Below are 115,343 nucleotides of genomic sequence, written 5' to 3' on the forward strand. Positions count from 1 at the left end.
CCAACATTACAATCCACACAATCAAATTTTCCAAATGCCAGGTTATGGCAATCCATTACAGCATTATCAATAATAACTCCGTCTCCTGCCAAATAAGAAGCGATTTCATCCGCAGTATAGCCTGTGGAAGAAGTTATCTGGCTGAATAAATTTGTTGCCGGTATTGAGACCACCAACAAAAGAACCAATATGTGTTGATTTAATGGACGAAAACTAACCTGCATTTCGATTGTGTTGATCGGTAACAGGGCTAAACAAGGGTATAAATTTACAATAACTTTACGCAGACTTCCAAAAAATAACCTTTACTCATGCAATATTTTATCCACCGTACAATTATCCTTTTTAGTATAGTAGCTACATTTGCTTCCTGTTCAACAACAAATAATGTTATGAAAAAAGTGATATATACACCAAATGCTCCGGCACCGATCGGTCCCTATTCACAAGCTATTGAAGCCAATGGATTTGTTTATGTTTCGGGTCAAATTGCAATAGATCCAGCAACGAATGAACTTTATACCGGGTCGGATATAAAGGTGGAAACCACACAGGTGATGGAAAATTTAAAAGCCATAATTACAGCTGCGGATTGTTCGATGAAAGATGTGGTTAAATGCACCATTTTTTTGAGAGATATGGCGGATTTTGCGGAGGTAAATTCTGTGTACGCAGAATATTTTCCAGAATATGCTCCGGCAAGAGAAACGGTGGCGGTGGTGGGATTGCCGAAGAATGCGAGGGTAGAGATTAGTGCGGTGGTAGGGAGGTGAGGAGTGGGCAGTAGGCAGTTTGTAACATTGGTGATTATTGCTTCGAATTGAAAATCTGATTTTAATTCCAACGAAATTGAAAGCTCCCCTATGGGCTTGGGGGCCTGTGGGCAGTGGCAGTGGGCAGTGGCGGTGGGCAGTTTGTAAGATTGGGAGATTATCCTTCGTAGTGAACCTTTTCTAAATATCCAATAATAATCAAAAAATAAAAAATGATAATCGGATAGACAACCCGGGAGATTATCCTTCGAATCAAATTTTTAAAAGTAATATCGAATAAAGAACAAGGAATAAAGAACATTAAACGGATCGATAACCTGGGAGATTATCCTTCGTAGTGAAACAGGATTAATATCCAATAATAATCAAAAAATAAAAAATGATAATCGGATAGATAGCCCGGAAGATTATCCTTCGAATCAAATTTTTAAAAGTAATATCGAATAAAGAACAAGGAATAAAGAACATTAAGCGGATCGATAGCCCGGAAGATTATCCTTCGTAGTGAAACAGGATTAATATCCAATAATAATCAAAAAATAAAAAATGATTATCGGATAGATAGCCCGGAAGATTATCCTTCGAATCAAATTTTTAAAAGTAATATCGAATAAAGAACAAAGAATGAAGAACATTAAACGGATCGACAACCCGGGAGATTGTTCTTTGTCGTGAACGTTCAATGAAAACGAAAACTTACTCCCCTATGGGGTAGGGGGCCCAAACGATTTAAATATCCAATAATAATCAAAAAATAAAAAATATTAATCGGATCGATAGCCCGGAAGATTATCCTTCGAATCAAACTTTGAAAAATAATATTGAATAAAGAACAAGGAATAAAGAACATTAAACAAATCGACAACCCCGGGAGATTGTTCTTTGTCGTGAACGTTCAATGAAAACGAAAACTTACTCCCCTATGGGGTAGGGGGCCCAAACGATTTAAATATCCAATAATAATCAAAAAATAAAAAATATTAATCGGATCGATAGCCCGGAAGATTATCCTTCGAATCAAACTTTGAAAAATAATATTGAATAAAGAACAAGGAATAAAGAACATTAAACAAATCGACAACCCTGGGAGATTGTTCTTTGTCGTGAACGTTCAATGAAAACGAAAACTTACTCCCCTATGGGGTAGGGGGCCCAAACGATTTAAATATCCAATAATAATCAAAAAATAAAAAATGATAATTGGATCGATAGCCCGGGAAATTATCCTTCGAATCAAACTTTGAAAAATAATATTGAATAAAGAACATGGAATAAAGAACATTAAACAAATCGACAACCCGGGAGATTGTTCTTTGCCGTAAACGTTCAATGTAAACGAAAACTTACTCCCCTATGGGGTAGGGGGCCCAAACGATTTAAATATCCAATAATAATCAAAAAATAAAAAATAATAATCGGATAGACAACCCGGAAGATTATCCTTCGAATCAAACTTTCAAAAGTAATATCGAATAAAGAACATGGAATAAAGAACATTAAACGGATCGATAGCCCGGGAGATTATCCTTCGTAGTGAAACAGGATTAATATCCAATAATAATCAAAAAATAAAAAATGATTATCGGATAGATAGCCCGGAAGATTATCCTTCGAATCAAATTTTTAAAAGTAATATCGAATAAAGAACAAAGAATGAAGAACATTAAACAAATCGACAACCCGGGAGATTGTTCTTTGCCGTAAACGTTTAATGTAAACGAAAACTTACTCCCCTATGGGGTAGGGGGCCCAAACGATTTAAATATCCAATAATAATCAAAAAATAAAAAATGATAATCGGATAGATAGCCCGGGAAATTATCCTTCGAATCAAACTTTGAAAAATAATATTGAATAAAGAACAAAGAATAAAGAACATTAAACGGATCGACAACCCGGGAGATTGTTCTTTGTCGTGAACGTTCAATGAAAACGAAAACTTACTCCCCTATGGGGTAGGGGGCCCAAACGATTTAAATATCCAATAATAATCAAAAAATAAAAAATATTAATCGGATCGATAGCCCGGAAGATTATCCTTCGAATCAAACTTTGAAAAATAATATTGAATAAAGAACAAGGAATAAAGAACATTAAACAGATCGACAACCCGGGAGATTTTCCTCCGTAGTAAACCTGATAAATATCCAATAACAATCAAAAAATAATAATCGGGTCGGCAAACCAGGAGATGATACTCCGAATTACTCTTGACTATTGACTCCTGACTATTGCCTCCTGGCTCCTGACAATTACTTCCAAAAAAAAATGCCGGCAAATACCGGCATTCATGAAACTATATAATCATAACAGTTATTTTGCAGCTTTTGCCATTTCCTGACAATGTTCTGCGTGAGTTAGGTGTTCGCGTAATTTTGGTAAGGTATTGCTTGCTAAAGATTTAACCTCGGCATTTTCACAATCATCCACTGCTTTTTCAAAACTATCAATGGCATCTTTATGATACTTAACCATTACGTCAGAATATTCTTTATCAAAGTCAGCACCTTCTTTTTTGGAAAGATTTTCGTACTTTCTTTGTGCTTCGTTTTCAGCATAAGTTGGAATGGAAATACCTAATTTAGTAGCCAATGCAATTACTTCAGCATGAAGTTTTTTATGGTCGTCAATAAACATGGTAGCCATGTCTTTTGTTTCCTGCATAGTTGCAGAACTTGCAGCGAGCTCAGATAGGTAAATGCCATCGAGATTCGTTTCAGCCGCAGCTCTTAAAAAGTCTGCATCCGGTCCTTTATCATCTCGTTTTTCTTCAGTGGTTAAACCATCGTCATTCATGTCGGCAGTTTTTGAATTGTTACAAGAAATTATTACAAGAGCAAACACAGGTAACGTAAGGATTAAATTTTTCAATTTCATAACAGTAGTTTTTGTTTTTTTTAAATAATTTATAAATAGGATGATGGTATTATTTTTTTGTATTCATCAATTTGTAAAACAGAATCCTTATCCTTTTCATTTTCCAAACAGTCTTGAAAATCGGCATAGGAATACCAAATTTCCCTGTTATAAAAAGAGAGGAAGTGATGAGTTTCTGTGTTATAAAAAGCAAATGCTCTTTTATCTTCCATTAACTTATCAGATAAATCAATAAATTTTATCATCCTGAACAGTTTTGATTTCAGCTATTGCATTTATTATTCCAACTCATGGAAATGCCCTTAAATCACCAATAACATAGAAAACAGCTTGTTTTGGAGGATAATCCAATCCACAACTGTAGAAATAAATACACGAACAGAGATTATAATTAATAATAATGAAGCTTATCAAAGCGTACTTTTATTGTATATAACATTCGGGTTATCCGATAAGCTATAAATGATCAAAATCAAATTTATACTACCCGGTTAAAATTTTTGGATAAACCCAAGGCTGACAGCAGTATTATTATTTTCTAACGGAACACTATATAGATTCCAGCTAGAAAGGTTTTCCGCTTTATTTTTATTGTCAATTAAATTCCAGGCACCTAACATCATTGTTGCAGTTCCTAGCCCGATATTTACCATGGAAAGTGCCTTTTGACTTTCATTAGTAGACCCGATGCCAAAGTCCTGGGGAAGCATTAAAGTGCCAAAGGCTACCTGACAAGTACCCGAAATAAGACCAATAACCGGAACAATTTTGTTATCAGAGCCCATTCCAATTTGCATCGCATTTATCGCACTTAGTGTAATATTTACACCACTGAATATTGAAGATGATATCCCGTATTCTGGGGATATATAGTTGGAGCTATAATAATATATCGGATTACCATAGGTAGGCTGAATGGTTGCACATTCTTCTTTAGTAAGTCCGCTTTGGGCAATCCAGTTGTCGACAATTTCATCTTGCATTGTCAACAGTTCATTGTATTTGAATTTTTCATTTATTTGTTCGGCGACATCTCTTCCTGCAGTTTGTTCTATTAAATATCCTACGGCACAAATGGTTCCGTCCTTATCAATAAAACAAGGTTTGCGTTGATCTGCATAGTCATAATTTTTGGGGAAAATCCCTTTGGTCCAGTAATCATGAAGAAGATCCAAAAGCATTGTTCTGTTTTCCTGTTGTTCGGGAGAAAGATGAGAGACATCTTTATTACGCAGAAGTTCTTCCGCATAAGCGAGATGTGTAACTATACGAAGCTGATTGTCCGTTGTTTCATCAGGCGCATATCCAAATTTGGAGATAAAACTTTCGTCTCCAATAATAGGATTAACGGTTTGTGGATTGCTGAATTGTGTGTGGTTGAAACTCAAAAGTACGACTGTGATCAGCAGAAGAAAAACAGGAGCAATATATTTCATAAGATATAATTTAAAATGTATTAAAATGAATATAGACCCAAACTATAATTTTATTATTTTAAAATAAAACGTCAATTCATGCACATGAAATCTATGGAATGAAACGAGCCTTCAGTAATAACGATGTATAAATATACAAAATTATTTAGATTTGAATTTCTTCCCATTAATGATTGCCAACCTGTGAGGACGGTCACCAAAATGATTCCTCAAATAAAAATGCATCAATTAGTGAGATCTGACACGTAGAATTTTATAAAGACCTAAACAGCTTTCGTACGAAATAATATATATTTCAGGTTCACCATTTTTATCAATATCAAATTCAAACAGTTGAATATTTTTAAGACCATTGATATTCAATTGTTTACTTTTATATTCAATATTAACGGGATTATTTCCCGTGTCGTCGCACTGGAGTTCCTGACGGCTTACAGTTATTAAAAAGTTGGATATAGAAATTTTTTCATCTCTTATAAAATATCTTACATCCTCTTCATTTTTTTCATTTAGGTATACTTCCCGGTTTGCTCCAAAGTAGGAAACTGCGATCTCATTATTACTATCATAATCCATGCAACTGGAACAGTGATAAATCCCTTCAGAGGATACAATAAATATTTGATCTTCAAAGTGGATAACAAGGGAGCTGTCATCCAGTACAATATTTGCTCCACTTAAGAAGTTTGGCTCTCTATCATTCTTTCCATAATTCGAATAAAGTTCCTCAAGAATTAAAGTGTTTCCTTTCTTAAAATTAATTTGATCAAGTATTTTGGGAGCAACAAATTGCCGCTTTGATTGTTTCATACTATCGGGATAAAACACCTTCGATCGTATCATTTTGCCATTTTGGTAAATAATATTATTTTCCAATCTTCCAGTACTATCGTAAGTGCTATAATTACCGGTATTTTTATTGCCGATAGATCGAATTATTTTATTCTGATGAAAATATATCTCGTCCCCAAATAATGTGTCATTTTGATAAAAGCCTTCATACTTCAGATTGCCATTATTATAAAATTCTAAAAATAATCCGTGTTTCAATCCATTATTATAAAAACCTTGCGATTTCAATACATTTTTTTCATAATAATCGAATTTGATACCATGGTATTTACCATTCTTATAAAATTGTTCACTGTTTACAAATTCATCCGGACTATAACATCCTAAAAAACCATCCAATGTATCATTTTTATAGGTCCGGATAAAATTAACCGTACCATTTTTATTGTAGGAAAAAAACGATCCCTGTTTTAATCCACTTTGGTCAACATAACCCTTTGTAATAGAATCCGGTTTTATGGAGTAAACAGGAAATTTATCGGTATTTCCATATTGTCCATACGAAAATGACAACTCAAACAGTATCAATAAAAAAAATAATATTTTCATCTGTTAGTTATAGCGTTTCGAAAATGAGTTTGTAAATAAACCATACTTTTTCGAATAGTGTATAATATCTTCCCTTATTACCCTATATTTTTAGGTTACACTTTTCAGCCTTCACTCGCTTTATTAATATCAACTTCATTGTTCTGAATTTTCTTTCTCCCCGAATAATTCAAAACATAGATCCCCAACAAAATAAACAACATCCCGATCAAGTGATGGAAAAATAATTTCTCCCCATCTAAAAATCCTATTATGATAGCGACAACGGGAATAAGGTAGGTAACGAGTGATCCAAAAATAGCGTCTGTGCGTTGCACTAATGCATAATATCCAATAGATGCGATCACGGTTCCGAAAAAGGAGAGTGCGAGAATGCTGGATAAACTGATACGGAAAAATTCATCATCGGCGTGCGACATAAAACCGGTGCTGAATAAATAAATAATTGCAGGAATTCCAATAAATGAAAATCCTACTGCACCCAAAACCAATGGATGTGCAGTTTGCAAATAACGTTTTACCAGATTGGCACTTGTTGCATAACTTATGGTTGCAGCAAATATGGGTAAAGCGTATAATAAGTTACTTTGTCCGCTTGCAGAATGATCAAATACAACTAAAACAACAGCACCTACCAATGCTATAATTAAACCCAATAATTTATTTTTTTCGAATCTCATTCCGAAAAGCAAAACGCCAAGCACGAAAGTAAATACAGGTGTCAAAGAATTTAATACACCGGTAATTCCACTTTCAATATGTGTTTGTGAAAATGTAAAACAAAAGGCAGGTAGTCCGCTTCCGAAAAATCCTACCATACAATAATATTTTATTTCACTTCTTTTTATTTTTTTGTAGTGGATAAAAATAAAAGGCAGTGTTGCGATAAAGGAAAAAGAAATACGAATTGCTGCGACCTGATCCCAGGAAAATGTTTTAAGCCCATACTTCATAAATATGAAAGAAAATCCCCAGATCATGCTGAGAACGATGAGGAGGAGCCAGTTTTTGGAGGAATATTTTTGCATGGGCGATTTCGTTCGATGAGTAATGAGTTATGAGTAATGAGTTTATCACTGCTCGCATCATACTTTTATTTCTTCATGTTACATTTTACTTTCCTGTACGACTAAAAATTTCCATCCAACGATTAACCCACTCATTACTCATTACTCATAACTCATTTAGTGAATGGTGAGTAGTGAGTGGTGAGCTTACTCCTTCACACATCAAACATTGTTTTCTAATTTTTACATTTTACTTTCCTGAATGAGTTATGAGTAATGAGTGATGAGTTTAGCCCTGCTCGCATCATACTCTTATTTCTAATTGTTACATTTTACTTTACTGAAGGACTGAAATTATCAATCCAACGATGATCCCACTCATTACTCATTACTTATCGAATGAGTAATGAGTTATGAGTAATGAGTTTAGCCGTACTCGCATCATATTCTTATTTCTTCATGTGACATTCTACTTTCCTGAAGGAATAAAATTATCAATCCATAGAATAACCCCCTTCAAAGCCCTTACATCACCTTCCTTCCTTTTTTATTCCTTAGAACCTTCCCCTTCTCCCTTCGAATCTTCTCCCTTCGAATCTTCATTACCCATTAAGTTCTTTCCAAATAACATCCTTCAACTTATCCAAATTCTTTCCTGTGTGGGAGGAAATAAATATCGGTTCGAGTTTTTTGGGTAATTCTTTTTTTAGCATTTTTTCTAACTCGGCATCAATTAGGTCGCATTTTGTAATGGCGAGAATTATTTTTTTCGACAATAATTCTTTGTTGTATTTTTTTAATTCGCTGAGCAGAATTTTATAGGTTGTTTTAATATCCTTATCCTCACAACTAATGAGAAAAAGTAAAGCTGAATTTCTTTCAATATGTTTTAAAAATCGAATTCCCAAACCTTTTCCTTCACTTGCACCTTCAATTATTCCCGGAATATCGGCCATAATAAAAGATTTATGATCGCGATAGGAAACGATACCTAAATTCGGCACCAGGGTGGTGAATGCATAATCGGCAATTTCGGGTTTTGCAGCGGATAAAACAGATAAGAGAGTAGATTTTCCGGCATTTGGAAAACCCACCAAGCCAACATCTGCCAATACTTTTAATTCAAGAATTTTCCATGATTCGATTCCTGGCTCACCAGGTTGGGCATATCTGGGTGTTTGTTTTGTGGGGGATTTAAAATTATTGTTTCCCAAACCACCTCTTCCTCCGGGTATCCAAACGATTTCCTGTCCATCATCCACAATTTCAGCTTCAATGGCACCGGTTTCAAAATCTTTGGCGACGGTTCCGAGAGGCACTTCAAGAATAATATCTTCACCCTCCTTACCTGTGCGCAATTGCCCTACTCCGTAATCTCCGGCCTTTGCAATGATGTGTTTGCGGTATTTTAAATGTAAAAGGGTCCATAACTGAGCATTTCCCTTTAATATAATATGACCTCCCCTTCCTCCATCACCACCATCAGGTCCACCATTCATGGTGTTTTTATCCCGGTGAAAGTGCACAGATCCCGCACCACCATTGCCACTTTTGCAATGAATTTTTACGTAGTCAACAAAATTTTGTTTTTCCATTTTTGAGCAGGTTTCCCTGCTGTTTCCCTCTTATTTAGCTATCTGAATGTTTTGATGCCACGGTATTTACTGCGGCTTTCAAAGCGTTAAAAATTGTATCAATGCTACCGACTCCTTCAATCTCCATTAAAAGATCCTGATCTTTATAATATTCCGCTACGGGTTCAGTTTTGAGACGATATTCCTGAACGCGCTTGCGAATGGTATCCACGTCCATATCATCAGTTCTACCGCTTGTAAGCCCTCTGTTTAGAATGCGTTGAGTAAGTTCTTCCTCCTCCACAACCAGACTTAAAACACAGCTTACACTGGTTCCTTTGTCGAGTAACATGTTGTCCAACGCTACTGCCTGGGCTTTAGTTCTTGGAAAACCATCGAAAATAATTCCTTGTTTTTGTTTGCTTTTTGCCTCTTCCACAGCTCCTCCCAACATACCTATCACCACTCCATCCGGAACCAGTTTGCCCTCATCCATGAACTTTTTTGCCTCCATTCCCAGGGTTGTACCTTCGCGGATCTGATTGCGAAGCAGGTCGCCTGTGGAGATATGCAATAAGTTAAAATGTTCCTTTAACTTCTCTGCCTGAGTGCCTTTGCCACTACCCGGAGGGCCGAATAATATTATGTTTGTCATCGATCTGCTGATTATAAAAAATGCAAAGATAACAGGCTTACGCGGATTTGCCTTGATCCCGACCACTCAATTATACGTATATACACACTGAACCTTTATCAGGATTAATTCCTTTATATTATTAAACTTACCTTTGGCATATGACTTTACTGGAAAAGATTATGGAAACATTGCTGAAAAATAAACAATATCTCGCCTCCAAGTACGGAGTAAGCAGTATTGGTTTATTTGGTGAATCGGTAACCGAAGAATTCCATTCAGGCAGTGAAATTGATATCATAGTAGATTTCAAAAAACCAATCGGTCTCGAAATTGTAGATCTCGGCGACGAACTCGAAAAACTCCTAGGCCACAAAGTCGACCTCGTTTCTAAAAGTGGTTTGGAAAAAGATTATTACAAAGTTTTTCGAAAAGAGATATTGTATGTTGGAAAGTAGGGAAAGAATGAAGGAATGAAAAGAGGGAACTCTGATGACGCGGATTGGGCGGATTTAAAAAGATTTATTAATTTGGTAGTCTGGTAATTTGGTAATTGATCGACGCCCGGGTGTTCAATTCTTAATTTGGTAAACGTGTAATTTGATCTTTAATCGGAGCCGGCTGTTCAATTTGCTAATTGGCTAATCATTTTCAGATGTTCATATTGTCATAAAATATTTTGGTCGTCTGTTATTTCCGGCTGTTCCATTCTCAATTCTCAATTCTCAATTCTCAATTATTTCCGGCTGTTCCATTTTCAATTCTCAATTTTCAATTCTCAATTTTTCCTGGCTGTTCCATTTGCTAATTTGTGCCCATGCGAAGCAGGCACAGCTAATTTGCTAATTATTAATGAATGTTCGTGTTATCATAGATTAACTTGGTCGCCTGGTAATTTGATGTATAATCTAGGCCGGCTGTTCATCGGTACATTGGTACATCTTTTTTCATTGGTACATTATCATAATCCGATCATCATTCTTCTCCGCATTCCCTCTCCCATCTTCATTGCTCGTGCTAAAAACAATACTTCCATCAGGTGCAAGAATAATATTTCTTAAACGGCCATAAATTTGTGGGAATAATTGTTTTTCATCTTTATTAATTGGAGAAGTTATAGTTTGATTTTTATTTATATCAAATTGAACCAATCTTTCTCCTTTTAAGCAGGCAAAAATTATACTGCCAATTTCTTTGTTCTGTTCATTAAAATCATCCACATAAATAATTCCGCCGGGAGCCCAGGTATCTTCACCGCTGTGTGCAAAGGGGAGAATTGTTCCAGTTGCTATATCATCTCCTATCACTTTTGGCCAACCGTAATTATTTCCTTTAACAATTACATTTACTTCATCGTGACAACACCAGCCGTTTAATTCACCGCTTGGTCCGTGTTCGGTTGCAAACATGGTTCCATCGGATGTCCAGCATAAACCCTGCACATTGCGATGACCATAACTCCAGATATAATTTTTAAACGGATTATCGGCAGGAATATTTCCATCTCTATCCATTCGCAGAATTTTACCTGCATTACTTGTAAGATCCTGTGCTGAATTCGGATCTCGTGCATCACCCGTTCCAACATATAAAAATCCATCGGGACCAAAACGCAATATTCCACCGTCGTGAAAAAACTTTTTGGGAATAGAATCTAACAATATTTTATTTTCTGTTAATATTTCATTTTCAAATATTAAACGCACTATTCGGTTTCCTGATACCATGGTTTCATAAATAAAAATATAATGATTTTTTTCAAAATCGGGATCCACGGCCAAACCCAATAAACCGCCTTCTGCTTTTGCACTGATATCGCGGGTTAACAACAATTTAACTTCCTTTGTTTTAAGATCCGCTACCGAAATACGGCCCGGACGTTCGTTAAAGATCAACCTGCCGTCGGGCAAAAAGTCCATTCCCCATGGAACCTCCAGATCTTGCGCTACAACTTCCGGTTGTTTAGGCAAGGTAATCTTTTGCGCATTAGGATTAGGTTTATTTTGCGAACTGCAATTAAACAGCAGTGTTACAGAGATACAAAGCAGGTAAATAGTTAAATTTTTCATCATCATCCGAATTAAATATAGTAAACAGTTTGTTAAATTACATATATTTTATAACTTTATATAATAATTATGAAATTATTTAACATCATATTAGGATCAGCTCTGGTATTTTTTGTCGTAATGTTTCTGCGTTGCGAAAAAGTTACAGAAATTACTGAACTTTCGAAAAATACTGAAAGTTTACAAATTGTATTCTACAACGATTCCATTCCAAACAAAATAGTGGAGATCACCGATAAAAATGAAATAAAAAAATTCGGAAAATTTATTACGGTTAAAGACACCCCATTATATAAATGCAATTACGACGGCCAGATCATTTTTATTTTAAGTGACGATGTTACCACCGGCGATAAAAATACCATCACCATGGAATTTAATCTTCAACCCGATTGCACGCATGTAGCTTATATGTATGCGGAAGGATTGCGGACGAAAGAGTTGAGTGCGGAGGGGGTGGAGTATTTGAGGAAGGTGAGGGGTGAGTAGTGAGTGGTGAGGATGCTTCGAGTTGGGCTTTAAATCGCGATGCACCAAATGAGAAATGAGAAATGAGTAATGAGTAATGAGTTTGATCACAGATAGCCGATTAGTTTAATTTTCTGATTGAAACTTTTGAGAACGGGTTTTTAAACCAATGAATCACGCAGGACGCTTGCTCTGGAGAATAATTTATAATTAATTTATGAGAAAATATTATTTGTTCATAATTATTTTGTGTACATTTTTAAACGGAATGGCAAATTCCAATAAAATAGTAAAAAATGACACTTTAAATTTTGCAGCTAATGTAGATTCGATCGCATTTTATTTAACACTTTCGCCAGAGCGAACCTTAGAAATTAATGTTAAAAATAACTCAAAGGATGTTTTACTAATTGATACGGTTCATTTTTCGATAGGAGTAAGAAAAATTGGAGACTCCATAGTTTCATATTATGCTGACAATAACCCAGTATTAATAAATGCGCATATAGATTTAAATCTCATTTTACTAAAAAGTGGAGATTCCTTGAACTTTTCCTTAAAAATGATGAATGTTAGCAATATGGTAAATTCAAAAAATATCGACTTTACCTTATTTTATATTAGAGAACAGGCTTATAAATTTACTCAAAATAAATATCCTATTATTTTTAAGGTAAGTCCAAATAATGTTAATTATAATCATTTTATCGAATTACATAATTATTGAATGTAAGTAATGCTTAAACTTTTGACCTGATATAAAGTATTCCGATTTTCATTATCAATTTACGACGGGCAAGTGAATTATGAGTAGATTCTCGATAGCCGAATTTGACTTCACATAACTAATGACTCGAGACAATGAGTGAGTGGTGAGTATGGAGTAGTCAGAATGCTCCTAGTTAGCCCATGATTTTTCTCCTGACTAATGACTATTGACTCCTGACTAGTGACAAATTAAAAGTACGCTCTAACTGTACTTGTTTCACGCCCTCACCTTCCAAATCCCATCCAAATTCCTCCCCTTTTCTTCATAATCCAAACCATATCCAACCACAAATACATCGGGAATTTCAAAACCGATGAGGTCGGCTTTAATTAAGTTTGGGCGCAGGATATTTTTTTGTAGTAGAGTGATGGTGGTTACGGAAGCGGGTTCTAATTTTTCTATTTCCTGGTGGAGATGAAAGATGGTTTTTCCGGTATCGATAATATCTTCAACAAAAATGATATGCCTGTTTTTAACATTGTGGTTAATTCCATTAAAGGTTTGAATTTCGCCTGATATAGTACCGGTATAGGATTTTATTCGGGTAAAAATTGTTTCGCAGTTGCCATTAAATATGCGGATAAGATCTGCGGCAAAAATAAAGGCGCCGTTTAAAACTATAATAAAAATTGGATCCTTTTCGGCAAAGTTATTATTGAGCTCTTTACCTAATTGTATTATTCGTTCCTGTATTTTTTCAGAAGAAATGTATGGCTCAAATTGAAGGTCATGTATTTGCAAATTATTTATTATTTATATCCAACGATCAATTTTTGTCCTATGCTGATGGTATTATCTTTTAAACCATTCCATTCCTGAATTTGTGTTACTGTTACTCCATATATTTTTGACAGTCCGTAAAGCGTCTCTTTAGCAGCCACAGTATGAGTTATAGCCACTTTAAGATCATTTACAGAAGGTGTATATAGTTCTTCTTTTTTAATTACTTGTTCGCCCTGTGCTCCGGGTGGAGTATTATTTATTTCTGGTGCAACTATCTCCTCATCAAGATCCATAAACCCATCATTATTTTCATCTACATGCTCCTTTTCAATCGGTACTTTCTCCTTACTCCTCTCTTCTTTTTTCTCCTCGTCCTCCGAAGCTTTAGCTGAGGAGGGCTTCTCCTCTCTCCTCTCTCCTTTCTCCTTTTTTAATTTAACATCATCCTTCCTTTTATCTCTTAAATTAATTTGTTCGCCCACTGCAGGTTCTTCGCCGCTTTGCATTTTATTGTATTTATACAATTGTTCCATACGCACTCCCTCATCTCTGGAAATGGTCCACATGGTTTCACCTTCTTTTACAGTGTGAAATTTGGTATCTCCTTTTTTGCGTTTGGGTTGAAGGTAAAATTTGGTTCCTGGTGTTAACGTTCCACCATTTTCAATATCATTATAATCTTTTAATAAGGATAATTTTTTATGGTGTTTTTCCGCTAGTTTCTCCGGCGAATCTCCGGCTTGAATGGTAACGGTGGGAATGCGATTGAAATAAAAAACATCTTCATTATATCCACCCCAGGTAAAATTCTTCTCTTTTTTTGTTTCTGTATTTTTTACAACAGGATCTTCCTTTTCTTTTACTTCTTTTTCCTCTGTTTTTTTGTTGTGTTTTTTTGCTTCCGCCAACGACATTTTATCTAATGCATGCAGATCATATTCTTCAATCAGATTTATTAAAAGATCGGCATACTTCGGATTTGTTGCATAACCTGCAGCTTTTAATCCCTTTGCCCATCCTTTATAATCATCGGCATCCAATTCAAATAATTCGGCATATCGTGTTTTGGAAGATAAAAACTCAGAATGGTCGCGGTAAGAATCTTCCACATGATCGTATTTTCTGAAACATTCATCCTTTGCATCGTCATCGTAATAAACTTTCTCCCCTTTCCAATCGGTATGGCATTTTATTCCGAAATGGTTATTAGATTTTTTCGCGAGTTCGCTTTGTCCGGCGCCGCTTTCGAGAATTCCCTGCGCCATTGTGATGCTTGCAGGAATTTTATATTCCACCATTTCTGCAACAGCAATGGCCTTGTATTGGTCGATATAATCCAATACCGCCTGACTGGGTTGCCCTGCAGAAAGTGTTATGTAAGTAAGCAGGATAAAAAATGTTGTGCAGACCTTTTTCATACCGTATTTTGAATTGCGGATTATCACAATCAAAATTACCCCTCTAAACGGTTGAGGCTCAACTAATATTATCCGCAATAATATGTTATTTATCCAATTTTTCGGGCAATACTGATGCCATCACGGATAGAAATGATCACATTTTCCACTCTTGGATCCTGCTGAATTTTTTTATTGTAGGAATCAATAGCCAGAGTATCCTTGTCCATATTTTGGGCTATTATCTTTCCACTCCACAAAACATTATCTGCCAAGATCCAACCACCCGGGCGTACTTTTTCAATTACCAGATCAAAATAATTGGCGTAATTATTTTTATCCGCATCTATAAATACCAAGTCGAATTGTTGTGTTAAAGTCGGAATTATTTGTATTGCATTTCCCGTTAAAACTTCTATTTTATCCTCCAATTTTTCCAGGGCGATATATTTTTTAACCATTGGTGTGAGTTCCTCATTGATGTCAAGGGTGATCAGTTTTCCGGCAGATTTTAATCCTTTGGCAAGACATATTGCGCTGTAACCGGTATACGTACCGATCTCCAATATATATTCCGGGTTTATCATCCTCGAAATAAATTCCAGGAATTTCCCCTGCACTTGTCCACTCAACATCTGTGGCATCATAACCTTTACAAATGTTTCTCTATTGAGATCAGCTAAATTTTTTGTTTCAGTCGACGAATGCTCCGTTATGTATTTCTCAATTTCTGCAGGTACGATATTTTCCATTTTATTGTTTTTACATTTTTATTACAAGAATCACAAAATTGTAAAATATTTTTACATAAATTAGCGGTTATGCGGATTTACCTATTGCGAATTTTAACATTTTTATTGATCATATTTGTATTTACCATCCAAATAAATGCGCAGTATAACTTATCTGTTGTTTCAGAAATAGAATATCCTGCAGGTTATGAAATGAGTGGATGCTGGGGATACACCGATGATATAGGTAATGAATATGCCATCATCGGCACCTCAATGGGAACTTCCATTGTAGATATTACTACCCCGGAAACCCCTGAAGAATTATTTTTTATTCCGGGCGTAGAAAGTATTTGGCGTGAAGCAAAAGTGTGGAATCACCACGCATATATATCCACTGAGGGAGCTGACGAAGGAATGTTGATCATCGATCTGAATGATCTGCCACTTTCCATTGATACTTTTTATTTTAAGGGTGACGATACGCATCCATTTTCAACGGCTCATACACTTTTTATTGATGAAAACGGATATTGTTATTTATTTGGATTTGGAACAGCAGGTGGTTATGGAGGTGCTTATATTGTCGACTTGAATCCCGACCCAAAAAATCCGGTATATGTGGGTGCATATACCGAGTCCTATATTCACGATGGATATGTGCGCAACGATACTTTATGGGCAGCAGAAATATATGATGGGAGGTTCGAAGTACTTGACGTTAGTGATAAAACATATATTTATTTGTTAGGTACACAAAATACCGGCGCCTCCGCTACACATAATTGTTGGTTAAGTGATGATGGAAAATATTTATTTACAACAGATGAGATCACTTATGGTTTTATAGAAAGTTATAGTGTGGAAGACGTAACTGATATTGTAAAATTAGATGGAATTAAACATGGCGATCCCGATTCTACCGTTGCCCATAATGTTTATTATTTAAATGGATATCTGGTAACTGCACACTATACCGAAGGAGTAACAATTCACGATGCACATAAACCCGATAATTTAATTGAGGTTGCACATTACGATACCAGCCCATTTGGTCCAAACTCAGGTTATGGTGGTGTTTGGGGAGTTTATCCTTATTTTGAATCAGGAAATATTGTCGCAACCGATCGTATCGGAACTACTTTTATTTTACAACCCAATTATGAACGTGCGTGTTATTTGGAAGGAACGATAACTAATGAGATAACAGGATCAAATATTTACGATGCAACCGTAAATATTATCGCAACTTCAGCCTTTGATAATACAAATGTTTCAGGAAGATATAAAACCGGATATTACGCCAGTGGCATTTATGATATTGAAATCAGTCACCCGGATTGTGATACTAAAATAATTAATTCCATTGAATTAATTCAGGGCGTAACAACTGAATTAAATGAAACTTTGGAATGTGGAAATATCGCTGTTCCCGAAATATTTAAGAATATTGACCTGAATATTTTTTATTCGGCAGAAAATAAAAATATCACGATAAAATATAATTTATATAATGCCGGATCTGCAGAAGTTCTATTAATAAATGCCTCTGGGCAAATTATTAATTCGTTTGCAATTAATGGGTCTGGAGTACAATCCATAAATGGAAATTCCCTTGCACCGGGATGTTATATTCTGCGATTTAATAATGACTCTTTTTCGCAAAACAAAAAAATAATGGTTTATTGATATGCAGTTTTGAGGTATCTGCATATTTTTCATTTCCTTTGTGTTGATATGCGCTTTCCGCTTTTTATTTTTGTTTTGTGCCTGCCATTGTTTGGCAAAGGGCAAATATTGCCGGCCTATGGCGATAGCAGGACAGCAACTACCGGCTGGCAATTTCTAAAAATAGGCCCGGATGCACGTTCTGCGGGACTTAGTGAAAGTTTTATCACCATTGTTGATGATGTTTCTGCGCTTTATTGGAATCCTGCAGGCATAACGAGGCTGGATTCCAACAAACTGCATTTTGCCATTGCCTACACTGATTACGCTGCAAATACAAGTATGAATTTTGGCGGAATAACCTATAGGTTGGGAGATAATACCCTGATTGGAGTCAGTCTTCAATATTTTGATGCGGGTGAGATGGATGTTACCACCGAATTTTTACCCTTTGGCAACGGACAAACTTTTCGAGCTACAGATATTGGAATTGGAATTAGTCTGGCGAGGGAACTTACCGACCAATTCAGTTTCGGAATTACCACAAAATATATTCGCGAAGACCTTGCATCGGTTCATAATCAAAACCTTGTATTTGATTTTGGATTTCAGTATGATGTTGGAATTGCCAACACCCGTTTTGCCGTTGCAATTTCTAATTTCGGATTTAATTCAGAACCAGGCGGTGAAATTCCTGTATTAAATTTAAATGATTCCATCACTGCCGATGCATTTACTGAAATTTCTGTCCCAACTGTTTTTAGATTGGGATTTGCATGGGATGCCATAAAAAATGAAAACCATTTACTTACAACAGCCTTGCAATTAAATCATCCGACCGATAATAATGAAACCTATAGTTTGGGATTAGAATATAGCTGGAAACAATTATTATATGCGCGAAGTGGTTATACTTTTGCTCTTGATGATGCTGCTTATCCAGCCTTTGGGTTTGGTATTTATCTGAAAAGAAGATACGGAACAATTAATTTTGATTACGGTTTTAATTATTTAAATAATTTGGGGATGATAAATAAGATCGGCATTGCATATACTTTACCAAACGGAACAAAAAATAAAGTTTCAGATACACATTAAATGAAAAAAAATATTTTAATATTTATCATTTTATTTTCTTCTGTTTTGTCAGGCAGTTGCGATTTTTTATTTGGCAACCGCGAGGATATTGTTACTGATGAAATTTTTGAAGAAGGTGCAATAGATCCTGACCTAGTGCAAGATGAAGTTGGTTATGTTCCGATATTGCCCTATTGGAATGATTTTAATAACCCAACGGATATTTATTGCGGATATGATGAAATGATCTATGTGATAGATGATAACGGATTAAATATTTTAGATCAAACCGGAACCATTTATCTTACCTATTTTATTCCAGGTGCTACGGACGTTACGCAAGACAGAAGATTACACACCTATGTAGCCGGAAGAGTAGAAATTGATGTAGACAATGATGGTATTTTAGAAGATCTTCCTGCAGTTTATCATCTTATAGGAACTGCATCAGGCAATATTCAGGTAATAGACACACTCATCCATCCCTTTTGTGATGAAAGCAGAAATATCACCGCGTTTCGTGGAGAGGCTGATGAAGAAGTTGAATTTACAGGCTTGGCAACAATAGCTGATAATACTTTATATGTAACCCGAAAAGGTCCTCAAAACGATCTTTCCGGAATTGCCCGTCCTGATAATACTGTTTTGTTTTTTAATGAAAACGGAGAAAATATTGGTTATGCTAATGGATTATCTCCTACAACCGGAAATTTAAGATCTGCCTGGGATATCAGCGCAATTTCCACTTTCGCAGCACCCCCACAAAGTTTATCCGGAATTTCTAATTCACCGGAATTTATGGTAACTCTAAGCAACGAAAATGCTCCATATAAATGTCTTTGGATAACACAAACTTCCGATCCGGAATCCGGAATTTCTTATGGAGAAAATGCATTATTAACTGTATTTGATTTTACAAAAGCAGATAGATTTTTATATCAACCCGATAGATTTATCGATCCGACAGATATTTATATTGCTGCGGATTTTACAGGATATATTTTTGTTGTGGATGCAGGAACAGATTCTTTGTATCAATTTACGCGTAAGGGATATGAAGGTGTAAATCCTCCCGCAAGTTCCACTTCTACAAAACAAATAATAACTTCATTCGGTGGAATTGGCGACGGACCCTTTAATTTTATCGATCCTTCGGGAGTTGCTTATTTAAGAGAAACCGTTTACGTAGTGGATAAAGGGAATAACAGGGTGTGCCGTTATAAGTTGAGCACTGATCTGGAATAATTTTAATTAATTTTCCAAAGTAAAATAATTATTTTGAAATCCTTCATTGTATAATTTCTAATTAAATATCGTTACATTTTTTTTGAAGGCTATGGCATAAAAAATGAATTTGCCTTTGCAGTATTTCACGCAAATTGTATATTTGTTATCAATTCTCCCAATGATCTATTTAGGATGAAAAAATATTCTCTACTTTTTGGTTTTAGTTTATTTATTCTTATAAATAATCTTGCTGCCCAGGTCGCCGGAGATCTTGATACAACTTTTGATTTTGACGGCACTTTAATATTTAACTTCACTGAGGGAGGTAATGGTGCCAGTTCAATGGTTTTACAGCCCGATGGAAAAATTGTTATTGGTGGAGGTGCTATCACAGATGTTTTTACTGATTTTGCCCTGCTGCGGTTTAATATGAATGGATCATTGGATACTACATTTGGTGATATGGGAATTATGGTAACTTCCATAGGGCCATTTAACGATTTCTGCCATAGTCTTGCCCTTCAGGAGGATGGGAAAATTGTTGCTATTGGCCATACTTATCTCAATAGTATCGGTTCAGAAACCATTTGCGCCCTCGCCAGATATCTTCCGGACGGCAGCCCGGATCCGGATTTTGGTGACGATGGTATTATAACAACAGATATTGGCCCTAATGAGCAATTATTACATTCCGCGGCAATTCAAGCGGATGGAAAAATTGTTGCAGCCGGTTATTCAGGCGATATGGGAAATCATGCTTTTGCTGTTTTGCGTTATTTGGAAAATGGTGAATTAGATAATGATTTTAATGATGATGGAATACTGACCTTTGGTTTAGGAGCAGGAACTGCATCTGCAAATGCTATTGTAATTCAACCAGAAAATACGATATTGGTTGGCGGTTTTGCCCATAATGGGACTGATGATGATTTTGTTCTTTTCAGATTAGATACGGCAGGCATTTTTGATATGGATTTTGGCATAGACGGTGTTGTTGTTTCCGATTTTTTTGAGAAATGGAATAGAATTAATGCTATCGCTATTCAACCGGATGGGAAAATAGTAGCTGCGGGATATTCGGGTGAATTTCCTGAATATGATTTTGCAGTTGCCAGATATTATACTGATGGAACAATTGATAGTAGTTTTAATTTCACCGGATTAAGATTGACAGATCTTGGTTCAGGAAACGATATTGCTGAATCTGTGATAATTCAACCCGATGGAAAAATTGTAGCTGCCGGTTCCTTTTTAACAGCTAGTTATCAATATGCATTAATAAGATATACTTCCGACGGACTTTTAGATAATTCATTTAACGATGATGGAATAGTTACAACCAATATCCCTGGTGTTACCAGTGAGCAACTTAATATAGCTGCCTGGCAACCGGATGGCAAAATTATTTGTGCCGGTGGCGGCATGTCCGGTGGAGAGGGATATTTTACCATGGCAAGATATATTGGCAGACTGCAGGAATCCTGCGATTCCATTGATGTTCAACCAATGGATATTGACACAATTGCCGATAGCGATGTTTTCTTTTTTATCGGAGGAGCAGCCGATACTGCCGAATATCAATGGCAAACAAATCTTGGATTAGGATGGACAGATCTTTTTGATGCCGGTCAATATATGGGGGTAAATGATGATACACTTTATGTAATTAATATTAATGAATTAAATAACAATCAATTATTCAGATGTTTAATAAATAATTTAGATTGTAAAGACACATCAGAACATGCAATTTTAACAGTAAATGATCAGATGGGAATTGGAAATATTATTTCAGGTGTAAATTTTATACTATATCCAAATCCTATTACAGAAAACGCCCAACTGGATTACACCTTACTTGAGGAAGAAACTCTTTCCATTTATTTATATAATCGTACCGGAAAATTAATAACTTCATTAATAGAAAATAAAATTTATCAAGCCGGGTCATACAAACAAAAAATAATTATACCTTCCTTTCTGTCAAGTGGCAATTATGATATTTTAATTATTACGAAAAATGACAGGTTACTTATTCCAATCTATTATCAGCACCAATAACAGTTGATTTTTATACGTGGTAACGTAGCCGCTCACTAACTCAAATATTCATTTCACTCAACCCCACATACCCTTTACTCATTGATTGTATGTATTTTTGTTATTATGCGCAAGTTCGTGCAAAATATGAGTGAACAGATCAATGCCCTATTGGTAGATGATGAGCTACCTGCCTGTGAAACATTAAGCTGGCTTTTACAGGAATATTGTCCGGAAGTTCTTGTTACAGGAATGGTACATTCCGCTCAAAGTGCACGCAGTTTTTTAACGCAGTATAAAATAGATGTCATATTTCTGGATATTTCCATGCCGGGTGAAAATGGGTTTGACCTTTTATCTTCCCTACCTATAAATAAATATCAGGTGGTTTTTGTAACAGCCCATAATGATCATGCAGTAAAAGCGTTTCGGGAAGCCGCTGTTGATTATTTATTAAAACCCGTGGATGTAGCAGAATTAAAACAGGCGGTTTCAAAAGTTATGGAGCGACAATCTGTGCAGAATTCAGCTAATCAAACTTATGAAAGGTCGATACAGGAAATATTAAATAAATTCAGTGCTCCAACCAAATTGAATCGTATAGCCATTCCGCATTCTGAAGGAATACATTTTATTCAGGCCAAGGATATTGTTTACATGGAAGCGGATAGTAATTATACCATATTTCATCTGTTGAATGGAGGTAAAATTGTGGCTTCTAAAACCATGTCGGAATTTGAAGCACAGCTCCCTGAAGGATTTTTCCGAATTCATAAATCGTTCCACATCAATTTGAGTCACGTGGTAGAATATATAAAAAAGGATGGCAATAGTGTAATCATGAACGATGGGGTATTATTGCCGGTTTCAAGAAGAAAAATCCAGGAATTAATGCAAGCTTTGCTTATACAATGATATGGCTAAACGATTAATAATTGTTTTTCTTATTTTTTATTCCATCCAGAGTTTTGCTCAAAATTTTTACAGTAAACAGTTCAACTACCTAAATGGACTTCCCACAATGCGCATTTACAATTTATTTTGTGCAGATGATGGTTTTATTTGGATAGGAAGCGAGATAGGGTTGATACGATATGATGGAGTATCTTTCGAGGTATTTAGCACTGAGGATGGCCTTCCGGATACAGAAGTTACACATGTATTTGGTGATAAAGAAAATCGAATATGGGGAATAACATTTAATGGAAAGATCTTTTATTTAAAGGATCACAAAGTGTTTAATGAAAACAATGATCATCTTTTAAACGAATTAAATAATAAATATACATTAGCGAATTATTTGCTTACCGTATCTTCCGAATTGTACCTTTATTCCCCATTCGATCTAGTAAAAATCGACCATGATAAAATAATACCCATACCTTATCAATATGAAGGCGAATGTAATATATCATCCAGATTATATGAAATTGACAATAAGATATATTTTTCTATTCTTTGTGGAAAAGAACGAAAAAGTTTTAACATTGAAAATGATGTTGCAAAGCTCAATGTTGACGACATACCATTTCCTTTTCCATATTCCGTTTCAAATTCCAACGAACATTCTTATTACATAACTAACAAAGGATTAGTTTCAAATAAACTTGGCACCCTTTTTATTCCTGAAAAGTTTAATCCGCTTTTAAGCGAAATAACAAATTTATATGTAGACACGAAAAACGACCTTTGGTATTTCGACCTCAATAAAGGAATACAATATTTTCATAATGGCATGATAACTACTCTGCTTCCCGACTATAAAGTAAATAGTATTGCTCAGGATTTTGAAGGGAACTACTGGATTTCAACTATTTCGAATGGGTTATTTGTATTTTATTCCGATTTTTTTAATAAGCAAGAGATCTTATCAAATGAAGAAGCTAAATTATTGCCGATCAATAGTGTATACATTGATGGTGAGGACAATATCTGGGCGGGAAATTCTTTTGCTAATATATCAGTTATAAAGGGAACAAATATCATTCAAAATTTTGATCTTGTTGAATTAAATAAGTATGCGAGGATTATAGATTTTGATGTTGCAGGGAATTCTTTAATAATAGCTTCTGATGAGGGGCTTTTTGATATTAAAAGAAATGAAATAAATAAACCACCGGTAAGAGTTGGGGGAAGAACTGTTAAATCGTTGTCAGTGCTCAATGAAAATGAATTTGCCGCCGCTTATTCTTATGGAGTTTCTGTTTTCACCCGCAAAAACAATATTTGGCTGGAAAAACAAATTTTTACCAAACGATCATTTAGTGTCCAATATAACAAAGATGCTTTATGGTTCTCTTCAGAAAGTGGAATTATTAATTATAAAGACACATTAAGAAATATTAGTATTCCTGAACTGAAAGATAAACGTATACTTGACCTGGCTTTTTTTGAAAAAAGTGATCTAATACTTATTTCCACTGATGGATACGGCATTTACGCAATTGACGATACTGATTATTCCCTGAAATGGCATGCGGAATCAAAAAATGGCTTAACAACAAATCTAACCCGCCAAATGCAACTGGTTGGAGATACTCTATGGGTGAATTCTCCTGCAGGATTAAACAGATTAAAAATCTGGAGAAACGGATTTCAAAAATTAATACCACTTACTACATCAAATGGATTGCCATCTGATGATGTCAGAGATTTTCATATTAAAAATAATACCCTCGCCATTGCTGGGGATTTTGGTGTATTAAAATGGAATAATTTTATTCAGCAGATTAATTTAGCTGCACCTAAGTTTCATATAACAAATATAATTTCAGATAAAGGGGAATATAATTATGGTGAAAAAATTATTTCCGAATATAAGAAGGGATTTATAAAAATACATTATTCGGCCATTCAATATGCGTCAACCATTCCACTTATAGAATATTCTATTGACAATGGGAACTGGCAAACAGCAGCGGTATCGGTTTTAGAGTTGAGTGGCTTGAGTCCTGGCGCACACCAATTGCAATTCCGTTTATTACAAAACAATTCGCTTCATATTAATAACAACTCCATTAACATTTTTATTGAAGCTCCCTTTTATGCACAAAAATGGTTTGTTCCTGTTTTCATTGTATTTATTGCAATTTTAATTTCTTCCGTTATTATATATCGGATTAACAAAACAAAACAAAAGGCTGTAGTGCAATTAAAATTAAGCGAAGATCTGGCATTTGCAGAACAACAAGCTCTACAATCGATGATGAACCCTCATTTCATTTTTAATGCAGTAAATTCTGTTCAACAATACATTATTCGAAACGATAAAAAAGAGGCGAACAAATATCTCACTCAATTTGCAAGACTCATCAGACTAAACCTGGAAACATCAAAAAATAAGTATATAACATTGGAAGAAGAAATTGAACGATTATCTCTTTATCTCCAGTTTGAAAAGGTGCGTTTTGGCGACAAATTAGAATATTCTATCACTGTAACACCGGAATTAGAGGCTGATAAAATATATATTCCATCCATGATCATTCAGCCATTTGTTGAAAATGCAATATGGCACGGACTCATTCCTAAACCTGAAAACGGACATGTAAATATCAATATTGAAAAACAGGATTCGAATTTAATTATCAAAGTGGTAGATAATGGTGTTGGATATAACAATGGAGAGCAGGAGAAAACCGATTCCATTAAAACAAGTATGGGTACCGAAATAACCAAAAGAAGACTCGAATTACTCGAAAAACAAACGGGCAAGGCTCATTTTTTCATAACAGAGGCTACTGATCCTTATAATGAAAGTGACAAAGGTGTTACCATTGTTATTACAATTCCACTTCACAGTTCTCCAATACAATAGAACAAATTCAAGATTTAATTACTTCCCAATTTTTACCACTTAAACACACATTTCTACCTTTCAATCAATACAAAGGGCTTTTCACACATTTGCAATAAATTCCTTCCCCTAAGTTTTCATATTTGTATCATCTAAATCCAAACTCTATGTTTACTTTACCCCAATTATCAAAGCACCTACTGTTTAGTGCAATTTTATCCATCCTTTGTTTGACCTCATTTGCCCAAATTAGCGGCGATTCTACCGTTTGTTTAGGCACCTCGTCCACTTATACAACAAATCTTACCGGGACTATAACTTGGACAATTGCACCAACAGGGCCAACGCTTAACGCTGTCGGCAATGCAGTTACTATTACTTGGACAGTAGCAGGAACCTATACCCTGACTGCGAATAACGGAACTGGCTCAGAAACATTTATTATAAATGCGTATACAATACCTGAACCTGATATTCAATACACTTTAAACCCTTGCTCCATTAGTGATGGAGCAGGAGGGATTCCAGGTGGCGATATGGTTTGCGATACTTTTTGTGTTGATGAGATCGTGAATTATTTTGTAACAAACACTCCCGGTAGTACCTACATCTGGTCAATATTCGGAGGAACAATAATAAGCGGCCAGGGAACAAATTCGGTAATGGTGCAATGGAACACCGCCGGAGGAACCGGTTTAGGTGAATGCGGGTCCTTATGCCTAGAAGAAACAAATGCTGCCGGATGCAGTAGTAAAATAACTTGTGTGCATGGTATTGCAGCATATCCAAACGGCACTGTTGCAATTGGTTCAACATCAACAATTGTTGCAGGTGTAATAAATGCATGTTTGAATGAAGTTATCACATTTATCAATAATTCAACGGGACCATTTACTTCCTATACATGGGATTTTGGAGATGGTAATTTCACAACAACTCTTGGAGCTACTAATGTAACAAACAGTTATTCCTTACCAGGAACTTATACTGTTATTTTAACTGCAAGTACCGATTGTTGCAGTAACAGCGATACAATTACCGTAGTTGTTGGTGAGCTTCCCGGACCAGATATTTTTTGTATCACTCCGGTATGTTCCAATGAACCCGAAGTGCAATATTGCACAAGTGTAACAGGTTGTACTTATACATGGGTAGTTACCGGTGGAACAATAATTTCCGGCCTGGGAACATCATGTATAACTGTTGATTGGGGCCCTGGTCCGGTTGGAACTATTTCATTGACCGTATCAGGTTGTTCTCCTGCAGTTTGTGCATCAACAACAACAGTTTCAGTACCAATCATGCCTAATGGCAACTTTAATATTTTAGGTCCATTAGTAGTTTGTGTTGGCGCAACAGAAACTTATAATGCACCTTATGTTCCAGGATCACAATACACTTGGACATTAATTGATCCTTCAGCAGTTACAACAATATTACCATATAATACTCCTCCATATATTCAATCAGTTACTTTTAGTATGCCTGGAAATTATACACTTATTTGTAATATGGTGAATGATATTTTAGATTGCGAAGGTGCTGATACCATTATAATAAAAGTACGACCAAACTTCAGCATATTTGGACCAACAAGTGTTTGTGTTAATAATCCGCCAACATTTTTTTCGTCTGCTAATAATTGCAATTGGACAACTACCTCACCGGGCAATTCGCCGCAAACAGGAACCTCAGCAGCTTTTGTATTTAATACAGTTGGAACATTTACTGTAACTGCAAATGCAATTCCCGCTGCTTCTGTTTGTAACAATCCACAGATAATTACAATAGTTGTAAAACCAAATCCAGTTACTCCAATAATTACCGGACCAACAATAGTTTGTCCTCAGGGAACTTATTCCTATTCCACTTCCGGTTATTCACCCGGCGTATCTTATAGTTGGAGTTTTATTGATGTTGCATTTAATGTAGCATCAGGAAATACAAATCCATTCAATTTAACATTACCTACAGGATTTACAAGTGGAACATTAACATTAACTGTAACAGAAAATGGATGTTCAGCAACAACCGTAATTAATTTAAATGCACCGGCAACTCCTGCTCCTGTATTTACGGGAAATCAAACAGTTTGTCCCGATCAAAATGAAATATATACTGCAATTTTAAGTTATCCCGGTTTATCAAATGTAGTATGGACAATTACTCCTCCAAGCGCAGGAACAATATTGAGCGGACAAGGAACTGCAACTCCCACAATTAAATGGCATTCTGTAATTCCGAATGCTTTACAAAATGTTCTGCTTACAGTTACAGAAACAACATGCCTAACATTAACGGGTTCATATTCTTTACCAATAACAATTTATCCGCTTCCGGTAATTAATGCGAGTGCAGCACCATTTTGTCCAGGATCAAATACTATTCTCACTGCAACAGGTGGAACAGGATATTCATGGTTTGATGCTTCTAATAATCCTTTGGGTGGACCAACAGCAACTGTTTTTCTACCGGGAAATTATTATGTAGTTGGAACAGATGCAAATGGTTGCACAGCAAAAGACTATATTAATGTAATAGCATTTTCACAGCCATACACAATTATTTCTCAATCAAATATTGGAATGTGCGATACTAATGGAGTATTACAAAATATTGTAAATTTAGTAGCATTAAATGGTCCGGGAGGATATAGTTTTTTATGGTCGCCGGGAGGTGCTACCACAAGTTCAATAGCTGAAGATTCAGTTGGAACATATTCGGTAACAGTTACTGATAATAATGGTTGTCAAAACACAGTTTACTACAATATAGGATGCCCACCTCCACCTGATACCTGTGAGCTTCCAACAAATTGCCTTTGTGTAAATAATACACCAAGTGCCGTGCAGGGAAATCCAAATTGTAATGTATATAATTTTACGGCAAATTCTACTTGCACCGGCACACCATTTTGGAATTTTGGAGATACAAATCTCGGCTCCGGCAATACTATTTCAAATACTTATGCAATTGCAAGTTATTACACAGTTTGTTATTCAAATTCAGATCCCGGATGTTGTCCACCGGCCCCAGCATGTACAACTATTGTTGTTCCGGTTGCTGCGGATTTTGATGTAAATATTATTTGTAATACTGTTACAGTTTCCGATTATTCAACATTTTTACCAGGGTATGCAATTACGGGACATTTCTGGGATTTTGGTGATGGATTTACCACTACTTCTGCAACTCCGGGACCACATACTTATGCATTGCCCGGCCTATACACAATTACACTAAATGTATTTACTGCAGCCGGATGTCAGGCAATTGCAACAAATAATATTGTTGTGAACGGCCCTTCAATTTCTGCTACAATAGTTCCTACAGGTTGTAATGGTCCTGTTAATTTTAGTGCAATTACATTAGGTGGACCGATAGTAGATTGGAGTTGGGATTTTGGTGATACTTATGGTTCCAATGTTCAAAATCCTCAACACATTTTTAATGCCGCAGGACCTTACATTGTTTCTGTTACAGGAACAGATGCAAATGGATGTACAGTTACTGTTTTTGATACCATTAATATAGTTGCGCCTCCGGGTCCATTTAATTTAATTTATGCCACACCTTCCTGCGGACCAACTTTAATTACAATTCCTGGAGCAGGTTCTTATACTTTATTTCAATGGTATAATAACGGAACATTAATTCCCGGTGCAACTTCTAATTCCTATCTTGCAACTCAGTCAGGAAATTATACTGTTGAGGTAACTGATATAAATGGATGTGTAATTACAAGCAATATTGCACCCATAATAATTAATCCAACACCAATAATTGCATTAACAGCTTCACCTAATCCACTTTGCAGCAACGATCCTGTTACAATTAATTCTAATCTCACTGGATTTTATACATTAAGTTGGGTGGTTGATGGAACTCCTACCTTTGGAGGAAATAGTATTATACTTAATTTTTTATCTCCGGGTATACATATTATAAGTTTAAGCGCAATTGATCTTGCAACAGGTTGCAGCGATTCTGCAGCAATATCAATTCTTGTAAATCCTTCACCAACAGTATTTATTACAAATAGTGACCCAAGTGGAGTTTGTTCCGGCGATTCCATTCAACTTACGGCAAATTCGCCAACTGCAATTAGTTATTTATGGAGCAATGGCGATACATTTAATCCTGTTTATATTAATTCAAGCGGAACGTATAGTGTAACTGTTACCGATGCACTCGGTTGTACTGCCTCTGCTGCTTCCTTGGTAACAATTCATCCATTACCTGACCTTAGTATGTTGCCAATTGGTTGTGATTCTGCATGTATTAATCCTGTGCCGAATATTATTAATGGACCACCAAACATGCTTTCTTATAATTGGCAAATAAATAATGTTACAGTTGCAACAACACAAAATTTAACTTTAAGTCCGTTAAATATGCCGATATATGGAATTCCATATACGGTATCATTAACTGCAACTACAATTAATGGTTGTGTTGATTCGACTCAGTTTGAATACACTCCTCTTGATTGCGATTCAACCGATTGTTTCGATCTGGAAGATACTATTTATTGTAATGAAGACGGTACATTTACCATCGAACTTTTAGTTACAAATAACAATACCGCAACATCAACATATTTATGGCTACACGATATTAATTCGCCATTTAGTTTGTCGCCAACTTATATTGTGCCTTTAACTTTATTACAAGGACAAACATCAGCACCTATATTTATAACAGTTAATTATCCTCCGGGACCACTTCCATCGGAAATTTGTTTCCAGGCATCATTATACAATACAGATTCTTGTTGTCATGATACGTCGTTTTATTGTATTCCTGTTCCTGTTTGCGATCCATGTGAATTTATAAGTGTGCATACAGATTCTACGGATGAATGTTGTAAAACAATTTCCATCACCAATAATTATTCATCTACATATTTTTCAGGAATACAAATAGTTCCTGTAACACCTGGTGCTACTATCGGTTCTGCACAACTCGGATTTACTTATTTAGGAACCTGGTCAGGATCAGGAAATGCATCACAAATGACGTTTACTCCGAATTCCGGATTTATTCCAACCGGAACAATAACATCTCTTGTTGAACTTTGTTTAAATCTCGCACCGGGCACACCTAGTCCGCAAATTGTGGTAATTAATTGGTTGGTGCCAGGAGCAATGGAAGGTGATAGTATTGTTTGTGTTGATACTTTAATATTTTATTGTAATGCTCCTACGGAAAATCCTTGCGGGGAAATTGTAGGAAATATAATTTGTAATGAGGATGGTACATATTCTTATAATTATACATTTACAAATAATAGTCCGCAAACAGTTAGCATGATAGTATTTACAAGCGTAAGTCCATTTGTAAATATTATTCCAAATCCGATATTACCTGCATCACCTGTATTACCTGATAGTTCTTATTCAGGAACCGTAATTATTGATCCAGGAATATATCCACCTGGAACTACCATTTGTTTTGATCTTACTTTAGCTGATTCAACGGGATGGTGTTGTCATACAATGGATAGTATTTGTATAACATTACCGGAATGCGATACATGTGCATGCGGTGAATGGACCACATTTAGTTTCGATTCATTTGATGCAATAAATGGTGACGTGAATTGCGGAGATACAATTGATTTTGAGGTGGGTAACACCATTGTATTTTATGCGGGGGGATATACTTGTATCGGAGATTCTTTATGCACAAGTGTAATTAGTTGGACAATGAATGGACCGGTAACCGGATCGGGAACAGGTTATCCAACATTTAATTTCTCCGTGGCAGGTTCTTATACATTAACACTATATGGTTCATGTAATGGCAACATGTGTGATTCATGTGTAATTTATTTTGAAATTGCAGATGAGGCTTGTGATTGTGGAACCTGGATTCCATTTAATTTAACCGATGAATCAGGTGGTGGAATTGATACTTATGATGTGGAATGTGGTGGAACATATTCCGGAATTGAACCATTCGGATTTATTTCATTTAATACCGGTGGAATTAATTGTATAGGCGATCCTGCAACTTGTGGCGGATCACTTACTTGGAATGTTACTGGTCCGATAACTGCTTCAGGAACCGGATTACCATCCTTTGCAACTACAACTGCAGGAACATATGTATTAACTATTTATGGATATTGCGGAGGTAATTTATGCGATAGTTGTATCATTACTTTTGTGGTGGAAGAAACATGTGAATGTGGAACATTTATTCCATTTAATTTAACCGATGAATCAGGTGGTGGAATTGATACTTATGATGTGGAATGTGGTGGAACATATTCCGGAATTGAACCATTCGGATTTATTTCATTTAATACCGGTGGAATTAATTGTATAGGCGATCCTGCAATTTGCGGCAGTTCTCTTACATGGAATGTAACAGGTCCGATTAGTGCTTCAGGAACCGGATTACCATCCTTTGCAACTACAACTGCTGGAACTTATGTGTTAACCATTTATGGATATTGCGGAGGTAATTTATGTGATAGTTGTATAATTACTTTTGTAGTGGAAGAAACATGTGAATGTGGATCATGGGATTCATTCGGAGCTACTGTTGATGTGCCGGGCGCATTTGATTATTCCATACTTGCAGATTGTGGAGACAGTTTCAACAGCATACCTGTAGGTACGAATATTAATTTTGTTGCAGGTGGATATTTATGTATTGGTGATGCGACAATTTGTGATTCAGAAATTGAATGGAATTTAGCGGGTCCTGTTACAATGTCAGGAACAGGTTTACCAACCTTTACTTTTACAACTCCTGGTGTATATTTCTTAACATTTACAGGTTCTTGTAATGGTACTGAATGCGGAACATGTACAATTAGATTCAGAGTTGTTGAAGCGCCGATCTGTGATTGCGGAACTTGGGAATCTTTCAGTGCAATAGTTGACGTGCCGGGTGTTGCTGATTATTCTATAATTGCAGATTGTGGCAGTATATTTAATGATGTTCCGGTAGGTTCAAATATAAATTTTGTTGGAGGAGGGTATTTATGTATCGGTGATGCAGCAGTTTGTGGTTCAGAAATTGAATGGACTTTATCAGGTCCTGTTACAATGTCAGGAACAGGTTTACCAACCTTTACTTTAACAACTCCGGGTGTTTACTTCTTAACATTTACAGGATCTTGTAATGGTACCGAATGCGGCACATGCACAATTAGATTTGTTGTAGTAGATGCGCCAATTTGTGATTGTGGATCATGGGGATTATTTGATGTGAGCAATGCAACCAAAACAATGCATAATCAGCCATGCGGAACCCAGTATAATTGGAAAATAAATGTTCCAATTACATTAAACGGTGCTTACAGTTGTTTCGGAGAATGTGCTGCAACATATACATGGATAATTAAGAGAAATGGCACTACAATTTTAACCGGAACCGGTCTCCCTGTAACATATACTCCAACTTTAAATGGAAATTATGATGTAATTATTTATCCGGTGTGTGGAGGCGTGGAATGCACACCTTGTACTTTCCGCTTTAAAGTAAAAACAGTGGCTGCACCAAAACTTCATGATAATTCAAATGCTAAACTGTCGATGTTGCTTGCACCTAATCCGGCAAATAATTATGTGCAGGTTGGAATTGAATCTATTTACAGTGAAGGTGGAACGCTTATCATTACAAATGAATTGGGAGTAATTGTAAAATCGGAATTCGTTGAATTATCAGAAGGAACAAATACCTTTGAAATTCAAATTCAAACACTTCCTTCCGGAATATATTTTGTTAAATATTCGGGAAATAGTGAAATTACTGTTGAACGGTTGATCATATCAAGGTAATTAGATGATTTAAAAAGAGGCTATCTCAAAAGGATAGCCTCTTTTTTATTGTACACTACACAAAGAACAGATTTTTCGAAACATTATAAAACTGACCTTATATCATGGGCAGAAAATTTAATTGTTGAATTTCTTCCACAATTACAAAATAAATAAAGACAAAAAAACCAGACCTCCAAACTTTACGTATATAGCCCCAAATGACTGTTATGCAAGGTAAAATCTTAAAATGGGGGTTGATTGGATTATCCGTTTTCGTGATACTTTTCCTTTCCTTAGGAATTCATCTGTATTATGTAACAGACAATTTTTACCAAAATGAGCTATCAAAACCCCAAATACAATTAAGTCGCATTGATTTTAAAGAAGATATTGATTCCACAGAAGCGAAACAAATACAAACATTTGTAAATGGAATAGAAGGAATACAAAAAAGTTATTTCAATATAAAAGATGATATACTTGTTTATTCCTATTATGCAGGAAAACAAAATTCGGAAACAGTATTTAAATTATTAACTCAGGCAACACACGTAATTGGAGAAACTTTTTATGTAAGTGCTGATAAGGTTAACAGTGGTTGTCCCGCGATGCAAAAAAACGGCGAAACAAGCGGATTATTAAATGTTTATAAAGTCATGTTTTCCATATTTTAATAAATACATTATTTCAATTATAAAAAATAAATATTATGTCGACAAAAAACCTACTATTAATACTATCCTTTGGGGCGATAGTAACCTTTTCTTCTTCTTGTAAAGAGGATGAACAACCGGATCCCACTCCTGCAGATCCAACCCTTTATCAAAGAGTTGGAGGAACAACTATGGTTGACGATCCTGCTAATCCAGGAACACAAATTGAACAGGGTAGATTAACACTTCGTTCTGTAGTTGACAGTTCTATTTTTGTTATTGCAGCTGATCCATCCATGGCAGCTTTTTTTCCGGTATTACTTGGAGAAGTTGGCACAGGTGATCTGTCCGGTTTCACTGCATTGAGTGATAATTTTACTGATTTTCTGTGTTCTGCAACAGGTTCCACAAATCCTGATTATGCATATATAGGTTTAAGTATGGAAGATGCCCATGCACCTGCAGTAAATTCGAGGATGGGAATGGCTGCTACGGATGCTGATTTTGATGCATTTATTGGAGATATTGCTGTAGGTTTATCACAAAACGGAGTTACTGATACTGATCTGATAAATGATCTTGTTGAATTATTAGAAACAACCAGGGCAGATATAGTTCAACTATAATGCAAAAATTAATTATATAAATGTGAAATTAAAAGAGCCGCTATTTTAGCGGCTTTTTAATTTCCTGGATCTTGTAATATTATCATTCCAATTAATCCGATCGCTATGGAGTTGCTATCATGAAATCGAGAATTGTTTAAAATGTAAGTACATTATTATAGTTTTGTACAAATTTGTATGATGAATAAAATTATTGTTCTCGGTGCAGGAATGGTTGGAAGAGCTATGGCGATTGATCTGAGCAAAGATCTGGAAGTATATTCAGCGGATATCAGCGAAGAAAATCTTTCCAAATTATCTCCGCACAATATTAAAACTATCAAGGCCGATCTTTCCAATAAAGAAACCATTAAAGAATTAATTGCAGATAAAGATCTTGTGATAGGAGCTGTTCCAGGATTTATGGGATTTGAAACCTTTAAAACCGTAATTGAATCCGGAAAAAATACCAGCGATATTTCTTTTTTTGATGAGGATCCATTTATATTAAATGATGTTGCCTTAAAAAATAATGTTACCGCTGTAATGGATATTGGTGTTGCCCCCGGCATGGATAATATTATTCTGGGATACCACAATAAAAGAATGCAGGTAAGCGATTTTATTTGTTTGGTTGGAGGATTACCCGCTGCCCGCATTTGGCCTTACGAATATAAAGCACCCTTTTCTCCTGCGGATGTACTGGAAGAATATACACGACCGGCGCGTTTCGTTGTTGATGGTAAAATAATTACAAAACCCGCACTTAGCGAACCCGAGTTGATGCAATTTGAAGATATCGGAACATTGGAAGCATTTAATTCGGATGGCTTACGATCCTTAATTAAAACAATGCCCAATATTCCGAATATGATTGAACGCACTTTGCGTTATCCCGGCCATATTGAATTAATGCGCGTATTCCGCGAATCGGGTTTTTTCAGCAAAGAGGAAATTGATATTAAAGGAAAAAAAATACGTCCGCTTGATCTTACGAGTAAATTATTATTCCCGCAATGGAAATTAGGTGATGAGGAAAAAGAATTTACAGTAATGCGCGTTATAGTTTCAGGTTTAGAAAATAATAAACAGGTAACTTATACATACGATCTGCTCGACAGATATGATGCCGCTACCAAAACATCATCCATGGCCCGCACAACAGGATATACCTGCACCGGAGCAGCTCGTTTAATTTTGGAAAATAAATTTACACGTAAGGGTGTTTCTACTCCTGAATTTGTTGGGGAGGATGAAAATTGTTTTAATACTATGATTAATTATTTGAAGGAAAGAAATATTAATTATAGAATGCAAAAAACGGTGCATTAATGTTACATTCACCTATCCAAAGCGTTCGTTGCGTGTAACATCGTGGGGCCAAGACCACCCGTGGCTATTAAAAATTAATCTTCTTTTTCCGCTTCGTCAACTTCCTCTTGAAATTCCTTAAATTCTTCTGTTGTAATTTCCTTATGTTTTTTAGGGAAATTAAATAACCAGCTCGTTAATACCGGAACAATAAAAATTGCAACCGTTATTAATGAAAAATACAAATCGGTGCGTTCACTTTCCAAAAAATGGCATAAAGGAGTATCTCTCCCAAATTCATGACATAAAAAAGATAATACCAGTTTTAAACCGAGCAAGGCAATAATAAAAAATGCAGAGGCATTTAAAAACGTAAATCTTTCCAATAATTTGATTACACCTTGTGCAACAAATCTAATAGCGAGAATTCCAATAAATACCCCCAGGCAAATAAGCCAAATATTATCCGTATAAGCAACTGCCGCAAAAACATTATCAATGGAAAAAGCAAGGTCCATTATATTAACTAAAATCACAGTGCTCCAGAAATTCCCTATTCTTCCAACTGTATTTTTATAAAACCAATTGTTTTGTTTATTGAGTGTATCATCTCCGGTTTGCGGGGTTGATTTTGTTCGGAAAAAATCTACAGATAAATATAAAAGGTACAATCCGCCAACAGCTTTTAACCACACCACTTGTATAAGCCACGAAGCAAGAAGTAAGGCAAGTCCTCTAAAAAAATATGCACCGAAAATTCCATAACGAAGAGCTCTTCCCCTTTCCTTTTTCGGAAGATCCATAACCATTGTACCCATTACCAATGCATTGTCGACACTTAACATTGTTTCGATCAATATCAAATTAAAAACAATAATACCTGCTTGTGTAGGCGTATGACCGAAAAATTCAACAAAATCAAATAATAATATCCCTGCTTCCATAATTTTTCTTTTTAACTGATTTGTTCTTTTTGCATTTCCATTTCCCAATTCCAGGCTGAACGCATCATCTCTTCAATATCTCTTTTGCATTGCCAGTTCAAAATTTCTTTGGCTTTATTGTTATTCGCATAAATAGAAACAACATCTCCCTCCCTTGGTTCCCCGATAGAATAATTAAGTTTTGTGCCGCTCACTTTTTCAAATGCATGTATCAATTCAAGTACAGAAATTCCCACACCACTGCCAAGATTAAAAACTTCATAATTGGTTGCATTTTTATTATCAATAAGATATTGCAAAGCTAAAGTATGAGCTTCCGCAATATCCATAACATGCACATAATCCCTGATACAACTTCCATCACGGGTATCATATGTATCTCCAAACACTGTGAAACTTTCCTTTTTGCCAATAGCTGTCTGTGTAATATTCGGCACTAGATTTTCAGGTTCTGAAAAAGGTATTTCTCCTATCAATCCACTTTGATGTGCACCCACCGGATTAAAATAGCGCAAAGAAATAAAATTGGAAGAAATGGTTTTTGCATGCGCTGAAATCATTTGTTCCGCCAACAATTTTGTCCATCCATAAGGTGACTCCGGAGCGGAAACCGGAGTTAACTCATTTACGGGCAATTCAGTAGTATTTCCATATACACTGCAAGAAGAAGAAAATACAAAATTCGGAATATTGTATTCCTCTGCAATACGCAGAATATTGATGGTAGAATTTAAATTATTATCAAAATAGATCAATGGCTTTTGCACCGATTCACTAACGGATTTAAAGGCTGCAAAATGAATTATTCCAACAATATCAGAATGTCCTGAAACAATATTTCTCAATTTAGGAAGATCACGACAATCCACGCGATAATTGGTAAATCCTTTTTGTGTTATCGTTTTTATTCTTTCCGCAATTATCTGTTTCGAGCGGGAAAGATTATCAATGGAAATTACTTCAAATCCTTTTTCTAAAAGATCGATAATGGTATGAGAGCCGATGAATCCGGTTCCGCCGGTGATGAGTATTTTTTTTGTAGACAAAGTTAAAATATTGTTCTTTGGTTAAAAATATTTTGATGTGATGAAAATGTTATGGGGAGGAGATCCGATTTATGTTCTTTATTCCTTGTTCTTTATTCATTATTAGGCTTACGGAGAATTATCTCCCGGGTTGTCTATCCGATTGGTGTTCGATATTCCTTGTTCTTTATTCGATATTAATATAATTCTCCTACGAAGGAATATCTCCCGGGTTGTCTTTCCGATTGATGTTCTTTATTCCTTGTTCTTTATTCGATATTAATATAATTCTCCTACGAAGGAATATCTACCGGGTTGTCTTTCCGATTGATGTTCTTTATTCCTTGTTCTTTATTCTTTATTAATTATTCATTTCCTCTTTTTCCATATTTTTTTTCGCCGTCTTCACACTTGCCATAAAAATAGAAATAAGTTGATTGGTTTCTGATAATCCATTTTCTACCATTTCCAAACTATTTGTTAAAGGCGTTTTGTAAATAAGCTTTAGTGCAGCTCTTGATTCCCTAAGTTCCTTTAACAAGATTTTAATCTTATGTATAAAATCCTTTCTTGACTCTGCACTCTGAGCTTCGCCATAATGTAATGCCGGATTAGACCCAGATCTAACCAGTTGACCAGCTATATGATTTCCTGCTCTTGTATTAAACAAGGAATCAACTATTTTAAAAATAAGAACGCTGAATTCTATAAGTCGATCTTCCAAATCGTACTTAACGTCTTTTTTGGGATTATTCATTTATTTGTTTTTAAGGATAAATAAAATACTAATATCAGAAAATCAAGGAACAAAAAAATAACAATTTAAATCTTTTTAACTATCATTCAAATTTATAACAAAATTTTTAAAAAATAATGAATAAAGAACAAGGAATAAAAAACATTAAAGGACAGTCCGCCCCAAACAAATCGCTCATCCCAAATCCCCACCTCACCCTATTAACCTCATCAAATACCCTCCATACCCACTCTTCATCAATGGCGCAGCAATCTTCTCCAACTGTTCTGCATTAATAAATTTTTTTCGAAATGCAATTTCTTCTATACATCCGATATTTTGTCCTTGACGTTGTTCTATGATTTGTACAAATTGTGATGCTGCCATTAAGGAATCAAATGTTCCGGTATCGAACCAGGCAGTACCACGAGGTAATACACTTACCTTTAATTTTCCCTGATTTAAATATTCTTTATTTACATCAGTAATTTCATATTCGCCACGAGGACTTGGTTTTAAATTTTTTGCAATATCAACAACATGATTATCGTAAAAATATAATCCCGGAACTGCGTAATTTGATTTTGGAATTTTTGGTTTTTCTTCAATAGAAATTACTTTTCCTGCATCATCAAATTCAACAACTCCATAACGATCGGGATCACTTACATGATAGGCATATATAATTCCACCATCGGGATTATTATTTGCCGTGAGCAATTCGCCCATTCCTGCGCCATAAAAAATATTATCTCCTAAAACCAAAGCAACTTTATCATTTCCTATAAAATCAGCGCCAAGGGTGAAGGCCTGTGCTAATCCGTCAGGTGAGGGTTGTTCCACATAACTGAAATTACAACCAATTCTGGCTCCATCACCAAGAAGCCTTTGAAACCCAGGCAGGTCGTATGGTGTGGAAATAATAAGTATTTCATTGATACCTGCCATCATCAATGTTGACAAGGGGTAATAGATCATGGGTTTATCATAAATTGGCATCAATTGCTTGCTAATTGCCAATGTAATAGGATGTAAACGGGTTCCTGATCCTCCTGCTAGAATAATTCCTTTCACAAGTGTTAGTTTTTTGGCAAAGATATTCAATCGGGCAACATACCTGGCTAAGTTGAAATTGTCAATCTAAAAGTGTCAATTCAAAAAAGGTGATTTATATCACCTTATCATTTGATTACTATCATCTATCATAAGTTCATGCTTATCGAATTTTGAATTTCTAAATAAGATATTATGAAAAAAATAATCTATCTCTCCCTGACTCTCTGTTTAATGGTTTTTATAACGGCATGCGGCAAAAAAGAAACTACAACTACAGGTACAACTCAAACTGCTGAAAAACCTAAAAGCATGATGGGCGCTGAAACCGAACAGCAAAAAATGATCAACGACGGACGTGGAATTGGTGAAATTAAAATGGTTTCACTGAGTGTTCCTTTGGAACAGGAGCGTGTAAAACGCGGAAAAGATGTATATGATATGAAGTGTTCATCATGCCATAAACTCACTTCTGAGAGGTTTGTAGGACCTGGCTGGCTAGGCGTTACAACCCGCCGCAAACCGGAATGGATCATGAATATGACCACCAATGCAGATGTTATGCTAGAGCGGGACCCTGAGGCTCAAAAACTACTTGAGCTTTGTTTAACCCGCATGCCAAATCAAAATGTATCTATCGGCGATGCACGTGATGTATTGGAATATATGCGAAGTAACGACGGAGTAAAATAACATTTGAAAACAATCCTAAAAAATATCAAATTATGAAAAATTTAAGCTTATTACTTATCGTAATAATTGCAGGGGTTTATGGGTGCAAACCCAAGACTACCGGCAGTATTGCAACCGGAGATGCCGCCTCGAAGGTGTACGTTGCTCCGGGTTCATACGACGAATTTTATAGTGTAGTTTCGGGAGGTTTCAGTGGCCAAATGGCCATTTATGGTATACCTTCCGGCAGATTATTCCGTGTAATCCCGGTTTTTGCCGAAGATCCACAATCCGGATACGGATACAGCGAAGAAACAAAACCTATGCTGATGACCTCTCATGGTATGGTTCCTTGGGATGACCTGCATCATATTGCCCTCTCCACTACTAATGGAGTGCATGACGGCAGATGGGCATTTGGAAACGGAAACAATACACCGCGTATCGCACGAATTGATATGACCACCTTCAGAACAGCTGAAATAATCGAATTGCCTAACAGTTCAGGTAATCACTCCTCTCCTTTTATCACTGAAAATACCGAATACACCATTGCGGGTACTCGATTCAGTTATCCTCCCGATTATGATGGAGCAAATCCAGACGTTTCTATTTCCAGTTATAAAGAAAACTTTAAAGGTTATTTAAGTTTTGTTGGAGTGGATAAAGAAAGCGGTATGATGGATCTTTCATTTCAGATACAAATTCCACCACTAAATACAGATCTTGCAAGAGGTGGAAAAGGGCCTTCACACGATTGGTTCTTTTTCAGTTGTTATAATTCTGAAAAAGCATTTACATTATTAGAAGTAAATGCAAGTCAGAAAGATAAAGATTTTATTCTTGCCGTTAATTGGAAAAAAGCAGAACAATATGTTAAAGAAGGAAAAGCAAAAGCGCAAAAAGTAAAATATGCGCATAATTATTTTGATGAGAATACACAAACTGCAGTTTCCGAAATTAGGACTGATGTATTGGTACTTGATCCAAAGGAGTTAAAAGATATATTATATTTAATTCCTTGTCCTAAATCACCTCATGGTTGCGATGTTGATCCAACGGGACAATATATAGTTGGTAGCGGAAAACTAGCTGCAATAATTCCTGTATTTTCGTTTGAAAAAATTCAGAAAGCAATTGCAAATAATGATTTTGAAGCGGAATACGATGGTATCAAAGTATTAAAATACGAATCATGTTTACATGGTGAAGTTAAAAAACCAGGTCTAGGACCATTGCATACCGAATTTGATAATGAAGGAAATGCATACACTTCATTTTTTGTTTCTTCTGAAATTGTGAAATGGAATGTAAAGAGTTTAGAAATTATTGATCGCGTTCCAACCTATTATTCCATAGGTCACTTATCAGTACCGGGCGGTCCTACTTCTAAACCCTGGGGAAAATATGTAATTGCCTATAATAAAATAACCAAAGATAGGTATTTACCAACCGGACCTGAACTTAATCAATCAGCACAACTCTATAGCATTGAAGGTGACAAAATGAAATTATTATTAGACTTTCCAACTATTGGCGAACCACATTATGCGGAAGCTATCCCTGCAGAACTGATAATGCCGAATTCGAAAAAGATCTATAAGCTGGAAGAAAATAATCATCCATATGCAACTAAACAGGAAAAAGAGGCCAAGGTAGTCCGCGAAGGAAATAAAGTACATATTTTTATGACTGCAATTCGCTCGCATTTAGTGCCTGATAATATTGAAGGTGTAAAAATTGGTGATGAAGTATATTTTCATGTAACAAATCTTGAACAAGACTGGGATGTACCGCATGGATTTGCAGTTAAAGGTGCAAATAATGCAGAATTATTAATTATGCCGGGTGAAACACAAACGCTAAAATGGTATCCCGACAGAGTGGGTGTATATCCATTTTATTGCACAGATTTTTGTTCCGCTTTGCATCAGGAAATGCAGGGATATATAAGAGTATCACCGGCAGGTTCCAGTGTGCCAATTATATTCAGTACAGGAAAAACCGGGGAAGCTGTAACACCGGCCGGTAAATAGAAAATAATTTTTATTCACCACTAAATAAAAAGTTATGTATAAGTTAAAATATATTCTCTGCATTACCGCAATAGTTGTATTCTTTTACGGATGCAATGGTAATAAAGAAGATGCAATGGTGGAAGAAGATGACACTACCATGGTTAAAAGCGGAGGACAAGAATCTGTTGTTGACGATGAATCACAAAAAGATGTTGTTAAAGTTGCGGTGAGCTCTCCGGATCACACCACTTTGGTTGCTGCATTAAAACATGTTGAATATGTGGATGATCTTTCCAATGCAGGTCCCTTTACTGTATTTGCACCAACAAATGCAGCTTTTGATAAATTACCAGAAGGAACACTTGATGATCTATTAAAAGAAGAAAATAAAGCTGTATTGAAAAACATTCTGGAATATCATGTTGCTGTTGGCGGATATAAAACCGAATACATGCAGGATGGTCAGAATATTGGAATGGCAAATGGTGATAATATCAAAATAAGTATGTTGGGTGATAGAATTGTGATCAATGAAAAAGTAAATATCATAGCAACAATTCCCGCATCAAATGGAATTATTTATGTTGTGGATGGAGTTTTATTACCACCGGCAAGCAAATAAATCTGACCAATAATAAATAGTTGGACCGGCCTCTTCACCGGTCCAACTTCAAAAATCAGGCAAATGAAAAAAATGTCCACAGCTTCGAGAATCGGAGTATTAATAGCATCGCTATGTTTTCTGGCAACATTTAAATTTCCATTTTGGGTAATTTATCTAACAGCTCCACAATATCCCGAGGGTCTTACTCTGTATATATGGTTGCATAAACTTAGCGGCGACCTTGAAATTATAAATGGGTTAAATCACTATATCGGAATGGCTATTATAGATCAAAGCACCTTTCCGGAATTTAAAATATTACCATTTGCTATGGGATTTATTTTGCTTACAGGTATATTAACTGCAGTATTGAAAAATTGGAAAATATTTTATGGATGGACAATTTTTTTAGTGTTGTTTTCCATTTTAGCATTGGTAGATTTTTATAGATGGGAATATGCTTATGGCCATAACCTGGATCCTCATGCTGCTATTCAGGTTCCCGGAATGACCTACCAGCCACCCTTAATTGGTTATAAACAATTGTTAAATTTTGGCGCATATTCATATCCTCATGGGGGTGGATGGTTTTATATTGCAGGTGTAAGTTTGGCTTGTATCATTTTAGGCATTCGCATCTGGCAAATTAAAAAACAAAATCGTAAATTATGAAATATTCAGGCATATCAACACTAATTGTTTTTTTCACCTTTATTTCCGCATGCAGTATAAAATCGAAACCTATTACAGAAGGTGTTGATACTTGTGAAAATTGCAAAATGACAGTTATGGAAAAGAAATACGCCGGAGAAATTGTGACAAATAAAGGGAGGACTTTTATATTTGATGATCTCCATTGTTTAAACAATTATCTTTCTGTAAATATGTTGGCAAAGGATGAAGTTAAATTTATACTCGTTTCCGATTATTATCACCCGGATAAATTAATTCCCGCAGATAAAGCATTATTTTTTTATTCAGAAGAGTTACATACCCCCATGAATGGAAAAACAGTAGCTCTTTCCGATAGTGGTGGCTTGACAAAAATTCAAGGGGAATACAACGGCATGTCACGACTGCTGGTAGAGGTAATTCAATAAGTCCGCTAAATTATATTGTAAAATGTTTTCAGGCATATTTAAAATAATATTTATAGGATTCTTCATCAGCATTCTTAGCACTGCTTCTGCAGATACTTTGTATGTAATACAAGGATCCAAATTATCTTCTATTAAACAGGCTATAACCAAAGCACAGCCATTTGATGTTATTCATATAAACAAAGGAATATATAAAGAAGGAAATATTCAGATCGAAAAACCTCTTTCCATTATTGGTGAGATTGATGCGATTTTAGATGGCGAAAATAAGACTGAGATTTTTACTATTGCTTCTGATCATGTAAATATCAAGGGGCTCACTCTAAAAAATACAGGTTATTCCAGCATGGACGACAGGGCAGCCATAAAATTATTATCTGCAAGTTTTTGTGTTATAGATGGAAATACAATTGAAAACACTTGTTTTGGAATATATCTCTTACAGGTTTCAAACTGCGTTATCAAAAACAATAAACTCAAAGCAAGTGCAGTGCAGGAGCTCCGGTCAGGAAATGGCATTCATGTGTGGAAAAGCGATAGTTTAACAATAAAAAATAACACCATCGAACATTATAGGGATGGAATATATTTTGAATTTGTTACACATGCCGGAGTGTATGATAATATCAGCACAAAGAATCTGCGTTACGGAATTCATTTTATGTTTTCCAACAACGATGAATATACCGGAAATACTTTCACTCAAAATGGATCGGGTGTGGCAGTAATGTTTTCAAAGAATGTAACGATCAAAAATAATATTTTCAGTTATAGTGAGGGAGGTGCAGCATATGGGGTTTTATTTAAAGAAATAACCGATGCGCAGATTGAAAATAATATTTTTAGCAACAATACTGTAGCTTTATATATGGAAGGATCAAACAGATTGGTGATAAAAAACAATCTTCTTCAAGCGAATGGCCGGGCATGCAGCATGCAAGCGAATTGTTATGATGTACAAATGACACAAAATAATTTTATAGGAAACACCTTTGATATAGCCACAAACGGTACTTTAAGTATGAACGACCTGAATGGCAATTATTGGGACAAATATGAAGGCTATGATCTTGATAAAAATGGCATTGGTGATGTTCCATACACTCCCGTAAGTTTATATTCCGTTATTATTGAAAAAATGCCTTATTCGATTTTATTATACCGAAGTTTAATGGTTTATTTGCTCGATCGTTCTGAGAAAGTGTTACCTGGAGTAGATGAAAGCAGAATCAAAGATTATAAACCACTTATGAAAGCAGTTGATCTATGATCAAAATACAAAACATCAGCAAAACTTATAATAAAATAGCCGCATTAAAAAATGTATCAGTAAATTTATTCCCTTCACAATCCATCGCATTAATAGGACCAAACGGTTCGGGAAAATCTACGCTGATGAAATGTATTCTTGGATTGGTTTTTCCTGATAAAGGAACAATTGAGGTAATGGGCGAAAAAATAACTTTCACAGGGAATTACAGAAAAAAGATCGGATACATGCCACAGATTGTCCGTTTTCCGGATAATATGAAAGTAGGCCAGCTATTTAATATGATTCAGGATATAAGGGAAGAAAAAATTAACATCGATCGTGAGCTTATCGAACAATTTGAGATCAATTCATTTATCAATAAACCTTTGGGTGCACTTTCCGGTGGCATGAAACAAAAAGTAAATGCAGCGCTTGCATTTATGTTTAACCCCGATATTCTTATATTGGATGAACCAACAGCGGGATTGGATCCATTATCCGCAGAATTATTAAAAGATAAAATTAAAAATGAGAAAGAAAAAGGCAAACTCATAATTATATCCTCCCATATTTTAGCCGATCTTGAAGAAATAACAACACACGTGGTATATCTCATCGACGGCGAACTGGAGTTCTTTAAAAGCATGGATTCATTGATCAAAGAAACAGGCACTCAAAATTTAAGCAAGGCAATTGCAAAAATTATGACCGAAATAAAAGTAGTACATGAAAATAATTAAATATGTATTTCTTGATATTATCCGCAATAAAATACTTATTGCCTATACTGCATTTTTACTTGCAATTTCCCTGGGGTTCTTTTCCTTAAACGATAATCCAATTAAATCAATAAGTAGTTTATTGAATATTGTACTTATCGTTCTCCCCTTGTTCAGTATTATTTTTGCAAGCTCTTATTATTACAATTCATATGAATTTACCGAATTACTTTTAGCACAACCTGTAAAAAGGAAAAAACTTTTTATTAGTCAGTATTTTGGCGTAAGCATTTCGCTTGCAGTTGCCTTTTTGTTGGGATGCGGAATTCCGGTTTTACTTTTTGCACCTAATGCTGCAGGATTATTATTGATTTGCGGGGGAATTACCTTAACCTTTGTATTTGTATCTCTGGCTTTTCTGGCATCCGTATTTGCACGAGATAAGGCCAAAGGGATAGGAGTTGCACTTTTATTGTGGTTTTATTTTGTTTTTATTTATGATGCTTTAGTACTAATTACAATGTTTGCTTTGAGTGATTATCCAATAGAAAAATTTGTGTTGGCACTCGCTTTTTTTAATCCGGTTGATCTTATCAGGATAATATTGCTGATGCAGCTAGATGTTGCGGCGATTATGGGTTATACAGGAGCCGTTTTTAATAATTTTCTTGGATCCGCAAATGGTATTATTTCCTGTTTTATTGCAATCGGATTTTGGATAATTATTCCGCTACTCTTAAGTTTACGCAAATTTGTAAAAAAAGATATCTGATCTATTTTATTTTAAATCTATCCCCGGGCACAAATATTTTTATCCTCACATTTTCAAAGCGCAGATAATTATTTTTATCCCTTGATATATTGCCTCTGTTTTTCATATAAACTACCTGGCTTTCTCCGGCAACACTTGCACTTTTGCCATGTATAACCAAAGCAGTAGCCTCATCAATTCCTACGCATAATATTCCAGGATATTCACTCATTGCGGAAAACAATCTGTTATATCTGCTTCTTGCAACAAAATGTTGATCAACAATAATATTTTCCGCTAATCCTAAACCTTCTTTAAATTCAATATTATTATCTACAATAGAATAAAAAGTAGAATAATATGTGGTATCCAATAATTGATTTCCGGTAATCATATATTTACTCATCACCGCAGCTCCTGCACTTGTTCCGGAAATTACCGATCCATTTTGATATGCCTTATGAATTACATCATAAATTGGTGTACCCAATACAATTTCCATAAACCTGTTCTGATCACCACCTGTTATAAAAATTAATTTAGCACCTAAAAGTGAATCCAGTAATTTTTTATCATTCGCCGTTTCTTTAGTGAAATTTAAATTGGCAATGGTATTCTTGCAATATAATTCGATATCCCACTTAAAATAATAATAAGAAGTATCCGGTTCTTCCCCCGACATAGGCAGCACCGCAACATAATCATTTGGAGCGAGTTGTGCAGTTTCCATCATTGCTTTCATTAATGCTTCTGTTCTGTCGCCACCGCCAATAATGAATAAACTGCCTTTAGGATGTTTTGACGACTGAGAGAAAACGGATACTACACAAACTACTAAAATGATAATCAGAACGTATTTTTTAAATGCCATCACTTTAATATTTAAACTAAATAAATTTATATTTTTTTTACGATCACAACTCCATCTCTATGTTTTGAATAAAACAGAATTGTTACGGATAACCCCAATAATAAACAAGCCACCACCTGATGCGAAACACCTAAAAATACCGGAATATTTTCAGAACTTCCCAACAAAGTAAATACGCCTAATAAAAATTGCAAGCATAATACCAAAATAAATGCGCTATTCAATTTATGCAAGCGCGTTGAAGTGTATTTTCTGTTTTGAAACCAAAAACCAATAATTGCCAATGCAACAATTATTGCAAAACTGCGATGCAAAAAGTTTATCTCTGTGCTCAGCGCAACCAATTTATCCGCAGTAAAAATATCATGGAATGCACCCTCGGGAATTACTCTTCCATTCATAAGCGGATAGGTATTATATAATCTTCCGGCATCGGTACCGGCCATTAATCCGCCCAAACTAATTTGTATAAGTATTAAAATAATAATCCATTTAATTGAACTGTTAGCGGATGGATGATCTGATATAACCGGTGTTTCCCTATACGACAAAGCGAGCCAGATCAGATACATAAATACGATCAACGCAAGTAACAAATGTATGGTAAGTTTAGAAGGATCCACCCAGGGATCACCCTCCAATCCACTTGCAACCATAATCCAACCAACAAATCCCTGTAGTCCGCCCAATAAAAAAACAACTGCTAATTTTCTTATCCAGGCTGCATTAAATTTCTTTTTAAGTAGAAAATAAATAAATGGAAATAAAAATACGATGCTAATTAATCTTGCCCAGTTTCTATGAATAAATTCCCACCAATAAATTTTTTTAAATTGTTCGACACTGAAATCGCTGTTAATTTTTGCATATTGTGCAGAGGATTGATATAATTGGAATTCTTTTTCCCATTCTGCATCATTTCCGGGAGGCATACTACCCATCACAACATCCCATTCTGTGATGGATAACCCCGACTCAGTTAAACGGGTGATCCCACCGATCATCACCTGTATCAAAACCATCACCACTCCTGTCCACAACCAGATACGAACTGCCTTCATACTTTCAAATTTAAGCAAAATTAGGTCAGAGAAACAAAACTTTAGCCTTTAATAGTAAAAGCATTCCTTTTTATAATCCCAAGCGATATAAATTCTTAAGTTTGAATATAATAGTTCCATTTGCATCCTATATTTGTTCTATAAACGGCGCTGTTAACCAATAAAATTCCGGCGAAGTATTTATAAACTTAATTTTTATGAAAAATCTAACACTCTACTCTACGTTGCTTTTCACAGTAATTTTTTCGCTGATCTCTTGCTCTAAGGAAGAGCCATTCGGTCAGGAAATAACCGGAGAATCCGACCCGCAATATGCTGCCGGAGGAATTTTTTCCAAAAAAGCCCCGAAATTTAATACTATGTTCAACACCTATGGCAATGGCTGGACAGGTGCTGATGCAACCTATTCGATTCCATTACCTGATGGCAGAACAGTATGGTTATTTGGCGATTCCTTTTTAGATACTGTTTATGCAGATTATTCAAGGCCGGGAAGTGATTTGGTCAGAAATACTTTTGTTGTGCAAACCGGAACAAGTCTAACAACTTTGGTAACAAACACAATTGATGATCCCGAAGCTTTTGTAGCAACTCCGGATCCGGTAAACGAATGGTACTGGCCGGGTGATGGAACTGTTATTGGCGAAACACTTTATGTATATATGGAATATTATATCAAGACCGGTGGAGGTATTTTTGATTTTCATTATGTGCGTACCGATCTCGTAGCATTTAGTTTGCCTGATCTTACAGAAATTAGCAGAACTCCCGCATTTGAAGATGAAAATATTATTTGGGGCGCAAGTTTGATGGAGGATGGAAGTTACATTTATGTTTATGGAGCGGAAGAAACTGCATTTACAAAATATGCGCACGTTGCAAGAATTCCTGCGGGCAATATTTATGGAACAAAAGAATTCTGGAACGGAACCAGCTGGACCACAACAGAACCGGCATCCAATGTTGGAAGATTAGAAAAACAAAGCGGATTATCTCTTGATGTTTCTGCGCAATACGCCGTTTTTTATCACGCAGGCAAATATAGATTAGTAACCCAGGAAGGATTTTTAGGTCCTACAATTTATACATGGGAATCCACCTCTCCAAAAGGCCCGTGGAAGGCTCGCCAAACAGTATATGTAACACCTGAAACAGGAGGAGATCTGTTTACTTATAACGCGTTCGTCCATCCTCAATTTGTATTAGCCGATGGTTCATTATTATTATCCTACAACGAAAATTCATTTAATTTTTTCGATCTGTTTGAGGATGCAAGGATATACAGACCGAAGTTTGTATGGTTTAAGTATTTGTGATGTAATTCATTATTACAAATAATAAAATCGTCCGGAAGAAATTACAAAGTATAATTCCTTCTTGACAATTTTATTACAAAATACTATAACTATTTATATTGATTTGTTAATCTGTATATCTATATATTGTTCAGGCGAAATCTCCTGTAATCAAATTTAATTTATTATTTTCGCCCTCAAAAAAATTCCGATGAGATCATTAGTCGTTTTCGCCTCTTTATCGATAGGTTTATTTCCATATGTTTTTTCGCAGAGTTTGGTGTGTGCAGGCATACAACCACAGCAAACCATAAAGGAAATAGCAACAGCTTATGCTACCGAAGATGAGGAATTCATGATGGATTTAACCGGTGAAATCCGTGCTTTTCAAATGTTGGATATTTATAATCCCGATGCCAGCTATTTTTCATCCTCCTTAAAAAATACAGAACCTGAAAAAGTTGAATATTCGTGGTTGAACGATGTTGGACATTTATATATTAAACAAAAATCAAACGGATTATTCAGCACACCCATTGACCGTACTTTTAGTTATGGAAAAATCTGGCAGATTTTTATCAACACAAAACCAGTGGTGGAAAATGAAAATTCTTTTAATGGGCTGTATCTGAGAGCACGGGTTAGCGGGGAAGATTTTGACAGATATATTTTATTAATGGGTAATAAAAAAACGAGTGTATTTTGGTTTGGAGAATATAATACTTCTACAAAAATATATACCTCCTTTCATGATGTGGAAAATTCTGATTGTAATTTCGTAACACATCCTTCAGTGGAAAAATACGGTTCCGTAGATTATAGTATTTATCGAAATGGAAATTATTTATTTCTTCGAATCAATAGTTCTTTTTTATTCAACTATGAAATTACCGACCAACTTATTGCATTTGATAATATAGTAGAAGCCGGAATTATAACACATAATGCACAGGAAACAGAAGTTTCGCATGTTCAATGGAATAATTTTTCAAGCATGACGGGTATTTCACTGGAGCAATATGAACAAAAAGAAAATTCTGATTTCGAACCGGAAGTAGATAATTATGAAGAACCATCCGCACCGGCTATGAATTTTTATGGAACTTTTTTAATGTATTATGGTCGGAATGACATTGTTTCGGTAACACATGCATATGAAGTGTATGCCAACCAATATCCCTCTGAATCAGAATTGCTATCACTTAAAAATGAAAAATACTATAAAGACGCTTTGGAATATGAATTATTAATTGGATCAGATTTTGTCCCGGATCTAACTTGCGACGAAGCCTTTGAAATGCTGGATGAAGTATATTCCGAGAGTGGATTAGAAAACTTTAGTTCTGATTATTGTTTAGAAGAATACGAATTAGATAATTGAACTCCATACTCAGCTATTGAGAACGGAACAAACTCTAAAAAAAAATATAACCCGGCAATTACAAATTACAATTATTGCACAATAAATTTTCCAACACTATTTAATGTTGCAGAATTTACTTTAACAATATAATTTCCCTTCGGATAAGCTGAAATATTCAAGATAACACTCAAATCTGTTGTAACATAAGAATCCATTTTTATGCCGGTAACATCAAAAATATCAATTTGAATATCCTCATTTTCCATTGTGGAAAATTGTTGTAATTCAATAATTATATTATGCGAGGCAGGATTTGGATAAATTAAAATTGGCTCTTCATCACTTGCCATTTCTTCAATTCTGCATGAAGCGGTATTAAAGGTATGAATTGCAGAAAAATCTGATAATTCTGCGCCACATTTTGTTCTCATTTTCCATTCATATTCACTATCACATAATAATCCGGTAATTGTTTTCTGAATAGTTGCGGGACCGAATTGAAGTTTCGTCCAGGCTGCCACTCCGGTTTTGCGATAATACAATTGATACTTGGTCGCATTAAAAACCGGCGCCCATTGTAATTTTGCACTTGCGGGCGTAATATTTACTACTTCCGAAATAGATGGCGGATAACAATCTCCTGTTTCACCGGCAAGAATAGTTGCTCCCGGAGTTGCATTATAAGCATAATCATGCACGATCACCCGATCGGTTAAAGGATCGACACTCAATCTGATCCATGCAAAATGTTTAGCTGCCCCAACCTGCAAACGGAAAGCGGAAAATGCATATTTTGAATCTATTAATGGCTGATCTCCAGGCTCGTTTATTTCATAATTATAAAATCCAAGCACCGGATGTCCTGCTATCCAATTAACGCCAAGGTCTATCGCATCACCCATTGCATATTTGTATACATCATTGTTATCGCCCCCTACCTTATTTAAATTATACAGAAAAAGGGAAGCTGAGTTCTCATGATATTGTGAAGGCCATAAGGACCAATAATCATGATCTAGCTTTATTTTAAAATCTATTACTGCGTCAGAATTAATATCAAAAAACTCCGTAAAAGTTTCACCGCAACTAAAATCATTGCCCGGAGAAAAGTCATATCCGGGTGGTTCCGGTATACAAATATCTTCAGGATCGATCTCCATATCAGGGTCGATATCGTGATATACAATTTGTGCCTGTGAGTTGACCGTTATTAGAGAAGCTATTGCAGCTGTTGAATAAGAGGCTAATTTAAATCCAGGTTTAAGTGTTTTCATATTTCGGTTTTAGTGTTGAAATATAAAGTTATTAAATAAATTACTTATTCATTCAATTTTATTAAATATTATAATAAAGCCTTAAGATCCTCCAAAGAGTTAGCATCCTCCACATTTTTGTCTTTTCTCCATCTCAATATACGTGGAAAACGCACTGCAACTCCACTCTTGTGGCGACCGGATAATGCAATTCCCTCAAATCCGATCTCAAATACCAATTGCGGTGTAACTGTGCGCACCGGACCAAATTTTTCTAATGTATTTCTTTTTACAAAATTATCCACCTCGCGAATTTCCTTATCTGTTAAACCGGAATATGCTTTGGCAAATATTACCAGTTTTTTTTCAGCGCCTGAAGTATCCCAAACAGCAAATGTATAATCCGTATATAAGTCAGCTCTTCTTCCACTTCCTTTTTGCGCATAAATTAACACTGCATCCGTTGAATATGGATCCACTTTCCATTTCCACCAATTTCCTTTTTTTCTTCCGACCTGATAAGGAGAATTTTTCCGTTTTAACATGATACCTTCCGAAAAATGTTCGCGACTTTGAGTTCTGATTTTCGTTAATTCTTCCCAGTTTTTAAAAGTTATTTCGGGGGATATTACCATAGGGAAAACAACATTTAAATCGTTTATTATTTTCCTTCTTTCTGATAATGGTTTTTCTCTTATATCTTCATTATTATATTCCAGAATATCATAAACAATAAATGCCACAGGAGCTTCCTTTAATATTTTCGCGGTTATATTTTTTCTTCCGATACGTGTTTGCAAAACAGCAAATGGCATGGGATGACCATTTTCATAACAAATAATTTCTCCATCCAAAACAATTCCATCCGGCAAATGATCTTTTAATATCTGCAATTCCGGAAATTTTTCAGTCACCAGATCTTCCCCTCGACTCCAGAGAAACATTTCATTTTTTCTTATGATGAGTTGTCCCCGGATTCCATCCCATTTCCATTCTGCCTGAAGATCTTTTGGTTCACCAAGTGAAGCAACTTCTCCTTCAATTGGATATGCCAGAAAAAAGGGATAGGGTTGCGAAATGTCAGTATGAATTCTGTCCTCAAAAATTAAATTTTGATAGGTAAGATCAGCAGGATTCCAATTACCTGCCATGCGATGAGATAAAATATTGCTTGAAATTCCTGTTAATTCGCTTAGAGCATTAATTACCATCTTTTCCGAAACTCCGATGCGAAATGCACCCGTAATTAATTTATTAAATGCGAATTTCTCTGCTGTATCAAAGGAGCGCCAGGCAGCTAAAAGAAACTCTTTTCGATCTTGTTCCGGTTGTTTACTTATTTGTTGAATTTTTTCTATCCACTCACTTAAACTATTATTGGAAGTATCCGTTGGTTGGGGCAATAATAATGCGATGGTTTCAGAAAGATCACCTACGGAATGATAACACTCCTCAAATAACCATTGAGGTAAACCGGTTGCTTCCATTGCCCAGGTTCTTAATTGGGTATGATTAACCTGACGCTTTATTTTTCTTCCGCTCAATAAATAAATTGCCCATAACTTATCCTGATCTGATGCATTATGGAAATAATCTTTTAAAATGACAATTCTATCATTCGTTTTGTTTGTCTGACTCAGATTTGAAAATAATTCTGCAAATAATTTCATTGTTCAGCAATTAGATCAGCATCAGCATTTGTTGTTTCACCCGTAAAATATGTTTCCAATTCATGCGCATCAATTCCTTTCTCGCGAAGCCATTTTACAAAAGTTGCGGTGTAACCATGCGTTATAAAAACACTTTCTGCACCGGTGCCACTTATCACTTCATTCAGTTGTTCCCAATCCGCATGATCACTCATAACAAATCCTCTATCAATAGCTTCACGCCGTTTATTTCCTCTCACCTGCATCCATCCGCTACAGTAGCCAACAGAATAAGGTGAAAATTTATTCATCCAAGGTGTACCCAAAGCACTAGATGGAGCCACAATCAACGCATTTTTATATGCTGAATTCGGAATTTCCGGAGTCACCAAATCAAAATGATCCAATGGCAATCCTGCTGCTCTAAGTGCTTCATTAATATTATACACTGCACCATGTAAAAATATCCTGCCAATATTTTTATCTACATTTTTCAGAATTCGCTGTGCTTTACCCAAGGCATATCCGATGAGTACCGATGTTTTATTTTGACTGATATTATTTTTCCACCAGGAATTTATTTCATCAAAAATTTCTGTTTGCGGTTTCCATTTAAATATGGGAAGTCCGAAGGTGGATTCAGAAATGAACGTATGGCATTTCACCAATTCAAATTTGCCGCTTAATCCGTCATTTTCTGTTTTATAATCTCCACTCACAACTAATACCTGTCCATTTTTTTCAATCCGAATCTGCGCCGATCCCGGAATATGTGCAGCGGGATGTAGAGAGAATTGCACACCATTTATCATCACCTTTTCACCATATTCCACACTTTCACAATTTATATCAGGAGCAAGACGATATTTTAATATCGGTTTGGTAAAATGATGGCACAAGTAACTCTTACTTCCAAACCTTGCATGATCGCTGTGTCCATGTGTTATAACACAACGCTCCACAGGCTTCCACGGATCGATATATACCTTTGCTTCAGGTATATAAATCCCATTATCGGTCATTTCGAATAGTTGTTTCAAAGGTTTAAATTGTTATAATTAAATAATATATGTATATACATATATTTATACTGTTTTAGTAAATATGGATATTTAACGGAGGGAGAGGGAAAAGGTTGTGTTGGGAGGGGAAATATCTTATAAAATCCTATCTTTACTTAAACTAATCCTAGTAGAAAATAAATACTCAACTTATTCGCGGTTAAATCTAAATTAATTATGTCTTTTGTCAAATTATAATGAATCGAAGCAAAAAACGAAAATGGATAAAATAATAAATAATCGGAAAAGATTATCTGCGTATTCAAAATTTGCAATTGCCGTATTAGTTATGAAGCCATCGATAGGTTTATCTGAAGTTGTGTATACTGATATTGAACCGGATGTAGTATTAGCTAATGACAATGATGGATACATTCTTGATTTGAATAATGATTCATTTAATGATTTTGAATTTTTGAATAGATCTTTTGAAATAGGAGGATATTGGACATCTGGCTCTATTTATTATATACCATTTAATAATTTTGAGAGGATTATTGGAACAGCATTATTTGATAATAGTTTTGCTGCAAATTCAGTGGATTATGGTACCACCTTTAGTGCATTGGTGAGAGAATTGCCATTTGCTTTAAACTCTGGAAATGTTATAGACGAATTACTTACTTTCCTACCGGATTATCAACAATTATTGGCATTTAAAACTGAATTAGATTTGGCAGGAGAACTATATCAATATGGAGGCTATTGGTTCCCAGAGGTAATTGATCACTATTTAGGAGTCAGATTTCAGGATGAAGATTTAAACACGCACTATGGCTGGATACGTTGTGATGTTAAAGACTCCGGTAGAACTCTGATTTTAAAGGGTTATGCCTATGAAACAGAATCTGATAAACCTATTGTAGCCGGTGATACCTTGAGCGTTGGAATTAATAATTTTTTAAATTCTCTCAACGCAACTGTTTATAGTTTTAATAGACAACTTTATATTCATTTAAATGAATCAACTGAAACTAAATTATCAATTTTTGATTTACTTGGAAAAGAGATTCTTAACATATCCAATTTATCGAATTTTGACGTAATTCCATTAAATAATTATTCTAGTGGAATTTATATAGTGGAGTTACGTAGTGAATCAGGTATATTTAGAAAAGAAATTTCAATTTGAATTGTAATATTTGCTGAGAAAATAAAATCAATCTTGGAGATTTTCTTTTCAGTCTGAGAATTTCAGTCCTAACTTCTCACTTGAAAACTCAATTTATATCAGAAAGAGACTAATGATAATTTAGATCAAGCAAATCCCATTTACTGGAGTCCAATTACAAAAAATCCGTCTCTCCATTTTTATTAGCTAAGTAAAACCCATAGTTCACACAAAGAATCGGCCATTTCACACAAAACAGGTACAAACACATCGCTTTAGAATATAATTTTATATTGAATAAGCAGATGTATGAAAGATTATAAAAAAAGCCTAAAACAATACTCATCGATAGCAGCCTGTATTCTTGCATCAGGAACCCCTATGTTGGGACAAGTAATATATGTTGATGTTGATCCGGATATAGCTGTCGATGTAGAATTTGACGAGGGATCAGATAATGAATATTTTGATGTGGATGGTGATGGAATTAATGATTTTGAAGTGGAATTGGTTTACAGTTCCGGTTGCTTTTATTGCGATTGGTATATATCAGGGGAGATTCGGGGATTAAATTCAAATATGATAGAAACGGAACTCACCACGGAATATTCAGCGTGTTTTGGCGATCCAATCTATTTGCCTGTTGCAGAAATTCACGAGGCTGATGATACAATTGAAATCAATGATACCTTTGAAGCTGGAAATCAAACTATCTTCTGGCATGATTTCGAGGATTGCGGTTTTGGTCTGGTTGGTACCGATGAATTTATATCAAAATTTATTGGATTTAAATTGATGATTGGTGGTGAAACACATTACGGCTGGATGCGTGTAAGTCTGGTGGGTAATTATCATCTCAGAATACATGATTATGCATATGCCGAAGAACCCGATAATGCAATTGTAACCGAATATTTTTATGGACCTGAAATTGATTGGGAAGAAGTATCCGATGCTGGAGATGAAACTACCGGGTCGGATATATTTTTTAAATTCCATAATTCATTCGATGAAACATCTGTTAATGAATACCGGGTAATTTGTGTAAAGGAGTCAGTTGCTGCAACATTTACATTAGCAGAAGCACTCACAGTACCTTCCGATCAATATTTAAGTATTCTTCCTGCAGGATCATTTTTTTATGATGGCAATTTAAATGATGACAGCCACGATACTGATGGTGATCTTATTACCAATCACATTACTTATAAACTTTTTATTCTTACTATAAATGATCTTGGTAATGTTTTGTCTGAAGCTTGTCCCTCCGTTTACCTCGATAGTTATTTGGATCCACCGGGTCCACTTACCATCAGTGATGTAGGTGATACTTTTCTTCAAACGATATCAAGGTTAAAATAACTCCATCCGAAACGGAAAATTTAATTTCAGAATACCGCATAATTTTTCTGAAAAGCCCATCCTTAAGTTTTAGTATTAGCGATGCGTTATTGGTTCCTGCAGAAAATTATATATCCTTTACACCAACAGGTTCAACGATAGAATACATACTGCCGCCGGAACATATAGATGCTAATGGCGAATTGATAGAAACGGGAGCCGAATACAGGGCCGCCATAGTTTCGATGAATAATGAATTGGGTAATTCACCGCTATTAAATTTCACGCCATATATTACACTTGATGGAGCAACAACTCTCGCTTCAGACCTGCTATTAAGCGACATAGGAAACAACGCGAACAGCACAGATCTGCAATTACAATTTGAAGTAACTGATCATACAGAAACAGTAGATGAATATCGAATAATGATAGTGCCGGAATATATGATCGGTTATTTCGATAAGGGTATGGCAGAATTGATTACAGCAGATAAATACCGGTCATTTACAACCGATGCCAACGGTGTATTTACCATTAACTTTCCCGAAGGTTTTAAAGATGTAAATGATTTTCCGATTGTTGAGTGGCAACTTTATTATGCTTTCATTCTCAGTATGTCTTCGCCGTTAGGACAAGACAATGAATTATCGCAACCATCTAATGGCGTTGAATTATCAGGACTTACTAGTTTATCAGAAATTAATGCAGGTCAAATTGAAATATTATACAATAACAGTATTCTTAATATTTCAGGAATATCATCCATGGGAGAAATAAATATTTTTAATATTGAAGGGCAACAGATACTTTCGAGAGAATTATCTGAAGAGAATTCATACATTCAAATTGATCTTATTCCGGGGGTTTATTTTTTTAAGATGCAGATTGGAAATAATAGGATTGCCAAAAAATTTATGGTGACGGAGTAAATTCTCGAAGCAGACCTTGTTCGTCGTTCGCTACGGGGCACCCTAAAGTGAAAAAGCCCGGTGCATCGCACTGGGCCTAGAGATTTAGCCCCGAAGCAGAGCTCGTGCCTCGCTCGCTACGGGGCACCCCAAAGCGAAAAAACCTGGCAGTTTTCTGCCAGGTTTTTTCTGCTTTGGGGTGGTGTGGGGCGCACTATCACCTACTATAATTTAGTTTATCTAATTTAACTTATCCCGTTTAAAATCTCACCATATGTCTATAAATGCTATATCTAAGTTAACCTTAAAATTTAAGTGTGTATAAAAAAAACTGCCACATGGACTGCCACATGACAAAATATTTGTATTTTTGCAATGCTCAATTTAACAAATATGGCTACATTAAATTTTTACCTCAGGAAAACGGCGGCGACGGAGTCACCAATAGAGTTAGTATATCAATTTAAGGCGAATAGAATTAGGATTTGCATTGGAGAGGCAATCCAACCTAAAAAATGGAATCCATACAAACAGAGGGCAAAGGAAACAGAATTGACTACTAAAGATGGAAGAGTTTCTTTAAATGGTTATCTAAAAGAACTGGAAGACTTTGTTTGGAAAATATACAAGGAAGAGTTAGAAAAAGGGACGCCAAGTCCAAAAGTTATAAAAAATAAAATCTTAGAGTTTGTCCGACCAGTTGAAGTGGTGGAATTGAAAAAAGAGAGTATTTACGATTTGATAGATAGGTTTATTAAAAATGAGATTACTGTCAAAGGCAAAAACAAGGCGTCGGCGACAATTAAAACCTATAAAACAACCCTTTCACATTTAATGGCATTTGAGAAAAAGTTTAAATATCCTATAAACTTTGAATCCATCACAATTAACTTCTACCATAAGTTTACATCATATCTCAGGAAAGAAGGCAAAGGCGACAATACCATAGGCAAAAACATTCAGGTTATTAAAGTCTTTATGAATACTGCAATAGATATGAAACTTACAGACAATACAGATTTTAAAAAGGAGGCATTTTCAGTTCTACGAGTGGATACCGACGCAGTATATTTGACAGAAAAGGAAATTCTATCATTTTATAATTATGATTTAAGTAATAATAAACGATTAGAACGTGTAAGAGATTTGTTTGTATTTGGATGCTATGTGGGATTGAGGTTTTCCGACTATTCAAATATAAAACCCGAAAACTTAATTATGGTTAAGGGTAAACAATTTCTGAAAGTAAAAACCCAAAAAACTGACGAAGAGGTCATAATTCCATGCCATGCCATCGTTAAACAGATATTTTTGAAATACATAGGAGTTACAACTAATAGTTTACCACCATCTATTTCTAACCAAAAATTTAATCAATTTATTAAGGAGGCGGCAAAAATTGCAGGTCTTACAGAAACGGGACGTTTGTCAAACAATTTGTCACTTCCTCTTTGTGAGTGTATTTCATCACACACCTGTAGGCGGTCATTTGCTACAAACTATTATGGTAAAATTCAAACAAAAACCTTAATGCAAATCACAGGGCATAAGTCGGAACGCACATTTTTAAGATATATAAAAACGAGTAAACAGGAATCCGCTGAGAGATTACATGAAATTATGGAAAAGGAGTATTCACAACAAGTATTAAACATTGTAAACTATTGAAATATGGAAACTTATATTACCTCTGACTGGATTAAAACAAATTGGAAGGAGATAAAGGAACAATTTGATTTAAAAGTAACTTATTTGGATCGAGTGAAATTTTGGACAGAAAAAAGATTACATGAGTGTAGTCTAAATGCCTTATATAGCAATGGAAAATTGTATGTAGAACCTGAGGAAATTGAGAATTTTGAAAAAATTTCCATCACACCTATAAATGAAACAGAACGAACTCAAATAAATTTTTTTTTATATGAAAATCATGATGAATTATATCCTAAAAAGGTGAAGTGCAATTTTAACGCACTTAAAAAGAGATTTGAAGAGAAATTACCCAACGCATTGTCACCAGAAAAATTAATCGCTGACGAAATGACGGCTATTGAAAAAACAATAGAAATGGAAAAGAATAGACAAGACAATATGAAAACTTTTACCATCGGTTTTAGAGCTGCTGAAAATGGCACATATTTAGACCTATTTAAAAACAAGTATATTCATGGTCAAGGTGTTTTTTCTACCTACATTATTCCAGAAAACATTTTTGTTGGGATACACGCAGCACATTACTATTTCTATTTAAAGGGTTTATTAAACTCAGAAAATAAAAATCCTAAAGTCAAGACCAAAACACTAACAGCAAAACAACAAATCCTTTTACTCCACCATTTGGGAGTTTTCAACCTTCCCACAATTGAAAGTATGTCACAAAAAAAGAAGGGAATTTTATTTGGTGTATTATTAGGTAGTGATAACTCTAATATGACAGATTACATAACTTACACAAACCCTACACCTCCAAAGTCACAAATGAAACACTCTGATAATGCCTATAATACTGAAAATATAAAAGAAGTAAATAAATTATTAAAGAGCGTCGATTTACCATTAATTGAAATAAAAGTTTAAAGTTGTTATAAATTTAGGGTAACCCAACCCCCTACCCCACCCAATTTGATGTCATTGTTTTGCATAACCTTATTTAAAGAGGTATGTAAAATGACAGATATAAAAATTGATTTTCCATTTAACGAACTCGAAACAAGGTTTCGTGCAATCGTTTGCGAAGTAGTTACTTCACTTCTACCCAAAACTAATGAACCCGAGCAGTTAATCTCTATGGACGAAGTTCGTAAAATGTTTACGCCGTCGGTTTCAAAACCTACAATTATTCAATGGACTAAGGATGGCAAATTACAATCTCACCGTATTGGGGGACGTGTATATTATAAACGTTCTGAGGTATTGGAGTCTTTGAAAACAGTTAAAAAATATGGGAGGTAATTATGACAGCTCGATTTACTTTACCATTCCATAAGGAGTTTAGATACATGCTAAATTTCGAAACAGGACTTTACGAAATAGACAATTTCCCATTAGGAGTATTAACTCTCCCAACAAAATTTAAGATTGAAATAACCCAACGTAAAGAGATAGTTGACTCCGAATACATCATAAGAGGTAAAAAGGAAAAATGGGAAAATAAAATCCTTACTGGATTGAGGAAAATTTCAGATTGTTGGTTTTACGGGGACACAATAAAGAGTAAGAAAAAAAGTTACATTTTATTCAATATCTCAGATAACAAACAGGAGATTTTGATTTTTCTATTTGGAGGATTTTATCCTGCTACTCCCCAACATCGACAAAATTTAAACGATTACTTCATTTGTGAGCAAAATAAAAAGAGAGGCATATAACCTCTCTTTGCTCGATTTAACCATATGGATTTACCAAATGATTGACGGCGTAAAAATAACAACTAATTTCTATAATAAAGAGCATTTTTTGAACAATCCTCTTTTACAGTTCAACCAAAGGTTAAACCTAAATACTGGGGAACTTACATTCCCCTATTATACCAAATATAAAGGGTTACAAATCAATATTAGGTCAAATAACTTCATTGAAATAACAGGGAGTTTACACAAGTATTTAAAGGATGGTGAAAATTTTGGAGATTTTACATTTATTGAACTTTGCGCCGCAATTGATACGCTATGTAGAGATTTGAAAATAGAGCCAAATAGATGGCATGTAAACAATTTAGAAATAGGTGTTAATGTAATTCTACCATTTGCGGCGCAAAACCTCTTAGCACGTCTTATTTGCTACAAAAACAAACCTTTCAATAGGTATGAAAATAGTATCGGTTTATACTGCACCCATTTCACACAAAAGGAAGTAAAGTTTTATAGTAAGTTTCTGCAGGGAGTTACTAAGACCAATTCCTTTAGAGTTGAATATAAGGCAAAAAAAATGCAGTCTATTGGTGGGACAATTTTACTTTCTGACCTATACGATTTAGACCAAATTAAATGGTTATCCAATGAATTGACCAAAATTTGTAAGGACTCGTTGATAATTGACCAGTCAATAGATATTTCCCAATTGACTAAATGTGAGAGTGAATTATACCTCAACGGAATTAACCCTAACTATTGGACACAGGAGCATAAAAAAAATAGAAAGTCATGTTTTAAACTTCGTAAACGGTTCGATAAAATTTTATCTACATATGGTAGGGAAAACTTTAGTGAAGTTTTAACTAAATTGGTAGAAAACAAGATTACTGAAATGTTAGAAATGGGGGACGTTCTTACCGACCTACCAAAAGACTCTTATTTGATAAATGGGGGACGTTCTTACAGTTTAGATAAAGGGAAAGAATGTCACCCTGTAAGAATATGTTTAACATGTGGTAGGGATATATCAAAACAAGACCCAAATTCAAAGTTTTGTAGTGAGTCTCTTTATGGAAGAGAGGGTAAAAAATGTAGGAATACTTTTAACAACAAAAAATATAAGATAAAACGGATCGAAAGAGGCGGTGTATTATTTCCCATTGCACAATGGGTTTAGTGGGTCTATCTCTAAGGATTAAGGTTATATAGAATAATATGGGAAGAGATTCAACGGGAGTAATAACTCAGAGCGGCGCAAATCAAATCAAAATTAGTGCACTCAAAAAAGGTGGATTGTTCAACGCTGAGAATAAATTATTGTCAGGGACAATAAGTTGGGAGAACGGCGCAATTTTAAACTTTCAATATAGAAACGAAGAGGGGAAAAAGTCAATTAGATTTCAATATTGCCATACTGATTACAAGGGAAACAAATCAAACATGGATTATACGGTTCAGATTGTTTCTGTCCCTTCCAATTTGGGGAAAGGTGAAAACCTATATTTTTTGTGTCCCGTGTCCTATAAACGGTGCAAGGCGATTTTTATGGCATATGGTTCAACCAAATTCAAACGCCGTTCAGCATATCAAACACGTATTTACTACATGACTCAAAAAAGAAGTCACCATGATAGGCATTTATACAGATATTTTGATTTGGAAGACCAACTTAAAGAAATTTATACAAAGGGGTATAAAGAAACCTACAAAGGAAAACAAACCCGCGTTGCACACAGGGTCAAGATGTTAGAGATTAAAAAACAGCACTATAATAATTTACGATTGAGTTTATTTATTGAGAGATTTGGGTATTTATTGGATAAGAAGTAAAAGGTAAAATTTTCAACTACATACAATAACAATCAATTATCCGTAGATTTGAGTAACCCTAACCTAAACAGACTAACATGGAATTTTTGCTAATAATCATTGTTGTTGCCTTTTACTTCCTACCCTCAATTATGGCATACAGAAAATCATTCTTTGGGCAAGTATTTTTATTAAACCTATTATTGGGTTGGACAGTATTAGGGTGGATTATTGCCATAATATGGGCTGTAAAAGTTGAAAAGTAATCCGTTTTAGAATAAACTCCAGAGGAAGGTTTTAATACGGTCAGTTGAATGATTCCAATAACTTACAAAAGTGACACTATAAAAAAGGAATGTTTTAACAAACCTACTCTTTAGTCTTAACCCTTTTCATTAATCCTTCCAATACCTCAGGGTCGTTCAAATCCCCTTCACCCTTTATATTGTCGTAGGTTTTCTCAATCCCTTTAATCCCTGTCTCCTTAGGTTTTAGAAAATCTCTTATTTCGGTCAACAATTGGTTATTACTCTTTAGTAACTCTATTAGGTCATTTATTTTGAAATACCATAAGGAAATCTCACGTCCAATGAGAAAAAGGGCAATTAGAACTACTAAAAGTATCCCTAATTGAATGAGTGTTAAGTTTGAGTCCATAGTTCAAATATAGGAAAGAGTTGTAAAAATTAATAAATTTGAATAAAATACACATTATGAAACTATTATCAATATTTCTATTACTCGCATTTGTTGCCTGTGAGAGCAAAAAAGTAGTATATAAGTCAAAGGAAGAAATTGCAAAAGATAGCATTTCAGCCTACTTGCAATCTCATTTACATGACCCAACAAGTTTTCAGTTAGTGCACTATTCGAAATTTGATACTGTTTATACCTCTGCCTACGACGACAAACGCGACTATTATAAAGGCATACAAGATAGTTTATTTGATGAGGCAGGAAAACATTATATCCTAAGTAAAGAGCATAAATTGACTTGGGACTTAGGAATGTCCTATTTTGATACTCTGACAAATTTACTAAATGATACTACATACCGTGGAAAATTCATTGGGTATGCAATCTCTCAAAAGTATCGAGCAAAGAATCAAATGGGTGCACTTGGATTACATACTGTTTTATATTCTTTTGACTCCTCAATGAATATTATAAACGTTATGGACGAAGATTAACATTCTTTTTGTTGCACCTATTGAATTTACTTTTTGGGGTATTTAAACTCCAAAATGCCACAGCTACTGCCACATAAAAATAAAAAAAACCCTCAAACTCAATAGAGTCAAGGGTTTGGGGTGGTGTGGGGCGGGATCGAACCGCCGACACAAGGATTTTCAGTCCTTTGCTCTACCAACTGAGCTACCGCACCTTTTATATTCTACTCTTTCGAACCTCGACACAAGCCCGCCCGGATGACCGGTCGGACGGGGATTTTCAGTCCTTTGCTCTACCAACTGAGCTACCGCACCTTTTTCAATTCATTAAGGACTACATTTTCAGTCCTTTGCGCTACCCCTTGTCCGTCAACCGACGGAAACTGAGCTACCGCACCTTTTTACTCTATAATACGACAAGATTTTCAGTCCTTTGCGCTACCCTTGTCAGTCCACTGACTGAAACTGAGCTACCGCACCTTTATTTAAGGGACTGCAAAGATATATTTATCCCCCCTATTTTCCAATAATATAGTTATTTACACAAAATTTTTCGGGGGAAAGTATGTCGTAATAGGCGCTGTAGGCAGTGTGACGCACCACTAATTCGTCGAAGTTGACACGGGAATCGTCGCTGCAGCTGATGCGGATCTTTTTAATGGAAGGGCCGATTTCATAGTTTTCTGAAGCTCTTACCCATCTGTCGCAAATATCGGTGGAAAGCGTTGGTGCTACGGAAACAGCTCTTAAAATCTCGTCTTTTTCGTTCAGAAAATAAACATCTATGTAGGGATAAGCCATGCTGTTAACGTCGGATTTTGCCCAAAAAGATACTTCTATCCAATAAGGCTCATCTGCTTGTACAGGAATTTCGGCCATGGGTTTTATGGTTTTATCGGAAAATAAAGATCCCTTTCCCATAAAAGAATTTCCGTTATGCTGATCATCAAAGGTGTTTCTGTAAAAAAGTTTTAACGGTTTTTCGGAAAAATAGGTGAAGCCATTATTATTATATTCCTGCAACGAATCTTGTATCAGGGAATGATCCCAAATTGCTATTTTATCGCCTTTCTCTTTTAATACCTTTGTATCAAAAGCGTAAAAACTAAACTGATCCGTTTTTGCAACTTCCACGGAATGGTCAACAAGAAATTGTTCACCGGCATTTAATGGTTTATTTGACACTGCAAGCAACAATTTTTGCGATTTAAATACTCCATCATTACTATAATTATTAATATAGGGATGAGAAACTATCTGCACATTATTTAAAGTTTGCGAAAACGACGTGCGACTCATCATATAATTTACTAACGGCAATTTAGTTGCATAGGAAAGTTCCATTGCATATTGAAAACCTCCCACAGTTCTGTCAACATATAATTTTTCGGAACCCTGAAAAAAAGAAGGCAGAAATAAAATAGCATCAAAATTTTCGACCTTCAGATCTGAACTCGAAAAAAGGCCGGTGAAAATGTTGTATGAGGAGTTGAAAGGATTTTTTTTATTACCTTTTTGCATTTTTTCTGCAGTACCAACAAAATAATTATACGATTCAGAAAACTGAATTACCAATGGCAAGGCCAGAAAAATATAAGCAATAATTACATTGCGTTTCTGGATTTTCTTAAACAAAATATAGATCAATACCGAAAGCGAAATAGTGTATATAAAATAAAATCCCCATGCAAACCTTCCGGGAGAACGAAACTGTTTTAATGGTGTAATAATATCAAGCAAAAATTCCAAATTCCAACTGAAGGGATAGGTCATGGAAAACAGCAATAATAAAACCGATGATATTAACCAAGATCCCATATCTCCCGGAAAATTTATTAAAGATCTTTTAAAGGAGCGTTTATATATCAAACGTTTTATATAAATAAACGGCAGAATAAATAAAAAAAACAAACCAACAACTCCAACATATGCATATCCCTCCGCATTAAATGGCAACAAATGGAAAATTCTAAAAAACTGATTTCTTATCGTACCATCCAAAGGCAAAAAAACTGACGGAAAAGATGCTTTATAGAGAAAAAAACCAAAAGGACTTTCAGGTCGATCAGAAATTTTATCCGTAAAGTGCATAAAAAGAGTAATAAACACAACAGGAATTATTGCTGCACCAATATGAAATAGTATCTGTTTAAAATTTCTTTTCTTTTTGAATAAAAGAATAAACACATGAAACAAAATAAACATCGCTCCTATCAATACATAATACATGTGCAGGAACCCAAATAAAATAATTACTGATATGATTAATATCCACCTCCATAACTGATATTGATATTTATCGAGCATTAATATCAAATACCAAATGAGGGGAATAAATAAAGCATATCCCAGTGCAAAATGTCCCCAAAACCTGTCCAGTTGTGGATTCATGAGCCCAATTAAAATAGATGCGACCACAGCAAAATAAGGTGGTAACGCATAAAAACACATTATTTTGTAAATGAAGATCACACAAAAGAAAAGTGATACAAACAACAAAATATTCATTATTCCAATGGTATATCCCGAAATAGAAAATAAATTATTGTCGATAAAATTCATCACCCAACTCAACAAGGGTTGATTATCCGTAAATACCACATGTTCGCCATAGGGATAATTCATTCCCGTAAAATGAGTTCCATTATCATTATCAACAAACCAAGCCGGTGTATAATAGTTTTTTACTGCATCTCCTCCTGTGCTAAGTAAATAAGTATTGGCATGAAATATTACCTTGCTCCAAACAATACAAATAATAGTTATCGTTAAAATAGAAAGTATCACAACCGGGTTCTTGAGGAGCTTCTTCATATATTAAAATTAAAAGCTTTTAAAGAATATTTTCAGAAAATTAAATCCCTCACTTAACAAAATGCCGGTGCGCATACTGCTAAATTGTATATTTTCCTTCAGTTCTATTTCCACAGGAACCATCGAAACTTCCTTTTGTCGAGATACAAGAAATATAAACTCCAGGTCGAAAAGATAACGGTTTATGGTAGTTTTTAAAAAAATATCTTTTCCCTTCTTATTAAATCCCTTTAATCCGCATTGCGTGTCAGAGATCTTTAAACGCAAAATATTTTTACTTCCGGCGCGTAAAATTTTTGAAATAAATTTACGCCCCGCAGGTACGTGTTTGTAATAACTTTTATCCTTTACTCCTACTGCAATGTCCGTTTTGCCTTTTACTATTTGATCCCAAATTTTAATAAAACTATTTGTGGTATAGGGAAAATCAATATCAGTATAAATACATACATCAGCAATCGAAGTTTTTATTCCTTCCCTCAATGCATATCCTTTTCCTTTATTAACATCATAACTAATATTTACAAATTGCGGAATGCGATCTTTTAATTTTTGTATATCTGTTAAACTGATAGTGGAAGTTCCATCATTAACCATAATAAGCGTAATATCAATATCCTTAATACGATTTTTAATTTCCTGAAATTCCTGAATAATATTTTCCGCCCAATTTTTTGAGGGATTGTAACAAGGCAAAATAATATCTAGTGAAGTAGCTGTCAATTATTATTTAAATAAACCGTAACGAACTATACAATATATTGCACGCACACCATCCTTCCAGTTTATTTTTTTCCCTTCTGCATATGTTCTGCCATAATATGAAATTCCAACTTCATAGATACGTATGCCTTTAATTTTAGCTAATTTTTGTGTAAGCTCCGGTTCAAATCCAAAACGGTTTTCTTTTAATTTTATGGATTTTATTATATCTGTCCGAACGAGTTTATAACAGGTTTCCATATCCGTTAAATTCAAATTGCTGAACATATTGGAAATAGAGGTCAAAAATCCATTACCTATCGAATGCCAATAAAATAAAATACGGTGTGCATTGCCTCCGCTAAACCTGGAACCATACACAACATCGGCATCACGTTCTAAAACAGGTTTTAATAATAAAGTAAATTCGTTTGGATCATATTCCAGATCGGCATCCTGTACTATAGTGAATTCACCACTCGCATTATTGATGCCCGTATGTAATGCCGCACCTTTTCCCTTGTTAACCTCATGATGAAAGGAACGGATATTTAATTGGGGATGCGCGTCAATAAACTCCTGTAACTTAATTGCAGTTTTATCTTTTGAGCAATCGTTAACTACAATAATTTCCATTTCAATATTTTGAGGTAACACTACTTTTGAAAGTGTGGTCAAAATAGTTTGAATGGTGTTTTCCTCGTTATAGGCAGGAACAAGTACACTTAATTTTTTTACTTCCATGTGTTCAAAAAGTAAAATTAAGGCATTCTTTCCGTTAATGGAAAATTGTAGTTCTTTGGAGTATTAGATCGAGATGTACAATGGAGCAGACTGATTATTTTACAGCGGCATCCAAAGGCAGTTTAATTTCAAATACTTCACCTTTTTTTACGGTAAGTAAGTTTGAACGCAACCAGGGATTATAATATTTAACCATTTTATAGGTTGTATTATGTTGCTGAGCAAATTCGGCCAGATTTAATATTGTAGTATCCACTTTCACAGTCTTGTATTCCCATGGATCATAAAGGTCTTCCTTACTTAAAAAGAAACCATAGTCCTGACTATTTTCATAAACTAATTTAAATGCCAGAGCTCGGAAAATATATCTGGAAGTTTCATCTTTTAAATACAGATCATAATAACTATCAGTATTCTGATAATCAACCACTCCTTCAATACCACCCATTCCGGCATTATATGAAGCTGCTGCCAGCGTCCAGTTGCCGAATTTTGCATAGGCATCTTTTAAATATTTTGCTGCAGCCCGGGTCGATTTTTCCATGTCGTAACGCTCATCCACCTCTGCGGTAACTGTTAATCCATAATTCACTGCAGTTCCCTTCAAAAATTGCCAATAACCATGCGCCTCGGCCGGAGAAACAACATTGCGCAATCCACTTTCTGCCATGGCAAGATATTTAAAATCGTCGGGGATATTATTTTCTTTTAAAACCTTTTCAATTATTGGAAACCATCTGTGTGCTAGTTTAAGGTTTTGAATGGTGCTGGAATGCCAATAACCGGTCACAGTTAATTCCCTGTCCATTCTTTCCAATACTTCAAAATCGTTAAGCGGAACCGGTTCTCCGGCAAAAGAAATAGTTGCGGGAACTTTTGCTGCAAAATATTTGATCGTGTTCACATCATCCGCCAGCGAACGCAAGGTATCGGATGACTCCACCACTGCATTTTTGTTGTTTTTAATATCTGAATTTCCTGAAACAGCATATCCAATAAAGATGGCTATTCCTGAAAAAGCACCGATTAATATGTAATGAATCTTTTTCAATTTCTTATTTTCTTTTAAATACGGGAACGGTGGAACAAGGTTCTCCGTACATGATACTTTTTGCAACCGGCCTCAGGATATTCGTTATCTCTAAATAGGCATCAACAGGAACCGGCTTATCGCTGCATCCCTTTATAACGACACGCTGGTCGATAAATTGCGTTAAGTCAATTTTTGATAAAGCCTCAGAGTATATCCTTTTTATCGCTTCTTCCTCATTACCCATAATAACACTATTGGCAAATGGCTGAGCATTGGCAGCAACCAACATATAAGCCCAATTTGGAATGATGGCATCTGCAGAGCAATAAACAGCGAGATATTTATCGGAATACAAGGACCAATCAATTAAAGCAAGTGCCTCGCGAAAGTCTTTTTCCTTGAGAATCAGGCCTTTAAATAAATAATCCTTCAGATCAAAGGCAACAATTTTGTCCGTTTCGGGAAAAAATGTTTCGAGATCGAATGATACAATTCCACTTTGAGCAACTTTATTAATGAGTTCCACCTGCTATATTTTATACTGCACAACGGATATCATAGGATAAAAGTTTTTTTAATCGCCAAATTGATAACGATTATCCACAACTTCAGCCTTATCTTTTAGTTCGAAAAGCAATCCCTGTGTCTGTTGAACCATGGCTTGCTGTTGTTGTTGTGGCTGATATTTATTTTGGAATGAATACATCAATTGATTTTTATTCATCGTGTAGTCCGTTGTTTCAGGAGCAGGTGTAATATTGATCAATTGCGCTAGAAATACTCCGCGATTGCCTGCCACCGGTTTTGTCATTTTACCGGCTTCAAGACCAAATACAGATCCTATCACCTTTGGTTCCCGTCCGATCATAGGTGCGGAAGGAGATGCCATACTTGCATTAGAAACAGAATCAACACGCATTCCCAATTTAGCTGCAATTGCCTCCATGGAAGCACCTGATTTCATTGCATCATTAAATTTCTGCGTTAACATTTCACCTTTTTTCTCCATGATCACTTCACGCTCCACTAATTCTTTGATATTTTCCAATTCTGCAATACCATCCACTTTAACATCTTTTACATAGGCAACAACCACACGATCTGCCATGTTAAAATATTTAAATTCATCCTTTTTTGCATCGAAAGCCCAAATAATGATCTCCCTGGTATCTGCAAGTCCCGGTATTTCGTATTGATTTTTAGTTAAGGGCTGAGTAACACGTTTAAATAATTTCATATCCGTAACACCTTGTTCGAAGGTTTCAGGAGTTTGATATTTATCGTAAAATGAGTTTGCTACTTTTTCAAGCGAATCGATGGTTTCTTTACCAGGTGCAACTGCTTTACTCAACACGGCAATTGTTACAAAATCTCTGCGATTTTTAACTTCCGTAATTTCAACAATATGGTATCCGTATGGCGCTTTTACTACTCCAACTTTTCCAACAGGACCAGTCTTAAATAAATAATCTTTGAATTCAGGAACATAACCAACGGAAGGAGTTACCCATCCAAGATCACCACCCTGAGGTTTTGATTCATTATCATCGGAAAATGTTGTAGCCAGTTGCGCAAAATCTCCCCCTGCAGCTAATAATCCCTGAATACTATCAACAAGATTTTTAGCAGTAACGGAGTCGCGGTTTTCATTTATTGCAATAACAATATGTTGCGCTTTAACGGAATCGAGCATATTCTGACGATTCTTCAATTTTGCCATTTTGTAAGATCCGCTGCTGAAGTAAGGACCAACAAGTGAACCTACACTTTTTGAATAAAAAGAATCAACTACATTCGAATCAATATCCATTTGATAAAGATCGTTGCGGCTGTAATTTGCATAACCATATCTATCCTGATCTTCAGAACGAGTTGCAATAAATATAGAGTCGTTTTTTGCAGCCTTCATTTTTTCAACGCTGGCCATCAGATTTGCAAGTGTTGTTGCACTATCAATTCCGGTCGGAGTAAATTCCCAGCTTACATATTCCACAACCCTGCCTTCAGTTTGTTTGTATTTATTTTTGTGTTCGTTGTAGTAAGATTTTAATTCAGCATCTGAAACGGTGATGGTTGAATCGGCTATCTGATCGTATGGAAGAGTAATTACAGTAAAATTAGCTCTAGTATTTCCCATGGTATAATTTCTTTTCGCCATCCATTCGGGAACATAAGTTGCTTGCGTAAAGAGCGACATATATTTCGATTGCATGTAATCGCGTTTTGCTACCTTTTCTCTGGAAATAAATTGATAATATTCCTGGCGCATTTGAGGATTATTTTGTTGCGCTTCCTGATCGGATATCTGACTAACCCATGTTGGAAGTACACTTGCATCATACTGTCCCGTTTGCGAGAGACCTATATAATAATTTTTGATAACCGGATGAGGATCTGGTCCATAGATAAGGTTGCTGAATTCATCCTCAGTAACAGTGATACCTAGTTTTTCCAGTTCTACCTCTACGATCTTCTCGTTTACAAATTCTGTCCATGCTTTTTCAGAAATACCAAATTGTGTTCTTGGATCCAGCTGATATTGTCCTTGCTCATATGCAAGCACTTGATTATTAAAGGTTAGATATTCCAATACCGATTGCCCGCGGCGTTCTGCAAACTCATCCTGCGTAATTTCCTGACCGGAAACATTTGCGTAATCCGGAATTTTGTTTTTGTTGAACATGCCGGTGTTGGAATTAGTAGCATCCTGAAATAAAAAAGCTACCAAAGCCAAGGCTATAGCGCCAACAACCACCCATGAGTACTTGCGAATCTTTGAAATGAGCATAACGATGTAATCCCTTTTAATTTATATTGGGGATGCAAAGGTAGTGGAATCAATGTGGAAAACAAAACTTCTTAAACGGACGTAGGACATAGGATAAAGGATGAAGGACTTGACATAGGACATGGGAAATAGGATAAAGGACATATGACATACGACATAGGACTTACGACATACGAAATAGAACTAACCGTGGGACTAAAGCTATTAATGTAACAAACTGCCTACTGTGACTGTGACTGTGACTGCGACTGCGACTGTGACTGCTACTGTGTCCAAGTTTCAACTCGGAGGAAGGTCACCCGGGGGAGAATTGTTTGTTGTTCTTTATTCCTTGTTCTTTATTCGATATTATTGTTCTGGGTTCTGGGTTCTGGGTTCTGGGTTCTGGGTTCTGGGTTCGGGGTTCTGAGTTCTGGGTTCAAGCAGATCCTAGTAAGATTAAACAAACACGACTACATTTCAACTTTGAGGAATGTGTTAAATAATAGATAATACCCCCTTTTTCAACCTTACACACCTTCCTTCCTTTTTTACTCCTTAGATCCTTCCCCTTCAATTCTTCGAATCTTCTCCCTTCGATTCTTCAAGCACTTCTCCCTTCGACTTCTTCAAGCACTTCTCCCTTGGAATCTTTAAAAGCTTCTTTCTTCTTTTTATAATACTCCTCCTGATACTTCCTGTTTTTCTTTTTGAACCAGTACATAAACACGGCAACACAGGTTGTAAAAACAGTTATATAAATATAATTGCCATAAGCCTGACCGTTGGAGGAACGAATGATAACCATGGTTAGAGAAATGACTGCAGCAACAAGCCACATCACTTCAAATATTTTCATTAATTTCAGATAGTTCTGCATATGCTAAATTAATTAAACTTTATTACTGTGTAATAAAACCATTGTTATTCTTCCGACTCCATGGCATCCATTTCTGTGCGAATTGTTCCCTGTGGTTTTTTTATTTTATAGGTTGTGAGTTGCTCATCGGCTTCCATTCCTTCTCCATAAATAACCTGATCGGGTGTAGTGATCTTTACAAATTTATCGGAATAAATTCTATGATTTTTTTCATCCCAAATTAATTCTTCTGTGCTAAGATGTTCATTGTTTTCGTTAACAACCTGTACATCGTTTCGCATAATGGTTTTCATTTCATTTTCATAACGAATGCCATAATTTGCGGTGAGATTACTTGTTACCCGTAAACTATCGTTATAAAAATCCACTTTTAATCCATCGTTAAATTCTGTATAGGGATTATCGGTCAGAAATCGCGTTACGGTTGGAGCTGTTACACGCACTTTTACATTGCCGTATTCACTGTAAAATAATTCGATATTTTTTCCGCGTTCCACACCCGGTTCGGCAAGTTTGGCAGCATTATTAACATCATCAATATCATTAACGCAGGAAACCATAAATATCATCCCAAAAATAATGGCAGAAGTAATTAAATTACTGCACAAAATTTTTTGAAGATCAAGGAAATATTTTTTCAATTTTATGAATCCGGCTTTTAGAAGAACCATTAAATATTAAAGCATAAAAAAATATTTTCCCACAGCCTTTTTATAATATTATTATTCTGCTGTGTTCGGATAAATATTAATCATAATTTGAAGATATCATCAATTCAATTTGAATTTTCTGAACCATCCTGAATCCACCAAGGTAAATCCAACTCCGAAATTATAATATGTTTCAGAAATATCGGTATTGCTTCCTCTTTGTCCTGCATTAATAAAAACATTCATACGGGAACTTCTGAACGAAGGCAATACATTATCCCCGAAACCCAATGGAATGGAGGTTCCTGCAGTAATTCCGATATCATTTAATTGCACGCCATCCACAATAAGATTGCTCATTCCGGAATAACCTCCGAGTCGCAATGCCCAAGCTGCACTTCTTTTTTCTTTTATTTTAGGAATAAATTCCATCGAAACTGTTGCTCTCCAACTATCACCTAAAGAACCTGCATCCTGAAAGCCTGCATATTTACTCCACATTGTTCTGGAATATTGCGCTCCAAGCGTAAATTGATTTTTATTTTCTGTTTCTGTACTAAAGAAACTAAATGAAATTCCACCTTGAAAAGATGCGGGAATAATTATATTACCTGATGTATCGGGTTGAGAATAAATTGTATCCGTAATAAATTCATAATTACCACTTTTCTGAATATTGGTCCATACAACAGATTGATCTCCGTTAACTGTTAATTCAGGACTCATTGCAGCACCAAACCGCCATGTTAAAATATCTCTGTTTGTTCCGTACTTTCTTATGAATTGTTTTTGATATCCTACTCCATAATTAAACATGCCGCCACTAATTCTGCTTGTTGTGGTGAGTTTTGTAGTTTGCGAATTAAATAGTTCGGGAAACGATGCATAAGTGATGCTTGATAAAGAACCAAAAAGTTGTGCCGCATTTCCGCCTATACTAAAAATATTTGCCGAAATAACAGTATCCATTTTATCCTTGATCAATTTTACTTTGGTTACTGTATCCGTTTGATATTTATATCCAAGTCCGCCGTAAACCTGATATAAACTTCCGTCACCAACATAATTATATTCAATTGTTCCTAGTTGAGGATCTTCGGTGGGTACTTCTTCATAAATGCTGTATTGAAATCCGCTATAAGGCATAAGTCCAAAACTCATTCCGAATTTATGACGTCTCAATTGTCGCATAAGCGGAAATCCGAAAGCCATATAAGAGAGATTACCATCACCCGAAGTAAATTGTTCAGTTTCATTTTTAAGAGTAATCACATTTCCGTAAGCCCCTACATCAAAAGTGGCAAAATTCAGTTCCGAATACGATGCCGGGTTTTGGTAATTAATATTTGTAGGCGTAAAATATGCAGCCGAAAAACCACCCATTCCGTTGGAGGCTCCAAAGGTTGTTGGAAAAATATTTCCTAACCCATATCTTGAATATGGAGAATTAACCTGAGCCGATAAAGTGGATATGGTAAAAACGGTAATTAAAAGTAGCAATCTTCCGAAACGCATCAGTTGTGATTCAAATTAAAATTAAGAATAGTGTTCAAACCCTCTAAAACCAGATTTGGGAGTGCAAATATCTGCCTTTTAAGATGCAATTCAAAGAAATGTGCATCTCCACCGGTAATAACTACACTTAAATCAGCATATTTTGAAGAGTAAGCTTCAATCATTCCGCTTGTTTCAAACAAAGCGCCAATGTAAGTTCCGGTTATCATAGAGGTATGTGTTGTATTACCGGTAAGTTCAATATTTTCGAGATCAATATCCAGCAACGGGTCTATTAACGGCAATCGGGCTGTAAAATTGTGCATTGCCTTAAGACGCATATGCAGTCCGGGTGAGATCGCACCTCCCAAATATTGATTTTCAGCATTTACAAAATCATATTTTATACAGGTGCCTGCGTCAATTACCAGCACATTTTTGTTGCGAAATTGTGCGTTAGCACCTACTGCTGCTGCAAGCCTGTCCTTTCCCAAGGTTTCCGGCGTTTCGTATAAATTGTGAATTGGGAGTGGTGAAACGTGGTTTAATAAAAGGAATTTCCCATTTCTTTGTAAAATTTCCTCCAAAGCAGGGTTGTGGTTGTCTACAGAGGAAAGTATACTATTGGAAATCGTGAATTTCTGAAGAATTGACAGGAGATCCTCACTATTCAATTGTTCTTCTTTCCAAACAAAAACGATCTGATCATCTTCAAATACAGCGCATTTGTGTTGAGTATTGCCAAGGTCGAGAACGAGATTCACGGTGTGAAATTCGCAAAAAATACTGTTACAAAGGATTTGACGATCCTGAATTCAGCAAATAGTAACGAATTTGTTAGTCCGGGAGGAATTTATTTCCGCTTACCGGCTTCTTCCTTATAGGTAGTGTAACAAATTACCAGATCGGCTTCACTGCGCCATTCGGTGTAGTAAACTAAAATGTCGGCCTCCGTTTTCCATTCGGTGAAGAACCAGATACCTGAATCTTTTTGAGCATCACTTTTCCAATCGCTTTTAAAAACGATAATATCGGCCTCAGAAGCGTTTTCGGTCACGTAAACCTTCTTATTGGCTTCACTTTTCCATTCCGTAGTGTAAATCACCTGGCTTTTGGCTTCGAAAAAGAAAATAACAAAGGTTATGGACAATAATAATTTGGAAGCTTTCATTGTATGTGTCTATTTGGTTTAAAGATAAGTAAGGTTTAGTTGGAATTCAAAATTGTTTTCTCTGCAAACCTTACTATCTCTTTAAGGGGTATAATGACTAATTTCGTGCCAAAGGAAAATAACGTTATGAGCAAAACATCAGAAATTCAGCTGAAAGTATTTTTAGATGAAAGTAATATCCCCGCAAACATAACCTGGTTTGCGAGCGACAGCCAAATGCAGGAACCGGAAAGTTGTAAAGCATTTATGTTGAGTGTATTTGATGAAAAATCTTCCGAATCGCTCCGCATCGATCTTTGGACGAAAGAAATGCGGCAGGATGAAATGGATAAATTCTTTTTCGAAACACTTATGACCATGGCGGATACCTATCACCGCGCAAATCAAAATGAAGAAATAGTGAAAGAGATGAAGGATTTTGCATTTAATTTTGGAGAGAAGACAGGTATTATAAAAAGAAAATAATTTTCGCAACGTCTCAACCATTTTTATGGATATCAATTTAATGACATGTTGCAAAATCCGTTTCTGATTATTTAATTTTAGGATATAAATTCATGCAACACAAAATTGGAATAACACTTTCAGGAGGAGGCGCAAGAGGCATTGCACATATTGGTGTATTGCAAGCTCTCGAAAGTGCGGGAATTTTTCCGGATGTTATTTCAGGTTGTAGTGCGGGTGCTATGGTGGGTGCATTATATGCAGAGGGTTATTCTCCGCGAAAAATATATTCACTCATTGAAAATAAAAGTATTTACAGTATTATTAAAATGGGGCTCCCTAACAAAGGGATGATGGAACTTGTTTATTTCAGAAAGATATTAACTGAAAATATTGCGCACGATACTTTTGAGCAATTAAAAAAACCATTTTATACCTCTGTCACAAATTTAAATACCGGAAATTGTGAAATAATTGGCAGTGGAAAATTAACCGATTATGTAATTGCTTCACAATCTATTCCCTTAGTGTTTAAACCATTAAAGATCGGTGAATATTTATATGTTGATGGAGGAGTATTAAACAATCTTCCCGTGGAACCCGTTCGCGATCAGTGTGATATTTTGATAGGCGTAAATGTTACACCTATTAATTACACAGAAAAATTAAGTGGAATGCGTGACGTGGGTTTTCGGATCTTGAATTTATCTCTCATGACAAATATGGAAAGCAGAATGAAACAATGCGATTTTTTAATTGAACCCGACACAGCAGATTACACCATATTTGATGTAAACAAATCAAAACTTATTTATGATGCAGGATATGAAGCAGCATTACCGGTTGCCGAAAAAATTATTCAATTCATAAAATCGGAAAATCAATAATTGGAACAATAATTTTTTGGTAAATTAATCATTACATAAAATTACTTTATGCCATTAATTCTCACTGTAAACGAAAAGACTCCTCAATTTGGAAAAAATTGTTTTCTCGCAGAAAATTGCACCATAGTAGGTGAAGTAAAAATGGGTGACGATTGCAGTGTGTGGTTTAATGCAGTTATTCGCGGCGATGTAAATTCTATTACCATCGGAAATAAAGTAAATATTCAGGATAATGCTGTAATACATTGCACCTATTTAAAAGCCGCAACTACAATTGGAAATAATGTTTCCATAGGACATAATGCAATTGTTCATGGATGCACCATTCACGATAATGTGTTGGTTGGCATGGGTGCAATTGTGATGGATAATGCAATAGTAAATGAAAATGTTTTAATAGCAGCCGGAGCAGTAGTTTTAGAAAATTCGATATTAGAAAGTGGTTTCATCTACGGTGGCGTTCCTGCCAAAAAACTTAAACCACTAAGTGAAGAAGTTTTTAAACACAATATCGATCGCATTGCGAATAATTATGTGATACTCAAAATGGTTCCAATAAATTTACCGATGATGTACCGATGAAAAATGATGTACCGATATACCGATGAACAGCCGGGCTTCGATTAAATCTGAAACTACCAGACCTGAAAATTAGCAAATTACCAAATGGAACAAGAATTTACCAGACTGACAAATTACTAAATGATCACACCTAGCATAACCGAATCAATAAGACGATAAACTTCGATCTTCCAGTATCCTGTACTTCACCCCTCAGGCTAATCATATTCTGAATGCCTGATTCGCTCCCTTTCCGGTATATTTATATTGGCAATCATCTGTCAGGAAACACTCGCCAACAGGCACCGTTTCGATTATAATCTCCCTTATCTCAGGGGTATAAATTTCATCGGAGTTCTAGCACGCAATTCCATAGTAAATTTCGCCACTACACACTCCAATTGTAAAGCAAGTAAGCAAGGCAATTACCCAAAGTGTGATGATAATTTTTTTCATTGTAATTTGATATACAAGAAGAAAATAATGCAATTGTATTGTGATAATGGACAGATATTATTTGAAGTTCAACTACTTTTTTACGAAGTAGCAAATTTTTTTAGGTATTGTTTTCCTCATTTCTAGTGTTTATTTAAACACTGGTTGTTACTTATTTGACATACACATTAATAATAAATATATGTGTACGGAGGTAAAGTAGGGTATAACAAACATAATACGATTTATAAACAGGGTAGTGGAAAAATAGCACTTGGTTGTAAACAGCTTTTAGTTTTAATTTTATTCCCTAAGGAGTAACGTTCTTATTTTTATTGGAAGTGGAATCTAGGTTCAACTTTACATAAAAAAAGAGACCTGAGTGTGAAGACTCAGATCTCTTTGTAGAGTTTTAAAAATGTTCTTTGTTTAATCGTAAGCCAAAGATACTTACCTATAAATATTTCGCAAATTAAATTTTCAACAGATTTTTTTTAAAATGTTCATTTCATGGTGCATTAGTGCCGTGCAATGCTGCAAATCAAATCATTACAAATCCCGCAATCTCGTCGGGTGACTCTGATAGGAAGTGTATTCTATCATAATCCTTTTATTTATGATTCTTTCATTAAGAACGGATGGAGTTTTGTGCGTGGTACTTCAGGTACCCTATAAAATCGTCGATGGAGAAAAACATTTCGGCACAGCCGGAGAGACGTTTGATCTGTTGATTCCTGTATCAGAATTTAACTGGTAATCCACTGAAGGGGTGAGTCTAGAACGCTTACCCCTTCTTTAAAATTCTGAAATAGAAAAGAGTGAATCAAACATAAACAAAAAAGGGTTATTAATAACCCTTTCAAAATAGTAAGATTAGTATTCGGCGAAGCTGTCAAACATATAACAGCGCTCACATTAGAGGTCGGAGAAGGAGTTGTCTCATTAGCAATGACTGAAACCGTTAACCCCGAATTCAATAACTCAGAGACCTGCATTTTGGTTAGCGCCTATGCGGGTTTTCTGTTTTTTGTCAAAAATAATAATTTCAATAAAAAAACCTGAACTCTAGACAGCTCAGGTTAAACTTTTTGGTGTTTACTTCATAGAATGTTTTGAAAAGTGTGAACACCTCCTTTTACAAACTATTCAGTCACTAAGAACGGCACAAAATTACACCTAACGATTAATATACCAAATTATTATATAATATTTAATATCCAAATCACCGAGAAAGCAACATAAAACGCCCCAATCTGCGTCATCCACGTTCCCATTGCTGAGATGTAAAATCAACACTCCCGGCCCACAAATTAACTTTTTAACCTGGTTTCCATTAATTACCAAATTATCAGATTACCAAATTAATAAATGCTCAAAAGTTTGGTTTTTTCAAAATAAACAAAGAACTTTGTATTTCAAAGTATAAAATCTAAACAAAATGGAAGACCAAGACAATCCTCAAGGTTTCGACCGGATAAATTTCTGGTTCAGGACCTCTGTTACTTTTAAACTGTTTACTATCTGTTTTCTCGCTCTTATCATGCTGATACCTGCCTCTATGATACAGGAAATAATTAATGAAAGAGAGCGTTTGAGTGCCGAAACAATTGATGAAGTGAGCAATAATGTGGCATCAGCTCAGGAACTTATCGGGCCTGTTATTACAGTTCCACTAATTGTACCTCCTCTTGCAAACGGGCAAATACCAGAAACTAATTATCTGCATATTCTGCCGGAACATCTCAATATTTCCGGAGATGTAAATCCTCAAAAATTAGAGAGAGGAATTTACCAGGCAATTGTTTATGAAACTGATCTGAGTATTTCCGGAAATTTTGATCTGGCAGCAATTTCCACAATTCAATTAAGTGGTGTTCCAAATTGGGATAAGGCAATTCTTAATTTAGGTATTACAGATATGCGCGGAATAAAAAATCAATTAGTTGTAGATATAAATGGAAGTCCAAATGCAGTAATTGCAGGAACGAGTCAACATCAAATTGCATCCTCCGGAGTAAGTATTCCTTTAAAAGGAATTTCAGAAATGCTAAATAATAAAATTGATTTTAAATATGACCTTGATCTTCAGGGCAGTAATAATTTATCTTTTATCCCGATAGGAAATACAACAGATATAAAAATAAAATCCACCTGGAATGCACCGAGTTTTAACGGTACATTTTTACCGGATGAACGATCTGTTTCCGATTCAGGATTTGAAGCACAATGGCATATTTTGCAGCTCAATCGAAATTATCCGCAAATGTGGGAAGGAAATATGTATTCTGAAACCATGCACAGCTCTGCGTTTGGGGTGGATCTTATAGAATCACTGGATGATTATCAAAAATCGATGCGTTCGGTAAAATATGCAATTCTCATTATTGCTTCCACCTTTCTTGTATTTTTTCTTGTGGAAATGATGAATGGAAAAAGAATACATCCTTTTCAATATATTTTAGTGGGATTGGCGCTGTGTTTATTTTATATTTTGCTTGTCGCAATTTCAGAACAATTAAATTTTAATGCAGCTTACATCATTTCCGCTGCCGCAATTGTTGTTATGATATCGTTGTATTCCATATCCATATTTACTTCGAAAAAATTATCCTTTTTATTATTTGCGATCTTAACCGTGTTATATGGATTTCTTTTTGTCACATTACAAATGTCGGATTACGCTTTGCTTACCGGAAGTATAGGATTAACAATTATGTTGGCTTCAACAATGTATTTTACCAGAAATATAAATTGGTATACTATCAGAAGAAAACATATCGACAATCCCGAATTAAAATTAAATGAAACCAAATAATTGGTTTTAAAATACCTCCTGAAAATTCCCTTAAATGTGAAAGGTCTCCTCTGATCAGGGAGACTTTTTTTATGCAATTATTTTGTTTAAGAATTAATTCAACACGTTTTTTTTCGGTTGGAATTGTAACTTTTTGGTCTTTTAGCATTCTAACCAGCTATACATATATAATTTTTTATTAATTTCGTAACTCCAAATTCAAAAAATGAAAAGACTCATTGTTGTTATTACTGCAGTATTTGCCTCCGCTGCTTTACAGTCCCAAACTACCTGGGAAATGGCGTATAATGTGATACAAACCAATTGCGGAGGATGTCACATTGCAGGTCATGAAAGTGGTCTCGACCTTAGTGGGACCATAGATGCAGTATATGATAATTTGTACGATGTGAGCCCTAGCAATGCAGTTTCCCTTGCAAAAGGTTACAAAAGAGTATTGCCCGGCGACCCCTATAAAAGTTTTATTTTCAGCAAGATCAATAATAGCCTGGCCCTTGATGTAAATTTAGAGGCTGGCGAAGGAATTGCTTGTCCCCAAGGCACAGATCCCATGAATAATAAGGATATTGAATTAATAAGACAATGGATAATTTATGGTGCGTTGGAAAGTGACACGTTGGTTGATGTAGCATTAATTGCTGATTTTTATGATAACGACGGATTTCAAAGTATAGAATCTCCTCCGGCTCCTCCCGCACCGGGTGAAGGATTTCAAGTGCATTTCGGACCTTTCTTTTTATGGCCGGAAACCGAACATGAATATTGGTTAAAATTTCCGACAAATATTCCCGAAGATGTGGAAGTAACACGTGTGGAAACTTTTATGGGTGAATATTCACATCATTTTATTACCTATAAATATTCCAATGCAGCTATTGGCGCCGCTGCCGCTTCGGGTTTACATGATCTGGCGGCTGTGGATGTTTTTAATACGGTTCTTGTAAGTGCAAATCAAAATCCTTTTGATCTGGTATTACCTCCAAATACTGCATTATTTTGGGAAGCTAATGCAGTGCTTGATCTCAATTCGCATTATTTAAATTATGCAACCGAAAAATCGGAAGCATGCGAAGCATATATTAATATTTATACTCAACCGGCAGGTACGGCAATTCAACAAATGATCCCTGTTTTATTGTCGGATGATGGATTTTATATTCCGAACGATGGTGTTCCTTATACACATGATGCTGTGGCATATGATAATTCTGCTGATCCTGAAGATGAGATATTTATCTGGTCGATGACAAGCCATACACACAGACATGGGTCAGATTTTAATATTTACTTGCGCAATCCCGATGGTTCAAAAGGTGAACAATTATTTGATGCTGCATGTGGCGCAACAGAAGGTGTTCCGGGATGTTTGGATGAAATTTATGATTATCGCCATCCACCTGTAAGGTTTTGGGAAAGTATGAAACCCGCTAAACCGAAATATGGAATTATTTATGAAACAACCTGGATAAATGAAGAAGATCATGATCTCTATTTTGGTCTTACAAGTGAGGATGAAATGCAGGTAATGTGGTACTTATATCTTGAAGATACTACGGGATTAAATTTGCCAGTTGCAATTAACGATATTGAACAAGAAGAATCCGCAATAAAAATATTTCCAAATCCTGCACACGACATAATTTATATTAATGCAGAAATTGATCTTTCAGGATCAATGGTTACCATTACCGACCTGACAGGAAAAATAATAAAACAGGAAATTACCAATTATTCCGGTTCTAAATATTATCAAATGGATATTAAAGGATTTACTCCCGGTATTTATTTAATTAATATTTTGCGAAATGATGGTGCAAATTCAAGTGCGAAAATAATTATACAATAAGGAGAGGAGAGAGGAGAAAGGAGAGAGGAGTTTAAATTTCTTGCGAAATTTTTTTTGGGACGGCACATTAGTGAGACCCTCGCTGGGAGCGAGAGCCTCACTGGCTTCGGGTTTGGTAATTTTTGCAAATCTCACCGTTAGTTTTCTTTGGTCGTTTACCATTAGTGAGACCCTCGCTGGGAGCGAGAGCCTCACTGGTTGCAGGTTTAGTAATTTTTGCAAATCCGACCCTTTGTTTTCCTTTGTCGCTTTCCCTTGTCCTTCATCAAGTCATATGTCCTATGTCTTATATCCTATGTCCTATTTTCAGTATTTTTGATTGCGAAAACCCACATCATGAAAAATTTTCTTTTACTCTTTACCGGAATTTTTACTTGCACACTTGCTTTTAATCAGAGCTCAACATGGGAAAATGTTTATTCCATTATTCAGACAAATTGTTCGGGTTGTCATGTGGCGGGACATGTAAGCGGCTTGGATATGAGCGGCACAATTAGTGAAACTTATGATGTACTTTATGATGTTGTACCCACAAACATTGTTTCTGCAGATAAACATTATAAAAGAGTAACTCCCGGCAACCCTTATAAAAGTTTTATTTTCAACAAAATAAATAATGGTTTGGCGTTGGATGTAAATCTGGTTACCGGTGAGGGTGAAGCTTGTCCTCAAGGTGCCTCACCGCTCGACGAAAAAGAAATTGAACTCATTCGCCAATGGATATTATATGGAGCTTTTGAAACGGGTACTTTGGTGGATGAAACTTTAATTGCAGATTTTTATGATAACGACGGAATTCAATCTGTTCCATCACCACCTTCCGCACCTCCTGTTGGGGAAGGTTATCAAATTCATTATGGTCCTTTCTTTTTATGGCCTGAGGAAGAACATGAATATTGGTATAAATTAGAAACCGACGAATCTGATACTATAGAAGTAAACAGATTAGATACCTATATGGGAGAATATTCTCACCATTTTATTATGTATAAATATTATAACACTGCAATCGCTTCTTCGGTGGAATATGGAATTCACGATGGCCCTGATTTTAATGGTGTGGAATTAGTTTATGGTCACCAATTTTCCGACAGTCTTAAACTCCCGAGTAAAACTGCATTTAGTTGGGCAAATACTACAATTTTAAATTTAAACACGCATTACATTAATTACAGCAGTGATAAATCGCTCGCATGTGAGGTGTATATAAATGTTTTCACACAGGAAAAAGGTACAGCAGCACAGATAATGTACACAACACGAAAATCAAATTCCGATCTCGATATTCCAAACGATAGTTTACCACATACATTTATCGATACATCATTTGGTTTTGGTCATGGTGAAGATCAAATGTTTGTTTGGGCAATGACTTCGCATACACATAAATACGGAGCCGATTTCGATATTTTTAAAAGAACAGAAGCAGGTGAAAAAGGCGAACAAATATTCGATGCTTCCTGCGGTGCAACCAATGGAGCTCCGGGTTGTCTTGATGAAATTTATGATTATCATCATCCCCCAACCAGAAAATGGCCGATGATGATTCCAGTTAGGTGGATGGATGGTTTTATTTATGAAGCCACCTTTATTAATGATGGTCCGGTTCCGGTACATTTTGGAATGACTGCAGAAGATGAAATGGCAGTATTCATGTATTTTTATGTAGATGATACAACGGGATTAAATTTATCGGAAGAAGAAACTGCCATAGAAAATATTTTAACGTCAACTTTCCCCGTCTTTCCCAATCCCGCAGATAATACAATATTTATTCATGCAAATGAAACATTAAATGACATTTTAATTTCCATTTCGGATATTACAGGAAAAGTAATTATTGAAGATCAGCAAAATTTATCAGGTACTTCAAGTAATTATTTATCTATGGATGTTTCCGGTCTTCCACCCGGTATGTATATTTTACAGGGAAAAGAAAATGGAATTTGTAGATTTAATGAAAAGATAGTTATAAAATAAGTGCCGCAGTAATTATTACTACAGCACTTATTTTTACATTATTTTGAAATAATAACCTTTTCCGTATGAACATTGGAATCACCTGATAATTTGATCAGATAAATTCCATTTGCAATTCCTTCCACATTAAATTCTATTTTACTTTTTGGAGAAATTATTACGGAATGTTCTACCAGTTTTCCTTCCAAGGTAAATAATTCCATTAATTTAAATTCTTCACATCCCTCCGCGTAAATAATTTGCGTGACAGGATTGGGATAAATGGATACAGTATTTTCCATTGTTCCACATTTTAATGGCGTATTAATGGTAACCTTTACCGATTTATCAGAAAAAACACCATCGCATTTTGCTTTTACCGTAATTTTATTTGATGTTCCGGGTGTTAAAGATGTAAATACATAACTATTTGATAAAGTATTATAATTAAAGGTAGAACCACCAACCACTTTTTGGGTAATGCGATACGAATCTGCAGAAGGAACTACATCCCAACTCAATGTAGCACCTGTTGCGGTAACACCACTCACAACTAAATTTACCGGTGCAGAACAATTATCAATTAATCCTCTGTACAACCCATTTCCAAAACTTGTTATCCAAATTTCATCTTCATTAAATGGGTTAAAAATAACCCTCACCGGATGTTGAAATGGATAATTTGTAACGGGAGAAAATGTGGGTGAAGCAACATTAAGATCATTCGTTATCCATAAACCATCAGATTCGGTTGTTGCATACATTTGTGTTGCGTCATTCGGATTTATTGTTACTGATTCTACCCTGTCCAGTGAATTTATTTTTGTCCAGGATGTACCGCGATTTGTTGTTTTATAAATTCCTCCCAAACCATTTGGCGCTCCTCCCCAACCGGAAAATACAGCGCAATAAAAAGTATTTTGCGAAACATCATTTTCATCAATGATTAAATCCTTTGTCCAATAAAACATTCCCGGATCAGAAATATCTGTCCAGGTACTTCCACCATTTGTCGATTTAAATACTCCACTGCTCGCGGTAAAAACTCCTGCTGCTGATCTTCTCCCAGAATAAACTGCAATGAGTGTTCCGTCATTTAATACATGAATATTATAAGGATGCCCTTCTGTGCGCGGGGGATTTGTTAATTTAACCCAGGTTGATGCAGCACCAAGATTTATATTACTCGAAACATAAATTCCTCCCACACCCGAATTAATAACACATGCATACATTTTATTTGCCACATTGGGATCTAATGTGATCCAAATTACAGGATCAACAAAATCGTGTAATACACTCCATGCAGTTCCATTGTCGGTCGAATATAATATTCGTCCTGTAGCACCATCAATATTAGCATCCATTAAATAAGTGCTTTGATACATATCGTGTGCACTGGAAGTAGCTGCATATATTTTTCCGCTGGAAGGTTCGTGAATTACTTTATACACCGAATTTTCTGTAAGTGTTGTATAATTTTTATTCCATTTTACTCCGGCATCTATTGATTTAATTGCAGTAATATCAGAAAATCCTGCAAATACTTTATTGATATCGCTCCAGCATAAGGTCCAGCAACTGGTATTTTCAATTCCAACACCTGCGTAATTTTTCCCTTTCACGATATCCAGATTAATTGGATTCTGATCTGCGGGATTTACATATTGTTGTTTCCAAATTGTTCCGCCATCGTTCGTAAAATGCGGAAATCCCAATCCTGTAATTACAGCAACATTTGCATTAGTGGAAGAAACATCAAATCCCTCAGCAAATTCATCGTAATACCAACCTTCGTCACCATTATCACCCTGATAACCGGTATAAATGTTTTCGTTGTTATTCGTTAATAATACAGCACTCCAACTTGTTCCGCCATTTGTAGTTTTGTATACAATGGGATATCCAGTTGAAGTATTTCCACCGGCACAATAAGCAACATTGATATTATTTTCTGCCATATCAATAAAAAATGGTTTGTTGCTTCCTGAAATTCCTGTTGCGGATGTCACCCAACTTCCCCCAACCGTATAATCCATTTTATAAATGGATTTATAATAAGAAAAATCGGCACCGGTAATTCCGGGATAAATATCCACAAGATCAAACCCTGTTATAAATAAACGTGTTGTTGCACCCACCCTGGCTCCGGTAAATGAAATAATTCCTCGGCCTGCCGGTAATCCGGTAAGTGCGTATGATGTAAATGTTGCTCCATTATCCGTTGATACAATTAAATTTTTTGCAGCGCCGATATAAATATTTGTTCCATCAAAAAACACACCGCCAACATGCGCTGCACCACTTCCCATATTTGTATAAATATTGGTGAAACTTATTCCGCCATTGGAAGAAAAATATATTCTGTTGTAGGAAGAAATGATTAGCCTTTGGGTGGAATTATCATCCGCAAAAATGGAGTAACAATCACCGGAAGTTGGATCGCTGATGGGTGTCCAGTTAATTCCACCGTCGGTTGATTTAACCGGAAAATTAGTTTCTGTAAAAAAATCATTATCCACTGCATACCGTATTAAATTATCCGCAGTAAAGGCAACCTTGGCAGAAATAACAGACGTTAATTTGCCGAATGGAAGCGTTTCCCAATTAACCCCTGAATTTGTAGTGTGATACATACCTGTCATATCGCAGGTTATGTACATTTCATTGGAATTTAACGGATTAACAGAGGGTGAAAATAAGGCGCCACCACCGCCGATACCTCTGCTTTCCCAAAGTACATCCTGAGCAAATAAATGTGTCGAAAATTGTGTGTATATGGCAATTACGAACAGGTAAAGTAATTTTTTAAACATAAAAAGCAGTTTTAACAGTTAAATTGCGTGTATGCAGTAATGGAAGATAACTACAATATTAATGTATTTGTTAAAACTAAACAAAATTGCAATAGCAAAAAAAATATCGATTAATTAATAATTATTTTTTTTGAATACCTACCTTCTGATGAAATCAATTCAACAATATATGCACCTTGAGCCTCCATCAACTTAATTTCTGTAAATTGTTTGACAATATTACCCGTGTAAATTTTTTTCCCTAATAATTCAAAAATATTAATTTCAATGAGATTTGTCAATTCATTTAGTTTTACAAAAATGGAATTATTGAAACTGTAAATATTTGCATTGAAATTATTTGCCTTTTCTTCTAAAGATACAAAATGAGCCGTATCGCCAGCAAGTATAGCATGTTCCGGCTGTGTTTCGTATGCATAATCTTTAATGACCAGGGTTCTTCCTTCATCCAACACATCACAACGTATCCATCCGTAATGGTTCATTCCATCATTATCAATGAAACGAATGCCTAAATAATGATCAATCACATCGGGTAAAAAATAATCATACCAAAAACAATCTATACATGGAGCAATAACCCCATCTGAATCAAATGTTCTTAATGCAAGTGCCTGTTGATAAAAAGTTTGCCACTCGAGCGATGGATCAATTAAACTATTTATGTTTATTGCATACGGATAATATCTAGTGAATTCGCTCGAACCAATATTAAATTGATTAGAAATACCTGCGATGGCATTTTCAAAGATATATGGACCTACTATTATATCTTGTCGCAGCCGATAGGAAAGAAAAATATAATCATAAAAAGTAAAGGAAGAATTTAAAAATACAAAATCAATTGTTCCGTTTGCATCAATGTCTAAACCACCACCTTCTAACTTTTCATCATAAATGATATCCGGATCAATATCAGTATAAATAACCTGAGCCTCAGTTTTATGAATACTAAGAAAACTCGCTGCAAATGTGGCATATGCACTCAATTTAAATGAAAATACATTAGCTCTATCCTTCTTCATATTATTCGGTTTTAATTAATTTTTTATAAAATTTGTTAATCCCATCATCAATTAATACTAAATAACACCCGGCAGATAGATCAGAAATATTTATAATTTCGCCTAATATTGAATTTGTAGAATATTTTAATTTGCCGTCCAAGTTGAGAATAGTAATCTTTAGGTCTACAACTGAATTTGTAGCAGGATTATTAGATTTAACTTGAAAAAAGGTTGCTGAGGGGTTTGGATAAATATGTAAATCGTAATTATTTATTTTGTTTGCTGTTTTAAAAGGATCTTCAATCGGATAAATTGGAATTTTAAAATACCCAATTGAATATGCAGGTGCAGTTAAGCAGCCATTAATAGCATAACCACTGCCAGGGCATTCTGGGTCATTAGCTTCATCTTCTATAATCGCCCCATCAATTTCAGCTTCCGTGTCAGCCTTAATTTCAAAAGGATGATCATATGAATCGTAACAAGTATTAATAAGCACTTTATCATATAATGAACTTCTCCCGGAAGTGGAATATACTTGCTCCGCCTGTAAATAAGTTAAAGTAGGCTCCCCGAGATCAACATAAGCAATATCCGTAAAAAAATTTATTAAATATTCCGGGTTCAGGATAAAATTCTGATTTGCGCCTTTCACATTAGAATAATAAAGATAAATATAATCCTTATTTGGATCTATAAAAACGGTAGGTTGCACATTCGGTGTGCTGGTTCCAATATAAAAATTTGAAGGAACGTATTTCAAATTTTGTTTATATATCTCACTAAATAAATAGGTAACAAAATAAGTAGTTCTGCGTATGTGGTAATTTCTTTTATCCCAGTTGTCATCAAATTCACAATTTAACGGTTCTGCGCAATCCTCATCGTATGGGCAATCTGTTTTATCATAATAGTTTCTTTCAATACCATCTCCAATTGTAATTAAGCATGTTGGGACTGCACCTGCATAATTTTGGATTGTAGAATAAGTGTAAAAATTGTTGTGATAATCATTGTCATAGTTTACTTTTATATCCTTTAACCACCACTGTAACAATAGATGCCCATGCGTAAAGCCATTGCTGTAAATGCTTGCTTTAGCTTGTTGTAACTCTGTATATCCGCTTTTACTATCTTTCAAATTCCACTCTGTTGTCCACAACTCTTTTCTTTCAGAAGAAGTTAGATCAAAATCAAAATAATAGTTAAATTTATCCATAGAGATTTTATACGATATATGCTCTCCGGAGGTTTTAACAATAAAATCCCGAAAATTTCCTTCAGCTCCACCTAAACCTAAAATTTTGTCAAAAGCATCTTCTAAATCAACATCGTAATCATCAAAATCCCACAAATCACCTTCCCCTGCACAAGATGTTTCGGGTGTTAAATTGTCAATGGGAATATGCCCCCAGTTATCTGCCTCAAGATATGTATGCATAATTACTGCATCAAATTTATATTTGGAAGTTCCGTCAACCATTTCTTCATATTTGTCCCTTAAGGATTCATTCCAATCATCAGATGCCGCACACGCTGCCGTTATAGCTTCAAGTTTGAATGCATAATCATTACCTAAGGGCATTCCACAAATTCCTATTTTGTAATTGTATCCGCCTCCTGTTTTAAATTTATCTATAAAGTTGTGATCATCCAGCATATCTGTAGCACCTAAACCGTCATCTTCTAGTACATTTGAGTTCCCGGTGAGAGTTGTGCCATTTATAAATGCATAATAATCATCAAACTCATCAAACTCCATGGCATCACAGAAATAACCACTATAAGTCTCATTGCCCATTTCTACTCCTACAACGTTTACATCGTTACTACGCAAATAATCTGTAATTGCTCTGCATTCAGTTGCGGTTTCGCTGAGTATATTTAAGCAAACTATAACTTTAGTTAATGGTCTGCCAGGATAAGCTTCATCTATTTGATTAACGAGAGAAATAAAATCATCAAGATATCTTGTTGTAACACATTGTTGAGCAAACCATTTATCTCGAAATGATTTGAAATCTTGAACATGATCCTCAAAAATCCAAGTTTTTAATGCAATGTCCTCATCATAAAGTATACGATTGATATTACTTAAAGTCAGCTCTTCATAATCAAAGTACATATCCTCATCTGTCCAATCATAATATCTGGCAATTTCATAAATATCATAACCATAACCTACCGCGTCAGTGCCATCGGTATTATGTAATAAGTGCATAAATTTACTGTAGGAACCGCTTGGAAAACGTAGAACTTCTGGTGCCAAGTCTATTAACCATTGCCATGCATAATCACTTGTTCCATCATTAGGTAAGGTGGAAGGGTCAAACATGCCTGTTACATTAAAACCATAAATACCGGGATTAACATTTTTATCAATTCCTCCAAAAGTAACATAAAAATTGTCTGCAATCTCCAGATCTCTAAAGTGCAATCCCAGGGAGTCATCGTATGGTAAAGTATCATTTATTAAATAAATAGTATCTGCTCCGTCAGAATATACTAATGTATCCTCTGTGATTTCTTCAACGACAGTATCTGGTGTAATCTCGGATGTCCATTTAGCATCAAAGATTTTGAAACTAGAATTATTCTTGGGAACAGAACAAATTGCCATGACGCTAGCAATCAATATTGTTAGAAAACTAATGTGTTTTTGAAAGAATATCTTGAGTGCGCTTGTGGTTTGTTTTTTCATATGCTATTTTTTTAAAAATTGAAATATCATTTAGAGTCAGTATTATTGATAAAGTGAAAAGTTAGAATCATGGTTTTAATTTAAAATAAAAGTAAATAAACATAATTAATTAACCAAGTATTAGGGCAGAAAATGACAAAATCATCTTTTCAATATTAAAATTCAACCCTAGTTTCAGTTTGTATTAAGACTCTGGGTATGTTACAGCAAAAAATATAAAACAAATCTATCTAAAATTTTCAATTAACAAAAGTGAAAACGCCACATAGATCAAACAGATAAATAACTCCCCCGGCCACGATCCAACTATCAAATCTGTCTAACATACCGCCATGTCCCGGTATTAATTTACTAAAATCTTTGATCTCATTTCTGCGTTTATAATAAGATGCAAGCCAGTCGCCCAACGTTGCAGAAATAATCAGCACAAAAGAAATCAGCAATGCATCCGGCACATTGCTATTGATCCAAGTTCGGGTTAAAATTCCTGTAATTAAGGCGAAAATTGCCCCACCTGCTAAACCTTCCCAAGTTTTACCCGGACTTGTAACCGGAAATAATTTGTGTTTTCCCAGAATCTGACCAGTAATTTGGGAAAAACCATCAAAAACAAATACGATCAGAAAAACATAAATAACTGCATTATAATTGAAATTTTTAGCCATTAATAAAAATCCGATACTGAAAATTACATACATCAAAACAGCTACACCATAAAAAAGCAGACGTTTGTTATTAATATATTTTGCCAATTCAAATAAACCCACAACAAGTATCATCAGCATTACCGGCACGAAGTATTTATTTAAATAAATGATAAGTATCAATAATAAATTTACAATAATGAAATGAATAATTAGTTTCATCCAACGCTCTCTGATTGCAGCTTTTGTTGACTTACGGTTTGCCAAAACGGTTCCCACCGCACCGAGCAGAAAAAATGCTTCTATCCAATAAAATACAGGATGTATCACAAATTATTTTTTAATACCCAATATAAACCTTTCACATCAGATCGTTTAGCCTTTAACTTCAAAATAATAATAATCTCTTCAATTTTAGAAATACAACCAACAATGATCATCACATAAAATAACCATTCCATATAAACGGAAGAAAGTAAAAATACCAAAAATATTCCTTGCAAATAACCGGTTATTTTGGCTGAATATAAATGCAGTCCCAATAAATTACCGAATTTAATAATTACCAGAGAAACACTTGCGAGATATAAAAATATAAATATCCCAAAACCGATCTTGTGTTCCAGAACATAATTCCATTCAAATTGAAATACTCCTCCAAATGCCAGAAGATAACTCCCTATATCTGCCCACGAATCCAATTTAGCACCAATTAATGTGCGCTGATTAAAATTTCTTGCAATAAAACCATCCAGTATATCGGTTACCAGATTAATAATAAGTAAGGTGACAAATATTTTTTGTTCCTCTTTCAATAGAAAATACAATATAACGGGAAACATTATCAGCCTATATAAAGAAAGCACATTCGGGATGGTCCAGAATTTTTCTTTATATGGTGGAATTTCGTGTATCGATTTGCGCATTGGCTTAATGTCTGTTCACATAATAATCAAAATATTTACATTCCCCTATTGCTTTCTGATAAAATTCTGTTTCTGAATATTCATTTTTTATTATGGAAAAGTTGGTTCTGTAATTTTCCTTCAATCCATTTGCATTTTCATAATCAAAATCATCACTTCTGTAGTATTCATTTTGTTCACACTTTGCGAGCATAAAATAATTTAAGGCTGCAAATTCTTTTCCTCTTGATCCTTCAGCAGCAAGTTGGTAATAATATTTTGCCTTATCCAAATCATATATATCGTTATAATACCAGGAATAGGAATCGTTTGGATCTACTTTACTCAATTCACAGCCGTGACAGCGATAATAATCCAACGCCATCCATGCATTTCCCCAATACGACATATTATAATAGGCATTTCCCAATAAATGTTGAATTTCTGTTTTGTTTTCCGAATCTTTTTTAAGTTTTCCTTCCAGTTCAACGATTTTCTGACATAAACTGAGTTTTGTATAATCGCCGGGATATTCTACAAAATCGCAGTCATGACAATCGTAAATATGTATAACAAAAGGATCAGCAGGTAGCGTCATGTTTGGATGTAAAGTATCTTTCATCCCCGAAAAAATTCCAATAGCTTCTTTAAACCTGCCTTCGCGCATTAAAAGTGTTCCCTTTATTTCCAACATATCATCAGCATCATAAGGATATTGCGCCGCAAGAAATTTATCGAATTGGGAATTATTTTTATTGGTAAAATAATTAAATAATTCGGAAATAGGGGCCTTTTCAGGCTGTTCGTAAATATCATAATATTCCACTGCATTTGCTCTGCACATTTCGGCTTGCACTGGTTTGTCTGCGGCGAGATAATATTTCATCAGCTGATACATGACTATTCTTCTGGCATCACTTTTATTGGCATAAAGTGCTCCTTCATTTGTGGCTAACCATTCCAGATCAGGTTGAATAATTACTTCATTTTCTTTTGTTATTGTTCCAAGAGATTCAATCTTGTTTAATATGCTCGTAATTTTTGCTTGCGACCACATAGCAGATTGAATTACAGCATTTTCCATTGCCTTTTTACAATACATTTCACTGCCTGCAAAATCCTTTTTTAAATATAACAAAAATGCAGCAGCATTATACCAGTATGCAGGTGTCTGCATTTTATTGATGGTAATTGCTTGTTGAATAATAGCATATACTTCACTTATATCGTTTGACTCCACCCAACTGGAATTCAATTCTTCCATTTCTCCACCATAGTCAAAACTCCATCTTCCCGGCATATATGTTCTCTGAATTTTTTCTACCTCACGCGCCAGTAATAATTCAATTTCTTTGGAACCCGGATCCAGTTTCAACATTTCCTGTAAAGCGGGAACAGCGGAATTATTCTGATTTATTCCTGTAAGTAACCATAAAATATTTTTTTCATGATCGTTTTTGCACATGGCGAGACATTGTTGCCAGGTTGTTTCATTATCAATCCAAAAATCGCGTTCGCTATATAATCTTCGACTCAAACATCTATCAAAAACGATGGAATTATAATAACTCGCTTCCGCAAATTTATTTAATCTCCAATAAGCTCCCGCCCTTAGGGATAAACACCAATAATAAATAACAGATTCCTCTTTTTTTGTATTCCCAATAAATTGATCATACAGTGATAAACATTTTTCGTAGTCTTTGCTATAATGTGCTGCACGCATTGCCTGATAGGTATATCTCAATTTCAAAAATGGATCTTTTGAGGATTTAGCAAACTTTTCTGCTTCACGGGCAATTTCCTTAAGCGATTCCATGTCACGAACAGTTTCATTCCACCAATCAGATTGTGCGACATAGGGTTCAACCCTCATCGCAAAAAGCAGATATTGAAATGATTTAGAAGGATAATTATTTTTCCAAAAATCTATTAATTCATTATTTTTCCATTTATCGGATAAAGTCCCCTTACCTTTTAAATAATCTTCTATACCAAGAATATCCTCGGTCCCCGAATTATATATTACAGATTCAATATCCGTGTCGGAAATTTTATTCCCAAAATATTCTACCCAATTCTGCACATTTACACCTTTGCTTTCAAAAAGTTCTGTTTCAGATTCCCCTCCATTTTCTGCCCAATCTGTTAACCCGCCTTTCCAATAGTGATAAGAATAGAGAAAAGGATATAATTCCGGATAATTTATAAACTCTTGCCTGAAAGGCAATAGCGTAAGCTCATCCTCATCATATCCCCAGGCGCATGAATTAGCGATCTGAATTGGAATGATAAATAGTATACTACTTAAAAGAAGAATAAATAGCTTTGAGATCTTCATTTGTGTAATGGTTTATAATATTGGTATCAAGGTGATATAAAATTACTGTTCGGTCGGCACTTTTCAAATGTTCCCTCAAAAGTTTTGCCGCCGACAAACTACATTCTGCAGTTTGGGTCTCCAGTTTGATCGTATTTCCTTCCACCATAAACTGCCCTTCAAAATAAAAATTCTTTTTGGCGACATATTTATTTTCCCCAGAATTAATAAATAAAGAATCAGCCATATTTTCCGGATAGAGCGGATAAAATATTTTTATCAATTTTCCTTCATCAAATAATAATCCCCAGCTGAAACAGGCTATGGCAATGTCAAGTGGCAAAGGATAATCGTTAATATTTTCGATGTATTGATGAGCGGTATTCTCTTCAAAAATAGAATTTTGCCTACCAGCATTTTCAATATCTCCCATATTATAAAACATGAGCGTACCGCGATCTACCGGAGGAACACCGGTTTTTTCAAAATATTTAATTTGGTGCAAACGGATTGTAGCACTCCACTGCATTTCCTTAAACCCGGGGAAATTTTTTAATGCCTCTATTAAATAAAAATAAATCTGTTCCGTAGTTTCATTCCAATCACAATCCAATTGAATTTCCTTAGGGAAAGGTAGATCATTCGATTCAATCAGGTATTCGATTTTTCGCGCGATCTTAAAAGCGAGAAGTTTTACCGCGGTATCATTCTCTACACCCAATTTTTCAAAGGTTTCATTTGTAATAAATACAACTGGAATAATCTCTGTATTTCCCGGTATTTTTTCCGGAAACGAAATAGTTGCCAATGGAATTGGTTGCGATGCACCTTCATCCCAACCTACATCAAAAAATTTGATATAAAGTTTTTTTATTTCAAGGGTATCCAGTGTATTTTTTTCAGATTCACTTAAATTAAATTCGCTTTGCCAATAATAAAATGCAGGAGTTATTTTTATTTCTTCTTTATTACAAGATAGAAACAATAACAAAACCGGCAAAAAACAGCGCAATACAAATGGCATAGGGTTCAAAGATAAAAAATAGCGGGTTCGCCGATAAAATCACTTTACCCTTATCTTTACACCATGCGCCCGCTACGCCAGCTTGCTACTCAAACCGCAATTTATGGATTTACCACCATTTTGGTGCGCATGCTCAATTATTTGCTGGCTCCCTTACATACCAGAGTTTTTACTGACCAGGCGGATTATGGTATAATTTCAGAAATGTATGCCTATGTCACCTTTATTAACGTGATCGCTATGTTTGGACTGGAAACCGCATTTTTTCGATTTGCTTCCAACAACACCAATGAACTCGATAAAAATAAAGTTTTTGGAAGCGCACAACTATCATTGATCATTACCACCTTATTAATGGTCGGATTACTGATCGTTTCAGCCGGTGATATCGCCACTGCATTAAATTATGCCGGAAGAAATAATTATATCATCTTTTTTGCACTTATTATAGGATTTGACACACTTACAAATATTCCATTCGCAAAATTGCGTCTCGAAAACAGACCCTGGAAATATTTTACTTATAAATTCATCAACATACTTGTAAATATTTTATTGAATTTGTTTTTCCTTTGGCCGGCGCTAAAAAATGATTTTACTTTATTTTCAGCCTTTGGTTATACCTATCAACCGGAATATGGAATCTTATACGTTTTTGTTGCCAATTTAATTGCGAGTGCCGTTACTTTTTCTTTATTTATTCCCGATCTCTTTCATATTAAATTTGATCTTGCAATTTGGAAAAAATTGATGCGTTATGGTGCACCATTAATTATTCTCGGATTGGCCGGAATGATAAATGAAACTCTAGACAGAGTATTAATTAAATACTGGGGTTCCGGAACGCTGAACGACAATATGAAACAGGTAGGTATCTACAGTGCAGTATACAAGATATCCATCTTTATGACCCTTGCTGTACAAGGATTTCGAATGGGAGCGGAACCCTTCTTTTTTAAACAATCGCTGGAAAAAAATGCCCCGATCACCTATGCAAATGTTATGAAATATTTTGTGATAGCCTGTTGTATTATTTTTTTAGGTGTTGGGATGTTTCCTGATATTTTTAAAATAATTATCGGTGAAGAATATCATGAAGGATTGCACATTGTTCCCATATTATTACTGGCCAATTTATTTCTGGGAATTTATTACAATCAAAGTGTTTGGTATAAACTTACTGATAAAACAGTTTTTGCAACTATAATTCCAATTGTTGGTGCTGTAATTACTATTGCCTTAAACTTTATTTTAATTCCCATTTTAGGTTATACCGGTGCTGCATGGACCACCCTTGCCTGTTATTTCAGTATGGTGGTTATGAGTTTTATTATCGGACAAAAACATTATCATGTTCCTTATAATCTTCGAAAAATAATTGCCTATTTACTTGTATCGATCGTTTTATGTTTATTCGGATTGGGTTTATATAACACTTTGGATAATTATATACTTTCTTTTGTGATACGTCTTATTTTAGTAATCCTCTTTTTTGTTTTTGCCTGGTGGCTCGATATCAGTAAATTAGTAAGATCAAAACCCAATTAAATTTAAAACATGTTAAATATTCGAATTATAAATAAGTCGGCAAATGCCAATCCCGAATACGCAACAATACATGCTGCCGGAATGGATCTGAGGGCCGATATTTCGGAAAAAATGGAACTTCTCCCTCTCGACCGATGTCTGGTGCCTACCGGTATATTTATAGAGCTTCCAATTGGTTATGAAGCCCAAATTCGCCCACGCAGCGGTCTTGCAATTAATTCCGGTATTACCCTTTTAAATTCCCCCGGCACTATAGACGCCGATTACCGCGGTGAGATCAAGGTTATTATGATAAACCTCTCGAAACAGCCTTTTTATATCAACCCCGGCGACAAGATCGCACAAATGGTAGTTGCAAAACACGAGATAGTGGTTTGGGAAAATTCTACGGAACTTTCGTCTACAGACCGCGATACCGGCGGATTTGGTCACACAGGAAAGTAATTTCAGGTCACTTTATTTCTGCCTAACGGTTGATAGTTTATCTTTGCAGCCCAAAACAATAGATAGATATGAATATTATTATTCCAATGGCGGGAATGGGCAAAAGAATGCGACCACACACCCTCACTGTGCCAAAACCGTTGATCCCTGTTGCAGGAAAGGCAATAGTACAGCGCCTCGTGGAAGATATAGCACAAACCACCGATGAAAAAATTGAGGAGATCGCCTTTATAGTTGGTCGTTTTGGAAAGGAAGTGGAAGATGGTCTTGTTAAAATTGCCGAGGAACTTGGAGCCAAAGGAAAGATCTGTTATCAGGATGAACCACTGGGAACAGCACACGCAATTTTGTGCGCCGGAGATACTATCAGCGGACATATCATAATTGCCTTCGCAGATACGTTATTCAAAACCGATATCAAGATAGATACCAATAACGACGGCATTATTTGGGTGAATAAAGTGGACAATTGGAAGAATTTTGGTGTTATTGAACTCAATAATGAAGGTTTCATCACCAATTTTGTTGAAAAACCCGATCATTTTGTTTCTGATCTCGCTATAATCGGAGTTTATTATATGAAGGATGGAGAATTGTTGCGCAAAGAAATGCAATATCTCATTGACAATAATATTAAAGAAAAAGGGGAATATCAATTGACCAACGCTCTGGAAAGCATGAAACAAAAAGGATACAAATTTAGTCCGGGCAAAGTGGATGAGTGGCTGGATTGCGGAAATAAAGACGCAACCGTATATACAAATCAGCGCATTCTCGAATTAAAAAAGGACAGTGAAAAACTTGTAGCAGATTCAGTGAAATGTGTTAATTCCGTAATTATTTCTCCTTGTTATATCGGAGAAAATGTGGTGATAGAAAATTCCGTAGTGGGTCCACATGTATCCATTGGAAAGAACTCAACAGTTAAAAATTCGTTAATAAGGAATTCAATCATACAAAATTCCGTTATTATTACAGAAAAAAATATCTCCAACTCCATGATTGGTAGTTTTGCTTCAGTTGAGGGCAAGGCAGAGGATTTGAGTTTAGGGGATTACAGTACTCAGGCATGATAAAAAATACTAAAAATTTACTCTATCTATTATCCATAGTTTTTTTACTTACGGTATCCGCGTGCAGCGGCACTAAAAAAACACAAACTACAAATACAGAACCCAATAGAATGCCGCAGAAAACTTTTTCTGCTAAAGGGGAGGGAAAAATTGATTCTGCAGAAATTGAACGATTATATATTGATGGTTGTAAATTTCTCGCAACCGATGATATTGAAAAAGCAGTAAATGCTTTTGGTGATATATTAAAAGTTGATCCAAATAATACTGCAAGTATGTTTCAACTGAGTACTATTTATTTTAAATATGGTCAGTTGGGAGATGCACAAAATTATATCAAAAATGCAGTTGCACTTGAACCGAAAAATATTTATTACCAATTATTGTATGCCGACATTTTATCTTACAGTGCATCTTTCGACAAAGCTGCAGAGGTATATGAAAACATATTGAAAGATCAGGCATTTAGCGAGGAAGTTTATTATCGTTTAGCATACAGTTATGAAAAGGCGGGAAAAAAGGAAGATGCCATAAAAACGATGCAAAGGCTTCTAGCTTTAGAGGGTGAGAATGAATCTGTTCTTTTTGAATTACAGCGACTTTATGCAATGAACGATCAACCGGACAAAGCGATTGAAGCTCTTCTTAAACTTATTGAAATAGATCCTTACAACAGCGGATATCTGCGTTATTTAAGTGAATATTACGAACGCGCCGGTCAACCTGAACTTGCACAACAAACTTTTGATAAATTGTTGCTCACCGACAGCAGTAATGTTGATCTGCAATTCCGCAAAGCGAGTTTTCAAAAAAAAGCGGGAGATGAAAACGCCTATTTTAATACGATGCATAAAGCATTTGCAAATGGATTGGGAAATATAGATACAAAAATATTTTATCTCGTTCTATTTGTTGATTCACTCGACAAACCAAATTTTAAATTAAAGGATACCGTTTTAACCTGGACAAAATTATTGGTGGAAGCGCATCCTGAAGATGCAAAATCGTTTGCCATGCGCGGTGATTTTTTATTTTATTCCGGTGAATTGCGCAGTGCAGCTGCTGCCTATAATAAATCGTTGAATATCCGAAGTGACATTTATGACGTATGGATAAAAATGTTTTATATCTATTCCGATCTTAGAGAATTTGATTCGTTAAAAAATGTAACTAATTCAGCCATAGAATTATATCCCAACCAACCCCTTGGATATTATTTTAATGGTGTTGCATTGAATAATATTAATGATGCGGATGCTGCCATAAAAACATTAAAAAGAGGTTTGCCTCTTACGGTTTCCAATACACAATTAAGAGCCGACATTTTCACGGAACTTGGCAATGCTTATAATGATGTAAAAAATTATGTGGAATCGGATAAAGCATTTGAAAATAGTTTGCAGTTAAATCCCGATAATCCATTTACGCTGAATAATTATGCTTACTTTTTATCGGTGCGCAACGAAAATTTAGAACGCGCTGCAGAAATGTCGGCAGCTTCCATAAAATTAGTTCCCGATAATGCATCTTTGGAAGATACCTATGCATGGATATTGTATAAACAAAAAAAATATAAGGATGCGAAGTTGTGGATGGAAAAAGCATTAGCTCATGGAGGAAAAGACAGCGGCACGGTTTTAGAACATTATGGAGATATTTTATATCAGCTCGGAGATAAAGATCAGGCAGTGGAATATTGGATCAAAGCAAAAGCTGCCGGCGACGCTTCCGATCTGATCGATAAAAAGATCAACGATAAAACCTTATATGAATAAAATTATTTCTTTTTTCCTGTTAGCTGCCTTTTCCTATTCTTCGTGCGAGACCACTAAAAATATTTTTGGCAATAAGGTTAAAGAAACTACCGTTGAAGAACTTAATACAAAGGTTTTAGAAAAATATATTGTCTACAAAACTTTCTCAGCTAAAGCCAATATCGACCTTACCGGTCCAGACTTAAGCCAAAGTGTAAATGCGCAGATAGATATTTTAAAAGATTCTGTAATTGGAATTTCACTGCGTGTAATGGGTATTGAAGGAGCACGGGTGATGATAACACCAGATTCCATAAAAATACTCGATCGTTTAAATCAACAATACATTCCAAGAAGTTTTTCTTTTATAGAAACAAACTTTTCATTACCCATCACCTATTCCGATCTGGAAAATCTTATTTGCGGAAATCCGGTTTTTTATAATAATACCACGCTAACACAGGGTGTAAGTGACGACAAATATGTACTCTTTGCGCAAAAGGGTGTTTATAAAAACACGATCTGGCTTAGTCCCGAAGTAGATATACTGCGTATGTTTATCGAAGATTTAATGAACAAAAGAACGCTCACCCTTACTTATGCCGAGTTCGACAAAATAGAAGGGAGACAATTTGCGTTCTTACGTACCATTTTAATAGATGCCACAGATGATTTTACAGCCAATATCGCATTCTCAAAAATCACCTTCGACCAGCCCTTTGAATTTACCTTCAACGTTAATCCAAAGTACGAGCGGATTGATTAATCCAATTCTTAGTCTTTTAATTCTTCTATTTATTTTCAACAGCGATGTTTCCGCACAAAGCGGTGATAAAAAAACACTGCAAAATAAATACGAAAAATTGCAGGATGAAATTAAAGATGCAGAAGATCTTTTATCCACTACCAAGAAAAAAAAGGAAAACTCTCTCGACGAATTAAAATTATTGAATCGCAAAATTGATATGCGGGAGGAAGTGATCAGCAATATTGCACAACAGGTTTCCGGTGTAAACAAACAACTTACTGAAACGAATACCGCAATTAATGCAATGGAAAACGATATGGACGAATTGAAAAAACAATACGCCCAAATGGTTTATTACACGTATTTAAATGATGAAAATTTTAAACCCCTCCATTTTATTTTTTCGGCAAAAAGCATAAACGATGCATTCCAGCGAATGCAGTATATACGCTCCTTTCACAGCTTCCGGAAAGAACAGATAACTGCTATTGAAGAAATTAGTGAGACACTGAAAAATAAAAGAAATGCAATTGAGGAAGATAAAGAGGAGAAAGTAGTTTTACTGACAAAAGAAGAACAACAAAAAAAGAAACTTGATGAAGAAAAAGCATCGAAGGATAAAACGGTAAAAACTTTACTTTCCAAAGAAAAAGATCTCAAAAAACAAATTGATAAAAAGAAAAAAGATGCCACTGATCTCAATAAAAAAATTCAGGCGGTAATTGCGGAGGAGATCAGAAAGGAAAAAGAAAAAGCGGAAGCAGCTGCACTTGCCGCCGCAAAATTAAAAGAGAAAGAAACTAAAAGCACCAGTCCGGAAACAAAAACAACAACTCCGGTCACAGAGAAAAAAACCACAACTGAAGCAAAAACTGTCAATCTCGGACTCACTCCCGAAATGCAATTAATTTCCAAAAACTTTGAGGGAAATAAAGGCAAATTACCCTGGCCTGTCGAACGAGGAACGATAACAGAACGATTTGGTAAACACGCACATCCTGTTTTAAGAGATGTAATTATCGAAAATAACGGGATTGACATTGCCACAGCGGAAGGTTCAGCGGTAAGAGCGGTGTTTGACGGAGAAGTAGTAAATATCATTTTCAACCCGGCATTTCAGAAAGGTGTCATCATAAAACACGGGGAATATTACTCTGTTTACACCAATATCGCCGAAGTAACAGTAAAAGCAGGAGACAAAATAACCACCAAACAAAAAATTGGTACGGCATGGGAAGATCCTGAGGAAGGAAAGACGGAGGTGCACCTGGAGATCTGGAAAAACACGGTAATTCTGGATCCTGCCTTGTGGATCAGCAAATAAATTTGAGAAAGGTGGTTTTCGCTTATAAAAAACAGCTACCTTTGTTTTAATAATCAAATTGTTCAAGAAATGAATACTGTGTTATTACTTGCAATGCCTAGCGGAATGGAATGGATAATAATCGTTTTAGCTATTTTACTACTTTTTGGCGGAAAGAAAATTCCGGAACTGATGCGTGGTATCGGTAAAGGAATTCGCGAATTTAACGATGCGAAAAACAACGTTAGCCGCGAAATACGCGAAGGCGTTAATGATGAACCTAAGAAGACTGAAGATAAATAATTTATCTCCCTACCTTCCATGAGTTTAGATCTAGGTCCTTTATTACAATCCGGTTTAAGGAATGTTCAGGCTGATTTGTGTGCGGGTAAGTTTACTCTCAGACAGGTTGTAGAGCATTATTTACAGGTAAACCGCGAAAAAAAACACCTCAACGCTTTTTTAGAATTATTTGAACACGATGCATTGCAAAATGCAGATGAAATAGGTTCCAGGATCATCTCCCAAAAACCACTTGGTAAATTATTCGGGATGGTGATTGGAGTTAAGGATGTAATTGCCATAAAAGGCAAAAAACTCACAGCTTCCTCCAAAATACTCGACGATTTTGAATCTTTATATAATGCTACTGTAATTGAGCGATTGCTCAAGGAAGATGCAATAATTATTGGTCGCTGCAATTGCGACGAATTTGCCATGGGTTCCAGCAATGAGAACTCAGCTTTCGGACCTGTGTTGAACGATATGGATAATACCCGGGTTTCAGGGGGAAGTAGCGGCGGATCGGCCGTTGCTGTGCAGGCCGGACTTTGTATGGCGAGTCTGGGTTCTGAAACCGGTGGTTCCATTCGTCAACCCGCAGCTTTTTGTGGAACAATTGGCATGAAACCTACTTACGGACGCTTATCGCGCTACGGTTTGGTAGCCTTTGCCTCCTCTTTTGATCAGATCGGTCCTATTACCAATAATATTGAGGATATGCAGTTGATGATGGAGGTGATGGCAGGATTTGATGCCCACGACAGCACTTCATCCACCCACAAACCGCAGCATTACAGTACAGATACCCCTGTGACAAAACTCAAAATCGCTTACTACCCTCAAACGCTGGATAATCCCAAAATTGACCCCGAGATCTCTTCAGCTTTGTATAAACTTATTGACCAACTTCGTGCAGAAGGGCATACAGTTGAGCCACAAGACCTCAAATCACTCGATTACTTAGTTCCGACCTATTACGTTCTGACCACCGCTGAGGCTAGCTCTAATTTAAGTCGTTTTTCCGGCATTCATTACGGGTTTCGTGACATGCAAGCGGGTGATATGGAGGCAGTTATCAAAAAATCGAGGTCGACAGGTTTTGGAAAAGAGGTGCAGCGCCGCATCATACTTGGAACTTTTGTGCTCAGTTCGGGTTATTATGATGCCTATTATACGAAAGCACAGAAGGTAAGAAGGATAATTCGTGACGACACAGTTAAGACCTTATCCGAATACGACCTCATACTTTTACCGACAACACCCACCACCGCTTTCAAACTCGGAGAAAAAACAACTGACCCGATCGAGATGTATTTGGCGGATATTTTCACCGTTCAGGCAAATATTACAGGCCTCCCCGCCATCACCGTCCCTTTATTTAGACATAGCAATGGCATGCCATTTGGCGCACAACTTATGGCAAATTACTTTAGAGAAGACATCCTCATGTCTGTGACATCACACATTCTTAAAAATTATTAAAATTTGGGTGTTGATAAGGTTTTTATTGTGTGTGAGCACAATATTTCTTTAATTTTATAGTTTTATAGCCTTTAGTAACAGCCTAACTAAAATTTACAGGGAATTAACTATGCATTACATCAGAATTACCGTATTATGCCTTTTGCTTGCAGGGGTAGCGAAAGCACAAGTCTCTAATTCTTCTTCCAACGATCAATTGACGTTGAACTCCACCAGTGAGAGTGTCAATGCTATAGATTCGATGTTTGAAAGTTTTTATTCCACCAATCCGGCGTGGAAGTTCAACGAAAAAGATTACGATCTTTTAGGATATGCAGCTACCGACACCCCGAGATTTACTCCGGAAGTGTATGCAGAACGTATTTCTAAAATCAACTCCTCAATTCCTTATACTTATAACAAATCGGTTCAGGGTTTTCTGGATCTGTATTGTATGCGACGCCGCGGACAGGTTTCCAATATGTTGGGATTGAGCCAGACTTATTTCCCGATGTTTGAAGCCGAACTCGACAGAAATAATATGCCTATAGAACTTAAATATCTTGCTATAATTGAATCAGCATTAAATACACATGCAGTTTCAAAAGCAGGAGCTACAGGTTTGTGGCAGTTTATGTATGGAACAGGAAAATTGATGGGCTTGCAAATTGATACCTATGTTGATGAGCGCCGCGATCCGCAATTGGCGACAATTGCTGCTGTTAAATACCTGAAACAATTACATGATATTTATAACGATTGGTTTTTGGCAATTGCCGCTTATAACTGCGGACCAGGAAATGTGAATAAAGCATTACGCAAAGCAGGCGGTGGTGACAAAACATTTTGGGATATCGAGACCTATTTACCAAAAGAAACCCGCGGATATGTTCCGGCGTTTATTGCTGCAAGTTATGTTTTTGAATATCACAAAGAACACAATATTCGTCCCGTAGCTTTTGGATACGATTATAATCTTGCAGATACCATTATGATCACCCATAAAATGACCATTGATCAAATGGCTGCTTATGTGGGATTAACTGCGGATGAAATTGCATTAAATAATCCCGCATTAAAAACAAAAACAATTCCGGGAGCACCAATGCCATATCCTTTGCGTTTGCCAATGAAATCGGTTGCAATGTTTTATGCAAATAAAGATTCTTTATATGCATCATTAGAGAAAAAAGAAGTGGCAAAATCAGAAACACTTGCTAAAAATGTAGAAGCGGTTAATGCATCAAAAAATAAAACAACAACTACCGCCTCAAAAACAACTACCACTGCTGCAAAAACAACAGATACAAATACCACTGCAAGTGCAACAAAAGAAAATACAAATCCTGACGACATTGTAACCGTAAATTACACAGTTAAAAAAGGCGACAATCTCGGTTATATTTCCGATTGGTTCGACTGCACAGTTCCTGAAATTAAAAAGTGGAATAATTTATCTTCCACAAAAATTGTTTCCGGACAAAAATTAAAATTACAGGTTCAATCGCAACACGAAGAACAATATGCGCAGATAAATAAAATGACCTTATCTGAAAAACAAAAACTCACAAATATTCAACTGATAAGTTCAGCACCTGCCGAAAAGAAAGTGAGCAGCGAAGTAATTTATTACACCGTTAAACCCGGAGATACTTTATGGGGAATAGCTCAAAAATATCCAACAAATAGTGTTGAAAAAATACGGGAGTTAAATGGGCTATCCGATAATGAAACTTTGAAGACAGGGACTAAAATTAAATTGGTTAGTAATTAATAAAGAAATTATTTAAATAAAAAAATGCCGGTTAAATGCCGGCTTTTTTATTGAGTTACACTGAGAAAGTTAAATGAAGATATTTCCAAACTACCGTGGTTTAGAGTGTCTCACGAAACGTAACTCAAATCCCCACAGACCTCACAGGTTTCCAAAACCTGTGAGGTCTTCGATGTTCATTCCTTCATTCTTCATTACTTTACATTCATCACCATCACCTGCTTCACAAAATCCCCCCGCTCCGAAATAATATGCAATATCACTTGTTGCGATTCCAAATGATTCACATTAATATTTATTAAGCCTGAATTATTTCTTTCCATTTGAATCGGAATAATCTCCCCCAAAATATTATATAAAATAATATCCGCATTAATTAATTCATCTGGTAATTTTATATTTAAATAATTACTTGCTGGGTTTGGATAAATATGTATTTGTTGTGCTAAAGTATTTTCTATAGCATTACAAATATCAACGGTAACCAAAACCATATCTGATCCTATACATCCGTTTGCATCTACTCCCTGTACAACATAATTGGTGGTTTCCCCGGGGGAAACATCAATTGAATCACAGGTTCCACAACCGGGAACAGGTGTAGGCATCCATGTATAACTTACACCACCACTTACAGAAAGTGTGATGGTATCACCTCTGCAAATGGAAATGTCGTCGGAGGCAATAATTGTTGGTGTTGGATTTACAATTACGGAAACAGTATCACTTCCCACACAACCATTTATATCTGTTACATATACTATATATTCTATACTAACGGATGGATTACAAGTTGGTGCGTCAATTGTAGGATTATCAAGATAAGTTGACGGTGTCCATAAATAAGATTCTCCTTCTGTTACATATAATTTAAATTGTCCTCCGTAACACATCGTTGTGTCAGGTCCTGCCGTAACGGTAAATGCAGGATAAACAGAAACAACAACCGTATCAACATCCACACAACCAGAAATATTGGTAACACTTACATAATAAGTAATATCACTTAATGGTGTGCATGTAGGAGTTGATGATGTTGCATCATCTAAATATAGAGAAGGACTCCAGGAATAAGATGTTCCTCCACTTGCAAAAAGATCAGTTGATGTTCCAACACAAATTGTTGTTTCCGGACTAGCAGTTGCGAAATCTCCAACAGCAACAATAACATTAATTATATCTTCATCAGAACAACCATCTGCATTAATTGAAGTTACTGTATAACTAATATCTGTTAAAGCAGTACAAATTGGATTTGCAGAAAATGCATCGTCCAAATATGTTGCAGGACTCCACACATAACTCGTTCCGCCGCTTGCAGAAAGTGTTGCACTTTCTCCCGAACAAACGGAAATATCATCACTCAAAACTAAAAAATCAACTACTGTTGTTGTTATTGTTACATAATCAATATCAGTACATCCTTCATCATTTATTGATGTAACAGTATATGTAATATCGCTTAATGGATTACATAACGGAGTTGCAGAAGTTGCATCATCTAAATATGTTGAAGGACTCCAATTATAGGTTGTTCCTCCACTTGCAAAAAGTTCAACTGTTCCTCCTGAACAAATATCTATATCATCACTCACCGATAAAAAATCGGAAGGAATAATTCCAACAGAAATTTCATCCGTTGCAAAACATCCGTTTGCATCTGTAACAGTTACCGTATAAGTTATCGGAAATAATGGAGTGCATTCGGGATTCGCAATAAATGCATTATCTAAAAACAATGCGGGACTCCAATTATAAATAATTCCACCTGTTGCATTTAAAGTTGTGGATGCACCTGCGCAAACATTTATATCGTCACCTGCATTTGCAATTACTTCCGGAAATACTTCCACATGTAAAGTATCGGTATCAATACATCCATTTGCATTTGTAACGGTCAATAAATAATTAATATTTGTTAGCGGAGTACAAGTTGGATTAGAAATAAATGGATCACTTAAATAAGTTGTAGGAAACCAGGAATAAGAAACACCTCCACTTGCATTTAAAACAACAGAATTTCCTGCACAAATATTTATATCAGCACCTGCATTTGCAAATTCAGATACATGAGGTGTTATACTTTCTGCATATTGAAGAGATGAAATAATTATACCTGTTCCTCCGGTAGTTGCACCATTATTTTCACCGAGACATGGGCTTCCAATTGTAGTTAAAGTGCCATAAATACCTCCTGTAAGATCTGTGCTTACTCCTGGCCAAATTGCAGCTCCACTATGTTTAATTACTCCACCTGAACCACCGCCACCAGGTCCTGTACATTGGGGAGCACCTGCATCACCGCCTTTTCCTCCTTTAGCAATTAAAGAGGTCTCAATAACGGTATTTGCATCAATTAAAATAGAACCACCGGCACCACCTCCGCCGGCACCATCACCCCAGGCAAGATCAGGAACAAGTTCACCATTCGAAATGATGGAAAAATTATTGCCATCGATGGAATTCGCATGAATTATCACAATTCCGCCGCCATTTCCACCATCTGTTCCGTTGTTATTATTGCCATGACCGGCACCGCCACCTCCACCTAAAAATATTTTATCTGTAGCCATGGTCTGATCAAGCAAAACACCTGCAAAACCCGGACTACCTGGACAAGAAAACGCACTTTCATCGTTTTCTCCACCCAATCCACCAGCTGCACCATTAGAACCACCTGCAGCACCGGCATTGTGATCGTTTCCTCCACCTCCACCATTCGCAGCCTTTCCGCGGCAGGCGAGATATGCATTGGTTAATACTACTATACTTTCTCCTTTTTCACCACCTTTTCCAGAAAGTGTATCTGAAAAATACAGGGAAGAGCCCAAACCTGTGGGGCAACTTTCCGGAAAATTACCGGCATCCCCACCCTTGAAACCCATATTCGACACGTCAATATTTGCATTTAATACCAAACTATTCGTTTCAAAAACCAAAACTCCTCCCGTTGCACCATTCCATGGAGCACAGCTCAAAGTTCCATCCACACTGGCCGAGGCATAAACAGGCACTCGTACCAATTGAACCAAACCCGAAGGGTTGTATGTTCTTAATAAAGTATTTTCCAACTGAATTGCGGTGCCTGAAACGTTGGCGATTGTCCCAAATTCATAATTTCCAGCCTCGTTATACGAAGTTATGTTTCCAAAACTGGCTGTATTAGTGAGATTCACTGTTGCTCCTTTCATTTGAATGATAAGAACCCGGTCGCCTACTGAATATCCGGTCGAAGATTCCACATAAATGGTATTGGAACAATAATTAATAGAATCTACGGCAGTATTGATATTTATGACACCACTAATGGATGTCTGGCCGAAAATAAATCCTGAAATAAAAAGTAATACAAGAAAGGGTATGTGTTTTTTCATAAAACTTTTGTGGTTTAAGTAATAAAAATACAAGTTTTTTGATTTAAAAGAAACTAATTCCATAAAGATGGTTGCAGGTAAAGAGAAATATCAGAGGTGTATTTTACCAATACAAAGTGATATATTTGTTTGGATGAAAGCAGTCTTTTTTAAAATATTAAGTATTTTTTGGGTGGTAGTATTATTTAATACTGATTTAAATGCACAAAAAATTCCTGCGGATTCCATTTATGAAATTATTAAAACGCAATCGGTTCATGCTGATAAATTAAACTGGAAAAAAACGGATAAACTTTTTTATCAATTACTTTCCGAAGCGAAAATGAACCAGGATAGTATTATTGCATTGGTTCGTGTGTTTGAAGAAATGAATGATGTGCACAGCAGTATTACCTATAATAATCACACATACAATTATTATTATCCCGCTACTGTAGTAGAGACTGCGCAGGTTATGCCTTTATTGAAAAGAACACAAAATGAGGATGGAATTATTCGCATAGCGGTATTAAATGAAAAAACCGGTTATATACAAATACCCGGCATCAGTGCATTTGGCGCAAATTCTGATAGTTACACGCAAAAAATAAAAGACAGTATTTGTGTATTAAAGAATAAAGGAATTTCTTCTTGTATCATCGACCTGCGATTAAATAGTGGTGGTAATATGTATCCTATGTTGGGTGGATTAAGTTGCTTTTTTGAGGAAGGAAAAATAGCAAGCACAGTAAATGGAAAAGGCGAAGTGTTATTTGATCTTAATATAAAAAATGATAATTTTTATTTTAGCAACCCCGCTGGCGAAAATTGGCAAATGACCTACGCAAAAGATACATGCGAAACAAAATTTAATAAAATGCCGGTAGTAGTTTTATTGAGTTATATAACTGCGAGTTCGGGTCAGGTAACGGCAATTGCCTTTAAACAACGACCCAATACCTTTTTTATAGGAGAAAATACTGCATTGGGTTATGCAACAGGCAATAATTATTTCTATTTTTCACCTCAACTCAGCATGAACCTATCCACGGCATTTAACAGCGATGTAAAAGGAAATATTTATTATGAAAACGTATTGCCCGACAGATACATTTTAAGTGGAGATAATTTTGAGGATCTTTTGCAGGATGAAAAGGTAAAAAATGCGTTATTGTGGTTGGATAAGGAGTGATAATTTAAATTTAAGAAGAAAAAATCTTTTGGCCACGAAGGCACTAAGACACGAGGTTTACACGAAGTAGTTTGATTAAACGAGGTAAATTAAAGCACTTCATTAAATGTTTTCATTTGTGAAACCTTTGTGCCTTAGTGCCTTCGTGGCAAAAAACGCACGCTTAAAAAAGAAATCTCATCTTAAAGTAGTCTTTTACCACAAATCAGGTAGATTTAATTTGTCGAAATTATTTTTTTTGTAATTTTATACCTCTTATGCCTTTCGAATTTATAGATTTCAAAAGTATATCAGGAGTTGAATTATTTGTTTTGCCTATTTAAAATAGTATTATTTAAAATTTATGTATACAATACAAGATCGCCTCAGTAAAGAAATTCAAGAAATAAAAGACTCCGGTCTTTATAAAAACGAACGCATCATCACATCTCCTCAGGCAGCTGATATCACACTTGCCAACGGAAGCAAGGTGCTCAATTTTTGTGCGAATAATTATTTGGGATTGAGTTCACATCCAAAAGTAATTGAAGCAGCCAAAAAAGCAGTTGACAGTCACGGATACGGAATGAGTTCGGTGCGATTTATTTGTGGCACACAGGATATTCACAAGGAACTGGAACAAAAAATTTCCACTTTTTTAGGAACGGAAGATACCATTTTATACGCCGCAGCATTTGATGCAAATGGCGGAGTATTTGAACCACTTTTTAATGAGGAAGATGCAATTATTTCTGATGCATTAAATCACGCTTCCATTATTGATGGTGTTCGTTTATGTAAAGCCGTTAGATATCGTTATGCTAACAATGATATGGCAGATCTGGAAGCTCAATTAATAACTTCACAAGCGCAACGCAATAGAATTATTGTTACAGATGGTGTTTTTAGTATGGATGGCACCATTGCACAATTAGATAAAATTGTGGAACTCGCCGAAAAATATAATGCATTGATCATGATCGACGAATGTCATGCAAGTGGATTTATAGGAAAAACCGGAAGAGGCACACATGAATACCGGGGAGTGATGGGAAAAATAGATATCATAACCGGAACACTTGGAAAAGCATTAGGTGGAGCAAGTGGTGGATTTACTTCCGGAAGAAAAGAAATTATTGAAATGTTGCGTCAGCGTTCACGCCCTTATTTATTTTCCAATACTTTAGCCCCTTCCATTACCGGAGCATCTATAGCAGTGCTTGATCTGTTGAGCGAAACAACGGAATTAAGAGATAAATTAGAATCAAACACAAAATATTTTCGCAGTAAAATGACAGAAGCCGGTTTTGATATTAAACCAGGCGAACATCCCATCGTTCCACTTATGTTATACGATGCAGTGTTGAGTCAGACCATGGCTGCAAAATTATTGGAAGAAGGAATTTATGTGATCGGATTTTATTTTCCTGTTGTTCCTAAAGGACAAGCACGTATCAGAATTCAAATTTCTGCTGGTCACGATCAACATCATTTGGACAAAGCAATAAATGCATTTATTAAAGTTGGAAAAGAATTAGGAGTTATAAAATAATTTTTATGAAAAAGAATATTAATATATATATCACGGTAATAATTTGTTTTGTTTTTTTTATTGCCTGCAAACAAAGTCCGGTTGAGGGATTTAATCCTCCCTCCCTCTCTTTTAAAACAACAGCGGGTTATGTTCACAAGGATACAACCATGAGTACTGGAAGTGATGTACTGATTGGTATTATTGCAGAAAGAGGCAATGATGAACCCTTAAAAGATGCCGATGACCTAAGCAATTTTATTATTAAATTGTCTTCAAATGGGGGAACCGAATCTGTAGTTTATGAATATACAATGACCAGCGCCGAAGCAGCATTGTTTGAATACGATTTTACCGGCACAGCCAGTGCAATTGTTGGAGATAGTGTTCGATATAATGTTGTTGTATATAATAAGGATGGGTATATTGCTCAAAAAGATGTAACAATAGTATCGAATTGATAAATTCTTCAATACCAATTCGTTCTGTACCAATTTTACAATAACCTTACAATTTTTATCCCCTATATTGTAAAAATCAGGGCAATACCAGTATTTTTACAGTCAGGCATATGTTAAGGAAATGGTTTTCCATATTCGTATTTTTATTGCTATTGATATCTGGCAGCGGGTTGAGTTATTTATGTTCCACCTATTTTGTTCGTGTTCAGGCAAGAAGATCTGAGGATACAATTTCCTCGGATGTTTCTGTAGGCAATTTTATAACCCTTCATGTAACAGAATTTAATAAACTTCCCAAACGAAGAATATCAAAAACAATTACTGAAATTGTTTATCATGGTGACCACTACGATATTTATGGTTCCAAAATTAATTCGGATAGTACTATTACGTTACACACGATAAAAGATATTGCGGAAAACAATATTCAGCACATTTATCAGGATAGAAATCTCAATTCCAGATCGGGAATCAGATTTGCTCCTTTTTACGTTTTTCATTTTAATGTGGAAAAGGAATTGGAACTTACAGCATCAGATTCCTTCTGTAAAATATTATATCTTACGGATAGTAAGATCCCAACTTCAAATTATATTTTTCCATTCTCTCCGCCGCCGGAAAAATTATCTGCCTGACAACCTTTTTTGCAGATCAATTTTTTAAACAAATTTATCATGAAAGTATTT

97 protein-coding genes and 1 tRNA gene (2 of these 98 running past the window's edge) are annotated in these 115,343 nt (G+C 35.5%); 56 read left to right on the forward strand and 42 right to left on the reverse strand.

All coding sequences use genetic code 11. The annotated features are described in order from the left end of the window. Nucleotides 1-224, reverse strand: partial view of a choice-of-anchor L domain-containing protein gene (locus IPI31_02340; GenBank protein ID MBK7566641.1) — the 5' end (the start) only. Its footprint begins 2,623 nt before the window's first position; the window shows 224 of its 2,847 coding nt (coding positions 1-224); it begins with the start codon at nucleotides 222-224; its stop codon lies off the left edge, out of view. Between the two features lie 168 nt (nucleotides 225-392). On the opposite strand from IPI31_02340, the gene IPI31_02345 reads away from it, so the two are divergent. After that, nucleotides 393-773, forward strand: coding sequence for a RidA family protein (locus IPI31_02345; GenBank protein ID MBK7566642.1), 381 nt, complete (start codon nucleotides 393-395; stop codon nucleotides 771-773). Between the two features lie 2,313 nt (nucleotides 774-3,086). Here the strand turns inward: IPI31_02345 and IPI31_02350 are convergent. The 7 genes from IPI31_02350 to IPI31_02380 form a co-directional block, all read right to left on the reverse strand. Next, entirely contained in the window at nucleotides 3,087-3,650 is a 564-nt protein-coding gene (locus IPI31_02350) for a DUF4142 domain-containing protein (GenBank protein ID MBK7566643.1), read from the reverse strand. A gap of 29 nt (nucleotides 3,651-3,679) precedes the next feature. Further along, entirely contained in the window at nucleotides 3,680-3,895 is a 216-nt protein-coding gene (locus tag IPI31_02355; GenBank protein ID MBK7566644.1) for a hypothetical protein, read from the reverse strand. A 246-nt stretch (nucleotides 3,896-4,141) separates the two neighbouring features. After that, the gene (locus tag IPI31_02360) at nucleotides 4,142-5,086 is read right to left on the reverse strand and encodes a hypothetical protein (GenBank protein ID MBK7566645.1); all 945 of its coding nucleotides are present in this window, start codon (nucleotides 5,084-5,086) and stop codon (nucleotides 4,142-4,144) included. A 228-nt stretch (nucleotides 5,087-5,314) separates the two neighbouring features. Beyond that, complete coding sequence (locus IPI31_02365) at nucleotides 5,315-6,487, reverse strand: toxin-antitoxin system YwqK family antitoxin (protein MBK7566646.1); 1,173 nt, start codon at nucleotides 6,485-6,487, stop codon at nucleotides 5,315-5,317. Between the two features lie 104 nt (nucleotides 6,488-6,591). Beyond that, nucleotides 6,592-7,515: a DMT family transporter gene (locus tag IPI31_02370; GenBank protein ID MBK7566647.1), complete on the reverse strand. Its 924-nt coding sequence runs from the start codon at nucleotides 7,513-7,515 to the stop codon at nucleotides 6,592-6,594. A gap of 581 nt (nucleotides 7,516-8,096) precedes the next feature. Next, nucleotides 8,097-9,089, reverse strand: coding sequence for a GTPase ObgE (gene obgE / locus IPI31_02375; GenBank protein ID MBK7566648.1), 993 nt, complete (start codon nucleotides 9,087-9,089; stop codon nucleotides 8,097-8,099). A 34-nt stretch (nucleotides 9,090-9,123) separates the two neighbouring features. After that, nucleotides 9,124-9,723: an adenylate kinase gene (locus tag IPI31_02380; GenBank protein MBK7566649.1), complete on the reverse strand. Its 600-nt coding sequence runs from the start codon at nucleotides 9,721-9,723 to the stop codon at nucleotides 9,124-9,126. A gap of 140 nt (nucleotides 9,724-9,863) precedes the next feature. Between IPI31_02380 and IPI31_02385 the strand changes: the two genes are divergently transcribed. Then, nucleotides 9,864-10,160, forward strand: coding sequence for a nucleotidyltransferase domain-containing protein (locus IPI31_02385; GenBank protein MBK7566650.1), 297 nt, complete (start codon nucleotides 9,864-9,866; stop codon nucleotides 10,158-10,160). A gap of 489 nt (nucleotides 10,161-10,649) precedes the next feature. Here the strand turns inward: IPI31_02385 and IPI31_02390 are convergent, their stop codons facing one another. Beyond that, nucleotides 10,650-11,771: a PQQ-dependent sugar dehydrogenase gene (locus IPI31_02390; protein MBK7566651.1), complete on the reverse strand. Its 1,122-nt coding sequence runs from the start codon at nucleotides 11,769-11,771 to the stop codon at nucleotides 10,650-10,652. Nucleotides 11,772-11,840: 69 nt separating this feature from the next. Here IPI31_02390 and IPI31_02395 point away from each other — a divergent pair, with 69 nt between their 5' ends. Both IPI31_02395 and IPI31_02400 read left to right on the forward strand, forming a co-directional pair. Then, nucleotides 11,841-12,260: a hypothetical protein gene (locus IPI31_02395; GenBank protein ID MBK7566652.1), complete on the forward strand. Its 420-nt coding sequence runs from the start codon at nucleotides 11,841-11,843 to the stop codon at nucleotides 12,258-12,260. Between the two features lie 196 nt (nucleotides 12,261-12,456). Further along, nucleotides 12,457-12,966 carry a hypothetical protein gene (locus tag IPI31_02400; GenBank protein ID MBK7566653.1) on the forward strand — a complete coding sequence of 170 codons (510 nt, stop codon included), beginning with the start codon at nucleotides 12,457-12,459 and terminating at the stop codon, nucleotides 12,964-12,966. A gap of 258 nt (nucleotides 12,967-13,224) precedes the next feature. Here IPI31_02400 and hpt read toward each other — a convergent pair whose 3' ends face one another. From hpt to IPI31_02415, 3 genes are all read right to left on the reverse strand, one after another. After that, nucleotides 13,225-13,749: a hypoxanthine phosphoribosyltransferase gene (gene hpt / locus IPI31_02405; GenBank protein MBK7566654.1), complete on the reverse strand. Its 525-nt coding sequence runs from the start codon at nucleotides 13,747-13,749 to the stop codon at nucleotides 13,225-13,227. An 8-nt stretch (nucleotides 13,750-13,757) separates the two neighbouring features. Further along, nucleotides 13,758-15,149, reverse strand: a complete 1,392-nt coding sequence (locus IPI31_02410) for a LysM peptidoglycan-binding domain-containing protein (protein ID MBK7566655.1) — start codon at nucleotides 15,147-15,149, stop codon at nucleotides 13,758-13,760. An 89-nt stretch (nucleotides 15,150-15,238) separates the two neighbouring features. Next, on the reverse strand, nucleotides 15,239-15,880 hold the full coding sequence (locus tag IPI31_02415; GenBank protein MBK7566656.1) for a class I SAM-dependent methyltransferase: 642 nt from the start codon (nucleotides 15,878-15,880) through the stop codon (nucleotides 15,239-15,241). A 69-nt stretch (nucleotides 15,881-15,949) separates the two neighbouring features. Between IPI31_02415 and IPI31_02420 the strand changes: the two genes are divergently transcribed. From IPI31_02420 to IPI31_02465, 10 genes are all read left to right on the forward strand, one after another. Then, the gene (locus IPI31_02420; GenBank protein MBK7566657.1) at nucleotides 15,950-17,548 is read left to right on the forward strand and encodes a choice-of-anchor B family protein; all 1,599 of its coding nucleotides are present in this window, start codon (nucleotides 15,950-15,952) and stop codon (nucleotides 17,546-17,548) included. Nucleotides 17,549-17,596: 48 nt separating this feature from the next. After that, nucleotides 17,597-18,625 (forward strand): PorV/PorQ family protein, encoded by a 1,029-nt coding sequence (locus IPI31_02425; protein ID MBK7566658.1) that lies wholly within the window; start codon nucleotides 17,597-17,599, stop codon nucleotides 18,623-18,625. Further along, on the forward strand, nucleotides 18,626-19,849 hold the full coding sequence (locus tag IPI31_02430) for a hypothetical protein (GenBank protein MBK7566659.1): 1,224 nt from the start codon (nucleotides 18,626-18,628) through the stop codon (nucleotides 19,847-19,849). It abuts the gene before it with no gap. Between the two features lie 174 nt (nucleotides 19,850-20,023). Further along, the gene (locus IPI31_02435; protein ID MBK7566660.1) at nucleotides 20,024-21,892 is read left to right on the forward strand and encodes a hypothetical protein; all 1,869 of its coding nucleotides are present in this window, start codon (nucleotides 20,024-20,026) and stop codon (nucleotides 21,890-21,892) included. Nucleotides 21,893-21,997: 105 nt separating this feature from the next. Further along, nucleotides 21,998-22,786, forward strand: a complete 789-nt coding sequence (locus tag IPI31_02440) for a response regulator transcription factor (protein ID MBK7566661.1) — start codon at nucleotides 21,998-22,000, stop codon at nucleotides 22,784-22,786. A 1-nt stretch (nucleotide 22,787) separates the two neighbouring features. Further along, nucleotides 22,788-25,688 carry a histidine kinase gene (locus tag IPI31_02445; GenBank protein MBK7566662.1) on the forward strand — a complete coding sequence of 967 codons (2,901 nt, stop codon included), beginning with the start codon at nucleotides 22,788-22,790 and terminating at the stop codon, nucleotides 25,686-25,688. Between the two features lie 146 nt (nucleotides 25,689-25,834). Then, the gene (locus IPI31_02450; protein MBK7566663.1) at nucleotides 25,835-33,463 is read left to right on the forward strand and encodes a PKD domain-containing protein; all 7,629 of its coding nucleotides are present in this window, start codon (nucleotides 25,835-25,837) and stop codon (nucleotides 33,461-33,463) included. A gap of 209 nt (nucleotides 33,464-33,672) precedes the next feature. Next, nucleotides 33,673-34,119 carry a hypothetical protein gene (locus IPI31_02455; protein MBK7566664.1) on the forward strand — a complete coding sequence of 149 codons (447 nt, stop codon included), beginning with the start codon at nucleotides 33,673-33,675 and terminating at the stop codon, nucleotides 34,117-34,119. Between the two features lie 35 nt (nucleotides 34,120-34,154). Continuing rightward, nucleotides 34,155-34,724: a group 1 truncated hemoglobin gene (locus tag IPI31_02460; protein ID MBK7566665.1), complete on the forward strand. Its 570-nt coding sequence runs from the start codon at nucleotides 34,155-34,157 to the stop codon at nucleotides 34,722-34,724. A 180-nt stretch (nucleotides 34,725-34,904) separates the two neighbouring features. Continuing rightward, a complete protein-coding gene (locus IPI31_02465; protein ID MBK7566666.1) occupies nucleotides 34,905-36,035 on the forward strand; it encodes a saccharopine dehydrogenase NADP-binding domain-containing protein in 1,131 nt (376 codons plus the stop codon). Between the two features lie 74 nt (nucleotides 36,036-36,109). On the opposite strand, the gene IPI31_02470 is transcribed toward IPI31_02465, so the two are convergent. The 4 genes from IPI31_02470 to rfbA form a co-directional block, all read right to left on the reverse strand. After that, nucleotides 36,110-36,958, reverse strand: a complete 849-nt coding sequence (locus IPI31_02470; protein MBK7566667.1) for a DUF475 domain-containing protein — start codon at nucleotides 36,956-36,958, stop codon at nucleotides 36,110-36,112. 11 nt (nucleotides 36,959-36,969) lie between these two features. Next, entirely contained in the window at nucleotides 36,970-38,004 is a 1,035-nt protein-coding gene (gene galE / locus IPI31_02475; protein MBK7566668.1) for a UDP-glucose 4-epimerase GalE, read from the reverse strand. A 340-nt stretch (nucleotides 38,005-38,344) separates the two neighbouring features. Next, complete coding sequence (locus IPI31_02480) at nucleotides 38,345-38,740, reverse strand: four helix bundle protein (GenBank protein ID MBK7566669.1); 396 nt, start codon at nucleotides 38,738-38,740, stop codon at nucleotides 38,345-38,347. A gap of 192 nt (nucleotides 38,741-38,932) precedes the next feature. Then, complete coding sequence (gene rfbA / locus IPI31_02485; GenBank protein MBK7566670.1) at nucleotides 38,933-39,793, reverse strand: glucose-1-phosphate thymidylyltransferase RfbA; 861 nt, start codon at nucleotides 39,791-39,793, stop codon at nucleotides 38,933-38,935. 174 nt (nucleotides 39,794-39,967) lie between these two features. On the opposite strand from rfbA, the gene IPI31_02490 reads away from it, so the two are divergent. The 8 genes from IPI31_02490 (at nucleotide 39,968) to IPI31_02525 (ending at nucleotide 46,909) form a co-directional block, all read left to right on the forward strand. Further along, nucleotides 39,968-40,465, forward strand: a complete 498-nt coding sequence (locus IPI31_02490) for a cytochrome c (protein ID MBK7566671.1) — start codon at nucleotides 39,968-39,970, stop codon at nucleotides 40,463-40,465. A 32-nt stretch (nucleotides 40,466-40,497) separates the two neighbouring features. Further along, complete coding sequence (nosZ, locus tag IPI31_02495; GenBank protein MBK7566672.1) at nucleotides 40,498-42,480, forward strand: Sec-dependent nitrous-oxide reductase; 1,983 nt, start codon at nucleotides 40,498-40,500, stop codon at nucleotides 42,478-42,480. Between the two features lie 34 nt (nucleotides 42,481-42,514). After that, a complete protein-coding gene (locus IPI31_02500) occupies nucleotides 42,515-43,084 on the forward strand; it encodes a fasciclin domain-containing protein (protein ID MBK7566673.1) in 570 nt (189 codons plus the stop codon). Between the two features lie 72 nt (nucleotides 43,085-43,156). Further along, a complete protein-coding gene (locus IPI31_02505) occupies nucleotides 43,157-43,738 on the forward strand; it encodes a hypothetical protein (protein MBK7566674.1) in 582 nt (193 codons plus the stop codon). Then, nucleotides 43,735-44,166, forward strand: coding sequence for a nitrous oxide reductase accessory protein NosL (locus tag IPI31_02510; protein MBK7566675.1), 432 nt, complete (start codon nucleotides 43,735-43,737; stop codon nucleotides 44,164-44,166). The genes IPI31_02505 and IPI31_02510 overlap by 4 nt, the downstream gene beginning before the upstream one ends. Before the next feature lie 22 nt (nucleotides 44,167-44,188). Continuing rightward, entirely contained in the window at nucleotides 44,189-45,436 is a 1,248-nt protein-coding gene (nosD, locus tag IPI31_02515; protein ID MBK7566676.1) for a nitrous oxide reductase family maturation protein NosD, read from the forward strand. Then, nucleotides 45,433-46,158 (forward strand): ABC transporter ATP-binding protein, encoded by a 726-nt coding sequence (locus tag IPI31_02520; GenBank protein MBK7566677.1) that lies wholly within the window; start codon nucleotides 45,433-45,435, stop codon nucleotides 46,156-46,158. Before nosD ends, IPI31_02520 begins: the two co-directional genes overlap by 4 nt. Then, nucleotides 46,145-46,909, forward strand: coding sequence for an ABC transporter permease subunit (locus tag IPI31_02525; GenBank protein ID MBK7566678.1), 765 nt, complete (start codon nucleotides 46,145-46,147; stop codon nucleotides 46,907-46,909). The genes IPI31_02520 and IPI31_02525 overlap by 14 nt, the downstream gene beginning before the upstream one ends. A 1-nt stretch (nucleotide 46,910) precedes the next feature. Here the strand turns inward: IPI31_02525 and IPI31_02530 are convergent, their stop codons facing one another. Beyond that, on the reverse strand, nucleotides 46,911-47,759 hold the full coding sequence (locus IPI31_02530) for a cyanophycinase (GenBank protein MBK7566679.1): 849 nt from the start codon (nucleotides 47,757-47,759) through the stop codon (nucleotides 46,911-46,913). A 26-nt stretch (nucleotides 47,760-47,785) separates the two neighbouring features. Continuing rightward, nucleotides 47,786-48,820: a COX15/CtaA family protein gene (locus IPI31_02535; GenBank protein MBK7566680.1), complete on the reverse strand. Its 1,035-nt coding sequence runs from the start codon at nucleotides 48,818-48,820 to the stop codon at nucleotides 47,786-47,788. 197 nt (nucleotides 48,821-49,017) lie between these two features. Between IPI31_02535 and IPI31_02540 the strand changes: the two genes are divergently transcribed. Beyond that, nucleotides 49,018-50,136 (forward strand): hypothetical protein, encoded by a 1,119-nt coding sequence (locus tag IPI31_02540; GenBank protein MBK7566681.1) that lies wholly within the window; start codon nucleotides 49,018-49,020, stop codon nucleotides 50,134-50,136. A 190-nt stretch (nucleotides 50,137-50,326) separates the two neighbouring features. After that, entirely contained in the window at nucleotides 50,327-51,496 is a 1,170-nt protein-coding gene (locus IPI31_02545; protein MBK7566682.1) for a hypothetical protein, read from the forward strand. A 71-nt stretch (nucleotides 51,497-51,567) separates the two neighbouring features. Here IPI31_02545 and IPI31_02550 read toward each other — a convergent pair whose 3' ends face one another. The 3 genes from IPI31_02550 to IPI31_02560 form a co-directional block, all read right to left on the reverse strand. Beyond that, nucleotides 51,568-52,752 (reverse strand): T9SS type A sorting domain-containing protein, encoded by a 1,185-nt coding sequence (locus IPI31_02550; GenBank protein MBK7566683.1) that lies wholly within the window; start codon nucleotides 52,750-52,752, stop codon nucleotides 51,568-51,570. A gap of 68 nt (nucleotides 52,753-52,820) precedes the next feature. Then, a complete protein-coding gene (locus IPI31_02555; GenBank protein MBK7566684.1) occupies nucleotides 52,821-54,401 on the reverse strand; it encodes an ATP-dependent DNA ligase in 1,581 nt (526 codons plus the stop codon). Beyond that, complete coding sequence (locus IPI31_02560; GenBank protein ID MBK7566685.1) at nucleotides 54,398-55,402, reverse strand: ligase-associated DNA damage response exonuclease; 1,005 nt, start codon at nucleotides 55,400-55,402, stop codon at nucleotides 54,398-54,400. Before IPI31_02560 ends, IPI31_02555 begins: the two co-directional genes overlap by 4 nt. Nucleotides 55,403-55,661: 259 nt before the next feature. Here IPI31_02560 and IPI31_02565 point away from each other — a divergent pair, with 259 nt between their 5' ends. The 10 genes from IPI31_02565 to IPI31_02610 all read left to right on the forward strand — a co-directional run bounded on the left by IPI31_02565 (nucleotide 55,662) and on the right by IPI31_02610 (nucleotide 64,232). Then, on the forward strand, nucleotides 55,662-56,573 hold the full coding sequence (locus tag IPI31_02565) for a T9SS type A sorting domain-containing protein (GenBank protein ID MBK7566686.1): 912 nt from the start codon (nucleotides 55,662-55,664) through the stop codon (nucleotides 56,571-56,573). A gap of 288 nt (nucleotides 56,574-56,861) precedes the next feature. Beyond that, a complete protein-coding gene (locus IPI31_02570) occupies nucleotides 56,862-57,914 on the forward strand; it encodes a hypothetical protein (protein ID MBK7566687.1) in 1,053 nt (350 codons plus the stop codon). Nucleotides 57,915-58,003: 89 nt separating this feature from the next. After that, nucleotides 58,004-58,825 carry a T9SS type A sorting domain-containing protein gene (locus IPI31_02575; protein ID MBK7566688.1) on the forward strand — a complete coding sequence of 274 codons (822 nt, stop codon included), beginning with the start codon at nucleotides 58,004-58,006 and terminating at the stop codon, nucleotides 58,823-58,825. 372 nt (nucleotides 58,826-59,197) lie between these two features. After that, nucleotides 59,198-60,472, forward strand: coding sequence for a site-specific integrase (locus IPI31_02580; GenBank protein MBK7566689.1), 1,275 nt, complete (start codon nucleotides 59,198-59,200; stop codon nucleotides 60,470-60,472). Nucleotides 60,473-60,475: 3 nt separating this feature from the next. Next, the gene (locus IPI31_02585) at nucleotides 60,476-61,381 is read left to right on the forward strand and encodes a hypothetical protein (GenBank protein MBK7566690.1); all 906 of its coding nucleotides are present in this window, start codon (nucleotides 60,476-60,478) and stop codon (nucleotides 61,379-61,381) included. 90 nt (nucleotides 61,382-61,471) lie between these two features. Beyond that, a complete protein-coding gene (locus IPI31_02590; GenBank protein MBK7566691.1) occupies nucleotides 61,472-61,756 on the forward strand; it encodes a helix-turn-helix domain-containing protein in 285 nt (94 codons plus the stop codon). A gap of 2 nt (nucleotides 61,757-61,758) precedes the next feature. Further along, the gene (locus tag IPI31_02595) at nucleotides 61,759-62,172 is read left to right on the forward strand and encodes a hypothetical protein (protein ID MBK7566692.1); all 414 of its coding nucleotides are present in this window, start codon (nucleotides 61,759-61,761) and stop codon (nucleotides 62,170-62,172) included. Then, nucleotides 62,144-63,334, forward strand: coding sequence for a hypothetical protein (locus IPI31_02600; GenBank protein ID MBK7566693.1), 1,191 nt, complete (start codon nucleotides 62,144-62,146; stop codon nucleotides 63,332-63,334). Before IPI31_02595 ends, IPI31_02600 begins: the two co-directional genes overlap by 29 nt. 38 nt (nucleotides 63,335-63,372) lie before the next feature. Then, the gene (locus IPI31_02605) at nucleotides 63,373-63,987 is read left to right on the forward strand and encodes a hypothetical protein (GenBank protein MBK7566694.1); all 615 of its coding nucleotides are present in this window, start codon (nucleotides 63,373-63,375) and stop codon (nucleotides 63,985-63,987) included. 77 nt (nucleotides 63,988-64,064) lie between these two features. After that, nucleotides 64,065-64,232: a superinfection immunity protein gene (locus IPI31_02610; protein MBK7566695.1), complete on the forward strand. Its 168-nt coding sequence runs from the start codon at nucleotides 64,065-64,067 to the stop codon at nucleotides 64,230-64,232. 103 nt (nucleotides 64,233-64,335) lie between these two features. Here IPI31_02610 and IPI31_02615 read toward each other — a convergent pair whose 3' ends face one another. Next, nucleotides 64,336-64,623 (reverse strand): hypothetical protein, encoded by a 288-nt coding sequence (locus IPI31_02615; protein ID MBK7566696.1) that lies wholly within the window; start codon nucleotides 64,621-64,623, stop codon nucleotides 64,336-64,338. A 56-nt stretch (nucleotides 64,624-64,679) separates the two neighbouring features. Between IPI31_02615 and IPI31_02620 the strand changes: the two genes are divergently transcribed. Beyond that, complete coding sequence (locus IPI31_02620; protein ID MBK7566697.1) at nucleotides 64,680-65,156, forward strand: hypothetical protein; 477 nt, start codon at nucleotides 64,680-64,682, stop codon at nucleotides 65,154-65,156. Nucleotides 65,157-65,277: 121 nt separating this feature from the next. On the opposite strand, the gene IPI31_02625 is transcribed toward IPI31_02620, so the two are convergent. The 12 genes from IPI31_02625 to IPI31_02680 form a co-directional block, all read right to left on the reverse strand. Then, a tRNA-Phe gene (locus tag IPI31_02625) sits at nucleotides 65,278-65,350 on the reverse strand. Nucleotides 65,351-65,651: 301 nt separating this feature from the next. Beyond that, entirely contained in the window at nucleotides 65,652-67,949 is a 2,298-nt protein-coding gene (locus IPI31_02630; GenBank protein MBK7566698.1) for a hypothetical protein, read from the reverse strand. A 9-nt stretch (nucleotides 67,950-67,958) separates the two neighbouring features. Then, nucleotides 67,959-68,672, reverse strand: a complete 714-nt coding sequence (locus tag IPI31_02635; GenBank protein MBK7566699.1) for a glycosyltransferase family 2 protein — start codon at nucleotides 68,670-68,672, stop codon at nucleotides 67,959-67,961. A gap of 3 nt (nucleotides 68,673-68,675) precedes the next feature. Then, nucleotides 68,676-69,395, reverse strand: coding sequence for a glycosyltransferase family 2 protein (locus IPI31_02640; protein ID MBK7566700.1), 720 nt, complete (start codon nucleotides 69,393-69,395; stop codon nucleotides 68,676-68,678). A gap of 94 nt (nucleotides 69,396-69,489) precedes the next feature. Further along, the gene (locus tag IPI31_02645; protein ID MBK7566701.1) at nucleotides 69,490-70,446 is read right to left on the reverse strand and encodes a lytic transglycosylase domain-containing protein; all 957 of its coding nucleotides are present in this window, start codon (nucleotides 70,444-70,446) and stop codon (nucleotides 69,490-69,492) included. 4 nt (nucleotides 70,447-70,450) lie between these two features. After that, on the reverse strand, nucleotides 70,451-70,954 hold the full coding sequence (locus IPI31_02650) for a DUF2480 family protein (protein MBK7566702.1): 504 nt from the start codon (nucleotides 70,952-70,954) through the stop codon (nucleotides 70,451-70,453). A gap of 48 nt (nucleotides 70,955-71,002) precedes the next feature. Further along, on the reverse strand, nucleotides 71,003-73,216 hold the full coding sequence (locus IPI31_02655; protein MBK7566703.1) for a peptidylprolyl isomerase: 2,214 nt from the start codon (nucleotides 73,214-73,216) through the stop codon (nucleotides 71,003-71,005). Between the two features lie 583 nt (nucleotides 73,217-73,799). Then, nucleotides 73,800-74,075 carry a DUF2101 family protein gene (locus tag IPI31_02660; GenBank protein ID MBK7566704.1) on the reverse strand — a complete coding sequence of 92 codons (276 nt, stop codon included), beginning with the start codon at nucleotides 74,073-74,075 and terminating at the stop codon, nucleotides 73,800-73,802. 44 nt (nucleotides 74,076-74,119) lie between these two features. Then, the gene (gene lptC / locus IPI31_02665) at nucleotides 74,120-74,716 is read right to left on the reverse strand and encodes an LPS export ABC transporter periplasmic protein LptC (GenBank protein ID MBK7566705.1); all 597 of its coding nucleotides are present in this window, start codon (nucleotides 74,714-74,716) and stop codon (nucleotides 74,120-74,122) included. Nucleotides 74,717-74,845: 129 nt separating this feature from the next. Then, nucleotides 74,846-76,240: a hypothetical protein gene (locus tag IPI31_02670; GenBank protein MBK7566706.1), complete on the reverse strand. Its 1,395-nt coding sequence runs from the start codon at nucleotides 76,238-76,240 to the stop codon at nucleotides 74,846-74,848. Further along, complete coding sequence (locus IPI31_02675) at nucleotides 76,240-76,983, reverse strand: type III pantothenate kinase (GenBank protein MBK7566707.1); 744 nt, start codon at nucleotides 76,981-76,983, stop codon at nucleotides 76,240-76,242. The genes IPI31_02670 and IPI31_02675 overlap by 1 nt, the downstream gene beginning before the upstream one ends. A gap of 89 nt (nucleotides 76,984-77,072) precedes the next feature. Further along, on the reverse strand, nucleotides 77,073-77,390 hold the full coding sequence (locus IPI31_02680) for a hypothetical protein (protein ID MBK7566708.1): 318 nt from the start codon (nucleotides 77,388-77,390) through the stop codon (nucleotides 77,073-77,075). Nucleotides 77,391-77,516: 126 nt separating this feature from the next. Between IPI31_02680 and gldC the strand changes: the two genes are divergently transcribed. The 7 genes from gldC to IPI31_02715 all read left to right on the forward strand — a co-directional run bounded on the left by gldC (nucleotide 77,517) and on the right by IPI31_02715 (nucleotide 86,358). Beyond that, nucleotides 77,517-77,855: a gliding motility protein GldC gene (gldC, locus tag IPI31_02685; GenBank protein MBK7566709.1), complete on the forward strand. Its 339-nt coding sequence runs from the start codon at nucleotides 77,517-77,519 to the stop codon at nucleotides 77,853-77,855. A gap of 92 nt (nucleotides 77,856-77,947) precedes the next feature. After that, complete coding sequence (locus IPI31_02690; protein MBK7566710.1) at nucleotides 77,948-78,721, forward strand: patatin-like phospholipase family protein; 774 nt, start codon at nucleotides 77,948-77,950, stop codon at nucleotides 78,719-78,721. A 48-nt stretch (nucleotides 78,722-78,769) separates the two neighbouring features. Beyond that, nucleotides 78,770-79,303, forward strand: a complete 534-nt coding sequence (locus tag IPI31_02695; GenBank protein ID MBK7566711.1) for a gamma carbonic anhydrase family protein — start codon at nucleotides 78,770-78,772, stop codon at nucleotides 79,301-79,303. A 1,030-nt stretch (nucleotides 79,304-80,333) separates the two neighbouring features. After that, nucleotides 80,334-80,474 carry a hypothetical protein gene (locus tag IPI31_02700; GenBank protein ID MBK7566712.1) on the forward strand — a complete coding sequence of 47 codons (141 nt, stop codon included), beginning with the start codon at nucleotides 80,334-80,336 and terminating at the stop codon, nucleotides 80,472-80,474. A gap of 681 nt (nucleotides 80,475-81,155) precedes the next feature. Further along, nucleotides 81,156-82,532 (forward strand): cell envelope integrity protein CreD, encoded by a 1,377-nt coding sequence (creD, locus tag IPI31_02705; GenBank protein ID MBK7566713.1) that lies wholly within the window; start codon nucleotides 81,156-81,158, stop codon nucleotides 82,530-82,532. 205 nt (nucleotides 82,533-82,737) lie between these two features. Further along, the gene (locus IPI31_02710; protein MBK7566714.1) at nucleotides 82,738-84,378 is read left to right on the forward strand and encodes a T9SS type A sorting domain-containing protein; all 1,641 of its coding nucleotides are present in this window, start codon (nucleotides 82,738-82,740) and stop codon (nucleotides 84,376-84,378) included. 336 nt (nucleotides 84,379-84,714) lie between these two features. Further along, the gene (locus IPI31_02715; protein ID MBK7566715.1) at nucleotides 84,715-86,358 is read left to right on the forward strand and encodes a T9SS type A sorting domain-containing protein; all 1,644 of its coding nucleotides are present in this window, start codon (nucleotides 84,715-84,717) and stop codon (nucleotides 86,356-86,358) included. Nucleotides 86,359-86,396: 38 nt separating this feature from the next. Here IPI31_02715 and IPI31_02720 read toward each other — a convergent pair whose 3' ends face one another. The 7 genes from IPI31_02720 to IPI31_02750 all read right to left on the reverse strand — a co-directional run bounded on the left by IPI31_02720 (nucleotide 86,397) and on the right by IPI31_02750 (nucleotide 97,754). Further along, nucleotides 86,397-89,153, reverse strand: a complete 2,757-nt coding sequence (locus tag IPI31_02720; GenBank protein ID MBK7566716.1) for a T9SS type A sorting domain-containing protein — start codon at nucleotides 89,151-89,153, stop codon at nucleotides 86,397-86,399. Nucleotides 89,154-89,263: 110 nt separating this feature from the next. Continuing rightward, on the reverse strand, nucleotides 89,264-90,178 hold the full coding sequence (locus IPI31_02725; GenBank protein ID MBK7566717.1) for a T9SS type A sorting domain-containing protein: 915 nt from the start codon (nucleotides 90,176-90,178) through the stop codon (nucleotides 89,264-89,266). 1 nt (nucleotide 90,179) lies between these two features. Next, nucleotides 90,180-92,861: a T9SS type A sorting domain-containing protein gene (locus IPI31_02730; GenBank protein ID MBK7566718.1), complete on the reverse strand. Its 2,682-nt coding sequence runs from the start codon at nucleotides 92,859-92,861 to the stop codon at nucleotides 90,180-90,182. Nucleotides 92,862-93,100: 239 nt separating this feature from the next. Beyond that, entirely contained in the window at nucleotides 93,101-93,835 is a 735-nt protein-coding gene (locus IPI31_02735; protein ID MBK7566719.1) for a phosphatidate cytidylyltransferase, read from the reverse strand. Further along, nucleotides 93,832-94,431, reverse strand: coding sequence for a CDP-alcohol phosphatidyltransferase family protein (locus IPI31_02740; GenBank protein MBK7566720.1), 600 nt, complete (start codon nucleotides 94,429-94,431; stop codon nucleotides 93,832-93,834). Before IPI31_02740 ends, IPI31_02735 begins: the two co-directional genes overlap by 4 nt. Before the next feature lie 4 nt (nucleotides 94,432-94,435). Further along, on the reverse strand, nucleotides 94,436-96,751 hold the full coding sequence (locus IPI31_02745; GenBank protein ID MBK7566721.1) for a hypothetical protein: 2,316 nt from the start codon (nucleotides 96,749-96,751) through the stop codon (nucleotides 94,436-94,438). Continuing rightward, nucleotides 96,714-97,754, reverse strand: coding sequence for a hypothetical protein (locus tag IPI31_02750; GenBank protein MBK7566722.1), 1,041 nt, complete (start codon nucleotides 97,752-97,754; stop codon nucleotides 96,714-96,716). The genes IPI31_02745 and IPI31_02750 overlap by 38 nt, the downstream gene beginning before the upstream one ends. 63 nt (nucleotides 97,755-97,817) lie before the next feature. On the opposite strand from IPI31_02750, the gene IPI31_02755 reads away from it, so the two are divergent. The 9 genes from IPI31_02755 (at nucleotide 97,818) to IPI31_02795 (ending at nucleotide 108,141) form a co-directional block, all read left to right on the forward strand. Beyond that, nucleotides 97,818-99,302, forward strand: coding sequence for a polysaccharide biosynthesis C-terminal domain-containing protein (locus tag IPI31_02755; GenBank protein ID MBK7566723.1), 1,485 nt, complete (start codon nucleotides 97,818-97,820; stop codon nucleotides 99,300-99,302). A gap of 9 nt (nucleotides 99,303-99,311) precedes the next feature. Continuing rightward, nucleotides 99,312-99,746 carry a dUTP diphosphatase gene (dut, locus tag IPI31_02760; protein MBK7566724.1) on the forward strand — a complete coding sequence of 145 codons (435 nt, stop codon included), beginning with the start codon at nucleotides 99,312-99,314 and terminating at the stop codon, nucleotides 99,744-99,746. Between the two features lie 68 nt (nucleotides 99,747-99,814). Continuing rightward, nucleotides 99,815-100,819 (forward strand): nucleotidyltransferase, encoded by a 1,005-nt coding sequence (locus tag IPI31_02765; protein ID MBK7566725.1) that lies wholly within the window; start codon nucleotides 99,815-99,817, stop codon nucleotides 100,817-100,819. Further along, nucleotides 100,816-102,594: a tetratricopeptide repeat protein gene (locus IPI31_02770; protein ID MBK7566726.1), complete on the forward strand. Its 1,779-nt coding sequence runs from the start codon at nucleotides 100,816-100,818 to the stop codon at nucleotides 102,592-102,594. Before IPI31_02765 ends, IPI31_02770 begins: the two co-directional genes overlap by 4 nt. Further along, nucleotides 102,587-103,339 (forward strand): DUF4292 domain-containing protein, encoded by a 753-nt coding sequence (locus IPI31_02775; protein ID MBK7566727.1) that lies wholly within the window; start codon nucleotides 102,587-102,589, stop codon nucleotides 103,337-103,339. The genes IPI31_02770 and IPI31_02775 overlap by 8 nt, the downstream gene beginning before the upstream one ends. Beyond that, a complete protein-coding gene (locus tag IPI31_02780; protein ID MBK7566728.1) occupies nucleotides 103,332-104,645 on the forward strand; it encodes a peptidoglycan DD-metalloendopeptidase family protein in 1,314 nt (437 codons plus the stop codon). The genes IPI31_02775 and IPI31_02780 overlap by 8 nt, the downstream gene beginning before the upstream one ends. A 69-nt stretch (nucleotides 104,646-104,714) precedes the next feature. Beyond that, nucleotides 104,715-104,927, forward strand: a complete 213-nt coding sequence (locus IPI31_02785; GenBank protein ID MBK7566729.1) for a twin-arginine translocase TatA/TatE family subunit — start codon at nucleotides 104,715-104,717, stop codon at nucleotides 104,925-104,927. Between the two features lie 18 nt (nucleotides 104,928-104,945). Next, nucleotides 104,946-106,388, forward strand: coding sequence for an Asp-tRNA(Asn)/Glu-tRNA(Gln) amidotransferase subunit GatA (gene gatA / locus IPI31_02790; protein MBK7566730.1), 1,443 nt, complete (start codon nucleotides 104,946-104,948; stop codon nucleotides 106,386-106,388). 109 nt (nucleotides 106,389-106,497) lie between these two features. Next, nucleotides 106,498-108,141, forward strand: coding sequence for a transglycosylase SLT domain-containing protein (locus tag IPI31_02795; protein MBK7566731.1), 1,644 nt, complete (start codon nucleotides 106,498-106,500; stop codon nucleotides 108,139-108,141). 194 nt (nucleotides 108,142-108,335) lie between these two features. Here IPI31_02795 and IPI31_02800 read toward each other — a convergent pair whose 3' ends face one another. Further along, nucleotides 108,336-111,515, reverse strand: a complete 3,180-nt coding sequence (locus tag IPI31_02800) for a T9SS type A sorting domain-containing protein (protein MBK7566732.1) — start codon at nucleotides 111,513-111,515, stop codon at nucleotides 108,336-108,338. 133 nt (nucleotides 111,516-111,648) lie between these two features. Here IPI31_02800 and IPI31_02805 point away from each other — a divergent pair, with 133 nt between their 5' ends. The 5 genes from IPI31_02805 to IPI31_02825 all read left to right on the forward strand — a co-directional run. Further along, complete coding sequence (locus tag IPI31_02805; protein MBK7566733.1) at nucleotides 111,649-112,686, forward strand: S41 family peptidase; 1,038 nt, start codon at nucleotides 111,649-111,651, stop codon at nucleotides 112,684-112,686. A gap of 343 nt (nucleotides 112,687-113,029) precedes the next feature. After that, nucleotides 113,030-114,217, forward strand: coding sequence for a glycine C-acetyltransferase (kbl, locus tag IPI31_02810; protein MBK7566734.1), 1,188 nt, complete (start codon nucleotides 113,030-113,032; stop codon nucleotides 114,215-114,217). A 5-nt stretch (nucleotides 114,218-114,222) separates the two neighbouring features. After that, nucleotides 114,223-114,657 (forward strand): hypothetical protein, encoded by a 435-nt coding sequence (locus IPI31_02815; GenBank protein ID MBK7566735.1) that lies wholly within the window; start codon nucleotides 114,223-114,225, stop codon nucleotides 114,655-114,657. A 110-nt stretch (nucleotides 114,658-114,767) separates the two neighbouring features. After that, nucleotides 114,768-115,292 (forward strand): hypothetical protein, encoded by a 525-nt coding sequence (locus IPI31_02820; GenBank protein ID MBK7566736.1) that lies wholly within the window; start codon nucleotides 114,768-114,770, stop codon nucleotides 115,290-115,292. Nucleotides 115,293-115,331: 39 nt separating this feature from the next. Then, on the forward strand, nucleotides 115,332-115,343 hold the beginning of the coding sequence (locus IPI31_02825; GenBank protein MBK7566737.1) for a TonB-dependent receptor. 2,037 nt of this gene lie beyond the right edge of the window; the window shows 12 of its 2,049 coding nt (coding positions 1-12); the start codon lies at nucleotides 115,332-115,334; its stop codon lies off the right edge, out of view.

The sequence above is a fragment of the Bacteroidota bacterium genome (genome assembly GCA_016706865.1).
In the GTDB taxonomy this organism is placed as follows: domain Bacteria; phylum Bacteroidota; class Bacteroidia; order Chitinophagales; family BACL12; genus UBA7236.

Excerpts from the sequence above, each read along its gene's own strand:
- IPI31_02345 (MBK7566642.1), top strand. The coding sequence starts at position 393 with ATGAAAAAAGTGATATATACACCAAATGCTCCGGCACCGATCGGTCCC.
- IPI31_02350 (MBK7566643.1), bottom strand. The coding sequence starts at position 3,650 with ATGAAATTGAAAAATTTAATCCTTACGTTACCTGTGTTTGCTCTTGTA.
- IPI31_02355 (MBK7566644.1), bottom strand. The coding sequence starts at position 3,895 with ATGATAAAATTTATTGATTTATCTGATAAGTTAATGGAAGATAAAAGA.
- IPI31_02360 (MBK7566645.1), bottom strand. The coding sequence starts at position 5,086 with ATGAAATATATTGCTCCTGTTTTTCTTCTGCTGATCACAGTCGTACTT.
- IPI31_02365 (MBK7566646.1), bottom strand. The coding sequence starts at position 6,487 with ATGAAAATATTATTTTTTTTATTGATACTGTTTGAGTTGTCATTTTCG.
- IPI31_02370 (MBK7566647.1), bottom strand. The coding sequence starts at position 7,515 with ATGCAAAAATATTCCTCCAAAAACTGGCTCCTCCTCATCGTTCTCAGC.
- obgE (MBK7566648.1), bottom strand. The coding sequence starts at position 9,089 with ATGGAAAAACAAAATTTTGTTGACTACGTAAAAATTCATTGCAAAAGT.
- IPI31_02380 (MBK7566649.1), bottom strand. The coding sequence starts at position 9,723 with ATGACAAACATAATATTATTCGGCCCTCCGGGTAGTGGCAAAGGCACT.
- IPI31_02385 (MBK7566650.1), top strand. The coding sequence starts at position 9,864 with ATGACTTTACTGGAAAAGATTATGGAAACATTGCTGAAAAATAAACAA.
- IPI31_02390 (MBK7566651.1), bottom strand. The coding sequence starts at position 11,771 with ATGAAAAATTTAACTATTTACCTGCTTTGTATCTCTGTAACACTGCTG.
- IPI31_02395 (MBK7566652.1), top strand. The coding sequence starts at position 11,841 with ATGAAATTATTTAACATCATATTAGGATCAGCTCTGGTATTTTTTGTC.
- IPI31_02400 (MBK7566653.1), top strand. The coding sequence starts at position 12,457 with ATGAGAAAATATTATTTGTTCATAATTATTTTGTGTACATTTTTAAAC.
- IPI31_02410 (MBK7566655.1), bottom strand. The coding sequence starts at position 15,149 with ATGAAAAAGGTCTGCACAACATTTTTTATCCTGCTTACTTACATAACA.
- IPI31_02415 (MBK7566656.1), bottom strand. The coding sequence starts at position 15,880 with ATGGAAAATATCGTACCTGCAGAAATTGAGAAATACATAACGGAGCAT.
- IPI31_02420 (MBK7566657.1), top strand. The coding sequence starts at position 15,950 with ATGCGGATTTACCTATTGCGAATTTTAACATTTTTATTGATCATATTT.
- IPI31_02425 (MBK7566658.1), top strand. The coding sequence starts at position 17,597 with ATGCGCTTTCCGCTTTTTATTTTTGTTTTGTGCCTGCCATTGTTTGGC.
- IPI31_02430 (MBK7566659.1), top strand. The coding sequence starts at position 18,626 with ATGAAAAAAAATATTTTAATATTTATCATTTTATTTTCTTCTGTTTTG.
- IPI31_02435 (MBK7566660.1), top strand. The coding sequence starts at position 20,024 with ATGAAAAAATATTCTCTACTTTTTGGTTTTAGTTTATTTATTCTTATA.
- IPI31_02440 (MBK7566661.1), top strand. The coding sequence starts at position 21,998 with ATGCGCAAGTTCGTGCAAAATATGAGTGAACAGATCAATGCCCTATTG.
- IPI31_02445 (MBK7566662.1), top strand. The coding sequence starts at position 22,788 with ATGGCTAAACGATTAATAATTGTTTTTCTTATTTTTTATTCCATCCAG.
- IPI31_02450 (MBK7566663.1), top strand. The coding sequence starts at position 25,835 with ATGTTTACTTTACCCCAATTATCAAAGCACCTACTGTTTAGTGCAATT.
- IPI31_02455 (MBK7566664.1), top strand. The coding sequence starts at position 33,673 with ATGCAAGGTAAAATCTTAAAATGGGGGTTGATTGGATTATCCGTTTTC.
- IPI31_02460 (MBK7566665.1), top strand. The coding sequence starts at position 34,155 with ATGTCGACAAAAAACCTACTATTAATACTATCCTTTGGGGCGATAGTA.
- IPI31_02465 (MBK7566666.1), top strand. The coding sequence starts at position 34,905 with ATGAATAAAATTATTGTTCTCGGTGCAGGAATGGTTGGAAGAGCTATG.
- IPI31_02470 (MBK7566667.1), bottom strand. The coding sequence starts at position 36,958 with ATGGAAGCAGGGATATTATTATTTGATTTTGTTGAATTTTTCGGTCAT.
- IPI31_02480 (MBK7566669.1), bottom strand. The coding sequence starts at position 38,740 with ATGAATAATCCCAAAAAAGACGTTAAGTACGATTTGGAAGATCGACTT.
- IPI31_02490 (MBK7566671.1), top strand. The coding sequence starts at position 39,968 with ATGAAAAAAATAATCTATCTCTCCCTGACTCTCTGTTTAATGGTTTTT.
- nosZ (MBK7566672.1), top strand. The coding sequence starts at position 40,498 with ATGAAAAATTTAAGCTTATTACTTATCGTAATAATTGCAGGGGTTTAT.
- IPI31_02500 (MBK7566673.1), top strand. The coding sequence starts at position 42,515 with ATGTATAAGTTAAAATATATTCTCTGCATTACCGCAATAGTTGTATTC.
- IPI31_02505 (MBK7566674.1), top strand. The coding sequence starts at position 43,157 with ATGTCCACAGCTTCGAGAATCGGAGTATTAATAGCATCGCTATGTTTT.
- IPI31_02510 (MBK7566675.1), top strand. The coding sequence starts at position 43,735 with ATGAAATATTCAGGCATATCAACACTAATTGTTTTTTTCACCTTTATT.
- nosD (MBK7566676.1), top strand. The coding sequence starts at position 44,189 with ATGTTTTCAGGCATATTTAAAATAATATTTATAGGATTCTTCATCAGC.
- IPI31_02520 (MBK7566677.1), top strand. The coding sequence starts at position 45,433 with ATGATCAAAATACAAAACATCAGCAAAACTTATAATAAAATAGCCGCA.
- IPI31_02525 (MBK7566678.1), top strand. The coding sequence starts at position 46,145 with ATGAAAATAATTAAATATGTATTTCTTGATATTATCCGCAATAAAATA.
- IPI31_02530 (MBK7566679.1), bottom strand. The coding sequence starts at position 47,759 with ATGGCATTTAAAAAATACGTTCTGATTATCATTTTAGTAGTTTGTGTA.
- IPI31_02535 (MBK7566680.1), bottom strand. The coding sequence starts at position 48,820 with ATGAAGGCAGTTCGTATCTGGTTGTGGACAGGAGTGGTGATGGTTTTG.
- IPI31_02540 (MBK7566681.1), top strand. The coding sequence starts at position 49,018 with ATGAAAAATCTAACACTCTACTCTACGTTGCTTTTCACAGTAATTTTT.
- IPI31_02545 (MBK7566682.1), top strand. The coding sequence starts at position 50,327 with ATGAGATCATTAGTCGTTTTCGCCTCTTTATCGATAGGTTTATTTCCA.
- IPI31_02550 (MBK7566683.1), bottom strand. The coding sequence starts at position 52,752 with ATGAAAACACTTAAACCTGGATTTAAATTAGCCTCTTATTCAACAGCT.
- IPI31_02555 (MBK7566684.1), bottom strand. The coding sequence starts at position 54,401 with ATGAAATTATTTGCAGAATTATTTTCAAATCTGAGTCAGACAAACAAA.
- IPI31_02560 (MBK7566685.1), bottom strand. The coding sequence starts at position 55,402 with ATGACCGATAATGGGATTTATATACCTGAAGCAAAGGTATATATCGAT.
- IPI31_02565 (MBK7566686.1), top strand. The coding sequence starts at position 55,662 with ATGGATAAAATAATAAATAATCGGAAAAGATTATCTGCGTATTCAAAA.
- IPI31_02570 (MBK7566687.1), top strand. The coding sequence starts at position 56,862 with ATGAAAGATTATAAAAAAAGCCTAAAACAATACTCATCGATAGCAGCC.
- IPI31_02580 (MBK7566689.1), top strand. The coding sequence starts at position 59,198 with ATGGCTACATTAAATTTTTACCTCAGGAAAACGGCGGCGACGGAGTCA.
- IPI31_02585 (MBK7566690.1), top strand. The coding sequence starts at position 60,476 with ATGGAAACTTATATTACCTCTGACTGGATTAAAACAAATTGGAAGGAG.
- IPI31_02590 (MBK7566691.1), top strand. The coding sequence starts at position 61,472 with ATGACAGATATAAAAATTGATTTTCCATTTAACGAACTCGAAACAAGG.
- IPI31_02595 (MBK7566692.1), top strand. The coding sequence starts at position 61,759 with ATGACAGCTCGATTTACTTTACCATTCCATAAGGAGTTTAGATACATG.
- IPI31_02605 (MBK7566694.1), top strand. The coding sequence starts at position 63,373 with ATGGGAAGAGATTCAACGGGAGTAATAACTCAGAGCGGCGCAAATCAA.
- IPI31_02610 (MBK7566695.1), top strand. The coding sequence starts at position 64,065 with ATGGAATTTTTGCTAATAATCATTGTTGTTGCCTTTTACTTCCTACCC.
- IPI31_02615 (MBK7566696.1), bottom strand. The coding sequence starts at position 64,623 with ATGGACTCAAACTTAACACTCATTCAATTAGGGATACTTTTAGTAGTT.
- IPI31_02620 (MBK7566697.1), top strand. The coding sequence starts at position 64,680 with ATGAAACTATTATCAATATTTCTATTACTCGCATTTGTTGCCTGTGAG.
- IPI31_02630 (MBK7566698.1), bottom strand. The coding sequence starts at position 67,949 with ATGAAGAAGCTCCTCAAGAACCCGGTTGTGATACTTTCTATTTTAACG.
- IPI31_02640 (MBK7566700.1), bottom strand. The coding sequence starts at position 69,395 with ATGGAAGTAAAAAAATTAAGTGTACTTGTTCCTGCCTATAACGAGGAA.
- IPI31_02655 (MBK7566703.1), bottom strand. The coding sequence starts at position 73,216 with ATGCTCATTTCAAAGATTCGCAAGTACTCATGGGTGGTTGTTGGCGCT.
- IPI31_02660 (MBK7566704.1), bottom strand. The coding sequence starts at position 74,075 with ATGCAGAACTATCTGAAATTAATGAAAATATTTGAAGTGATGTGGCTT.
- IPI31_02670 (MBK7566706.1), bottom strand. The coding sequence starts at position 76,240 with ATGCGTTTCGGAAGATTGCTACTTTTAATTACCGTTTTTACCATATCC.
- IPI31_02680 (MBK7566708.1), bottom strand. The coding sequence starts at position 77,390 with ATGAAAGCTTCCAAATTATTATTGTCCATAACCTTTGTTATTTTCTTT.
- gldC (MBK7566709.1), top strand. The coding sequence starts at position 77,517 with ATGAGCAAAACATCAGAAATTCAGCTGAAAGTATTTTTAGATGAAAGT.
- IPI31_02690 (MBK7566710.1), top strand. The coding sequence starts at position 77,948 with ATGCAACACAAAATTGGAATAACACTTTCAGGAGGAGGCGCAAGAGGC.
- IPI31_02695 (MBK7566711.1), top strand. The coding sequence starts at position 78,770 with ATGCCATTAATTCTCACTGTAAACGAAAAGACTCCTCAATTTGGAAAA.
- IPI31_02700 (MBK7566712.1), top strand. The coding sequence starts at position 80,334 with ATGATTCTTTCATTAAGAACGGATGGAGTTTTGTGCGTGGTACTTCAG.
- creD (MBK7566713.1), top strand. The coding sequence starts at position 81,156 with ATGGAAGACCAAGACAATCCTCAAGGTTTCGACCGGATAAATTTCTGG.
- IPI31_02710 (MBK7566714.1), top strand. The coding sequence starts at position 82,738 with ATGAAAAGACTCATTGTTGTTATTACTGCAGTATTTGCCTCCGCTGCT.
- IPI31_02715 (MBK7566715.1), top strand. The coding sequence starts at position 84,715 with ATGAAAAATTTTCTTTTACTCTTTACCGGAATTTTTACTTGCACACTT.
- IPI31_02720 (MBK7566716.1), bottom strand. The coding sequence starts at position 89,153 with ATGTTTAAAAAATTACTTTACCTGTTCGTAATTGCCATATACACACAA.
- IPI31_02725 (MBK7566717.1), bottom strand. The coding sequence starts at position 90,178 with ATGAAGAAGGATAGAGCTAATGTATTTTCATTTAAATTGAGTGCATAT.
- IPI31_02730 (MBK7566718.1), bottom strand. The coding sequence starts at position 92,861 with ATGAAAAAACAAACCACAAGCGCACTCAAGATATTCTTTCAAAAACAC.
- IPI31_02740 (MBK7566720.1), bottom strand. The coding sequence starts at position 94,431 with ATGCGCAAATCGATACACGAAATTCCACCATATAAAGAAAAATTCTGG.
- IPI31_02745 (MBK7566721.1), bottom strand. The coding sequence starts at position 96,751 with ATGAAGATCTCAAAGCTATTTATTCTTCTTTTAAGTAGTATACTATTT.
- IPI31_02750 (MBK7566722.1), bottom strand. The coding sequence starts at position 97,754 with ATGCCATTTGTATTGCGCTGTTTTTTGCCGGTTTTGTTATTGTTTCTA.
- IPI31_02755 (MBK7566723.1), top strand. The coding sequence starts at position 97,818 with ATGCGCCCGCTACGCCAGCTTGCTACTCAAACCGCAATTTATGGATTT.
- dut (MBK7566724.1), top strand. The coding sequence starts at position 99,312 with ATGTTAAATATTCGAATTATAAATAAGTCGGCAAATGCCAATCCCGAA.
- IPI31_02765 (MBK7566725.1), top strand. The coding sequence starts at position 99,815 with ATGAATATTATTATTCCAATGGCGGGAATGGGCAAAAGAATGCGACCA.
- IPI31_02770 (MBK7566726.1), top strand. The coding sequence starts at position 100,816 with ATGATAAAAAATACTAAAAATTTACTCTATCTATTATCCATAGTTTTT.
- IPI31_02775 (MBK7566727.1), top strand. The coding sequence starts at position 102,587 with ATGAATAAAATTATTTCTTTTTTCCTGTTAGCTGCCTTTTCCTATTCT.
- IPI31_02785 (MBK7566729.1), top strand. The coding sequence starts at position 104,715 with ATGAATACTGTGTTATTACTTGCAATGCCTAGCGGAATGGAATGGATA.
- gatA (MBK7566730.1), top strand. The coding sequence starts at position 104,946 with ATGAGTTTAGATCTAGGTCCTTTATTACAATCCGGTTTAAGGAATGTT.
- IPI31_02795 (MBK7566731.1), top strand. The coding sequence starts at position 106,498 with ATGCATTACATCAGAATTACCGTATTATGCCTTTTGCTTGCAGGGGTA.
- IPI31_02800 (MBK7566732.1), bottom strand. The coding sequence starts at position 111,515 with ATGAAAAAACACATACCCTTTCTTGTATTACTTTTTATTTCAGGATTT.
- IPI31_02805 (MBK7566733.1), top strand. The coding sequence starts at position 111,649 with ATGAAAGCAGTCTTTTTTAAAATATTAAGTATTTTTTGGGTGGTAGTA.
- kbl (MBK7566734.1), top strand. The coding sequence starts at position 113,030 with ATGTATACAATACAAGATCGCCTCAGTAAAGAAATTCAAGAAATAAAA.
- IPI31_02815 (MBK7566735.1), top strand. The coding sequence starts at position 114,223 with ATGAAAAAGAATATTAATATATATATCACGGTAATAATTTGTTTTGTT.
- IPI31_02820 (MBK7566736.1), top strand. The coding sequence starts at position 114,768 with ATGTTAAGGAAATGGTTTTCCATATTCGTATTTTTATTGCTATTGATA.